At 71.2% G+C, this 115,343-nt stretch carries 90 protein-coding genes and 3 tRNA genes (2 of these 93 cut by a window edge); 34 read left to right on the top strand and 59 right to left on the bottom strand.

The genetic code is table 11. The features are described from left to right. The 6 genes in view from ACFQ58_RS10280 to ACFQ58_RS10305 are tightly spaced (at most 51 nt apart) and all read right to left on the bottom strand, a layout consistent with a single transcriptional unit that may run on beyond the window. Positions 1–2,003, bottom strand: partial view of a transglutaminaseTgpA domain-containing protein gene (locus ACFQ58_RS10280; RefSeq protein WP_376950973.1) — the 5' portion only. The gene continues 340 nt to the left of window position 1, outside the view; the window shows 2,003 of its 2,343 coding nt (coding positions 1–2,003); its start codon is at positions 2,001–2,003; the stop codon falls past the left edge of the window. Further along, a complete protein-coding gene (locus tag ACFQ58_RS10285; RefSeq protein WP_376950974.1) occupies positions 1,993–3,366 on the bottom strand; it encodes a DUF58 domain-containing protein in 1,374 nt (457 codons plus the stop codon). Before ACFQ58_RS10285 ends, ACFQ58_RS10280 begins: the two co-directional genes overlap by 11 nt. A 5-nt stretch (positions 3,367–3,371) precedes the next feature. Beyond that, entirely contained in the window at positions 3,372–4,346 is a 975-nt protein-coding gene (locus tag ACFQ58_RS10290) for an AAA family ATPase (RefSeq protein WP_376951123.1), read from the bottom strand. A gap of 41 nt (positions 4,347–4,387) precedes the next feature. Beyond that, complete coding sequence (coaD, locus tag ACFQ58_RS10295; protein ID WP_376950975.1) at positions 4,388–4,879, bottom strand: pantetheine-phosphate adenylyltransferase; 492 nt, start codon at positions 4,877–4,879, stop codon at positions 4,388–4,390. Between the two features lie 51 nt (positions 4,880–4,930). Further along, a complete protein-coding gene (locus tag ACFQ58_RS10300) occupies positions 4,931–7,117 on the bottom strand; it encodes an ATP-dependent DNA helicase RecG (RefSeq protein ID WP_376950976.1) in 2,187 nt (728 codons plus the stop codon). Beyond that, the gene (locus ACFQ58_RS10305; RefSeq protein ID WP_376950977.1) at positions 7,114–7,923 is read right to left on the bottom strand and encodes a hypothetical protein; all 810 of its coding nucleotides are present in this window, start codon (positions 7,921–7,923) and stop codon (positions 7,114–7,116) included. The genes ACFQ58_RS10300 and ACFQ58_RS10305 overlap by 4 nt, the downstream gene beginning before the upstream one ends. 57 nt (positions 7,924–7,980) lie before the next feature. Here ACFQ58_RS10305 and ACFQ58_RS10310 point away from each other — a divergent pair, with 57 nt between their 5' ends. Beyond that, on the top strand, positions 7,981–8,577 hold the full coding sequence (locus ACFQ58_RS10310; protein ID WP_376950978.1) for an RsmD family RNA methyltransferase: 597 nt from the start codon (positions 7,981–7,983) through the stop codon (positions 8,575–8,577). On the opposite strand, the gene thiL is transcribed toward ACFQ58_RS10310, so the two are convergent. Continuing rightward, positions 8,547–9,545 carry a thiamine-phosphate kinase gene (gene thiL / locus ACFQ58_RS10315; protein ID WP_376950979.1) on the bottom strand — a complete coding sequence of 333 codons (999 nt, stop codon included), beginning with the start codon at positions 9,543–9,545 and terminating at the stop codon, positions 8,547–8,549. The two genes, ACFQ58_RS10310 and thiL, sit on opposite strands and share 31 nt — an antisense overlap. 25 nt (positions 9,546–9,570) lie before the next feature. Between thiL and ACFQ58_RS10320 the strand changes: the two genes are divergently transcribed. Beyond that, positions 9,571–10,080 (top strand): DUF3515 family protein, encoded by a 510-nt coding sequence (locus ACFQ58_RS10320; protein WP_376950980.1) that lies wholly within the window; start codon positions 9,571–9,573, stop codon positions 10,078–10,080. Positions 10,081–10,090: 10 nt separating this feature from the next. Here the strand turns inward: ACFQ58_RS10320 and ACFQ58_RS10325 are convergent, their stop codons facing one another. The 19 genes from ACFQ58_RS10325 to ACFQ58_RS10415 all read right to left on the bottom strand — a co-directional run bounded on the left by ACFQ58_RS10325 (position 10,091) and on the right by ACFQ58_RS10415 (position 39,715). Then, positions 10,091–11,185: a D-alanine--D-alanine ligase family protein gene (locus tag ACFQ58_RS10325; protein ID WP_376950981.1), complete on the bottom strand. Its 1,095-nt coding sequence runs from the start codon at positions 11,183–11,185 to the stop codon at positions 10,091–10,093. Continuing rightward, entirely contained in the window at positions 11,085–12,221 is a 1,137-nt protein-coding gene (locus tag ACFQ58_RS10330; protein WP_376950982.1) for an NAD(P)H-dependent glycerol-3-phosphate dehydrogenase, read from the bottom strand. The genes ACFQ58_RS10325 and ACFQ58_RS10330 overlap by 101 nt, the downstream gene beginning before the upstream one ends. Further along, the gene (locus ACFQ58_RS10335; RefSeq protein WP_376950983.1) at positions 12,214–12,990 is read right to left on the bottom strand and encodes a lysophospholipid acyltransferase family protein; all 777 of its coding nucleotides are present in this window, start codon (positions 12,988–12,990) and stop codon (positions 12,214–12,216) included. The genes ACFQ58_RS10330 and ACFQ58_RS10335 overlap by 8 nt, the downstream gene beginning before the upstream one ends. Before the next feature lie 7 nt (positions 12,991–12,997). Continuing rightward, complete coding sequence (gene murA, locus ACFQ58_RS10340) at positions 12,998–14,368, bottom strand: UDP-N-acetylglucosamine 1-carboxyvinyltransferase (protein WP_376950985.1); 1,371 nt, start codon at positions 14,366–14,368, stop codon at positions 12,998–13,000. Continuing rightward, positions 14,369–14,986, bottom strand: coding sequence for a 3-isopropylmalate dehydratase small subunit (gene leuD / locus ACFQ58_RS10345; RefSeq protein WP_376950986.1), 618 nt, complete (start codon positions 14,984–14,986; stop codon positions 14,369–14,371). A 1-nt stretch (position 14,987) separates the two neighbouring features. Continuing rightward, on the bottom strand, positions 14,988–16,502 hold the full coding sequence (leuC, locus tag ACFQ58_RS10350) for a 3-isopropylmalate dehydratase large subunit (RefSeq protein ID WP_376950987.1): 1,515 nt from the start codon (positions 16,500–16,502) through the stop codon (positions 14,988–14,990). Positions 16,503–16,661: 159 nt separating this feature from the next. Continuing rightward, entirely contained in the window at positions 16,662–17,258 is a 597-nt protein-coding gene (locus ACFQ58_RS10355) for an FHA domain-containing protein (protein WP_376950988.1), read from the bottom strand. Positions 17,259–17,268: 10 nt separating this feature from the next. Continuing rightward, positions 17,269–19,572, bottom strand: coding sequence for a transglutaminaseTgpA domain-containing protein (locus tag ACFQ58_RS10360; RefSeq protein ID WP_376950989.1), 2,304 nt, complete (start codon positions 19,570–19,572; stop codon positions 17,269–17,271). Next, a complete protein-coding gene (locus ACFQ58_RS10365; protein WP_376950990.1) occupies positions 19,569–20,879 on the bottom strand; it encodes a DUF58 domain-containing protein in 1,311 nt (436 codons plus the stop codon). The genes ACFQ58_RS10360 and ACFQ58_RS10365 overlap by 4 nt, the downstream gene beginning before the upstream one ends. Next, positions 20,876–21,844, bottom strand: coding sequence for an AAA family ATPase (locus ACFQ58_RS10370; protein ID WP_376950991.1), 969 nt, complete (start codon positions 21,842–21,844; stop codon positions 20,876–20,878). The genes ACFQ58_RS10365 and ACFQ58_RS10370 overlap by 4 nt, the downstream gene beginning before the upstream one ends. Positions 21,845–22,024: 180 nt before the next feature. Continuing rightward, positions 22,025–27,274 (bottom strand): Ig-like domain-containing protein, encoded by a 5,250-nt coding sequence (locus tag ACFQ58_RS10375; protein ID WP_376950992.1) that lies wholly within the window; start codon positions 27,272–27,274, stop codon positions 22,025–22,027. Positions 27,275–27,302: 28 nt separating this feature from the next. After that, the gene (locus tag ACFQ58_RS10380; protein WP_376950993.1) at positions 27,303–32,651 is read right to left on the bottom strand and encodes an Ig-like domain-containing protein; all 5,349 of its coding nucleotides are present in this window, start codon (positions 32,649–32,651) and stop codon (positions 27,303–27,305) included. A gap of 163 nt (positions 32,652–32,814) precedes the next feature. Continuing rightward, the gene (locus ACFQ58_RS10385; RefSeq protein WP_376950994.1) at positions 32,815–33,531 is read right to left on the bottom strand and encodes a hypothetical protein; all 717 of its coding nucleotides are present in this window, start codon (positions 33,529–33,531) and stop codon (positions 32,815–32,817) included. Beyond that, the gene (locus tag ACFQ58_RS10390) at positions 33,528–35,198 is read right to left on the bottom strand and encodes a serine/threonine-protein kinase (protein WP_376950996.1); all 1,671 of its coding nucleotides are present in this window, start codon (positions 35,196–35,198) and stop codon (positions 33,528–33,530) included. Before ACFQ58_RS10390 ends, ACFQ58_RS10385 begins: the two co-directional genes overlap by 4 nt. Next, a complete protein-coding gene (locus ACFQ58_RS10395) occupies positions 35,198–36,370 on the bottom strand; it encodes an FHA domain-containing protein (RefSeq protein ID WP_376950997.1) in 1,173 nt (390 codons plus the stop codon). The genes ACFQ58_RS10390 and ACFQ58_RS10395 overlap by 1 nt, the downstream gene beginning before the upstream one ends. After that, positions 36,351–37,244, bottom strand: coding sequence for a PP2C family protein-serine/threonine phosphatase (locus tag ACFQ58_RS10400; RefSeq protein ID WP_376950998.1), 894 nt, complete (start codon positions 37,242–37,244; stop codon positions 36,351–36,353). The genes ACFQ58_RS10395 and ACFQ58_RS10400 overlap by 20 nt, the downstream gene beginning before the upstream one ends. 109 nt (positions 37,245–37,353) lie before the next feature. Continuing rightward, positions 37,354–38,418, bottom strand: coding sequence for a TerC family protein (locus tag ACFQ58_RS10405; RefSeq protein ID WP_376950999.1), 1,065 nt, complete (start codon positions 38,416–38,418; stop codon positions 37,354–37,356). Between the two features lie 239 nt (positions 38,419–38,657). After that, positions 38,658–38,733, bottom strand: a tRNA-Glu gene (locus tag ACFQ58_RS10410). 79 nt (positions 38,734–38,812) lie between these two features. Next, a complete protein-coding gene (locus tag ACFQ58_RS10415) occupies positions 38,813–39,715 on the bottom strand; it encodes a diacylglycerol/lipid kinase family protein (protein WP_376951000.1) in 903 nt (300 codons plus the stop codon). A gap of 61 nt (positions 39,716–39,776) precedes the next feature. Here ACFQ58_RS10415 and ACFQ58_RS10420 point away from each other — a divergent pair, with 61 nt between their 5' ends. Both ACFQ58_RS10420 and ACFQ58_RS10425 read left to right on the top strand, forming a co-directional pair. Continuing rightward, entirely contained in the window at positions 39,777–40,421 is a 645-nt protein-coding gene (locus ACFQ58_RS10420; RefSeq protein ID WP_376951002.1) for an MBL fold metallo-hydrolase, read from the top strand. Between the two features lie 257 nt (positions 40,422–40,678). Continuing rightward, positions 40,679–42,319: a hypothetical protein gene (locus tag ACFQ58_RS10425; RefSeq protein ID WP_376951003.1), complete on the top strand. Its 1,641-nt coding sequence runs from the start codon at positions 40,679–40,681 to the stop codon at positions 42,317–42,319. A 44-nt stretch (positions 42,320–42,363) separates the two neighbouring features. Here ACFQ58_RS10425 and ACFQ58_RS10430 read toward each other — a convergent pair whose 3' ends face one another. The 4 genes from ACFQ58_RS10430 to ACFQ58_RS10445 all read right to left on the bottom strand — a co-directional run bounded on the left by ACFQ58_RS10430 (position 42,364) and on the right by ACFQ58_RS10445 (position 48,038). Next, positions 42,364–43,020 carry a hypothetical protein gene (locus ACFQ58_RS10430; RefSeq protein ID WP_376951004.1) on the bottom strand — a complete coding sequence of 219 codons (657 nt, stop codon included), beginning with the start codon at positions 43,018–43,020 and terminating at the stop codon, positions 42,364–42,366. A 1-nt stretch (position 43,021) separates the two neighbouring features. Continuing rightward, positions 43,022–44,005 (bottom strand): hypothetical protein, encoded by a 984-nt coding sequence (locus ACFQ58_RS10435; protein ID WP_376951005.1) that lies wholly within the window; start codon positions 44,003–44,005, stop codon positions 43,022–43,024. A gap of 133 nt (positions 44,006–44,138) precedes the next feature. Then, positions 44,139–46,457 carry a transglycosylase domain-containing protein gene (locus ACFQ58_RS10440; protein ID WP_376951006.1) on the bottom strand — a complete coding sequence of 773 codons (2,319 nt, stop codon included), beginning with the start codon at positions 46,455–46,457 and terminating at the stop codon, positions 44,139–44,141. Between the two features lie 189 nt (positions 46,458–46,646). Continuing rightward, on the bottom strand, positions 46,647–48,038 hold the full coding sequence (locus ACFQ58_RS10445) for an MFS transporter (protein WP_376951124.1): 1,392 nt from the start codon (positions 48,036–48,038) through the stop codon (positions 46,647–46,649). A 264-nt stretch (positions 48,039–48,302) separates the two neighbouring features. On the opposite strand from ACFQ58_RS10445, the gene ACFQ58_RS10450 reads away from it, so the two are divergent. After that, entirely contained in the window at positions 48,303–51,368 is a 3,066-nt protein-coding gene (locus ACFQ58_RS10450) for a hypothetical protein (protein ID WP_376951007.1), read from the top strand. 199 nt (positions 51,369–51,567) lie between these two features. Next, positions 51,568–51,873: a YciI-like protein gene (locus ACFQ58_RS10455; protein WP_376951008.1), complete on the top strand. Its 306-nt coding sequence runs from the start codon at positions 51,568–51,570 to the stop codon at positions 51,871–51,873. Positions 51,874–51,893: 20 nt separating this feature from the next. Here the strand turns inward: ACFQ58_RS10455 and ACFQ58_RS10460 are convergent, their stop codons facing one another. Next, positions 51,894–52,358, bottom strand: a complete 465-nt coding sequence (locus ACFQ58_RS10460; RefSeq protein WP_376951009.1) for a hypothetical protein — start codon at positions 52,356–52,358, stop codon at positions 51,894–51,896. A 34-nt stretch (positions 52,359–52,392) separates the two neighbouring features. Here ACFQ58_RS10460 and ACFQ58_RS10465 point away from each other — a divergent pair, with 34 nt between their 5' ends. Next, positions 52,393–53,160 carry a hypothetical protein gene (locus ACFQ58_RS10465; RefSeq protein ID WP_376951010.1) on the top strand — a complete coding sequence of 256 codons (768 nt, stop codon included), beginning with the start codon at positions 52,393–52,395 and terminating at the stop codon, positions 53,158–53,160. A 38-nt stretch (positions 53,161–53,198) separates the two neighbouring features. Here ACFQ58_RS10465 and ACFQ58_RS10470 read toward each other — a convergent pair whose 3' ends face one another. From ACFQ58_RS10470 to ACFQ58_RS10480, 3 genes are all read right to left on the bottom strand, one after another. Further along, positions 53,199–53,582, bottom strand: coding sequence for a RidA family protein (locus ACFQ58_RS10470; RefSeq protein ID WP_376951011.1), 384 nt, complete (start codon positions 53,580–53,582; stop codon positions 53,199–53,201). A 110-nt stretch (positions 53,583–53,692) separates the two neighbouring features. Further along, positions 53,693–54,298: a hypothetical protein gene (locus ACFQ58_RS10475; RefSeq protein ID WP_376951012.1), complete on the bottom strand. Its 606-nt coding sequence runs from the start codon at positions 54,296–54,298 to the stop codon at positions 53,693–53,695. 217 nt (positions 54,299–54,515) lie between these two features. Further along, a complete protein-coding gene (locus ACFQ58_RS10480) occupies positions 54,516–55,292 on the bottom strand; it encodes a hypothetical protein (protein ID WP_376951013.1) in 777 nt (258 codons plus the stop codon). A gap of 156 nt (positions 55,293–55,448) precedes the next feature. Between ACFQ58_RS10480 and ACFQ58_RS10485 the strand changes: the two genes are divergently transcribed. From ACFQ58_RS10485 to ACFQ58_RS10500, 4 genes are read left to right on the top strand one after another with little or no spacing between them, the layout of a single operon-like run. Next, the gene (locus ACFQ58_RS10485) at positions 55,449–55,937 is read left to right on the top strand and encodes a hypothetical protein (RefSeq protein WP_376951015.1); all 489 of its coding nucleotides are present in this window, start codon (positions 55,449–55,451) and stop codon (positions 55,935–55,937) included. A gap of 41 nt (positions 55,938–55,978) precedes the next feature. Beyond that, entirely contained in the window at positions 55,979–57,364 is a 1,386-nt protein-coding gene (locus ACFQ58_RS10490) for a histidine kinase (protein WP_376951016.1), read from the top strand. Then, the gene (locus ACFQ58_RS10495) at positions 57,361–57,951 is read left to right on the top strand and encodes a response regulator (protein WP_376951017.1); all 591 of its coding nucleotides are present in this window, start codon (positions 57,361–57,363) and stop codon (positions 57,949–57,951) included. The genes ACFQ58_RS10490 and ACFQ58_RS10495 overlap by 4 nt, the downstream gene beginning before the upstream one ends. Before the next feature lie 7 nt (positions 57,952–57,958). Beyond that, on the top strand, positions 57,959–58,096 hold the full coding sequence (locus ACFQ58_RS10500; RefSeq protein WP_376951018.1) for a hypothetical protein: 138 nt from the start codon (positions 57,959–57,961) through the stop codon (positions 58,094–58,096). 172 nt (positions 58,097–58,268) lie between these two features. On the opposite strand, the gene ACFQ58_RS10505 is transcribed toward ACFQ58_RS10500, so the two are convergent. Beyond that, positions 58,269–61,952, bottom strand: a complete 3,684-nt coding sequence (locus ACFQ58_RS10505; protein ID WP_376951019.1) for a family 78 glycoside hydrolase catalytic domain — start codon at positions 61,950–61,952, stop codon at positions 58,269–58,271. A 574-nt stretch (positions 61,953–62,526) separates the two neighbouring features. After that, a complete protein-coding gene (locus ACFQ58_RS10510) occupies positions 62,527–63,447 on the bottom strand; it encodes a MarR family transcriptional regulator (protein ID WP_376951020.1) in 921 nt (306 codons plus the stop codon). Between the two features lie 157 nt (positions 63,448–63,604). Between ACFQ58_RS10510 and ACFQ58_RS10515 the strand changes: the two genes are divergently transcribed. Together ACFQ58_RS10515 and ACFQ58_RS10520 are read left to right on the top strand one after the other, a co-directional pair. Next, positions 63,605–63,862 carry a hypothetical protein gene (locus ACFQ58_RS10515; RefSeq protein WP_376951021.1) on the top strand — a complete coding sequence of 86 codons (258 nt, stop codon included), beginning with the start codon at positions 63,605–63,607 and terminating at the stop codon, positions 63,860–63,862. A 4-nt stretch (positions 63,863–63,866) separates the two neighbouring features. Continuing rightward, on the top strand, positions 63,867–65,246 hold the full coding sequence (locus tag ACFQ58_RS10520; RefSeq protein WP_376951022.1) for a serine hydrolase domain-containing protein: 1,380 nt from the start codon (positions 63,867–63,869) through the stop codon (positions 65,244–65,246). A gap of 326 nt (positions 65,247–65,572) precedes the next feature. Here the strand turns inward: ACFQ58_RS10520 and ACFQ58_RS10525 are convergent. The 3 genes from ACFQ58_RS10525 to ACFQ58_RS10535 all read right to left on the bottom strand — a co-directional run bounded on the left by ACFQ58_RS10525 (position 65,573) and on the right by ACFQ58_RS10535 (position 68,254). After that, a tRNA-Gln gene (locus ACFQ58_RS10525) sits at positions 65,573–65,644 on the bottom strand. Positions 65,645–65,754: 110 nt separating this feature from the next. After that, positions 65,755–67,272 (bottom strand): glutamate--tRNA ligase, encoded by a 1,518-nt coding sequence (gene gltX, locus ACFQ58_RS10530; protein ID WP_376951023.1) that lies wholly within the window; start codon positions 67,270–67,272, stop codon positions 65,755–65,757. Beyond that, positions 67,265–68,254 carry a LysR family transcriptional regulator gene (locus tag ACFQ58_RS10535; RefSeq protein ID WP_376951024.1) on the bottom strand — a complete coding sequence of 330 codons (990 nt, stop codon included), beginning with the start codon at positions 68,252–68,254 and terminating at the stop codon, positions 67,265–67,267. Before ACFQ58_RS10535 ends, gltX begins: the two co-directional genes overlap by 8 nt. Positions 68,255–68,335: 81 nt before the next feature. Here ACFQ58_RS10535 and ACFQ58_RS10540 point away from each other — a divergent pair, with 81 nt between their 5' ends. From ACFQ58_RS10540 to ACFQ58_RS10550, 3 genes are all read left to right on the top strand, one after another. Beyond that, on the top strand, positions 68,336–69,406 hold the full coding sequence (locus tag ACFQ58_RS10540; protein WP_376951026.1) for an aminotransferase class V-fold PLP-dependent enzyme: 1,071 nt from the start codon (positions 68,336–68,338) through the stop codon (positions 69,404–69,406). A gap of 114 nt (positions 69,407–69,520) precedes the next feature. Further along, positions 69,521–69,880, top strand: coding sequence for an SPW repeat protein (locus ACFQ58_RS10545; protein WP_376951027.1), 360 nt, complete (start codon positions 69,521–69,523; stop codon positions 69,878–69,880). 63 nt (positions 69,881–69,943) lie between these two features. Then, positions 69,944–70,576: a TetR/AcrR family transcriptional regulator gene (locus ACFQ58_RS10550; RefSeq protein ID WP_376951028.1), complete on the top strand. Its 633-nt coding sequence runs from the start codon at positions 69,944–69,946 to the stop codon at positions 70,574–70,576. 4 nt (positions 70,577–70,580) lie between these two features. Here the strand turns inward: ACFQ58_RS10550 and ACFQ58_RS10555 are convergent, their stop codons facing one another. From ACFQ58_RS10555 to ACFQ58_RS10565, 3 genes are read right to left on the bottom strand one after another with little or no spacing between them, the layout of a single operon-like run. Further along, positions 70,581–71,354: a fumarylacetoacetate hydrolase family protein gene (locus ACFQ58_RS10555; RefSeq protein ID WP_376951029.1), complete on the bottom strand. Its 774-nt coding sequence runs from the start codon at positions 71,352–71,354 to the stop codon at positions 70,581–70,583. Between the two features lie 43 nt (positions 71,355–71,397). After that, complete coding sequence (locus ACFQ58_RS10560; protein ID WP_376951030.1) at positions 71,398–72,516, bottom strand: branched-chain amino acid aminotransferase; 1,119 nt, start codon at positions 72,514–72,516, stop codon at positions 71,398–71,400. Between the two features lie 23 nt (positions 72,517–72,539). Beyond that, the gene (locus ACFQ58_RS10565) at positions 72,540–73,610 is read right to left on the bottom strand and encodes a 3-isopropylmalate dehydrogenase (RefSeq protein WP_376951031.1); all 1,071 of its coding nucleotides are present in this window, start codon (positions 73,608–73,610) and stop codon (positions 72,540–72,542) included. 138 nt (positions 73,611–73,748) lie between these two features. On the opposite strand from ACFQ58_RS10565, the gene ACFQ58_RS10570 reads away from it, so the two are divergent. Further along, positions 73,749–74,012, top strand: a complete 264-nt coding sequence (locus ACFQ58_RS10570) for a DUF6458 family protein (RefSeq protein WP_376951032.1) — start codon at positions 73,749–73,751, stop codon at positions 74,010–74,012. A gap of 34 nt (positions 74,013–74,046) precedes the next feature. On the opposite strand, the gene ACFQ58_RS10575 is transcribed toward ACFQ58_RS10570, so the two are convergent. Next, positions 74,047–75,633 carry an MFS transporter gene (locus ACFQ58_RS10575; RefSeq protein WP_376951033.1) on the bottom strand — a complete coding sequence of 529 codons (1,587 nt, stop codon included), beginning with the start codon at positions 75,631–75,633 and terminating at the stop codon, positions 74,047–74,049. Between the two features lie 80 nt (positions 75,634–75,713). Here ACFQ58_RS10575 and ACFQ58_RS10580 point away from each other — a divergent pair, with 80 nt between their 5' ends. Next, positions 75,714–76,268: a TetR/AcrR family transcriptional regulator gene (locus ACFQ58_RS10580; protein WP_376951034.1), complete on the top strand. Its 555-nt coding sequence runs from the start codon at positions 75,714–75,716 to the stop codon at positions 76,266–76,268. Here ACFQ58_RS10580 and serA read toward each other — a convergent pair. The 4 genes from serA to ACFQ58_RS10600 form a co-directional block, all read right to left on the bottom strand. Next, positions 76,255–77,847 (bottom strand): phosphoglycerate dehydrogenase, encoded by a 1,593-nt coding sequence (gene serA / locus ACFQ58_RS10585; protein ID WP_376951035.1) that lies wholly within the window; start codon positions 77,845–77,847, stop codon positions 76,255–76,257. The two genes, ACFQ58_RS10580 and serA, sit on opposite strands and share 14 nt — an antisense overlap. A 164-nt stretch (positions 77,848–78,011) precedes the next feature. After that, positions 78,012–78,374 (bottom strand): hypothetical protein, encoded by a 363-nt coding sequence (locus ACFQ58_RS10590; protein WP_376951036.1) that lies wholly within the window; start codon positions 78,372–78,374, stop codon positions 78,012–78,014. Continuing rightward, entirely contained in the window at positions 78,371–78,847 is a 477-nt protein-coding gene (locus ACFQ58_RS10595) for a DNA polymerase III subunit gamma/tau (RefSeq protein WP_376951037.1), read from the bottom strand. Before ACFQ58_RS10595 ends, ACFQ58_RS10590 begins: the two co-directional genes overlap by 4 nt. Positions 78,848–78,949: 102 nt before the next feature. Continuing rightward, positions 78,950–79,408 carry a hypothetical protein gene (locus ACFQ58_RS10600; protein WP_376951038.1) on the bottom strand — a complete coding sequence of 153 codons (459 nt, stop codon included), beginning with the start codon at positions 79,406–79,408 and terminating at the stop codon, positions 78,950–78,952. 391 nt (positions 79,409–79,799) lie between these two features. On the opposite strand from ACFQ58_RS10600, the gene ACFQ58_RS10605 reads away from it, so the two are divergent. Next, the gene (locus ACFQ58_RS10605) at positions 79,800–84,008 is read left to right on the top strand and encodes a BTAD domain-containing putative transcriptional regulator (RefSeq protein WP_376951039.1); all 4,209 of its coding nucleotides are present in this window, start codon (positions 79,800–79,802) and stop codon (positions 84,006–84,008) included. 42 nt (positions 84,009–84,050) lie between these two features. Here ACFQ58_RS10605 and ACFQ58_RS10610 read toward each other — a convergent pair whose 3' ends face one another. Then, positions 84,051–84,446: a hypothetical protein gene (locus ACFQ58_RS10610; RefSeq protein ID WP_376951040.1), complete on the bottom strand. Its 396-nt coding sequence runs from the start codon at positions 84,444–84,446 to the stop codon at positions 84,051–84,053. A gap of 114 nt (positions 84,447–84,560) precedes the next feature. Here ACFQ58_RS10610 and ACFQ58_RS10615 point away from each other — a divergent pair, with 114 nt between their 5' ends. Further along, entirely contained in the window at positions 84,561–88,802 is a 4,242-nt protein-coding gene (locus tag ACFQ58_RS10615) for a BTAD domain-containing putative transcriptional regulator (RefSeq protein WP_376951041.1), read from the top strand. 58 nt (positions 88,803–88,860) lie between these two features. Here ACFQ58_RS10615 and ACFQ58_RS10620 read toward each other — a convergent pair whose 3' ends face one another. The 6 genes from ACFQ58_RS10620 to ACFQ58_RS10645 all read right to left on the bottom strand — a co-directional run bounded on the left by ACFQ58_RS10620 (position 88,861) and on the right by ACFQ58_RS10645 (position 98,254). Beyond that, positions 88,861–90,726: a bifunctional metallophosphatase/5'-nucleotidase gene (locus ACFQ58_RS10620; RefSeq protein WP_376951042.1), complete on the bottom strand. Its 1,866-nt coding sequence runs from the start codon at positions 90,724–90,726 to the stop codon at positions 88,861–88,863. Between the two features lie 128 nt (positions 90,727–90,854). After that, positions 90,855–91,883: a ketol-acid reductoisomerase gene (ilvC, locus tag ACFQ58_RS10625; protein ID WP_376951043.1), complete on the bottom strand. Its 1,029-nt coding sequence runs from the start codon at positions 91,881–91,883 to the stop codon at positions 90,855–90,857. Positions 91,884–91,951: 68 nt separating this feature from the next. Then, the gene (gene ilvN, locus ACFQ58_RS10630) at positions 91,952–92,461 is read right to left on the bottom strand and encodes an acetolactate synthase small subunit (protein WP_092669432.1); all 510 of its coding nucleotides are present in this window, start codon (positions 92,459–92,461) and stop codon (positions 91,952–91,954) included. Positions 92,462–92,463: 2 nt separating this feature from the next. Continuing rightward, positions 92,464–94,275 carry an acetolactate synthase large subunit gene (locus ACFQ58_RS10635; RefSeq protein WP_376951044.1) on the bottom strand — a complete coding sequence of 604 codons (1,812 nt, stop codon included), beginning with the start codon at positions 94,273–94,275 and terminating at the stop codon, positions 92,464–92,466. Between the two features lie 47 nt (positions 94,276–94,322). Beyond that, the gene (gene ilvD, locus ACFQ58_RS10640) at positions 94,323–96,017 is read right to left on the bottom strand and encodes a dihydroxy-acid dehydratase (RefSeq protein ID WP_376951045.1); all 1,695 of its coding nucleotides are present in this window, start codon (positions 96,015–96,017) and stop codon (positions 94,323–94,325) included. Between the two features lie 65 nt (positions 96,018–96,082). Further along, a complete protein-coding gene (locus tag ACFQ58_RS10645; RefSeq protein WP_376951125.1) occupies positions 96,083–98,254 on the bottom strand; it encodes a bifunctional alpha,alpha-trehalose-phosphate synthase (UDP-forming)/trehalose-phosphatase in 2,172 nt (723 codons plus the stop codon). Positions 98,255–98,418: 164 nt separating this feature from the next. On the opposite strand from ACFQ58_RS10645, the gene ACFQ58_RS10650 reads away from it, so the two are divergent. Further along, the gene (locus tag ACFQ58_RS10650) at positions 98,419–99,264 is read left to right on the top strand and encodes a sugar phosphate isomerase/epimerase family protein (protein WP_376951046.1); all 846 of its coding nucleotides are present in this window, start codon (positions 98,419–98,421) and stop codon (positions 99,262–99,264) included. 24 nt (positions 99,265–99,288) lie between these two features. Here the strand turns inward: ACFQ58_RS10650 and ACFQ58_RS10655 are convergent, their stop codons facing one another. The 3 genes from ACFQ58_RS10655 to ACFQ58_RS10665 are packed head-to-tail and all read right to left on the bottom strand — an operon-like array spanning position 99,289 to position 104,888. Beyond that, positions 99,289–101,385 carry a YhgE/Pip family protein gene (locus ACFQ58_RS10655; protein WP_376951048.1) on the bottom strand — a complete coding sequence of 699 codons (2,097 nt, stop codon included), beginning with the start codon at positions 101,383–101,385 and terminating at the stop codon, positions 99,289–99,291. Continuing rightward, positions 101,382–104,273: an MMPL family transporter gene (locus tag ACFQ58_RS10660; protein WP_376951050.1), complete on the bottom strand. Its 2,892-nt coding sequence runs from the start codon at positions 104,271–104,273 to the stop codon at positions 101,382–101,384. The genes ACFQ58_RS10655 and ACFQ58_RS10660 overlap by 4 nt, the downstream gene beginning before the upstream one ends. 30 nt (positions 104,274–104,303) lie before the next feature. Next, positions 104,304–104,888, bottom strand: a complete 585-nt coding sequence (locus tag ACFQ58_RS10665) for a TetR/AcrR family transcriptional regulator (protein ID WP_376951051.1) — start codon at positions 104,886–104,888, stop codon at positions 104,304–104,306. 122 nt (positions 104,889–105,010) lie between these two features. Between ACFQ58_RS10665 and ACFQ58_RS10670 the strand changes: the two genes are divergently transcribed. The 8 genes from ACFQ58_RS10670 to ACFQ58_RS10705 all read left to right on the top strand — a co-directional run bounded on the left by ACFQ58_RS10670 (position 105,011) and on the right by ACFQ58_RS10705 (position 111,086). Further along, entirely contained in the window at positions 105,011–105,199 is a 189-nt protein-coding gene (locus ACFQ58_RS10670; RefSeq protein ID WP_376951052.1) for a hypothetical protein, read from the top strand. A gap of 117 nt (positions 105,200–105,316) precedes the next feature. Then, a complete protein-coding gene (locus ACFQ58_RS10675) occupies positions 105,317–105,760 on the top strand; it encodes a hypothetical protein (protein WP_376951053.1) in 444 nt (147 codons plus the stop codon). A gap of 150 nt (positions 105,761–105,910) precedes the next feature. Further along, positions 105,911–106,549: a biotin transporter BioY gene (locus ACFQ58_RS10680; protein ID WP_376951054.1), complete on the top strand. Its 639-nt coding sequence runs from the start codon at positions 105,911–105,913 to the stop codon at positions 106,547–106,549. After that, positions 106,546–107,748: a class I adenylate-forming enzyme family protein gene (locus ACFQ58_RS10685; RefSeq protein ID WP_376951055.1), complete on the top strand. Its 1,203-nt coding sequence runs from the start codon at positions 106,546–106,548 to the stop codon at positions 107,746–107,748. Before ACFQ58_RS10680 ends, ACFQ58_RS10685 begins: the two co-directional genes overlap by 4 nt. Beyond that, entirely contained in the window at positions 107,745–108,926 is a 1,182-nt protein-coding gene (locus ACFQ58_RS10690; RefSeq protein WP_376951057.1) for a thiolase family protein, read from the top strand. The genes ACFQ58_RS10685 and ACFQ58_RS10690 overlap by 4 nt, the downstream gene beginning before the upstream one ends. Next, positions 108,923–109,603: an energy-coupling factor ABC transporter ATP-binding protein gene (locus ACFQ58_RS10695; RefSeq protein ID WP_376951058.1), complete on the top strand. Its 681-nt coding sequence runs from the start codon at positions 108,923–108,925 to the stop codon at positions 109,601–109,603. Before ACFQ58_RS10690 ends, ACFQ58_RS10695 begins: the two co-directional genes overlap by 4 nt. A gap of 7 nt (positions 109,604–109,610) precedes the next feature. Continuing rightward, the gene (locus ACFQ58_RS10700; protein WP_376951059.1) at positions 109,611–110,204 is read left to right on the top strand and encodes an energy-coupling factor transporter transmembrane component T family protein; all 594 of its coding nucleotides are present in this window, start codon (positions 109,611–109,613) and stop codon (positions 110,202–110,204) included. Between the two features lie 96 nt (positions 110,205–110,300). Further along, entirely contained in the window at positions 110,301–111,086 is a 786-nt protein-coding gene (locus tag ACFQ58_RS10705) for a metal-dependent hydrolase (protein ID WP_376951060.1), read from the top strand. 62 nt (positions 111,087–111,148) lie between these two features. Here ACFQ58_RS10705 and ACFQ58_RS10710 read toward each other — a convergent pair. Next, a tRNA-Lys gene (locus ACFQ58_RS10710) sits at positions 111,149–111,224 on the bottom strand. A gap of 136 nt (positions 111,225–111,360) precedes the next feature. On the opposite strand from ACFQ58_RS10710, the gene hisN reads away from it, so the two are divergent. After that, positions 111,361–112,230, top strand: coding sequence for a histidinol-phosphatase (gene hisN, locus ACFQ58_RS10715; protein ID WP_376951061.1), 870 nt, complete (start codon positions 111,361–111,363; stop codon positions 112,228–112,230). A gap of 77 nt (positions 112,231–112,307) precedes the next feature. Beyond that, a complete protein-coding gene (locus ACFQ58_RS10720; RefSeq protein WP_376951062.1) occupies positions 112,308–112,568 on the top strand; it encodes a hypothetical protein in 261 nt (86 codons plus the stop codon). A gap of 11 nt (positions 112,569–112,579) precedes the next feature. Here ACFQ58_RS10720 and ACFQ58_RS10725 read toward each other — a convergent pair whose 3' ends face one another. Continuing rightward, positions 112,580–113,824 carry a low temperature requirement protein A gene (locus ACFQ58_RS10725; protein ID WP_376951063.1) on the bottom strand — a complete coding sequence of 415 codons (1,245 nt, stop codon included), beginning with the start codon at positions 113,822–113,824 and terminating at the stop codon, positions 112,580–112,582. 68 nt (positions 113,825–113,892) lie between these two features. Here ACFQ58_RS10725 and ACFQ58_RS10730 point away from each other — a divergent pair, with 68 nt between their 5' ends. The 3 genes from ACFQ58_RS10730 to ACFQ58_RS10740 form a co-directional block, all read left to right on the top strand. Next, on the top strand, positions 113,893–114,306 hold the full coding sequence (locus ACFQ58_RS10730; RefSeq protein WP_376951064.1) for a group III truncated hemoglobin: 414 nt from the start codon (positions 113,893–113,895) through the stop codon (positions 114,304–114,306). A gap of 74 nt (positions 114,307–114,380) precedes the next feature. Beyond that, complete coding sequence (locus tag ACFQ58_RS10735) at positions 114,381–114,911, top strand: septum formation family protein (protein ID WP_376951065.1); 531 nt, start codon at positions 114,381–114,383, stop codon at positions 114,909–114,911. Positions 114,912–115,015: 104 nt separating this feature from the next. Next, positions 115,016–115,343, top strand: partial view of a hypothetical protein gene (locus tag ACFQ58_RS10740; protein WP_376951066.1) — the 5' portion only. It continues 41 nt past the right edge of the window; only the first 328 of its 369 coding nucleotides appear in the window; it begins with the start codon at positions 115,016–115,018; the stop codon falls past the right edge of the window.

The raw sequence follows: 115,343 nt of genomic DNA on the forward strand, positions 1-115,343 counted from the left end.
ACGGCCGTGGCGGCGAACTCCCGCCATGCGGCATCCGCGGGGTGCGGGCCCGTTCGGATGCGACGCCGGCGGCCGACGCGGAGCCCCCATCGGATCGCGGCGGGCAGCAGCACGAGCGCGATCGCGAGCACCACGATGCCGGCGCCGCGGAGGAAGTCCACGCGCGCCGCGAGTGCCGCGGAGTCGTCGAGCGCGCGGTCGGGGTCGCCCTCGGGACGACCGGTCGAGCCGGGTCCGGTCGAGGGCGCGTTCGGCACCACCCCCGGCGACTCCTCGCCCGCACCGAGGCGCGAATAGCCGGGAACCGTGCCGCGCCCGGGAGTCGGCTCGAACGGGACCCAGCCCACGCCCTCGAAGTACAGCTCAGGCCAGGCGTGCAGGTCGTGCGAGTCCACGGCGACGACCACCTCGCCGTCCACCCGGGCGTCCGTCGCCGTGCCCGCGGTGTAGCCGACCGAGATGCGCGCGGGGATGCCGAGCTCACGGGCGAGCACCGCCATCGTCGAGGCGAAGTGGACGCAGTATCCCTCGCCGGCCTCGAGGAACGCCGCGATCACGTCGAACCCGCCCCCGTCGTACCCTCCGGCGACCGGCGCGTCCTCGGAGTACTCGAAGGATCCGCGCAGGTAGGCCTGGATGGCGACCGCGGCGTCGTACGGGGTGGGCGCCGACCCCGCCACCTCCTCGGCGGTCTCCGCGATGATCGGCGGCAGGTCGTCGGGCAGCTCGAGCGTGGACTCGGCGACCACGCCCGGATCGGGCGCGGCGGCGGCACGCAGCTGCGCGACGCTCGGCTGCACGTCGAGGTGCGTGAGCTGGTAGCGCTGCTCGAGGGTGGTGGAGTCGACGCTGCGCACGTTGAGGGAACCCGTGTCCCAGAACCACGACCCGCGCACGCCGTCGACCTCGGCGGTCGGGTACGGCAGCGGCAGCCACGCCGTGCGGACCTGCTGCGTATCGACCGAGATGGTGCGCAGCGGAGCGGCGACGTCGGCGCCGAGGCCGTCGGGCCGCGGCAGCGTGTCGAGCGTGTGGTCGCCGTCCACGGCCCGCTCGCCGGCCGCCCAGACCTCGCCCTCGAGCCGCTGCACCGTGAGCAGCGTGAAGTACGGGCGGATGCCGTCGGGCGACGTGTAGGTGAACGCGGGCACGGGATCGGGCCGGCGGAGGTCCCGGCCGAGTTCGAGATAGGGGCTGACCCCGCGTGCGAACAGCGTGCCCGGCCCTCCGCTGCCGAGGAGGAGGGTCGTCGAGATGCTGGGCGTGGCGGCGGTGATGACGGATGCCGCGAGCAGCCCGATCGCGGCGAGGCCGAGCGAGGCGCCCATCGTCGACACGATCGGGGCACGCTTCGGCGCGATGACCACGGGCGCGTCGGCGCGCTCGTCCTCCTGCAGCAGCTCGGCGCTGCGCCGCACCCGCACGTCGACCCGCAGCAGAAGGAGGTAGGCGGCGGCGGTCAGCACGAGCGCACCCACCTCGGCGCCGGCCTCGACGAACAGGCCCGGCACCAGCACGGGGACCAGGATCGGCACCGCCGCGAGCGCCGGCAGCCGGACCGTCTGGACGATGAGGTCGAGCAGCACGGCCACCACGCCGACGCCGACGCAGATGGCGAACACGAGCGCGGGCACCGGGATGGCCGGCACCGACTGCTGCTCGATGGTGGCGCGCGCGCCTTCGGCCAGCGTTCCGAACGCGTCGAAGGTGTCGGGCGTGGGGACGATCAGCGCGATGCTCGTCGTGCCGCCGAAGAGCAGGGTGAGGGCGAGGATGAGCGCCGCGACTTCGAGGGGCGGCACGAGCGACGGCGGGGTCCGGATGGCTCGCATGCCGGCTCCGCCCCCGATCACCGCGAACGCGACGATGGCGCTCGCCCACCACCAACCGCTGCCCGTGATGAGCGGCCCGAGCGCGGTCGTGGCGACGAGCAGGAGGAGGAGGGTCGCACCCGAGAGTGCGAGGCTCTGCGGGGCGCTCAGGAGGAGTCGTTCAGGACGCACCGCGGCCTCCCGAACGCGCGGCCTCGCGGGCGGAGCGCCAGGCGTCCGACCACGCCGAGGGCAGGTCGACCGGCCGGCGCACGCGCACCACGCGCCAGTCGGCCTCCTCGAGGCGCTCCACGACTCCCGACGCGGTCGACTCGGCGACGAACGCGATCGCGGGCTCCACGCCCGGACGGAGCGCCACCAGCGACTCGACGGCCGCCGGGGCGGGCTCGATGAGCACGACCAGCGCCGGCATCCGCGCATCGCGGCGGGTGGCGTGAGCGACCCGCGCGGCGGTCGCGGGGTCGGCCTGCCGCGTGTGGTCGCGGCGAGCGTCGCGTCGTGGCGGGTCCAGTCGAGCGAGGTCCTCCAGGAGGCCCGCCTCGCCGCCGGGCGACCGATAGCCCCCGGCCTCGGCGGCGATCGCGCGCGTCGTGGCATCGGGATCGTCGACCGGGTCCAGTCGCACCCGGAAGCCGTGCGCGAGCAGGTGGACGCCGAGGGAGGCCGCGATCTCCACGCCGAGCTCGAACGCGGGGTCGAGCATCGCCCCGACGCGATCGTGCGCACCGGAACCGGGGTGGTGCGATCGCCCGCCGAGGGCCGTGTCGAGCAGCAGGCGCACCTCGGGGTCGCCGCGCTGCTCCTCGTCGCGCACCATGAGCTCGCCGCGCCGGGCCGTCGCCGCCCAGTGCACCCGGCGCATCGGGTCGCCGTACCGGTACTCGCGCGCGATGAGCTCGTCGCTGTTGGGGTGGGTCCGCTTCTGCAGGGCGTTGACGGTGCCGTCGACGCTCGCCACGACGCCCGGCTCGGTGTCGAGCGGCGTCACGCGCGGGGTGACGACGAGTTCGCGCGGCGTCCCGACGATCCGATCGATCCGGGCCAAGCCGAACGGGTCGCTCACGGCGATGCTGAGCGGACCGACGTCGAAGACGCCGCGCCGCGGCGTGCGGAGCCGGTACTCGAGCCGCACGGTGTCGTCGCCGGTCGGCAGCGCGCCCTCGTGCCGTCCGACGGCGGGCAGCACCGCCTCGCCCGGCGGATGCAGCGCAGGATGCGCGAGGTCGCGCCAATGGGCGCCGTCGAACGCCCGCCGGCTGCGGTTCTGCACGCGCATGCGCACCAGGACCGACCCGCCGGCGCCGACGATCGGCGGCTCGAACATCCGGGTGACGGCGAGCCGCGGGGCGCGCAGGGCCAGGAAGCCGAGCGCCGCGAGGGGCATCGCGAGTCCGACCGAGGCGAGCAGCATGATGTCGCGGAGGTCGAACCACAGCGCCAGCGCGAACAGGGCACCGCCGATGGCGATCAATGCGATCCCCCGCCGCGTCAGGCGCGGTCGCGCCTGGGCGCGTGCGGCGCGGACCCGCATCATCGGTCTCACTCCCTCCGTGCGCTGCCCACCGGCACGGGCGTGTCGGACACCACGCGACGCACGATGGCGTCGATGAGGGGCCCGCCGTCGCGATCGTGGCCGCCGACGGCGCGGCTGGTCGGCACGAGGCGATGGGCGAGCACCGGCACCGCGAGCGCATCGACGTCATCGGGCAGGACGAAGTCGCGCCCGTGCATGGCGGCGTGCGCCTTCGCGGCGCGGACCAGCTGCAGGGTCGCCCGCGGACTCGCGCCGAGACGCAGCTGCCGGTCGTCGCGCGTCGCGCGCGCGAGTTCGACGGCGTACTCCTTGACCGGCTGCGACGTGAACACGAGGTGCACCGCGGCGATCATCGCGCGGAGCTCGTCGAGCGACACGACCGGCTCGAGGGAGTCGAGCGGGCTCGCGGTCTCGCGCTGCGCCAGCATGTCGAGCTCGTCGGCCGGAGCCGGGTAGCCCATCGAGATGCGCGCCATGAAGCGGTCGCGCTGGGCCTCGGGCAACGGGTACGTGCCCTCCATCTCGACCGGGTTCTGGGTGGCGACGACCGTGAACGGCTGCTGGAGCCGGTACGTCGTGCCGTCGGCCGTGACCTGCCGCTCCTCCATGCACTCGAGCAGCGCCGACTGGGTCTTCGGGCTCGCACGGTTGATCTCGTCGCCGATCACGATGTTGGCGAACACGGGCCCGTGCTTGAACTCGAACCGCCGCGAGGACTGGTCGAACACCGAGACGCCGGTGACGTCGGACGGCAGCAGGTCGGGCGTGAACTGGATGCGGCTGACGCTGCTGTCGACCGACCGCGCGAGCGCCTTCGCGAGCATCGTCTTGCCCACGCCCGGCACGTCCTCGATGAGCAGGTGGCCCTCTGCCAGGAGGACCGTCAGCGCCGCCGTGACCGCCTCGCGCTTGCCGCTGATGACCGTCTCGACGTTGCGGACGATCGCCGCGGCGCGCTCGCCGACCTCGGCGATGCCCATCGCGGGCAGGACCGGCGCCTCGGTGACGGTCATCGGCTCGCTCACGGTCGCATCGCCCCCTGGAGGTAGTCGGCCACGGCGCGCGGCACGTACGGGCTCACGTCGCCGCCGAGGGCCGACACCTGGCGCACGAGGGAACTCGACACGTGCGCATTGGCCGGATCGGGCAACAGGAACACCGTCTCGACGCCCGCCAGGTGACGGTTCACGATCGCCATGGGCGTCTCGTAGCCGACGTCGACCTGCGACCGGATGCCCTTGACGAGCACCGATGCGCCGACGTCGGTGCAATAGTCGACCAGGAGCCCCATGCTCCACGACGCCACGACGATGTCGCCCGGGATGTGGGCGTCGGCGATGGCCTGCTCGATGAGCGCGACGCGCTGCGCGATGGGCAGCAGTGCGGACTTGTCGGGGTTGTGCACGACCACGACGTGCAGCTGGTCGTAGAGGCCCGCGGCACGCTCGATCACGTCGATGTGGCCACGCGTGACGGGGTCGAACGATCCGGGAACGACGGCGATCCGCTGCATACGTGCCAGCGTAGTGGGCGATGGGCGCCGCGGCGCCGCGCGGCGAGAGTCTCAGCCCCTGCTCAGGTACTCGCTCGCCTCGTCGTCGAGGCGGCGTCGGACGGCCCCCGCCAGCGCGGTGTGCGATGCGAGCCGGGGGTCGTCGGCGAGCACCTCGGCGGCGGCATCGCGGGCGTCGGCGATGAGATCGCCGTCGCGGGCGACGCGGAGCAACTTGAGCGAGGACCGCCCGCCCGACTGGGTGGCGCCGAGCACGTCGCCCTCCTGCCGGAGCTCGAGGTCGACCCGGGCCAGCTCGAACCCGTCGAGCGTGCCGGCGACCGCATCGAGCCGCTCGCGCGCGACGCTGCCCGCCTCGGCGCCGGTGACGAGCAGGCACAGCCCGGGCACGCTGCCCCGGCCGACGCGTCCGCGCAGCTGGTGCAGCTGCGACACCCCGAACCGGTCGGCGTCGACGACGACCATCGTGCTCGCGTTGGGCACGTCGACCCCCACCTCGATCACCGTGGTCGCGACGAGCACGTCGAGGTCGTGCCCGGCGAAGGCACGCATGACGTCGTCCTTCTCGTCGGCGGCCATCCGCCCGTGCAGCGGGGCGACGCGCGCGTCGGCGAGCTTGGGGTTGGCCTGCAGCTCGGCCAGCACCGAGGCGACGGATGCCGCGGGGCCGGCGGTGGGCGCCGGCTCGCCCTCGGGCGGGTCAGCCTCCTCCGCGGCCTTCGCGTCGATCGCCGGGCAGACCACGAAGCCCTGGCAGCCCTGCGCGAGTTCCTCCCCGAGCCGCTCCCACACGCGAGCGCGCCACGCGGGCCGCTCGGCCAGGGGCACGACGTGCGTCTCGATGCCCGCGCGCCCTGCCGGCAACTCGCGGATGGTCGACACGTCGAGGTCGCCGAAGACGGTCATCGCGACCGTCCGCGGGATCGGCGTGGCGGTGAGCACCAGCACGTGCGGGTGACGGCCCTTGAGCCGCAGCGCCTCGCGTTGCTCGACGCCGAACCGGTGCTGCTCGTCGACGACCACGAGCCCGAGGTCGGCGAACGAGGTCGTCTCGCCGAGCAGCGCGTGGGTGCCGACGACGATGCGCGCCTGCCCGGCGGCGACGCGCAGGGCGGCCCTGCGCCGGTCGGCGGCGGGCAGCTGCCCGGTGACGAGCGTCGGCATCACCTCGGCGGCGAGCTCGGGGCCGAGCATCCGGGCGATCGATCGCAGGTGCTGGGCGGCGAGCACCTCGGTGGGGGCGAGCAACGCCGCCTGACCGCCGGACTCGGCCACGGCGAGCATGGCCCGCAGCGCCACGACCGTCTTCCCCGAGCCGACCTCGCCCTGCACCAGCCGGTTCATGGGGACCGGTTCGGCGAGGTCGTGGAGGATCTCGGCACCGACCGCATGCTGGTCGTCGGTCAACTCGAACGGCAGGGCCGCCTCGAAGCGCTCGAAGAGGCCGCCGGGCGCCGGCTCGCGTCGGACCGCCTCGTGCGCGCGTGCCGCCGCCCGTCGCTCGAGCAATGCGGTCTGGAGGACGAAGGCCTCGGTGAAGCGGAGCGTGCGGCGCGCGGACTTCCAGTCGGCGTCGCGTTCGGGGCGGTGCACGCGCTCGAGCGCCTCGCGGTGGCCGAGCAGGCCGCGCGTGGCGCGGATGCCCTCGGGCAGCGGATCATCGACGGCACCGAGTCCGTCGAGCAGCAGGGCGATCGCATTCTGCAGCTGCCAACTCGAGAGCGTGCCGGTCGCAGGGTAGATGGGGATCGGTGCCGTCGCCCAGCGCACCGCCGCGGCATCCGCACCGATGACCGGCTGCGCCTCGTCGAACAGCTGGTAGTCGGGATGGGCGAGCTGACGGGCGCCGCGATAGTCGGAGACCTTGCCGGCGAACATGCCGCGCACGCCCGGTCGCAGCTCGTTCGCACGCCACTTCTGGTTGAAGAACGTGAGCGTGAGGATGCCGGTGCCGTCGGAGATCTTCGCCTCGAGGATGGAGCCGCGGCGCGAACGCATCGTGCGCTCGCGGACCTCGAGCACCTCGGCGACGATCGTGACGTTCTCGTCGAGCGGGAGCTCGGCGAGGGCGGTCAGCTCGCCGCGGGCCGCGTACCGCCGCGGGTAGTGCGCGAGCAGGTCGCCGACGGTCGAGTACCCCCACGCGCGCTGCAGTGCCTGGGCGGTGCGACCCCCGAGCGCCGTCGTGAGCCGGCTGTCGAGCGTCAGTGCGCCCTCCGCCACGCGTTCGGCCGTCATGGCTCGATCGTAGGCTCCGCCTCCGTCGTCGTGGTCGTGAGCGCCTCGATCTCGGCCTGGACGTACGTGTCGTCGGGCCGCGCCCGAGCGAGCTCGCGCTGAAGCTCGAGCGCGTCGTCGGTGCGGCCGAGGCTCCGCAGGGCGCGACCCACCGACCAGCGGGCGACGTGCTGCTGGCCGGCGGTGCCGTACTGGTCGGCCGCCTCGACGGCCTTCTCGAAGTGGTGCAGCGCCGCGGCGGCGTCGCCGCGATCGTGCTTGGTCCAGCCGAGGTTGTTGTGCAGCGCGACGCCCCAGCGCTTGAGCCGCGGGTCGCGCACGCCGTCGAGGATGTCGAAGCCCTCGGCGGCCCACTCCTCCTCGTGGCCGGTGTCGTTGAGCGCCAGCATGTGGAGCGCGTCGAGCACGAGGAAGGTCGATCCGGAGAGCGCGGCTTCGCGCACGGCCTTGGTGAAGTAGGGCACCGCTTCGTCGCCGTGCTCGGATGCCGCGGCGATGCGGCCGCGCTCGAGGGCGACGCGCGCCACGACCTCGGCCGCCTCCTCGGAGGTCTCGCCCTCGCGCTCGGCGGCCTCGAGCTCGTCGAGCACGGCGAGCGCCTCGTCGTCACGGTGCTGGATGCCGATCGCACGCGCGAGCTGCGTCGCCATCACGGCGCGCTCGTGCGCCGAGTGCGCCTCGTCGGTCGCGGCCGCACGGAAGCGCTCTTCGCTCGCCGCCGGGTCGCCGAAGTCCCACAGTCGGTCGATGGCCTGCTGTTCGTGCCCCCGGTGGCGGGACGGATCGGCGTGCAGGGCGTCGGTCATGTCTTCCACGTCTCCATCATGGCAGCGCCCGAGGGGCGCCCGTTATGCTCCCGAGACATGACGCGCATCATCGCCGGCGACGCCGGCTCGCTCACGCTGGCCGTGCCGCGATCAGGCACCCGGCCGACGAGCGACCGGGTGCGCGAGGCGATCTTCTCCGCGCTCGAGGCTCGGGACGCGATCGACGGGGCCGTCGTGGTCGACCTGTACGCCGGATCGGGCGCGCTCGGCCTCGAGGCCGCGAGCCGCGGCGCGAGCGAGGTGGTGCTCGTCGAGAAGGCGAAGGCCGCCGCCGACGTGTGCCGGCGCAATGCGGCGGCCGTCGTACGCGCCGTTCGCGCTCGCGCGCCGCGCATCCGCGTCGAGGTGCGCAGCGTGCCGACCTACCTCGAATCCGCTCCGGGCGGAATCGACCTGGCCTTCATCGACCCGCCGTACGACCTCGGCGAGCGCGAGCTCGCGCGCGACCTCGAGCTGCTCGCACCGCGGCTCGCCGAGCACGCGACCGTCGTCGTGGAGCGCAGCTCGCGCTCCGCTGAGCCGACGTGGCCGAGCGGCATCGCCCCGGAGCGCCGTCGGGATTACGGCGAGACGACCCTGTGGTGGGCGTCGGCGGCGCCCGCTCAGCCCGAGACGCCGTCCCAGCCGGCGTAGGGATCCCAGCCGCTCGTGTCGACGGGCGTGCCGTCGAGCGTGAGCCGGCCGGCCTCGGGGGTCGTCGTGCCGATGACCTCGAACGGATGCGGCAGGGCCGTGCCCGCAGGGAACGCGGCGAGCAGCCCGTGGTCCTCCGCGCCCGCGAGCGCGGTGAGCGGGTCGGCACCGAGCGCGTCGCCGCGGAAGTCGATGCCGACGCCGCTCGCCTCCGCCAGGCGCCGGGCGTCACGCGCGAGTCCGTCGCTCACGTCGAGCATGGCGGTGGCCCCGGCGAGCGCGGCCGCGACCCCGGCGGCGACGGGCGGCCGGGGTGCGAGCTGGGCGGCCACGAGCGCCGGATGGCGGTCGCGCACGGCCGCGGCCCTCGCGGCATCCGGTTCGCCCGCGCCATCCCGCGCCTCGGCGAACAGCAGGGCGAGCCCCCGCGCCGCGTCGCCGCGCGCGCCGGCGTGCGCGATGAGGTCGCCCGGCCGCGCGCCGGACCGCAGCACGGGGACGCGGCCCTCGAGGTCGCCGAACGCCGTGACCGCGATGGTGAGCGCGTGCGACGCGGACAGGTCGCCGCCGACCACGCCCGCTCCCGGTGCGAGCACCGCCAGCGCGTCGCGGAGGCCGTCGGCGATGCCCTCGAGGACGGCCGCCGGCAGGTCGGGCGGCGCCGCGATCGAGACGACGAGGGCGGTCGGCCGCGCGCCCATCGCCGCGACGTCGGTGAGGTTCGTGGCCGCCGCCTTCCAGCCGAGGTCGTGCGGCGTCGACCACGCGAGCCGGAAGTCGGGACCGTGCACCATCATGTCGCTGGTCACCACGATCCGGCCGTCAGGCGCTGCCACGACGGCGGCGTCGTCACCGGGGCCGAGCAGCGACGCGTCGCCCGAGCGCAGCCTCGGGAGCACCCGCGCCAGCACCGCCGACTCGCCGAGTTCGCCGATCGTGGGCGAGGTCTCGCGCGCAGGGGGCTCCATGGCTCCCACGGTAGCGTGGAGACCGATGTCCGCTCCCCGCTCCCGCCGTGCCCCGAGCACGCTGCCGAGGCTCGTCGCCGCGGCATCCGTCGCCGTCGCCGCCCTCGCGGCGCTCACCGCCTGCAGCCAGCCCGTGCCGTTCGACCCCGCGCCCGACGCCGCCGACCCCGACTGTGCCGCGGTCGTCGTGCGACTGCCCGACGAGGTCGCCGGCCAGGCCGAGCGCGAGACCAACGCGCAGGGCACCGGCGCCTGGGGGTCGCCCGCGTCCGTGCTGCTGCGCTGCGGCGTCGAACCGCCTGGGCCGACGACCCTGCGCTGCGTGAGCGTCGACGACGTCGACTGGATCATCGACGAGTCCGACGCGCCGCGCTATCGCTTCACGACGTACGGGCGGACGCCCGCGGTGGAGGTGGTCGTCGACAACGACGTCGTGGCGGGCACCACGGTCATCTCCGACCTCTCGCCGGCGGTCGCCGCGATCCCCGCCGAGGGCGGCTGCACCGACCTCGAGGAACTTCCGGCCGAGGAGTGACCTGCCCGGGCTAGCGCGCGCCGCGCGCGACGCCGAGCTCGATGAGCTCGGCGATCAGCTCGGGATAGCTCACGCCCGAGTTCGTCCAGCACGTGGGGAACATCGAGATGGGCGTGAAGCCGGGCAGGGTGTTCACCTCGTTCACGACGAACTCGTCGCCGGTGTGGAAGACGTCGACTCGCGCGAGGCCCTCGCCGCCGATCGCCGCGAACGCGCGTTGCGCGACCCGCTGCAAATCGGCGGCCTCACCGTCGCCCAGGTCGGCCGGGCAGACCAGCTCGACGCCCGCGCCGTCGAGGTACTTGCCCTCGAAGTCGTAGAACTCGCGCCCGGTGAGCACGATCTCGCCCGCGACGCTGACGCGCGCCGGACCGCCGTCGCGCGACTCCAGCACCCCGCACTCGATCTCGCGGCCGACCACCGCGGCCTCGACGAGCACGGTGCGGTCCTCGGCGAACGCGACGTCGAGGGCGGCGTGGAGCTCGCTCCAGTCCGAGACCTTGCTGACACCGACCGACGACCCGCCTCGCGCCGGCTTGACGAAGGCGGGCAGCCCGAGGCTGCGCACGCGGCGCTCCCACAGCTCGCGGTCGCCGTCCCACGCCGGTCGGGTCAGCGTCACCCACGGTGCGACCGGGATGCCGGCGCCCTCGAGCACCGTCTTCGTGACGTGCTTGTCCATGCCGATGGCCGACGCGAGCACGCCGTTGCCGACGTACGGCAGGCCGATGAGCTCGAACAGGCCCTGGACCGTGCCGTCCTCGCCGAACCGGCCGTGCAGGATCGGGAACACGACGTCCACGTCGCCGAGCGAGGATTCCGCGCCATCCGTGCCGACGACCCGCAGCTCGCGGCTCGCCGCCGACTCGGGCCACCGCACGCGCGTGCCGTTGTCGGCCACCTCGGGCAGGTGCTCGGGGTCGAGCGCGAAGCGCGCGGGGTCGTCGCTCTCGAGCACGAAGGCGCCCTCGCGGGTGATCCCGACCGGGATCAGCTCGAACCGGTCACGGTCGATCGCCGACAGCACCCCGCCCGCCGTTGCGCAGCTGATCGAGTGCTCGCTTGACCGCCCGCCGAAGAGCAGAACCACCCTGAGCTTGTCCATCCATCGTCCTTTCGCCCTTGGGCTCGTCGTCGGTCGTGAGGTGCGGCGCGATGTCCTTGGGCGCGAGCGTTCCGGCCAGCACCTGGCGGACCTGCTCGACGATCGGCATCCCGACGCCCTTGGCGCGGGCCAGCTCGAGGATCGGACCGACCGACGCGAGTCCCTCGGTGGTCTGCTGCATCTGGTTGACGACCTCGGGCAGCTTGTAGCCCTGGCCGAGCAGGCGCCCGGCCGTGTTGTTGCGCGACAGCGGCGACTGGCAGGTCGCGATGAGGTCGCCGAGGCCCGCGAGGCCCGACAGCGTGTCGGGGTGCGCGCCGTACGCGACCGCGAAGTCGGTCATCTCGACCAAGCCGCGCGTGATGATCGAGGCCTTCGTGTTCTCGCCGTAGCCGGCGCCGTCGACGATGCCGATGGCGACCGCGATGAGGTTCTTCAGCACTCCGCCGAACTCGGTGCCGATGACGTCCGTGTTCACGAACGAGTGGAAGTACCGGTTGCGGGCGACGGATGCCACGGCCTGCGCCGTCTCCATGTCCGTCGAGGACACCACGGCCGCCGTCGGCTGTTCGCGCGCAATCTCGAGCGCCAGGTTCGGGCCGGAGATGACCGCGATCTGCGACTCGGCGATCGGGAGGATCTCGGCGATCACCTCGCTCATGCGGTGGCCGGTCGACTTCTCGACGCCCTTCATGAGCGAGACGACCACCGCGTTCGCGTGCAGGTGCGGTTCGGCCTGGATGAGGTTCTGCCGCAGGGTCTGGCTCGGCACGCAGACGTAGACCTGCTCGGCACCCGCGAGCGCGAGGTCGAGCCGGCTCGACGCGCGCAGCCCGAGCGGCAGGTTGATGCCGGGGAGGTAGTCGCTGTTGCGCTTGGCCTCCTGGATCTCGCGTGCGAGCTCGGGGCGGCGCGCCCACAGCATGACGTCAGCGCCGCCGTCGGCCAGGATCTTCGCGAACGTCGTGCCCCAGCTCCCGGCGCCGAGCACGGCGACGCGCTTGCCGGGCGCGCGTCGGCCCGGCGTCCTAGCCATCGAGGCGTCCCGTCTCCTTCTGGCCGTGCTTGACCGGGTCCCAGCGCTCGGCCGGCGGCGTCTCGCCGCGCAGCTCGCCGAGCAGTGCGGCGATGGCGTCCATCAGCTCGTTGGTGGCGGCCGTGAGGTTCGCGGTGTCGAGCGGCTTGTCGGCGTAGGCCGAGAGGTCGAGCGGCTCGCCGATGATCACGTCGACGGTCTTGCGCGGGAACAGGCTGAGCTTCTTGCCGTATCGCGGCAGGATCGCCTGGGTCCCCCAGTGCGCCGCGGGCACGACCGGGATGCCGCGCTCGAGTGCGATGCGCACGGCACCCGTCTTGCCCCGCATCGGCCACATGCCGGGATCGCGGGTGAGCGAGCCCTCGGGATACACGATCACCATGCGCCCCTCCTCGACGAGGCGTTCCGCGGCACGGATCGCGGCGTGGCTCTGGCTGCCGGCGCGCTCGACGGGGATCTGCCCCGACGTGCGGAGGAGCCAACCGAGGATCGGGTTCTTGAACAGCGACGCCTTCGCGAGGAACCGCGGCGCGCGGCCGAGCTTCCAGCACGCGACGCCCATCACGAGCGGGTCGACCTCGCTGTAGTGGTTGGGCGACAGTACGAAGGCGCCGGACTGCGGCATCCGCTCGTCGTGGTGGAATCGGTACTTCACCGACAGGTTCCAGAGCGGGAGGACGAGGGCGGCCAGCACCCAGAAGAACGAGGGCCGGCGCTTCTCGGCGCCGCGCTTCACTGCGGGCGCGGCGGCGGGGTCATGTTGGGGCACTGACCCATTATCCTTCGAGCGCGAAGTCCGCTCCGAGCAGCTCCAGCTTGGTGATGAAGTTCTCGTAGCCGCGCGCGATGATGCCGACGTTCGACACGGTCGAGCGCCCCTCTGCGGTGAGCGCCGCGATGAGGTGGCTGAAGCCGCCGCGCAGGTCGGGCACCTCGATGTCGGCGCCGCGCAGCTGCGACGGGCCCGAGATCACGGCGGAGTGCTTGAAGTTGCGCTGGCCGAACCGGCACGGGCGACCGCCGAGGCACTCCTTGTGCACCTCGATCGACGCGCCCATCTCGACGAGCGCGTCGACGAAGCCGAAGCGCTGCTCGTACACGGTCTCGTGCACGATCGAGACGCCCTTCGCCTTGGTCAGCGCGACGACGAGCGGCTGCTGCCAGTCGGTCATGAAGCCGGGGTGCACGTCGGTCTCGATGATGACGGGCTTCAGGTCGCCGCCGGGGTGGTAGAAGCGGATGCCGTCCTCGTGGATGTCGAACGCACCGCCGACCTTGCGGAAGACGTTGAGGAACATGAGCATCTCGGCCTGGCGCGCTCCGCCGACGAAGATGTCGCCCTCGGTCGCGAGCGCCGCGGCCGCCCAGCTCGCGGCCTCGTTGCGGTCGAAGAGCGCACGGTGCGTGTAGCCCTGCAGCTTCTCGACGCCCTCGATGCGGATCACGCGGTCGGTGTCGACCGAGATGATGGCGCCCATCTTCTGCAGGATGTTGATGAGGTCCATGATCTCGGGCTCGATGGCCGCGCCCGACAGTTCGGTGATGCCGTCGGCGAGCACCGCGGTGAGCAGCACCTGCTCGGTCGCGCCCACGCTCGGGTAGGGCAGCGAGACCTTCGCTCCGTGCAGGCCGTTGGGGGCCGACATGCGGATGCCGCTCGGCAGCTTCTCGACGATCGCGCCGAAGTTGCGGAGCACCTCGAGGTGGTAGTCGATGGGCCGGTCGCCGATGCGGCAGCCGCCGAGGTCGGGGATGAACGCCTCGCCGAGTCGGTGCAGCAGCGGCCCGCAGAACAGGATCGGGATGCGGCTGGAGCCCGCGTGCGCGTCGACCTCGGCCATGTGCGCGGTCTCGACCGCGGACGGGTCGAGCACGAGGTCGCCCTCGTCGGCGCCCTCGGTCACCGTCACGCCGTGCACCTCGAGCAGGCCGCGCACGATGCGCACGTCGCTGATGTTGGGGACGTCCTTCAGCACGCTCGGGGTGTCGCCGAGGATCGCCGCGACCATCGCCTTGGTGACGAGGTTCTTCGCGCCCTTCAGCTCGATCCGGCCACGCAGCGGCTTGCCGCCGTTGATCGTGATGCGGTCGACCGGGAGGCCGACCGCCGTGCCGTGCTGCTTCGCGTCATCCACGAGTGTGTTCACTCAGTTCCCTGTCTCTGCCGGCTCCCGGATGGGGAGCGTCGTCGGCCGCCACGCCTCACGGTGCGACTCGAACTCGGCGATGGCCGGCTCGTCCCGGAGGGTGAGCCCGATGTCGTCGAGTCCCTCCAAGAGCCGCCACCGAGTGTAATCGTCGATGTCGAATGAAACCGTGAGTGAGCCGATGCTCACCGTACGCTCAACCAGATCGACGGTCGCGGTTATTCCCGGCTCGGCCTCGATCGCCTCCCAGAGGCGCTCGACGTCCTCGTACGCGACCTGCGCTGCGAGCAGGCCCTGCTTGCCCGAGTTCCCTCGGAAGATGTCGCCGAAGCGCGAACTGATCACGACGTCGAAGCCGAAGTCGCGCAGCGCCCAGACGGCGTGCTCGCGGCTGGATCCGGTGCCGAAGTCGGGCCCGGCGATGAGGATGCGGGCGCCCGCGTAGGCCGGGTCGTTGAGGATGAACTCGGGGTCCTGACGCCACGCGTGGAAGAGCGCGTCGTCGAAGCCGGTCTTCGTCACCCGCTTGAGGAACACCGCGGGGATGATCTGGTCGGTGTCGACGTTCGAGCGGCGCAGCGGGGCGGCGACGCCGGTGACGGTGCTGAACTTCTCCATGTCAGTTGCCGCCCTTCGCGCCGGTGGCCGAGTAGGCCGGCACGGCCGTATCGAGACCCCCGGATGGCTCCTGCTCGAGATCCCACGGGCTCGACAGCGTGCCGCGCACGGCGGTCGCGGCCGCGACGAGCGGCGAGACGAGGTGGGTGCGGCCGCCCTTGCCCTGGCGACCCTCGAAGTTGCGGTTCGACGTGGACGCGCAGCGTTCGCCCGGGGCCAGCTGGTCGGGGTTCATGCCGAGGCACATCGAGCAGCCTGCGAACCGCCATTCGGCGCCGAACTCCTCGAACACCTTGTCGAGGCCCTCGGCCTCGGCCTCGAGGCGCACGCGTGCCGAGCCGGGAACGACCATGACGCGCACGCCGTCGGCCTTCTTCCGGCCCTTCACGATGGAGGCGAACGCCCGCAGGTCCTCGATCCGGCTGTTCGTGCACGAGCCCATGAAGACCGCGTCGACCTTGATGTCCTTCAGGGGCGTGCCGGCCGCGAGGTCCATGTACTCGAGCGCGCGCTCGGCCGCGGCTCGCTCGTGCTGGTCGTCGATCGCGGCCGGGTCGGGCACGACGTCGCTCAGCGAGACGCCCTGGCCCGGGTTCGTGCCCCAGGTCACGAACGGCTCGAGCTCGTTCGCGTCGATGAACACCTCGGCGTCGAAGGCGGCGCCCTCGTCGGTGGGGAGCGTGCGCCAGTACGCGACGGCGGCGTCCCAGTCCTCGCCCTCGGGCGCGTGCGCGCGACCCTTCAGGTACGCGAACGTCGTCTCGTCGGGCGCGACCATGCCCGCACGGGCACCGGCCTCGATCGACATGTTGCAGATGGTCATGCGGCCGTCCATCGAGAGCGAGCGGATGGCGCTGCCGCGGTACTCGAGCACGTAACCCTGGCCGCCGCCGGTGCCGATCTTCGCGATCACGGCGAGGATGATGTCCTTCGCGGTGACGCCCGGACGCAGCTCGCCCTCGACCGTGATCGCCATGGTCTTGAACGGCTTGAGCGGCAGCGTCTGCGTCGCGAGCACGTGCTCGACCTCGCTCGTGCCGATGCCGAACGCCATCGCGCCGAACGCGCCGTGCGTGGACGTGTGGCTGTCGCCGCACACGACGGTGATGCCGGGCTGCGTGAGGCCGAGCTGCGGGCCGACGACGTGGACGATGCCCTGTTCCTTGTCGCCCAGCGAGTGGATCCGGACGCCGAACTCCGCGGCATTGCGGCGCAGCGTCTCGATCTGGGTACGGCTCGTGGGGTCGGCGATCGGCTTGTCGATGTCGAGCGTGGGCGTGTTGTGGTCCTCGGTCGCGATCGTGAGGTCGGGCCGACGGACGGGGCGTCCCGCCATCCGCAGGCCGTCGAACGCCTGAGGGCTCGTGACCTCGTGCACGAGGTGCAGGTCGATGTAGATGAGGTCGGGCGTGCCGTCCTCGCCCTTCTTCACCAGGTGCGCGTCCCAGACCTTCTCGGCCAGGGTGCGCGGGTGATCGGGGATGTTCGGGTACTGCTCAGTCGCTTCCGCGGTCATGAATGCGTTCTTCCTCGAGACGGGTGTGGCAGCCGACGACGAACTCCGCGACGGGGAAGGCCGTCAGAACGAGGCCCCGTCGCGGCGGAGAAGGAGGAGCCGGCCGCTGAGCACGTGGCAAGGCTACCATCCCGTCGCCGGGCGCCCGCTCGCGTCGCCTCAGGACCCGACGTCGGGTGCGAGGTCGGCCAAGAAGGCGACATCGCCGAGGAGCAGCACCGCGTCGGCGGGCACCGGCGTCGGCACGCCGGGCTCCAACTCGACGGGATCGCGACCGTCGGGCCAGATCCGCACGCCGTTGGTCGACTGCAGGTCGGTCGCGACGAGGCGGTCGCCGTCGACCTCGAGCAGCGCGTGCGTCTTGGACATGGAACGAAGCGGGTCGACGATCGCCACGGGGGTTGCGCCGCCCGTCACCACGTCGAGCTGCGGGTCGCGCCCGGCGACGACACGATCGCGGACCACGAACTCGACGCCGTCGGCGCTGCGGAGGCGCCACGCCCGAGGACGTGCCCGAGCGGTGGACGCGGCCGGCGCGGCCGGCACGATCGGCGCGGCCGGCGCGATCGGCGCGATCGGCGGCACCGGCGGCGACGGCGGAGCAGGTCGCGCGGCACCTGGCGGCGCCACCACCGGCGTGGTGGGGCGGAACGCGGGAAGCCGGTCCGGCGCCTGCACCGTGCGCTCCGGCGTCTCGGGCTCCGGGGCGTCGGGCACGAGCCCTGGCGGGGGCACGATGAAGTCGGCCTGGCTCACGCCCCCCACCTTAACCGCCGCGTCCGCGGCGACGCATCCGGTATCGGGAGACGAACCGGCGCACGCGGCCGGCGGCCGCTGCGACCGCCGCCGCCGCGGCATCCGCCTCGGACCAGCGCCGCTCGACCGACGCGGGCGCGACATCGCCGGCACCGAACACGTCGCGGTCGACGGTCGCGGCCAGCGTCGAGAGCCGCACGCCCTCCTCGCCGGTGCGAACGGCGCCGAGTCCCTGCTCGTCGAGCTGGCGCTCGAGCACGCGCGCGGTCTGCAGCCGCGACGACCGCTCGGGCGGTTCGAAGCCGAGCTCCGCGTAGCGGTCCACGAGTTCCTCCCAGGCGCCCGCGGCCTGGCGGTCGCCGGTGCCGCGATGGCGGATGGCGCGCCGGCGGCGCTTGGCGAGCGCGACGGCGAGCATCGGCAGCAGCGCGATCGCCGCGGGGATGCCGACGCTGAGGATGATCGCCCACGCCCACGCAGGCAGCTGGAAGGGACGGTCGCGGTCGTCGTCGTCGGTGTCGTCGATCTCGACGGTCGTGAGCAGCTCGTCCTCGGCCTGCTCGGCGCGCGGCGGCTGGCGCACCTGCGGCTGCGGCTCGGACTTCGGCTTCGGCGTCTGCTCCTGGGGCACGTCGATGTTGTCGGGGGTCGGCCGGAACGAGACCCAGCCGACTCCCTCGAACGGCACCTCGACCCACGCCGTGACGTCGGAGCCGAGCACCTCGACCTCGTCGGCACCGTCGGCCACCTCGGGCGCGTAGCCCATGACCACGCGGGACGGGTAGCCCAGGTGACGGGCCATGAGCGCCATCGCCGCGGCGTACTGCTCGGCGTCGCCGACCATCTGCGTGCGCGTGAACAGCTCGATGAGCCGGTCGGCGCCGTGGCCGGCACGCGAGGGCACCGCGTCGCTGGCGAGGCCGTGGCTGAGGAACCCGTTGGTCTTCAGGCCGCGCTCGATCGCCCGCAGCTGCTCGATGGGGCTCGCCGCCTCGCCGACGTACTCGTCGGCCTTCGCCGCGACGACGTCGGGCAGGTTCTCGACGATCGGCAGCGGCAACTGCGCGATCGGCACGTCGGCCAGGTCCTGGTCGTCGGGCTCGCGCTGGATCCGCGATTCGAGGCGGTAGTGCGCGCCCTCGGCGACGCCGCTCGTGAGCACCGCGGTGCCGGCCGCCGCGTTGTACCGCAGGTCGCCCGCGCGCTCGGCGGCACCCGCATCGAGCAGTTCGAGCTCGGACCCGTAGCCCATGGTCGGCACCCACACGTCGTCGTAGGCGAGCACCTCGACCTCGATCGCTCGGGAACTGCCGAGGTCGGCCAGCTCGGGCGCCGGCAGGGTCGTGCCGACGATCGCGTAGCCCCCGTCGGTCGCGGCCTGCTCGGGACCGGCGACGTTCCACAGTCGGCCGGTGTACGAGTCCATCGCCGCCAGCCGCACGGTGTCGCCGGGCTCGAGGCCCGAGACCGTGAACAGCGGCTCCTCGGCGAGGTCCTTGGTGTACTCGCGGAACCCGGCCAGCGGGCTCGGGAACTGCAGCGGGTCGAACGGCGGCACGACCTCGTCGCGCAGCACGAAGCGCTCGGGCGCGACGGGTGCGAGCGCCAGGCCGGCGACGGCGCCGATGACGACGGCTCCCGCGACGACAGTGGCCGAGCCCGTCAGCTTGCGCCGGCGCAGCCGCGCCTCGCCATCCCCCGCGGTCTCGACCTGCGCGCCGCGGCGCCAGGCGATCCACGTCAGCGCGATGGCGGCGAACGCCACGCCGCGGATCGCGGCGAGGAACGATTCGTCGGTGCCGAGCAGGATGCCCGAGAGGAACAGCAGCACCGGCCCGATGAGCAGCACCGCACCACGAAGCGGCGTGCGCTTCACCGCGAGCCAGCGCAGCACGAGCAGCCCGCCGACGAGTGACACCACGGTCGCGGCCGCGTAGGGCACGGCGGCGACGTACGCGGGGGCCTCGACGGGAGCCGAGATCGTGAGGATGTCGGCCCAGCCGTGCACGGCACCGATCGCGAGCCCGGCGAGCGACGTGAGGCTCGGCAGCACGACGAACAGGGCCGAGTCGGGCATGACGAACGGCGTGCCGACGAGGAAGTACAGCGCGATGCCGAGCAGGACCGTGGTGAGGACGTTCAGCCGCCACAGCGTGCCGAGCACGGCCGCGAGCGTGCCGACCACGAGGCCGGCGACGGCGGCGAGCAGGAAGTCGAGCCCGCCGAAGCTCGTCTCGAAGCCGGCGATGGCGAGGAGCGAGAGCAACGACAGCACGCCGAGGTCGGCGAGCGCGGAGCACGGGATGCGAGTCACGGGCGCACTCTCCTCACCAGTCGGGACAGCTCGTCGAGCGTGCCGACCGTGACGACGGTCGACTCGCCGACGCGCGTGATGCGCGAGGCGGCTCCGAGCTCGGCACGGAACACGATGACCTGCGTGTCGGATCCGAACACGGTCTCGACGGCGCGGAACTCGGCGAGCGGTGCGAGCGACCCGCCGACGACGATCACGACGCTCGGTGTCGGCACGCGCTTCGCCGCCTCGCGGACGACGTCGCGCACGGGCGCCGCGGCGGACTCGACGGGCGCGATGCGGCTCGTGTCGTCGAGCAGCGCAGTGGGCGTCGCGGTGTTCAGGCGCAGCCGATCCGTCGCGGTCGCGAGCCGCGTGGCATCCCGGATGACCTGCACACCGAGCGACGCCAGCACCGAGACGGCCAGCTCGAACTCGTCGTCGGACGCGTAGTGCGCGCGGTTCGTCGCCTGCACGAGCAGCAGCTGCGACCGCCGGGTCTCCTCGTACTGCCGCACCATGAGCTGCCCAGTGCGGGCCGACGTGCGCCAGTGCACGTTCCGCAGCGCATCACCGGGTTCGTACGCGCGCAGCGCATGGAACGAGATGTCGTTGTCGGTGATGGTCTTGGTGATCTCGCCCTCGAGGTCGCGCACGAGCCCCGCCGCCGACGGCTTCAGGCGCGCCGTCACGGGGTGCACGAACAGCTCGACGGGCTCGGTCCATCGCACCTCGCGCCGAAGCAGGCCGAGCTGGTCGCCACGCACCGAGGCCGCGGGCCCGGCGGTGATTACCGCCCGCCGCTGCGTGGGGACGGCGAAGAGCTCCTCGTGCTGGCCCCCGGCGGGGATCGAGGGGATCACGAACTCGGCGAGTCCGCGCCCGACGGGCAGCTCGAGCTGCGAGGGCACGGATGTCGCGTCCGCGACGTTGTGCACGACGAGCCGGCCGAGTGCCCGCTCCCCCGCCACCACCCGCCGCGGCTGCAGCTCGATCTCGACGCGGTACCGCATGCGGCCGAAGACGAACGGGACGGCGAGGAGCACGGCTGCCAGCAGCGTCGCGCCGACGAACGCGAGCTCGATCCATCCCATCGCCCAGGCCAGGCCGAGGGCGACGACCGAGGCGCCGAGCACGAGCCATCCGACCGGGCTGACGACGCCGGTCACCGGCTCGATGAACCTGCCCACCGCCGCGCCGCCGCGCCCGGCCGACGCGAGGCCGGCACGGGCGGATGCCGCGAGGGAACGGCGCACGGAGCGCAGCGCGATGCGCGCCTGCGACGGAGGTGCCGCGGGCGTCGCCGGCGCGTCGGTCTCGAGCGTCATGCCGCCCGGTACGCCGGCGGGGCGACGTCGACGAGCACCTTCGCGACGATCTCGTCGGCCGTGACGCCGGCGAACTCGGATTCGGGGTCGACGATGATGCGGTGCGCGAGGACCGGCACGGCGAGCTCGCGCACGTCGTCGGGCGTGACGTACGTGCGGCCGCGCGAGATGGCCCAGGTCTTCGCCGCGCGCGCGAGTGCCAGGGCGCCGCGCATGCTGACGCCGAGCGCGGAGTCGCGGTGGTCGCGGGTCGCCGACACGATCTGGTTGAGGTACGACAGCACCGCGGCGTCGACATGGACGTCGGCGGCGAGCCGCGCCATGGTCGTCACGGAGCTCGATGCGATGATCGGCGACACCTTCGAGGCGCGCGCCCGGTTCGCCGAGTCGAGCAGCAGCGTGACGGCGGTGTCGTGGTCGGGGTAGCCGAGCGAGGTCTTGATGAGGAACCGGTCGAGCTGCGCCTCGGGCAGGGAGTAGGTGCCGGCCTGCTCGACAGGGTTCTGCGTCGCGATGACCATGAAGGGGGTGCCGACCTCGTAGCTCACGCCGTCGACGGTGACCCGGCCCTCCTCCATGACCTCGAGCAGGGCGGACTGGGTCTTCGGGCTGGCGCGGTTGATCTCGTCGGCGAGCACGATCGAGGCGAAGATCGGGCCGCGGTGGAACTCGAACTGGCCCTTGCCCTGGTCGTAGATGGTCACGCCCGTGACATCGGAGGGCAGCAGGTCGGGCGTGAACTGGACGCGCGAGTGCGTGCCGTCGAGCGTGTTGGCGAGCGCCTTCGCGAGCACCGTCTTGCCCGTGCCCGGGAAGTCCTCGAGCAGCACATGGCCCTCGGAGAGCATCGCGGTGACGACGAGCTCGATGATGTCCCGCTTGCCGAGGATGGCGCGGTCGACGTTGTCGACGAGCTTCGAGAAGGCGTCCTGGAACCACAGGGCCTGGTCTTGGGTCACTGACATGTTCGTCGTCTCCTCATCTGCAACCCGCAGCGGAGCGCGCGCGTGCGTCCGGTGGGGATGGGGGTCGCTCCGCCGTTCCGGGCGCGAACGAGCCAGCGGGTCCGGCGGAGTCGCCCCACGCTAACACGGAGGGCGTCCTCCGCCCGATGGGGACCGCTCCCCGTTCGACACGACCCGCCATCAGCAATCGGCCACGCTCCGCCCCGCACGGTTCGTGTCGCTCGCGAGCACGAACCAGCCGTCGTAGACCCCCGCCTCGTGCCGCAGGTAGAACCAGTCGAGGCCCCAGCGCTGCGATCGGCAGATCGCGTCGATCACGCTGCCGACGGGAAGCATCCCGGCCGGGTTCATGGTGCAGCCGCGCTCGGCGTTGGTCGGCGGGTTCGTGTACGTCGAGTCCGGTTCGGGACAGGTGGTCGTGGTGACCGTCGTCGGGTTCGTCGCCGCCCACGGCGCGGTCGCGGTGGCGACGTTCGACGTCGCCCATCCGCCGCAGGCGCGGGCGTTGCACGCGCGCACCTGGAATTGCTGCGGCACGTCGATCGGGGCGGTCCGCGTGAGCGAACGGTTCGAGGTGGTGCCGCTGCCCGTCGACCCGGCCGACATCCGCCACTCGTACGAACCGACCGCGCGGCCCCCGTCGTCGAGCGGTGCCGTCCACGACAGCGTGATGCGACCGGAGCCGTCGCCCGAGCCCGTCAGGGTGGCGGAGGCGGGCGTGCCCGGCGCGCCGTACGGCACGACGGTGCGACTGGCCGCGGATGGCTCGGAGACGCCGATCGCGTTCGTCGCGGTCACGCGGAACGTATAGGCGGTGCCGTTCGCGAGTCCCGAGATCGTCTGCGGCGTGCCGGCCGCGGATGCCGGGTAGGCGAGACTCGACGTGCCGTACTGCACGGTGTAGCCGGTGATCGGCGAGTTGTTCGAGGCGTTGCCGCGCCACGTGAGCGTCGCGGCCCCATCGCCGTCGACGACCGACGTGATCGTGGGTGCGTCGGGGCGGTCGCGGACGACGACCGTCACGCGCCCCCGGACCTGGCGCGCCGGGTCGCGCGTGGCGTCCTCGACGCGATAGACGATGCTGAGCGTGCCACTGAACGCGGCGCCGGTGCGGACCGTGACGCCCGTCGGGGTGTGCGCAACGCTCGCTCCCGATCCGGCGTCGGCCGACTCCACTTCCGCGCCGACCACGCGCAGCGGCGCGTCGCCGGCGAATGGGTTCACGTCGTTCGCGAGCACGGCGACGGTCTCGGACGTGCCGCGAAGCATCTCGAGCGGCCCGTCGTCGACCGCCTGGGCCTTGGGGCGCGTCGACGAGACGACCTTCACGTCGACGAAGCCCGGCACGCGGAACTCCCCGGACACGAGCGTGAACCGGATCCGTGCTCCCGTGCCGGGTGCGGTGCCGAGCGGGGCGGACAGCCGCAGCGCCGAACCGTCGAGGCGCGCCTCGATCCCGCCCGCGGCCCCGGCGGGTTCGACGAACGAGACGGCCGCGAGCACGTCGGGATTCGGATGCGACGTGGCCGCGCGTAGGTCGACGGCCACCGCCTCCTCACCCGGTTCGACCGCGGCGATCGTCGGCGTGAACTCGGGTGCCACGTCGCGATACTCCGGGTCGCCCACGAGGACCGGGAGGGTCAGGAACACGGCGCCCGCCTCACCGGACTCGACGCCCGCGACATCCGTCACCTCGAAGGTCACCGCGGCCTCGCCGCGGAAGTCCCGGGGCGGGATGAACCGCAGCGTGTCGGCATCGACGAACGAGCGCTCGCCCTCGACCGTCGCCATTGCGCCCAGGATCCGGACCTCGCGGCCGGACGGCGACACGACCAGGTCGTCGACCGGCCACTCGATGCGGCCGTTCACGGGGATCGCGAACGGCCCGACGTCGGCCAGGTACGGGGGCTCGCCGGTGTCGTCGCGCGCCGGCACGATGATGAACGCGCTCGCTGCGAGGTCGTCGAGCCGGTTCACGAGGCGGTACGCGACCGCGTACCGCTCCTCGCGGGCGGCGATCGAAACGCTGCCGTCGGGGAGCACCTCGGCGGCGCCGCCGTTCGGTCCGACGAGCTCGACCGCCAGGTCCTCGACGAGCCCGCCGGCGTTCGTCGCGCGGTCGAGGGGGCGCACCACGACCTCGTCCTCGCCGCGCACGTCGTCGGGCTCGAGCACGAGGTCCTCCGCGGTCGGCGGCAGGATCGGCGCATCCTCGTCGACGATCACGTGGAGGGCAGCGCGATCGGTCCCGCCGCGTCCGTTGGCGATGTCGTACCCGACCACGAACCGGCCCTCGTCGTCGGGCACCGCGACGACGACCTGGCGCCCATCGCGAACGCGGACATCGAGCCCGGGCGCCTCGGGCACGTCGTCCAGGCCGGTGACCTCGAGCGGTGCACCGCCCGGGTCGGAGTCGTTCGCGAGCACGTCGACCGCCGCCACCCGGCCGGGACGCAGCTCGATGACGTCGTCGACCGCGACGGGCGGCATCGCGGTCGCCGGGCGCGGCACGACCCCGATCCGCAGCACCCCTGTGCCCCGCACGCCGCGGGCGTCCTCGAGTGCGAGCCCGATCTCGTCGGTGCCGGCCGCGGTGTCGAACGCCTCGTACACGAGGCTCGTGCTGGTCTGCTCGACGACACGCCCCAGCGACGGCGCGCCGACGACCCCCGCGAGGCGGACGGAATCGCCGTCGGGATCGACGCCGTCGAGGGGCACCTCGATGGTGATCGACGAACCCGCGAAGGTGCGCGCGATGACCGGTTCGGCGACCGGGGCCTGCTCCCCCGCGTCGGGCGCGACGACCTCGACGACGAGCTCGGCTCGCGCCCGCTGCTCGAAGTCGTCCACCACGGTGTAGCCGATGCGGTGCGTGCCCGGCTCGGCCGGCGCCTGGAAGCGGATCCGGTCCGCCGAGACGAACGCGTACCCGGCCGCAGGATCGGCGCGCGCGTCGGCCGCGGCACCCGTGAGCTCGGGCGCGATGCGCATGGTCGCGGCATCCGGGTGATGGTCGTTCTCGAGCACCGGCACGCTCACCACGTCGCCGGCGCGCACGCGGGCGTGATCCCCGGCAGCGACGGGCGGCTGGTGCGTGACGATCGGCGGCACCGGTACCACGACGACGGATGCCGCGGCCTGCCGCTGCCCGTCGGACACGGTGTAGTCGAACCGCAGCTGCCGGTCGAGCGGCTCCGTCGCCGTCACGCGCGCGACGGCGTTGCCGAGCAGCTCGACCGAGACCAGCCCGTCGACCGCCGCGGCGTCGACGGACCGCACGGCGAGCACCCGGCCGAGCGGCGAGACGTCGTTGGCCAGCACCGCGACCTCGGCGGGCTCGCCCGGTCGGAGGTAGGCGACATCCTGCACGGCGATCGGGGACGGCTCGGCCTCGGCCGGAGCGAGGACGCGCACGCGGACGAGCCCGGACCCGACGCGGCCGTCGGCACCGAGCTCGTAGAGGAAGGTGTGATCACCCGGCTCCATGGCCTCGACCGTGATCGTCCCCCGATTCGCGTCGATCCCGACCTGCGCGTCATCAGGGGCGTCCGGCACGCCGATCAGGCCCAGCGGCGCACCCGAGGGACTCAGGTCGTTCTCGAGCGGACGGACCACGGTGGGCGCACCGGCGACGACCTCGACATAGTCGGGAATGCCGACCGGATCGAGCGTGCCGGTCGGGCGCACGTCGACGACGAGCTCGCCCTCGGCGGTGTCGGTGCCGTCGGAGACCATGTACGTCACGACCTTCTCGCCGAGGGTGCCCGAGCGATGCTCGAACGTGAGGAGGCCGTCGGGACTGAACCGCACGGTCTCCCCCGGCGCGCTTGCGGCCGCGAGCACGATCGCATCGCCGTCCGGATCGGTCCAATCCGCGAGCACGTGGTAGGCGACGCGCTGGTCGCGCTCGACGCTCACCGCCCCGCGCCGCGACGCCTGCGGTGGCGCATTGGCTCCGTCGGGGACGATGCGCACGTCGAGCGCCGCCTCGGCGACCCCGCCCCGGCCGTCCTCGATGGCATACCGCAGCGACGCGGTCCCCGTCGCCGCCGTGGCCGCGGTCACCTGGAGGGCGCGCCCGCCGTCGATCACCTCGAGTCGCCCCTGCGCCTCGGGGAATGCCCCGACGTCGGAGATCGTGAGCACGTCGCCGTCGGCGTCCGTGTCGTTCTCGAGCACCTCGAGCACCGCCGTCGACCCCGGACGCACGCCGAGGTCATCGTCGCGCGCCACCGGAGCCCGGTTCTCCTCGGTTCGCTCGGCCAGCGCGTCCTGGAAGCCCTGGCGCGAACTCCGGTCCTCGCCGTCGTCATCCGATTCGTCGGGCGGGATCACCTCGGACCAGTCGTCGACGAGACGCAGGTCGGCGTCGGCGAGCCACGCGTTGCCGGTGTCGAGATCGTTCAGTGCGACGACGTCGCGATTGACGCGGAACGCGAGGCGCGACGACGGCTCGCCGCTCGGCAGCTCGTGCACCAGGTCGTCGGCGCCGTCGCACGCCGTCAGCACGCGCGCGAGCCCGCCCCACGCGCCGTACGCGCACGCGCCGACGCGCACCGGCTCGGCGACCGCGTCGACCGCGGTCCCACCGGCGGCTCCGGATGGCGCGGCATCCGCCTGAGCCTCGTGTCGCGTCGTGCCGCTTCCGTCGAGTTCCACCTCGAGCAGGGCGTCCGACGTCGCGACGAACACCCGGTCTGCGGCCGGTCCTCGCTGCTGCAGCCGCGCCGCGTCGCCGGGCAGGTCGATCCGGCGTCCGTCCACGATGAGCACGTCGGCGTCATCGTCGAGGACGACGGGCCGGTCCCCGACGAGCGTGATCGCGTGCTCGCCCAAGCCCTCGAGGGGATGCTCGGCGACCGTGCCGTCCGGGTCGATCGTGACGAGGCGTTCGTCGCGCACGGAGGCCGCCGCGACGCGCCCGTCGACGCCGACGGCCAGCTGCGCTCCCTCGCCCAGCTCGGCCACGGGCGCGTCGTCGGCGTCGAACGCGAGCTCGCCCTCCGCGGGGAGCGTCCACAGGTCGCCCTCTGGCGACAGCACCGCGAGCACGCCGCCGCCGTGGGCGACCTGCGAGCCGGGTGGCACGTCGATCCCCTGCGTCAGGTTCGTGAATGCCGGGTCGACCCGCTCGATCGTGCCGGCCGCGGTGTCGACGAGGAAGACGTGCTCGCCGTCCTGCAGCACGTCGGCTGCGCCATCCGTCGTCGCCACCGCCGCGTCGAGCTCGGCGATCTGGCGGTTCAACCGCCCCGCCAGGAGTGCGTCGCCGTTGGTGACCCAGACCTCGCGGACCCGGAGGTCGGGATCCGTCTCGGGGAAGCCGGGGTGCATCGCTGCGATCGTCACCGGCGCGCCGGCGAGCAGGGCGAGCACGACGACCGACGCGACACGACGGCCTCCCGGTCGCAGGATCGGACGCCGGCTCACCGGTCGCCGCTCGGTGCGATCACGTGGGTCACCACGTGTTGTAGCCGAGGCTGTTCCACTGGCTGCCGCTGATCGCGCCGAGGGTGCGCGAGGTGCCACCGCTGATGTTCTCGAACCGCACGGCGATCGTCTCGCCGGCCGGTCGCACGCCCAGGTGGTTCAGCAGCTGCTTCTGGCCGTCCGCACCGATGTCCATCGTCTCCTGGTAGCCGCAGCACGAGGAGCCGTTGATCAGCGCGTAGACGCGGTAGCGGCCGGGGTCCATGTTGCTCCAGGTGATGCGCACCTCGGCGCAGCCGCCGCCGCCGCTGTCGCACGAGCGGCTCGGACCCTTGCCGATCCGGCCCGATGGCTGCGGATTCTGCACGCCCACGTTGGCCGACTCGATGGTGCTGGTGCCGCCGCCGTTGTTGTTCACCGCGCGAACATCGACACGGTGTGTGCCGGCCCCGACGTTGCCGAAGGAGGTGGAGGTCCCGTTCACGGTCTTCCAGCCGTTGCCGTCGATGCGCGCCTCGTAGTGCACGCCGCCGCCGCCGGTGTCGCTCGGCGGGTTCCAATCGACGTTCACCGTCGTCGGCGCGGTTCCGGCGGCGCTCGCGGTCACGTTGCGCGGCGGGCTGGGCACGCCGTACGGCGTCTCGGAGGCCGACGGGCTGGACCACTCGCTCCAGCCGATCCCGTTCTGCGTGCGGACCTGGAAGTCGTAGGCGGTGCCGTTGCGGAGCCCGCCGAACTGCTGGTTCACGCCCGCGTCGCCGGCGGCGAAGGACTTCGTCTGCCCGTTGTACTCGACCTCGTACCCCGAGATGGGCGAGTTGTTGTTCGCCGGGGCGCTCCACCGGATGGTGATGGTGCTGTCACCGTGGTTCACGATCGTCGGCGCCGCAGGCTTGTCGGGCTCGTCTCGGACGACCACCGTGATGCGGCCCTGCGTCTCGCGCGCGGGGTCCCTCGTGCCGTCCTGGATCCGGTAGATGACGCTCAGCGTGCCCGTGAAGGCCGCGCCCGTGCGGACCGTGACGTTCGTGTCGGTGAAGCTCACCGATGCGTTCGCGCCCACGCTCTGCTGGTCGATCTGCGCGTCGACGATCCGGAGCGGCGCGTCGGGCGCGAACGGGTTGAAGTCGTTGGCGAGGACGTCCATGGTCTGCGTGTCGGCACGCTGCAGGTCGTACGGTCCGTCGTCGTTGGCCTGCGGCAGCGCCCGCGTCGACGAGACGACCGTAACGTCGACGTATCCGGGCACCGTGAACTCGTTGAACACGACGTCGAACGCGATGCGCGCCTCGGTACCGGGCTGCACGCCCAGCGGCGCGGAGACCCGCAGGATCGAGCCCTCGACGATCTGCGCCTGGACGTCGGCCGTGGCGCCGGTGAGGTTGCGGTACTCGACGCGCTGGATGTTGTCGGGGTTCGGGTGGTCGGTCGACGACCGCAGGTCGACGTCGAGCGGAGCCTCGCCGGCCTCGATCGTCTCGCTCCTCGGGGTGAACGTCGGCGGCGCGTCGTTGAAGTTCGGGTCGCCCACCGTGATCGGGATGGTGAGGATGGCGGTCCGCCCGATCGGATCGTCGGCGCCCGTGCCGTCGGTCACCTCGAAGGTCACAGCAGCCGGGCCCCGATAGTCCGCAGCGGGCACGAACTGGAGCGCCGTCCCGCTGACGTACGGTGCCTCGCTCGAGTTCGTGGAGGTCGCGGAGAGGATGAGCGCGGGGTTGCCCGACGGCACCTCGACGAGGTCGTCGACGTTCCAGCTGATCCGGCCGTTCATCGGCACGATGATCTCGCCGAGCTGCTTCAGGTAGGGCGCGGGGAACTTCGCCTTCTCCTCGGCGAGCAGTTCCTCGGGCGTCTTCGGGCGCTGGGTCTCCTCGACCGTGTCGTCGCCGGATGGCACGGGCGGCACGATCACGAACGCCATCGCCGAGAGGTCGTCGAGCTCGTTCGTGAGCCGGTACGCGACGGCGTACCGCTCGCGGCCGGGCGCGACCTGGATGGTGCCGTCGGAGCCGACCTCGGCCCGGCCGGCGTTGGGTCCCTCGACGGTCACCGCGAGGTCCTCGACGAGCCCGCCGGGGTTCGTCGCATCGGCCAACGGGTCGACCGTGATGGGCTCGCCGTCGATGACCTGCTCGGGTTCGATCACCTGGTCCTCCGCCGTCGGCGGCTCGATGACGGCATCCTCGGTGACCGCGACCTGGAGGAAGGCGGTGTCCGCTCCGCCGTGTCCGTTCGAGATCTCGTAGCGGATCGTGTACGCCGCCTCCTGCTGCGGCGCCGTGACGACGATGCGGCGACGGTCGCGGATCTCGGCGTCGATGCCGTCGTCGACCTCGGGCAGGTCGGCCACGTGCAACCGGTACCCGCTCGGATCCGAGTCGTTGAGGAGCACCTCGACCGACGCGGTGCGACCGGGCTTCATCTCGATCGTGTCGTCGACGGCCTTCGGGGGCAGCTGCACCTCGGGCCGTGGGATGACCCCGATGCGGATGGTGCCGGTCGCCGTCGCGCCGAGGGTGTCGCGCACCTCGTAGGTGAACTCGTCGGTGCCGGCCGAGCCGGTCAGCGCCTCGTACGTGATGGACGTGCTCGTGCGCTCGATGACACGACCGAGCTCGGGCGCCGCGTCGATGCCCGTGAGCGTGACCGAATCGCCGTCGGGGTCGAGCTGGTCGAGCGGCACGTCGATCTTCACCGCGGAGCCCGCGAACGTGCGCGACGTGAGCGGCGTCGGCAGGGGCGCGCGGTTCTCGCCGGCGTCCTTCGCGACCACGGTGAACCGGACGGCGGCGCGCGCCGACTGCTCGTAGTCGTCGCCGACGGTGTAGACCGCGCTGTAGACGCCGGGTTCATCGGGTGCCTGGAACCGCACGGTGTCGCCGTCGACGAAGGCGAGGCCGTCGGGCGCCTCGACGTCGAGGAGATCGGGCTGCACGTGCAGCTTCGCGGCGTCGGGGTGGTAGTCGTTCTCGAGCACCGGCACGGTCACGATGTCGCCGGCGCGTACGATCGCGCCGTCGACGACGGCGACGGGAGGCTGGTGCTTCACGAGGGGCGGCACCGGCACGACGGTCACGGTCGCCGTCGAGGAGTTCACGCCGTCGGAGACGGTGTAGGCCACCTGGAGCTGGGTGTCGACCGCCTGGGACGCGGTGATCCGCAGGACCGTGTTCGTCAGGATCTCGACCGAGACGAGTCCCTCGGCATCGGCGTCGTCGATCGACTGCACGGCGAGCACCCGGCCCGAGGGCGAGACATCGTTCGCGAGCACGGGAACGGTGAGCGGTTCGCCCGCGCGCAGGTAGGCCGTGTCCTTCACCGCGATCGGCGGCGGTGCCTCGGCCGGCGGTTCCACCGCCTGCACGCGGATCAGCCCCTTGCTCACCGACGCTCCGGCGCCGACGTCGTAGAGGAAGACGTACTCGCCGGGCGTCGACGCGGCGAAGGCGATCGTGCCGCGCTCGACATTCGGTGTGACGACGGCCCCGTCGGGCACCTCGGCGACGGTGAGCAGTTCGAGTCCGGCGCCGGATGGCGACAAGTCGTTGGCGAGCGGCTCGATGAGCTCGGTCTCGCCGACGAAGACGCGCGCGAAGTCGGGCGTGCCGATCGGATTCAGCGTGCCCGTCGGTTTCACGTCCACGGTGAGCGTGCCGGCTGCGGTCGACTGTCCGTCCGAGACGGTGAACTGGACTTCCTTGGTGCCGAGCTCGGCCGACCGGTGCTCGAAGGTCACGTATCCGTCGGGGCTCGACCGCACGGTGTCGCCACCGGTCGGCGAGGCGTTCACGAGGTAGAGGTCGTCGCCATCGGGATCGTTCCAGTCGGCGAGCACGTTGTAGGAGATCTGCTGGCCCTGCTCGACGCTGATCGCGCCGCTGCGCATCGAGGCGGGAGCGGTGTTCTCGCTCTGCGGCACGATCCGCACGTTCACCGCGGCCTCGGACACCCCGCCGCGGCCGTCGTCGACGCCATACCGGAACGACACGCTGCCCGCCGCGCCCTCGGCCGGCGAGAACTGGAGCGCGCGACCGCCGTCGATGAGCTCGAGCCTGCCCGAGGCGGCGGCGACCTCGGAGGTGGAGGCGATCGTGAGCACGTCGCCGTCGGGGTCGGTGTCGTTCTCGAGCACCTCGAGCACGGTCGTGCGTCCGGGGCGCACGCCGTAATCGTCGTCGCGCGCCACCGGTGGCCGGTTCACGTCGGTCCGCTCGGCCAGCGTGTCCTCGAAGGTCTGCTGCGCAGACTTCTCGTCGCCCTCGAGCTCGTCGCTCTCCTCGGGCGGCGTGACCTCCTCCCAGTTGTCGACGAGGCGGAGGTCGGAGTCGACGAGCCAGGAATTGCCGTTGGTGAGGTTGTTCAGGACGATGACGTCGCGGTTGACGCGGAACTCGAGCCGCGACCCGGCCGTCGGCTGCTCGATGGGTACCGACTCGGGCTCCTGCCCGACGCACGCGGCGACGTAGCGCTGGCCGGCCGCCCATGCACCGTGCACGCACGACCCGAGCCGCACGGGCGCCGCGACCTCGTCGGCGCTCTCGGCGGCGACCTCGGCGCCGCTCGGGATGGTGAGGATCTCGCCGCCGCCGAGCGGCACGTCGAGCAGGTCGGTCGCGGTGGCGAGCACCACGCGGTCGCGCTCGGGCCCGGACTGCTGCAAGCGCAGCGCCGGCTCGGGCAGGTCGATCCGCCGCCCGTCGACGAGGACCGAATCGCCCTCGACGTCGAACACGACCGGGCGCTCGCCCACCGCCGCGAGCTGGTGACGGCCGACGTCGGCCAGGTCGCGCACCTCGGGCTCAGTGGCATCCTTCTTCACCGAGATGAGCTCGCCGTCGCCGGGCGACGTGGCGAAGATCGTGCCGGTGCTGCTCACGGCGACCTCGGCGTCGTCGCCGAGCTTCGCGATCGGGTCGGTGCCGCGGAAATCGAACGAGAGCTCGGCCGCGGCGGGCACGCGCCAGAGCTCGCCCTCGGGCGAGAGCACGGCGAGGATATCGCCGCCGTAGGCGAGCGACGATGCCGGCGGCACGTCGATGCGCTGCACGAGCGTCGTGAACGACGGGTCGATGCGCTCGACCGAGCCGACGCTCGGATCGAACAGGAACGCATCCTCCCCGTGCTGGAACACGTCGATCTCGTTCGTCGCGGTGGCGACGGCCGCGTCGAGCTCCTCGATCTGCCGGTTGAGCCGTCCGGCGAGCAGCTCTTCGGCGTTGGTGACCCAGACCTCACGGGCGCGCAGGTCGGGGTCGGTCACCGGGAAGCCCTGGTGGATCACGGCGATGCCGATCGGGACGCCGGCGAGCACGGCGAGGGCGGTCGCGGAGGCGATGTTCCGGCGCGAACGCACCCAGGACCTCAACGTGACCAAGCTCGTCTCCCCAGGGTGCCGTCCGTCGGCAGGGCGTCGGATGGCGCCGCCAGAACGGCGGGCCGGGCCTCACGCTAACACGGCCCGACGCACCCCTGAAATGGGGACCGCTGCCCATCGAGATGCATGAATCGGAGAGCGGCCTCCGCCCGTCGGGATCGCGTCAGGCCGAGGTCGACGGGCCGCCGTCGGCGCCGGCGCCGTCGAGCAGCACGAGGTCGTCGGTGCTGACCAGCCGCGTCGCGACGGCATACTCGACGAGCCGTGCACGGCGGTTGACCGCAAGCTTGCCGCGTCCGCCGCGCAGCCCGTCGACGCCGATCTTGTCGAGCTTCTCGCACACGTTGTCGAGCTTGCGGTTGAACGTCGTCATGCTCCAGCCCAGGCGCGCCGCCGCCTCGGCCGACGAGGGCACGGTCGCCCGACCGGCCGACGGCTGCGACAGCACGTGCTCGGCGAGCGCCACCACGAGCTGTCGCTGGCTGGTCGTCAGCGTCACCGGGAGGATCGTGGTACCGCCGTCGGCCGGCGCGGCCGTGAGCGACGTGTTGTAGAAGTCCTCCTCGGCATGGATCGTGAAGTCGTAGGTCGTCGCCCCCGCGCTGAACATGACGTGGACGGCCTGGAAGACGAGCGGCAGCTTGGCGCCCGGCGCGACCCAGGCCTGGACGCTGCCCGTGGCATCCGAGACCGTCGCCGACAGCAGCTGCCCGACGTTCGAGAGCCACCACAGCCCGAACTCGCTCGAGAGGGTGAGGAAGGTGCGATGCAGGTAGGGATTGTCGTCGATCGTGAGGTCGGACTCGCGGCCGATGGTGAAGGTCCGATCGGCCTCGACGGTGTACCACTCGCCGCAGTACTCGACGCGGAGCGGCCTCATGGCGAGCACCCCGTGACCGGCTCGGACGTCTTGCTCCCGCGTTGCACCTGCACCTCGATGCACACCGTCGCGCCGGCGGCGACGCCCTCGACGACGATCTCGGGTCCGGTCGCCACGGCCGTCGCGCCCGAGCCGTCGGCGCGGTGCCAGCGATAGCGGTCGCCGTCCTGGGCGTCGGCGTGGGTGACGGCGAACACGACGCTGCCGTCGGCGGCGCGCACGCCGTCGGCCACGTCGGGCGCGGGCACTCGCGCCGCGATGACGGCATCCTCGGATGGCGCGTCCGTCGCACCGGTATCCCCACCGGGGCCGCCGAGCGCTCCCCCGAGCGCGATCGCGGCACCCACCGCGACGAGCAGGGCGGCCGACGCGGCGGACGCGATCGCGATCGCGATGCCCGTGCGGCGACGGGACGGCGCCGGCGACCCGGGCGTCGCGGTCGTGACCGTCTCGCGCACCATCGCGCCGGCTCCGCCGCGGAGCATCGTGCCGTCGTCGACCGCCTCGGCCGTCGCCACGGCGGGCGCCTGGGCGGCGACCTGGCGGACGCTGCGCGCACGGGTGACGTCGTCGTCGGGCGCCTGGACCTGCGTGGCATCCGGGATCGGGGGGATGACCGGCGCGGGCGGCGCATCGGCGTGGACGACGCGCACCGACCGCGCCCGCGTGGCCGCCTCCTCCTCGCCCGCGTCTCCGGCCGTCCCGCCCGGCTCTTCGGAAGACGGCGCGCCGCCGGGCAGGCTCGGCACCTCGATGCCGGTCACCGAGTACCCGAGCTCGAGCTCGATGCGCTGCAGGGCGCGTCCGAACTCCACCGCGCTCTGGGAGCGGTCCTCCCGATGCACGGCCATGCCGGTCGCGAGGACCGACTCGAGGCTCGCCGGCACGTCGTCCCGGCCGATCGGCGTGATGCGGCCGCGCTCGATCCGACCGATCAGGTCGAGCGGCCCGTTCGAGCGTCCCGGGACCTCGAACGGCGTGCGGCCTGCGAGCAGCGTGTGCACGGTGGCGGCGAGCGCGAAGACGTCGCTGCGCGTGTCGGGCCGCGGGTCGTCCTCGAACAGCTCGGGCGGCGACCACGGCACGCTCATGCCGACCGCGGCGCGGTCGGACCCCGTGCCGGAGCCCGTCGCGCCCGGATCGGACAGGAACGACATCGTGTGCACCGGTAGGTCGCCCTCGAGGTCGGAGGAGATGCCGAAGTCGCTCAGCGCCGGCCAGCCGTAGTCGTTCGTGAGCACGTTCGCAGGCTTGATGTCGCGGTGCAGGATGCCGGCGGCGTGCGCGGTGGCCACGGCGCCCGAGAGACGGATGCCCGTGCGCAGCGCATCCTCGACGGTGAGCGGCTGCCGCTTGTACCGTTCCGACAGGCTCGGGCCCGAGCAGTACTCCATGACGAAGTACGGCCGGCCGTCGGCCGACACGTCGGCATGGAAGATCGTGACGATGAACGGGTGCGCCGACAGCCGCGCCATCAGGTTGGCCTCGGCGACGAACTGCGCGCGCGTGCCCGCGTCGATGTCGTCGGCGAGCAGCACCTTCACGGCGACCTTGCGTCGCGGCAGCCGCTGTTCGTACAGGAACACGTCGGCGAAGCCGCCGGAACCGAGCAGGCCGAGCGGCGTGTAGCCGGGCAGGTCGGGCGGCGAGGAGGGCGTGCGGCGCATCAGCGCACCACCACCTGGATGGTCCAGCCCCCGCCGAGGTCGATGACCGTGTCGGGCAGCACGGGGGTGGCCTCGGCGGGGCGCAGGCGCACGGGCGACTGACCGGGGGCGACGATGTGCGTGCCGTTGCGGGACTCGAGGTCGGTGACCACGGCCGTGCCGCCCTCGACCGCGACGCGCAGGTGCGTGCGCGAGATGTCGGGGTCGCCTGCGCCGATCACGACCGGACGCGGCATGCGGGTCCCGGTCACGCGGCCGATGGCGGGCGCCCGACCGAGCACGAGTTCGCCGACGATCGGCTCGATGGCCCCGTCGGGCAGGCGGAGCGCGAGCGCAGTCGCTCCGGCGGGCGCATCGGCGGGGCGTGCGGAGGCCTCCTCGCGGACACGCTCCTCGCGCAGCCGGCGGATGTCGGCGCTGGCGACCGTGAGCCCGTCGTGGTCGCCGAGGATCGCCGGCGGCGCAGCCGAGGCATCGGCCGCGATCCCCGGGGGCGGCACGATCACCGTCGTCGAGACGGCGGCCTCGGCCAGATCGGGGCCGCGCGGGATGCGCGGACGCTCGGTGCGGGAGAACCCCACGACCGTGTCCTCGGGCACCATCGTGCGCTCGTCGGGCCGGTCGACCTCGACCGGCCGCGCAGGTTCGGGCGACGGGGCCGACGCGTGCGGGGCGGGTCCGCTCCGTTCGGCCGACCCGGCGAGAACGGATGCCGCGGCCGGCGCCTCATCGGCCGTCCACTCGACCGCGCAGGCCGCGACGACCCCAGCCAGGAGGGGAAGGCGCGACTCGGCGGATGCCGACGACCGAGTGCCGTCCACGTCATCGGCCAACGCCCGCACGACGGGCTCGTCGCCGACGACGCGCTCCTGCCACGTGGACACCTGCGCGCCCGACACCTCGACCTCGCCGAGTCGCACGGTCAGCGGGCCGCGCACGACGGCGCGCGCGGTGCCGGCGGCGCGCTCGCGCACCACCAGCGCGAAGCTGGGCGTGGCGGCCACGCCGCCTGCGGCCAGTCGGTCGATGACGCGGGCCGCGGCATCCGGCGCACCCAGGGTCGGCCACAATGCCGCGACGTCATCGCGGCGCTCGGCCGGCAGCATCAGCAGCGCATCGTCGCGCACGGCGACGAGCCAGCGCGCCCGCTCGTCAGGCAGGTAGTCCGCCACGCTGGTCCCCCGTTCCCCTCGGCCTCGTCTGCTCGACCTCGTCGGGCAGCGCCGCCTCGCGATCCCGTGTCGCGCCGTCCTCCTCGGCCTCCCCGCCGAGATCGGACTCGACGACCACGGCCGTCACGTTGTCGCGTGCTCCGGCAGCGAGCGCGGCCTCGACGAGCTCGCCGGCGAGGCCCGCGGCGTGCATCGCATGGCCCGCGAGGATCTGCGCGATGCGCTCGTCCCCGACCTCCTTCGACAGCCCGTCGGAGCAGATCAGGAACACCTGACGCCCGGCCGCGGGAATCAGCCACACGTCGGGTTCGACGACGTCGTCGGCGCCGACGGCGCGCGTGATGACGTTGCGGTCGGGATGGCGCTCGGCGTCGTCGCTGCTGATGAGGCCCGCGTCGACGAGCTCCTGCACCGCCGAGTGGTCGACGGTGACCTGCTGCAGTCGTCGTCCGTCCCAGGCGTAGACGCGCGAGTCGCCGACGTTGAAGACCATCCAGTGCACTCCGCGACCCTCGCCGGCGTCGACGAGCACCACACCGGCCACCGTCGTTCCGGCCACGGCCGTGCCCTCGTCGCCGTCGGCCGACAACGCCCGGACCACCTCGTTCGAGCTGTGGATCGCGTCGAGCACCTGCTCGGGCGTCGACGGGCGACCCGTGTCGAGGTGTCGCGTGAACGTGTCGACCACGGCGCGGCTCGCCGCATCTCCGCGAGCATGACCGCCCATGCCGTCGGCGACCACGTACACCGGCGCGTGCGCGAGCAGCGCATCCTCGTTCACGGAGCGGACGTTGCCCACATGCGTGCGGGCGCTGTGCGCGATACGCGCCGAACCGCTCGGGATGGGGACGACACCGCTGCCATCAGACGTCACGAGAATCGGATCCTCTCTGAAGGGTTCGGGTCGTCGCCGAGGCGCAGTCGCTCAACGCTAGCAAGCGCCGGGCGCCCGCCGCGCATCGCGACCGCGACTGTGGAGAGGCTCAGCGCGGCGCGGAGGTCTCGTCGCTCGCGCGCTCGGCGCGGTCGCCCTCTTCGGTGAAGTGCGGGATCTCCTCGCCGAGGGTGTGGCCGCGACGGCGTGCATCGAGGTTGGCCTTGACGAGGCTCGCGACGGTCGCCACGGCCATCGCCCCGATGATGACGGCGAGCGAGGTCCACGTGGAGATGTCGGGCGCCCACTCGATGTGCTCGCCGCCGTTGATGAAGGGCAACTCGTTCTCGTGCATGGCGTGGAGCACGAGCTTCACGCCGATGAAGGCGAGGATGAACGCGATGCCGTACTTGAGGTACTCGAGGCGCTCGAGCAGCCCGCCGAGGAGGAAGTACAGCTGGCGCAGGCCCATCAGGGCGAACACGTTCGCCGTGAAGACGATGAACGGGCTCTGCGTGATGCCGAAGATCGCCGGGATGGAGTCGAGCGCGAAGATCAGGTCGGTCGTGCCGATGGCGACGAACACGATGAGCATCGGCGTGAAGAAGCGCTTGCCGCCGATCACGGTGCGGAGCTTGATGCCGTCGTAGTCGTTGGTGATCGGCAGGCGACGGCGCAGCACCCGGATGAGCGCCGAGTCCTTGCCCTCGTCCTCGTGGTCGCCGAAGGCCTGGTTGAAGGCCGTCCAGAGGAGGAACGCGCCGAAGATGTAGAAGATCCAGCTGAAGTTCGCGATGAGCTGCGCGCCGAGCAGGATGAAGATGCCGCGCAGGATGAGCGCGAGGATGATGCCCACCATGAGCACCTCCTGCTGGTACTTCCTCGGCACCGCGAACCTGGCCATGATGATGACGAACACGAACAGGTTGTCGATCGACAGGCTGTACTCGGTGAGCCATCCGGCCAGGAACTGCGCACCGTGCTCGGCGCCGCCGAACACGAACATCAGGCCCGCGAAGATCAGAGCGAGCACGATGTAGAAGACGACCCACAGCGTCGACTCGCGGAACGACGGCACGTGCGGCCGCTTGATCACGATCAGCAGGTCGGCGACGAGGATGAGGGTCAGCACGATGAGCGAGCCGACTTCGAACCAGAGGGGGAGCTGGGTCACGAGGCGCCTTTCGAAGGGTGAGCAGGGACGGTGGAGTCCGAAAGTCTCTCCCGGCTGCACCGTGGTGCGCCGCCACGACCGGAGCGGCATCGGCGGCGCTCGTACTGACGATCGTGGCCCGGGGCGCGAAACCCCGGCGGGATACTCCCCTTCGCTCGGACGAGTCTAGCGGGCGATCCGCGACGTGCCGAACATGACGAAACGCCCCCGGCATGACTGCCGAGGGCGTTTCGGTGTGTTGGTGACCCCAGCGGGATTTGAACCCGCGCTACCGCCGTGAGAGGGCGGCGTCCTAGGCCGCTAAACGATGGGGCCTCGTCGCAACGTGTTCGAGTATGTCATACGCGTTGCGCGCATTCCAAATCGAGGGGTCGGGCACCTCCGACCGGGCACGTCAGGCGTACACGGACAGCGCGCCGGGCACGACCTCGACCTCGACCGGCAACGTGCCGATCCGCTCGCCGTCCGCGTACGCGACGATACCGTCGGCCTCGAGCCGCACGCGTTTCGCCTGGGCGAACTCCACGGCGGGATGGTCGACGTGCTCGCCCGCGAACACGCGCGGGAACACCGAGATGAGCCCGAGGCGCGACAGGGGATGCACGATGAACGCGTCGAGCAGCCCGTCCGAGAGGTCCGCGTGTGGCACGATGCGCATGCCCCCGCCGAGCGACGGAGCGTTGGCGATCGAGACCAGCATCGCCGTCTGTTCGCGGCGCACCCCGTCGAGCGTGATGGCGTAGCTGCGAGGGCGGAACGTCGCGAGCTCGCGGACCAGGGCGAGGGTGTACCGGCTCGAACCGCGGGGTCGCACCATCCGGTTGGCCCGCTCGTTCACCACGGCGTCGAACCCCGCCGAGAGCACGCACGCGAACCAGGTCCGCAGCTCTCCGTGGTGCACCAGCCCGAGGTCGACGCTCTGCGGAGGACGCCGGAGCGCGTCGACCAGCGCGTCGATCGCCGCCTCGGGATGCTCGTGCGGGAGGCCGAGCGCCCTCGCGAAGTCGTTGCCGGTCCCCGCGGGGACGACGCCCAGCGGGACGCCGGTGCGCGCCAGGATGTTCACGCCCATCGAGACCATGCCGTCGCCGCCGACCACGACGAGGCCGTCGGTCCCCTGCTCGAATGCCGACTGCGTCTCGCGGCGCAGCAGCTCGAAGTTCTCCTCGCGGAGCAGCGCGACCTCGTATCCCTCGTCGGTCAGGCGCTCGGCCACGGCCGGGCCGACCCAGCGGTTGCGCCCGAACGAGGCGTACGGGTTCACCGCGATGAGGAGTCGGCGGGGGCCACGCGTCATGCTGCGATTGTGGCAGGCAACCCCGTTGCGCGTGCCACGGACACGGGTGTTGGCTCTGAGCATGCGCGTCACCAAGCTCGAGCACGCCGCCCTCGTCGTGGAGCACTCCGGCAATCGACTGTTCATCGACCCGGGCAAGTTCACCACCCCGATCACGGAATCCTCGGGTGCGCTCGCCGTGGTGGTGACGCACCAGCACGACGACCACTGGACGCCCGAGCAACTCGGCCGCATCCGCGACCGCAACCCCGACGTGCGCGTCTTCGGTCCGGCCGGGATGGCCGACGCGGCCGCCGAGGCCGGCATCGAGGTCGAGCCCGTCGCGCCGGGTGACGAGGTCGAGATCGGCCCATTCCGGGTGCGCTTCTTCGGCGGCCGGCACGCGATCATCCACGCGTCGATCCCGGTCATCGACAACCTCGGCGTACTCGTCAACGACGCGCTCTACTACGCGGGCGACTCGTTCGAGATCCCGCAGGGCGTGCAGGTGCAGGCGCTGGCCGCACCGGCCGGCGCACCCTGGATGAAGATCGCCGAGTCGATGGACTACGTCATGGCGGTCGCGCCGCGGCGCGCCTTCCCCACCCACGAGATGGTGCTCTCACGCGCGGGCAAGGACCTCTCGAACGCCCGGCTCGAGTGGGCGACCGAGCAGGGCGGCGGGGAATACCTCGCGCTCGAGCCCGGCGACTCGTTCGACCTGTAGCGGTCCCACAACGCGGGGCGGCCGACCTCGACGGCCCTTGGCGGAATCCACCGAACTTTCCCGCGGTGCGTTGACGACTCCACAGGGCGTCTGCCAGATTCGTGCCACTTTCGCGCGCGCCGGGGCGCCGAGGGCCGGATGTCGCGGCCGCAGGTCTCCGCGTCGCGTCACGAGTGGCGGCGCGCCCGCACCACCGCGCCGTCGACCTGCATCCCCCGACCCGGGCCGTTCGGCGTGCCCGGCCCACAGGAGACTCAATGACGAGAATCGACCACGCGCCGCACCGGCACGGCGTGGGCGTGCGGATCGCGGCGATCGCCGTGACGATCGCGCTCATCGCCCTGGCGGCGTTCTTCCTGCTCACCACCAACACCATCTCGGCGGGGGCCAAGAGCCTCTCCGACGGCGCCGGACAGGCCGACGCCGGGTCATCCGAGGTGGCCGACGGCGCCGAGCGGCTCGCTGCGGGAGCCGGCGAGGTGAGCGATGGCGCCGAGACGGCGGCCGCGGGCGCCGACAAGGTCGCCGACGGCGCCGAGAGCGCTGCGGCGGGTGCCGCGAAGGTCGAGGCCGGCGCCCAGAAGGCGGCCGCGGGTGCCATCGTGCTGTCGGATGGCGCGGCGCGCAGCGCCGCCGGCGCGAACGACCTGTCGGCCGGGGCGGAACGCGCCGCGGGCGGCTCGACCCTGCTCTCCGACGGCATCTCTCGCGCGAACGACGGGGCGACCCGCCTCGCGGACGGGGCGGGCCGCACGTCCTCCGGCGCGGGCGCGCTGGCAGGCGGCGCCGCGAGCGCGAGTGCGGCGGCCGGCACCATCGCCGGCGGAGCCGCCTCGCTCGACGCGGGCGTCCGCGCGCTGGCGGACGGGGCGAGCAAGCTGGACTCGGGCGCCGGCACCCTGGCCACCGGACTCCAGCAGGCCGACGCGGGCGCAGCGGCGCTCGCGCAGGGCTCGGTCACGCTCGCGGCCGGCGCGGCGTCGGTCCGGGACGGCGCGTCCGGCGTCGCCGCGGGCAGCGCCGACCTCTCCGCCGCACTGACGGCGTTCCATGCCGCGCTCGTCGATTCGGGTGCCGACGCGGCACTCGTCGCGCAGGCCGCGGCGCTTCGCGACTCCGCCGCCGGCCTGTCCGGCGCTGCCGGCGCCGTCTCGGCCGGCTCGAAGTCGGTCGCCGCGGGCGCCGAGTCCACGCGCGCCGGACTCGGCACGCTGTCCGCGGGCGTCCACTCGGCGCACGGCGGCGCGGTGGCCCTGCGCACCGGCGCGACGGCGCTGTCGGATGGCGCGGACGCCGCCGTCGACGGATCGGGCCGGCTCGCCGCGGGCACTGCCGAGCTGTCGGCGGGCACCCGACGAGTGGCCGACGGCGCTTCGGCGGTCGCCGCAGGCGCGGCCCAGGTCAGCAGCGGTGCGGCGAACCTGCGCGGCGGTACGGCCACGCTCGACGTGAAGGTGGACGAGCTGGTCGCGGGCACGGAGAAGCTCGCGAGCGGCTCCGCGGAGCTCGCCGCCGGAGCGCAGCGTCTCTCGACCGGCGCGAGCGAGCTCGCGATGGGCACGGGCGCGCTCTCGACCGGCGCGACTGGCCTGTCGGACGGCCTCGACGAACTCGCCTCCGGATCCTCGGAGCTCGCAGTCGGCACGCAGACGCTCGCCGACGGGAGCATCATGCTCGCCTCGGGGGCGACCGACCTCTCCGACGGTGCGGCCGAGCTCAGCGACGGCAACGGTCAGCTCGCATCCGGTTCCGCACAGCTCGCCGCCGGCACGCAGGGCGTCTCGCCCGGGGCGCTGCTGCCGTGGATGCTCGTCTTCGGGGCGCTCGTGCTCGCCGCGCTGGCCGCATGGGCCGTGCACCGCATCCGGCACAGCCGGCTGGCGGTGGCATCCGCCTGACCTCGGCGCGGCCGACCGAAGACGACGTCAGGAGGGCGCACTGCTCATTCGAGCGGCGCGTCCTCCTCGCCGTCGGTGCCATCGGTGCCATCCGTGCCGTCCGTGCCGTCTGTGCCCTCGGTGCCGTCCGTGCCGTCGGGATCCGGATCGGGGTCCGGGTCGGGAGACTCGTCGACCACCTCGATCGCGACCGTCATGCCCGCGGCCGGCCCGCCCTCGGGCTTCACGCTCAGCACGGTCTGGAAGACGCCCACCCCGCCCGCCGTGAAGGCGAGCGTGATGGCGCAGGCATCGTCCGCGGAGACCACGGCGCCGCTGCATCCGTCGCTGTCGACTGAGAACTCGGGCTCGGATCCGATCGCGATGGACTCGATCCTCACCGGCTCCGAGCCATCCGCGTTCACGTCGAAGTGAGCGAAGTACGGCATGCCGTCCGGGAACTCGACGGTCGGGCGGCCCTGGCCACCCGTCTCGACCCAGGTCAGCCGCACTTCGTTGGTCTCGACCGGCAGCGGGTCGGGACCTGGTTCCGGCTCCGGGTCGGGAGGCGGGTCCGGATCAGGTGCCGGTGCGGGCGAGGTCGTCGGTTCGCCCGTCTGCTGTCCGGGTTGCGCGAGCGGGTCCGCAGTCGCGCATCCGCCCAGGAGTGCGAGCAGCAGAACGGCCCCGGCCGCACCCGTCATGCGTGGGATGTCGTCCATCTCATCCACCTCCAGCCGTGAATTCGAGTCGGATGTCGGCGTCGTCGCGCAGCACGATCACCGGGCCGTTCCCGCTGCGCCATCCATCGGGCAGCAGGAAGTACGAGCCGCCCGACTTCAGGAGCAGGCGCAGTCCGTCGTACCGGATCGTGAACCGCCCGCCGTCCTCGACGGCCCGCGGCTCGACGGGGGTCGTGAGTCCGAGCGGGGCCGCGCTGAACACCGCGACAGAGGGCAGTCGCTCGAGCTGCTGCTCGACGTCGCGCCCGCGCCCGCGCCCGAGTGCGTCGGCGTAGAGCGTCGACGCCCAGAACAGGCTCGCGACGACGATCGTCGCGGTCAGGACCACGCCGCTCCGGCCCCACAAGCGCGCGAGCCGCAGGCGAGGGTCGGATGCCGTGCGGCGCAGGACGGACGCCGCGGTGCCGGCGAGGGTCGCACTCACACCCAGCAGGAGCGGCGCCGCGAGGTAGTGCGCGCCGGGCGCGAACCCCACGAACATCGCGCGCAGGGCGATGACGATGCCGAGGAGCGAGAGGGCGAGCACGACGGTGGCGCCGATCCGAACGGGATGGCGCATGCCGGGCCGATCCAGCAGCACGTTGACCCCCGCGAGCAGGCTCACCCAGACCAGCCCCGCGAGGCAGATCAGGATCACCGGGACGATGACCGCATCCGCGCTGCGCAGGATGTAGTCGGTGGGCGTGAACCCGAACACGCTGGCATCGACGCCGAGGTACCGGCTCCGCGCATTCGTGAGCGTCCAGCCGAACCAGAACGCCAAGGCCGTCAGGACGGTCGTGAACGGCACGAGCACGCCCAGCCACTCGATGACGACCTTGGAGGTCGATGCGGGCGGCGGGGGCGGCGAGTCAGTCGGCGGTGAGTCCTTCGAGGAGGCCGTCGCGGTTTCCGGAGGCGCAGCGGGTCCCGAGTCCTCGTGAAGTTCGGGGACGCGGCCGTCGACCTCGTTCGGATCGTCCATCGCGCTGCTCCGGATGCCACGGGCCGGCTCGAGTCCGACCTCGTGTGGGAACCAGCGTGGCACGCCCGCGCCACCGCGTCATCAGGGACGTCACCGAATCAGGCCGACGATCGGTCGGTGCGCGTTCTGCGCATCAGTCGTTGCCGCGGCCGTTCCCATTGCCGTTGCCGTTCCCGTTGCCGTTGCCCGGCCCGGAGTCGTCCCCTCCGTCGCCGCCGCCATCGCCGCCGTCGCCGCCGCCATCGCCGCCGTCATCCACGGAGCCGTCGGGCGAGGAGCCGGGTCCGGTCACTGGTCCCATACCCGCCTGAGTGAACGGAGCGCCGCCGTATTTCGCCGCGGCCACGGACATGACCTCGGGCCACATGCGGTGCCGTGCAGTCGCGGCGCTGCCGGTGTCGAACGAGATCCCGCGCTGGTTGGCGTCGCCGTTCACGCTGATCACCGCGGCCGCCGTCGCGACCTTTGAGCTGGCGCCGACCATCCAGGTGTCCTTCGCGCCGTCGGTGGTTCCCGTCTTGCCGATGAGCGGGACGGATGGGACCGTCGAATTGTTGGACGCCTGGGCCGTGCCGCTCGTCATGACGGCGCCCAGCGCGGTGTGCATCGCGGCGGCCACCTCTGGCGAGACCGACTGCGTGCACGTCGACTTCGGCACGGCGACCTCCTCGCCGTCACGTCCGACGATGCGGTCGATCGCGACGGGCGTGCAGGTCAGGCCGTTGTTCGCGATCCCGGCGAAGGCCACGGCCATGCTGAGCGGCGCCACCTCGTTGGTGCCGATCACGGACGACGGCCCCTGCACGAGCGGGTCGCCGTCGGCGCGATGCACGCCGAAGGCCTCGGCCCGCTTCCGGATGTTGCAGAGGTCGAGCTCCTTCGCCATCCCGATGAAGCCCGTGTTGATCGAGCCGATCGTCGACTCCATCGCGCTGTAGTTGCCGCCCGACTCGTTCGCGTCGTTGCGCGGATTCCAGTTCCCGGCGAAGTGGGGGCCGAGGCAGCTGTCCTGGAACGTGCCCCAGTTGCTCTTGGGCCGCGAGTCCACCCGTTCGCCCAGGCCACGTCCGGAACTCAGCCACTCGGCGAGCGTGAAGACCTTGTACGAGGATCCAGGTTGGAAGCCTCGGGACCCGCCGTAGGCGAAGTCGGTGTTGTAATTGATGCTCGTGAACTGCGGGCCCTTGGCGAGGACCGCCGGATCCTGGCTGTACACGCGGTTCTCAGCCATCGCGAGCACGCGCCCCGTGCCGACCTGGACGCTCGAGATCACGCCGCCGACGTCCCATCCGGGGAAGGTCGCCGGGACGTGGGTGCCGATCGCCCGGACGGCGGCCTGCTGCAGATCGAGGTCGAGCGTCGTGTAGACGTCGTACCCGCCTCGACGGAAGTTGAGCATCCGCGTCTCCTGGTCCTCGCCGAACGTCGGGTCGTTCTGCAGGATGTTCTTCACGTAGTCGCAGAAGTAGGCGCTTCCGCCGGCGGTCTGGCAGCCCGTGCTCGGCTCGCGGATGCTCGGCTCGACGGGCGTGGCGATCGCGGCGTCGTATTCGGCCTGCGTGATCTTCTGCTCCGAGAGCATGCTTCGAAGGATGTAGTTGCGGCGGCCGGTGTTCTCGGCGTAGCTGTTCGCTGTGCCGTTCGTCTCGTTGTCCGGCTGGTCGAGGCGGAACTTCCCGGGGTTGTTCACGATCGCGAGGAGCGAGGCCGCCTGCGGCAGGGTCACGTTCGCGGCTGACGTGCCGTAGTAGTAGTTCGCGGCCGCCTCGATGCCGTAGACGGTGCCGCCGAACCCGGCGATGTTGAGGTAGCCGAGCAGGATCTCGCTCTTGGTGTAGCGCTTCTCGATGCCGATCGCGAGCCGCATCTCCTTGAGCTTGCGGTCGATGGTCGTCTCGGTGACGGTGTCGTAGCAGCCGTCGGCCTCCTCGGGCGAGGCGGCGTTGCGCTCGCATTCCTGTACGCGCACGTTCTTGACGTATTGCTGGGCGATGGAGGAACCGCCCTGGGTCTCGCGGCCGGTCGCGGTGGTGGCGGCGGCGCGCATCGTGCCCTGGAGGTCGACGCCGCTGTGCTCGTAGAATCGCGGGTCCTCGCCAGCGATCGCGGCATCCTTCACGTACTGGTTGATCTGGTCCCAGCCCACCTCGACGCGGTTCTGGTCGTAGAACGAGGCGAGCAGCACGGCCTTGCCGTCGGACTGCGTCGCGTAGATGTTGCTCTTCTCCGACAGCTCGCCGATCTCGAGGTAGCTCGGCAGGTTCTCGAACATCGAGATGGTGCTGGATGTCGCGACTCCGACGGCCGCGATGGCGGGCGTGACCGCCGCCGTGAGGAGCATGGCCGCCGCCGCGCTCGCCGCCACCAGTCCGACGATGCCGCCGACGATGCCCACCGGCGTCCGCGTCTCCTGGAAATCGCGGTTGCGCATGTTGCGGAACCCGGGCTCCATCGACCACCTCCGAGTTCGCTGGCGCCGGACTTCCCGGCACCCGTTCGGGGGCCGCATCGACCCTCGAGAACCATGGAACCTCAGCGGGCGGGAGTTGTCCAGCCGAGGGGTCGGCACGCCGCGAATGCGGAGGGCCGGAGGGTCGGGCCCCGGTCCTCGCCGATCGGATTCCGGCGGCCGGATCCTTCGTCAGCCGGCGGCAGTCGAAGGCTCGCGCTCCACTTCGCGGTGCTCGATCTCGTCGACGTGCGCGCGGGGCATCGCCACGGCACCGGCGATCGTGGCGACCGCCGCGATCACGACGCCGACGAAGACGGCGGCCGAGGCCGCCTGGATCGCTGCGGCAGAGTGCGCGCCGAGCCCCGAGGCACCGATGACCGCGTTGGCGACGGCACCGAAGATCGCCACGCCGACCGCGCTGCCCATCGAGCGCAGGAACATGTTCGCCCCGGTCACGACGCCGCGCTCCGACCACGGCACCGACGACTGCGCGGCGATGAGGGTGGGCGAGGCGACGAGGCCGAGACCGAGGCCGACGACGAAGCAGGCGATCGCGGTCGTGATCGGGTTGGGGACGAACGTCGCCACCACGAGCCCGGCCGTGCCGAGCACGGCGATGCCGAGGCCGAGGAACGCCGTGTTGCGGAAGCCGATGCGCAGGAACAGGCGCCCCGACTGCGATGCCGAGATCGGCCAGCCGAGCGTGAGCGCGGCGACTGCGAGTCCGGAGACGATCGGCGACGCGCCCGCCGAGATCTCGAGGAAGGTCGGCACGTACGAGGTGAGTCCGATGAGCACGGCGCCGACGCCGAACGACATGAGCGAGGTCGTCACGATGAGGCGCCGGGAGAACACCCAGAGCGGCAGCACCGGCTCGGCCGCGCGTCGCTCGATGATCACGAACACCACGAGCAGCAGCGCCGCGACGGCGAACGCGCCGATCGACTGCCACGAGTTCCACGCCCAGGCCTGGCCGCCCTCGAGCACCGCGAGGATGAGGAGGGTGAGCCCGACCGTGAGCACGGCCGCACCCGCGATGTCGATCCGGTGCTTCTTGCGCTCCACAGTCTCGTGGTAGTTCCGGATGAGCATCCACGCGGCGAGGATGCTCAGTGGGATGTTGACGAAGAAGATCCAGCGCCACGAGAGGAACTCGGCGAAGACCCCGCCGAGCGAGGGTCCGATGACGGATGACGCGGCCCACACGCTCGCGATGTAGCCCTGCACCCGGGCGCGCTCGCGCACCGTGTAGATGTCGCCCGTGATCGTGATCGACACGGGCAGCACAGCGCCGGCGCCGAGTCCCTGGATCGCGCGGAAGACGATGAGCGAGGTCATGTCCCACGCGAAGCCCGCGAGGATCGAGCCGACGAGGAACGTGCCGATGCCGACCAGGATGATCGGCTTGCGGCCGATGGTGTCGGCGAGCTTGGCGTAGACCGGCACCGAGACGGCCTGGGCGAGCAGGTAGATCGAGAACAGCCACGGGAACTGCGCGAAGCCGCCGATGTCGGCCACGATCGACGGCACGGCCGTCGCGAGGATCGTGGCCTCGATGGCGACGAGCCCGGTGCACAGCATCAGGGCGATCAGCACGGGCCCGCGTTCGGAGCGGAATCCCACGGCGGTCTGCTCGGTCACGTTCCTCCTCAGCGGGCCGGCCGCGCGGAGCAGCCCCCTCTGAACGCAACGCGAGAGAGCGCGCGGCATTCCCCGGCTCGCCGGCCCAAGATCGGGGCGCGGCCGGCAGCCGGGCCGGGATGCCGCGATTCCCCCCGATCGGGGCGCAGTGCACCATGATCGCTCGGCGTAGGATCCGGCCAGGTCACGCTGACGGGGGGACGCATGGCTGTCGTCGGTGGTGCCGCCGCGCCGGCACCGGAATCAGTTTCGGATTCGATCACCGGGTGGGTGGACGCGCGGAGGCCGCGCGCAGCTCGTGTCCTGACCGCGGTGTACCTCCTGCTGGCCGCGTTCATCATCGTGCTCGAGATCGACCGGCTGATCGCGGGCTCGTTGAGTCAGGACGGTCGGAGCTCGCCGCTCGGCAGCGTGATCGGGCCGTTCGCGCTGGCGAGCAGGGAAGCGTGGGGCTACTGGGCATCCAACGCCGCAGCCGGCACCGGCTCTGTGGCGTGGCTGATCGGAATCTCGGTCGCCGTCGACCTGCTGATCATCGTGATCTACGTCTGGATTTTCCGCCGGCTGATCAGGCGCATGACGGAAGCCCGGCGGTCGGCGGCGCGCGCCGTGCTCTGGACGGCGGTCGGATTCGAGGTGGCGGAGTTCGTTCTGCTCGTTGCGGGCGCCATCCTGCTCGCGGTGGCCGGCCCAGCCCACGAGATCGTGCGGGCCGAGTGGTTCGGTGTTCTCGTGGCGCTCGCTTCCACAGGGAAGTGGGTCTTCCTCGTGCTGCTCGTCGTGCTGCTCCTTCGCGATCATGTCGAGGGTGTGCGTCGTTCGGGATCACGAGGGTTCATCGCCGAACTGGCAGTGCGCATCGGTCAGGCGCTGTGGGTGCATCGTCTGTCGGCGTTCCTGATCGCGCTTCTCTTCCTGTTCGCGTGCATCCCGTCCGATGGCGTGCTCGACCAACTCCCCGACATCCAGCGCCAATGGGTGGGCATTGGCTTGCCCGGGCTGGGTCATGCGATCGCCGCCGGCGTCGCGGTCGGTGTGGCAGCGCTCTGCGCACTCGTGCTGGGTCGGGCGCGCTCCCGTGCCCTGGTCTCCGCGGCGGATGGGTTCAACCCACAATCGGTGCCGACGAGCGGGCGCGACGTGATCTGGTGGCTGGTGCCGATTGGCATCTGGGTCGTCCTGTTCCTCTTCACCCTGTGGACGACCAGCGAAGCGGATTTCGCCCCGATCGCCGCGGTGTTCCTCGCCATTCCGGCCGTCGTGATCGCCTCGTACTTCGTCACCGCATGGTGGCCGTCGAATATCGAAGGACGCGTCGACTATCCGGTGCGCGCCGAGTACGCCTGGCTGATCGGTGATGTGACTGCCGCGGCGACCGTCGGCATCGGCGGGCTCGGCTTGATCCGGTCGTTCACCGCGCCGGTGCTCGCCGGGCCCGTCCTGAGCGGTGGGGGCTGGCCGTACGCCGGCTCACTGGCGGCGCTCATCACCGGCGTCGTCGTCGTGATGGTGGCGCCGAGAATCGTGCTGTGGCACGCCAACCAAGTTGCCCTCCTCAATCCGGCGCAGCGCCTCGACCGCGCAGAGGACGCCCCGCTCGCTCATCGGCACCGGACCCTCATCGTCGGCTTCTTCCTCGCCGGCGTGGCGATCCTCGCGCTCCTCGCGTTCTTCCCGATCCACCTGGCAGCACTGGTCGGCGGGGCGGCGGTCACCGTGCTCGCGCTCACTGCATGGGGCGCGGTGCTGGGCGCGTTCACGGTGGCATTGCAGGACCGGCAACCGGCGCCGATCTTTCGCGTCATGCGCTTGCGCGCGAATCCGGTGCTGACGCTCGCGATCACCATCCCATTGATCGTCTCGATGATCCTGGCGCTGGTGGACCGCGACGACCCTGACCTACACGCCGCCCGGGGAGCAGTCGAGGCCGCCCAGGCCGGTAGCACGGAGGCGCAGAAGGGCTTCCGCTCCGTGGTCGACGCACGCTTGGCCGCGCTGGCCGAAGCCCAATGCCTCGCGACCACCGAGGGCGGCGAGACATTCATCCCGGCAGTGGTGGTGGTCGCCGAAGGCGGTGGCATCCGCGCGGCGTACTGGACGACCCGCGCCCTCGAGGCGCTTCGGGATCATGGTGGATGTCTCGCCGACTCCATCCTCTTGAGCAGCGGTGTCAGCGGCGGTTCGGTGGGTCTCGCCGCCACAGCGGCCAGCAAGAGGGAAACCGGCGCAAAGACGGACCTGGGGAAGCTGGCCGGCCCCGCGACGGTCGGCACCGGCGTCGCCGGTCTGCTCGTCGGCGACCTGCTCGCAACCGACACCGGCATCCACTTCCCGTCGTTTTGGGAGCAGAAAATCGCCTGGCGCGACCGTGCCGCACTCATCGAGCAGACCTGGATCGACGCGGTCCCGGGGCTCAAGAGCGCCGTGACGCTCGAGGCGTCGGATCGCATCGGCATTCCGGTACTGAATTCGACCGACGCGCGGAGCAAGTGCAAGCTGCTCGTCGCGAGTGAGGTCGCAGGGTCGGGCGAGCTCACGTGCGCGTCCAGCGCGATGTCGCCTGCGGCGACGCTCCCGATGGGCTCGGGCTGCTTCGCCCGGATGGATTGGGCGACCTCGGCCATGCTTTCGGCACGGTTCCCGATCATCACGCCGGCCGCGCGGTTGGGCGAGCGTAACGATTGCGGGACGGAAGACCTGCAGTTGATCGACGGGGGGTATGCCGAGGGGTCGGGACTCGGCACCGCGGCCGATCTCGCACCGACGATCGCCGACGCGATCGCCGAGCGGAACGCCGAACACGGCGATGCGAACCCGATCGTGCCTGTCCTGGTGTTCCTGAAGAACTCGGCGGGGTACGACTTGCGGGAGGACCTCGACGCGGTCTCCGCCGAGCCTCTGGTCCCGGTCGTCGGGTTCGCGGCGGCATCGAAGCAAGCGGCGCAGGCGGCCTGGATACAGCGCATCGGCGGCGCGTTCGGAACGGTCGGCACGGAATCGGATGCCGCGCATCGGGCGATGGAGGACGTCGCGGGCGTGATGCCCGCATTCACCGTCGTCGTCGCGCCATCGACCGAGCCGGCGGTCGTGCCGCCACTCGGCTGGGCCCTCTCGGGATACAGCACTGAGAGCCTGGATCGCGCGATCCGGACACAGCTGTGCCCCGCGATCCACGATGACGTCCCGACGCTGCGCAGCCTCACCGACATGGTGCCTGACGCGATGCCGGCGACCTGCGACGACAAGCCTGAGGCCGTCTCCGACCGTTAGGCACCCGGGCACGATTCCGGTTGCCCGCCGAACGTCTGCGGATGTCGCCCGGCAACATCGCTCGATCCTTCGGCCTTCCGGCTGGTGATGGTCAGCGTAGCGGCGGGGTGTGGAGCTCCCGCAGTATGCTGGGCACCCTGCACAGACGACGGCGACTCGTCGACATCGCGTCCCGGACTGTGTTCTCGGAAGGACCGTGATGCACGTCGTACTCGAATACACCTATGCCGACGACTACCTGCAGGCTCGCGAGGCGTTTCGATCGGCGCATCTCGCCGCCGCATGGGATGCCGTCGAGCGCGGTGAGCTGCTGCTGGGCGGCGCCGTCGGTGAGGGCCCCTTCAGCGGTCTGCTCGTCTTCCAGGGCGAGAACGCCCTCGAGGCTGCCCGGTCGTTCGCGAAGGCAGATCCCTATGTCCTGGGCGGCGTGGCGACGGCGTGGACCGCCCGCCCATGGACGACCGTCGTCGGCACCGATGCGAGCACCCCCGTCGGGCGCCCATAGGCGGTGCGGCGCACCCTGACTCAACTCAGCTCGTCGCAGATGTCCCTCGTGCGACCGGACGAACCCGTGATCGTGAAGATGGCCTGCGCGTCGATCTCGTACGTCACTCGACCGACGTAGAGCGTGGTCGAGGGGCCGGCCGGCACGTCGCTCGGGTACAGGATCACCACATTGTGTCCCGTGCTCCTGACCGTCGAGGTTCCATCCGCGTCGAGGGTTGTGCTGGTCACGGAGCCGTTCCCCCTCAGCGAGACGGTCGCCTGGGTAATGGCGTTCGTGAACGTGAGGTCATTGCCACGTCCCGCCGTGAGCGTCCGGACGATATTCCCCTCGGAGTCGGTGAATTGCCGTGTGATCGCCGATCCCGCGGTTACCCCGACTCGCAATTCGAATTCGCACGCCGTGCCGGCCTCAAAGACAAGTTCGAAATCCGCGGCCGATGCCGAGACGGGTGCCGCAATGGATGCCAATGCTGCGGCGACCACCGCCGCTGCCCCTCGACGTCGAAGAATTCCTGCCATGATCGACCTCCCCGCTGTTCAGGGGCGCATCTTCAGCTCTGAAGACCCCCACTTGAGAGCAGGATGGCAGGGCGAACATCGCGCCGCAATAGACGGCAAACGCAATATTCAGCGATCCAGCACCGCCACCCGGCTCTTTCGCGACCAGGCGGCCGGGTCGACGATAGTGGTGACGCCAACAGGCAGATGCGAAGGAAGAGAAATGGATCGGATCTTCGAGGCAGGCGAATACTTCACGGTGCCGGACGGGACCGATGTCAGCGCATTCCTGAATGCAACCGACGTTACACAGAAGAATCTGCCGTGGGATGCCGTCGGCGACGTGAGCATCGCATCCGGACGGGTGCCCGCGGGCGTTCACTCGTGGGTCCATGTACTTCCCGTCGTCACGCAGGTCACCTATATCGTCGGCGGACAGCTGACGGTCCGAATGAAGGACGTCGACCGCCCGCGGTTCTACGACAACGCACTCACTTCGGGTCAAGCGGTCGTTGCACGACCCGGCACGCTCAACCAGCTGCGGAACGACACCGATCTGGACGCCTACGTGCTTTACATCGTTTCGCCGTCGTACGTCTTCCACATGGAGGGCGACGAGGTGGTGTACGACGATGCGGTGCTCGTCACGCAGACCTGGGAGGAGCTGCTCGAACACGACTACGAAGTGCCGCAGTTGAGGATCGATGTCGCTGACGTGTGGGCGAAACGCGACGCCGCTCGCCGATCATTGAAGACGACGAAGGATATCAATGGAGGCCAGACCTGAGAGCGATGCGCTCAGGTCATGCGGCCTGTCGCGTCGGCTCAGTCGGCGATGTGCGCCGTCATCGTGATCGATACCAGGATGCCGGCAAGCTCAGGCCCCAGCCTCGTCACCGCGCGAGCGGGAGGGTCGTCGCTGAAGACCGACGCATACGCCTCATTCATGCCGGCGAAGTCACCCGGGTGCGCAAGGAGCACGGTGACGAAGGCCACGTCGTCCAGCGAACACCCCGCTGCCTCGAGGACGGACTCGCAGTTGCGCAGGGCCTGCCGAGTCTGATCCCCGATCGACGCCCCCGCCAGCTCGCCCGTTGCGGGATCGACTCCCACCATCCCAGACACATAGATCGTCGAACCGACTCGAACGCCCTGACTGAACAGGGGAGAACTCGGCACGTCGCCTGCCGTGATGATCTGCCTCGCCATGCACCGGAGCCTACGCCGAGTGCGTGATTGCCTGGCCGATCGTGCTCGGTCGATCGCTGCGGAGATCCCGGGGATCGCGTCGCGCGGGAGCGTCGTACGGCTCGATTGTCCTATGGGACATCGCCCGTCGCCCAAGGGCCGGACGAGAACGCGGAGAGGGCCCACGCATGGGCGTCCTGACACGGTGCGTCGCACGGGTCCGGGACGTGCACCTGGAACACGGCGACGCCGTCGTCGACGGTGAAGTCCACGAGGATCTCGCCGTCATGGCCGAATTCGGCCGAATGCGAGGGAAACGCCAATGTGTCGGAATCGACCAGGACGTAGTCGCCGCCGTCGACCTGCTCGCCGGCCTGATCGTGCGAACCGAATTCGCCCGTCTCCGTGAACCAGTGCGAGTGCTCCAGGGGTCCCTCGGCCCCGACGCAGAGGTCCCCGCTCGTGGGGCCCTCCCCGCCACCGTAGAAGTTGCCCTGCAACCAGCCGGAATGGGATTCGGCGAGCCCCGCCGCTTCAAAGGTCGCCAGCAGTTCTTCGCAGCTCTGGGCGCGATGCCAGTAGCCGACGATCTCACTGGTGACGACCGTCGCCGTAGCGGACGAATCGCTGTCCTCGGCAGTGGACGCCGGCGGCATCGTCGCAGGCGGACCACCGGCGCATCCGGAGAGGGTCGGGAGGGCGACCGCGAGCGCCATCGCCGCGCCTGCGGCGCCCATTCGTGCACGCGAATACATCGCCTCCCCCGAGTCAGATGGGCCGCTCGGATAGCGATGTCGCCGACGGCCCGCGCGCACGCATTCTCCTCTGCCGCGATTCCCGCGGCAATATGCCGTCCGGACCCATGGGTTGGCTGCCTGCGCGGAACTATTGTCCGGCCACAGTCCCGGCGACCTTTGGCCGGACCTTCGATTCGCGACGTGGATTCGGACGCGATCACGGGTCAGTCTGTGCCACGCCGTCCGGTGTCGCCGTTCGGTTCCTGGCGAATCCGAATCGAAGGCTGATCACCGTCATCCAGAGCAGGATGAGCAGGAAGGGCCAGACGAAGAACTCGTCGTTCGCAGGAAGCCCGCTCGCGGCGAGCACGACGATGCTCATGGCGCCGATTGCGATGCCGGCCCAGCTCAGTACCGGTCCCAGCGTCCGTGTCACCAATGCCGCGACCGATGTGAAGACCGCGAACACGCCCAGTGGCAGAAGTTGGATCAGGTGGCCTGCTCCATCGAGGTCCTGCAGGGCGCGGGCGAGCTCGGTTGAGATGTTGTCTCGAAGGACGAAGACTGCGATCACGATCGACACGGAGAGGAAGTTCGCGATGAGCGCGGCGGTGCCCCCGACGAGCGCCGTCGTCGCGAACCACCCAGCCTCGCGGACGCGCGCGCACAAGTAGCCAACGAACAGGATGAGTGCCAGTTGGGCGAGGATCACGACAGCGAACGCCACGTTGGTCCATGGGTTCTCGGCGTATCGCTGCTGTTCCTCCAGGATCTGCTCGCCTGGTGATTCTGCACGGTTGGAGCGTTCACCGATGAGCGCGCTTCCGAGGAGCGCGAGGAGAACATAGAGCGTTCCGCTGAACGCTCCGATTCTGTCGATCGCGTTCGTGGCTCGCCGCGCGCCAATCCGTCCTCGCGCAGCTCCGTTGAAGGCCTCAACTTCATTCATGACCCCGTCGGCACGTTCCTGCGGGTTGTTCGTCGCGTTGTGCATGGCGGCTCCTTTCAACACCGGGCACGCTACGGGCGCCGGGCATCCGGGCGGCATCGTGCTGGCCCGAGCGTCAGTGGGGGAATTCCGCAATCCGGTTGGGGCCAAATACCCCGGACAACCACACCAGGTCGGGTCCATCATGGAGGTGCTATGGCCATGAGTGAGGTGTCTGGCGACCGGCCCGATCTCCCGCTCCGCGGGGGCGCGAGCGTGACCGATGCCGTACGCCGCAGCGCGGCGTGGGCGATCCTCGGGGTGAGCGCCGCCTGCGCGCTGATCGTCATGGTGGTGGGCCTCCCGAGGTATCCGCTCGAACTGTTGCCCTGGATGCTCGTCTACGGAGCGGCGGTGGGGGTGACCGCGGTGATCCTGATCCGAGTGCCGTGGCATCCGCTCGCCGTCTGGCTCGCCATCGGATCGCTCATCTCCGCGCGTGACGTCCTGCTCCCCGTCCTCGAGCTCCAGCTCGCCTCCGACGCGCCTGCAGCCCCGATCGCCCTGCTGGTCGTCCTGCTGCAGTGGGTCTCCGTACTGCCCGTGATCGGAGTCGCCCACGTGCTCGGGCTGTTCCCTGATGGCGAAGTGCATCATCGCTACGAAGGCGTGGCACTGCGACTGACCTGGCTCATACTCGTGTTCCCCTGATCGTGCGGTATCGATCAGCGGACGAACGTGCGCGCCGCCCGATGCGATGGCTGCTGGTGCCCGTCGCCTTGGTGCCGTTCGCGCTCGTGACGCAGACTCTCCTCATCGGCCGGGCCGAGGTCTTCATCTCTCTGTGCTGGGCGGCGGTCTTCGTCGGATTCGTGGTCGCCCCAGCCGTCGCCATCCTGCAACCCAAGGGGTTGAACGTCGACCGAGTCGTCCGCCGCTCGATCGTCTCCGGCTTGCTGTGGACATCGATCGCCGTCGTCTACGTGATCGTCGCCGTGACCGCGGGCGCTGCTGCGGGGACGCTGCTGCCGGTCGGCTGGGCCGTGGCGATCGGACTGATCGTGGCGGTGGCCTTCCAGCCGGTCCGCACCCGGCTCGAAGGGCTCGCCGACCGTTGGGTCTTCGGCGCGAAGACCGACGCCACCCAGCTCGTGGTGGGTCTGGGTGAATCGCTGGCGGGCACCTACGATCTCGATGCGCTGCTGCCGCGCATGCGCGCCACGCTGGAGGACGGCATGAGCCTGCGCTGGGTTCGCATCCGGCTCCTGCCGAAAGCACCTGAGCGCAGGCCGCCGGAAACCGGCGAGCAGGCGGTACTGACCGTACCCATCGAGGTCGACGGGGAGCGGATCGGCCTCATCGAGTGCGGCCCCAAACGGTCGGGACTCCTCACCCCGGCGGATGCCGCCCTCCTCGAGACGTTCGCCCGTCAGGTCGGCATGGCGGTACGCAACGTACGCCTGAAGGAGGAACTCGAGCATCAGGCGGCGCTGCTCCGGTCCTCACGCGCACGGATCGTGCATGCACAGGAGCAGGAACGCCGTCGCATCGAGCGGAACATCCACGACGGCGTACAGCAGGACCTCGCGGCCCTCATCGGGCTTGCCGGCCAGGTGCACCAGGTGGTCGAACGCGATCCTGGCGCGGCCGGCGAGGACCTCGAAGCGATCCAGGACGGTCTGCGCCGCGTGCTCGCCGAACTCCGCGACCTCGCACAGGGCATCCATCCGTCCGTGCTCAGCGACCGGGGACTGCTGGTGGCGATCGAGACGCTCGCGGGCCGGCATCCCGGCCCGGTGGACGTCCGCGCGGATCCTTCGCTGCGCGCCCGGCGCCTTCCCGACGAACTCGAAGGAGCCGCGTACTTCACCGCAGCCGAGGCCTTCGCCAACACCCTCAAGCACGGCCGAGCCGAGCGGCTCGACGTCGAGCTGCGCGAGAACAGTGGTCACCTCACGCTGCGAGTGCACGACGACGGCGACGGATTCGACGCCACAGCGGCACGAGGCACGGGCCTGACCAACCTCCGCGATCGCATCGCCGCGGTAGGCGGCACACTTCGGATCGACACATCGCCCGGCGCCGGCACCATTGTCATCGCCGAGTTCCCGCTCCCCGTCGAACGGGGCCGACCATGACCGGGCGGTTGCGCGCGGTCGTCGCCGACGACCACTACCTCATGCGCGAGGGCGTACGGCGCGCGCTCGTGAGCGACGGTTCGATCGAGGTCATCGCCGTCGTCGGCGATGCAGCCGAACTCGAGCTCGTGGTCGACCGGGAGCGACCCGACGTGGTGGTGACCGACATCCGGATGCCGCCCGGTCATGGCACGGAGGGCATCGAAGCTGCTCATCGCATCCGGGAGCGACACCACGACGTCGGTATCGTCGTGCTCTCGCAGTACAACGACGCCACCTACGCCATGGACCTGCTCCGGGACGGCACAGCCGGCCTGGCGTACCTGCTCAAGGAGCGCATCGGCAAACCGCGGGCGCTCGTCGAAGCGGTCCACGAGGTCGCATCGGGCGGCTCGCGCGTCGACCCCGACGTCGTCGCATCCCTCGTCCGTGCCGGACGACCGTCACCGCGACTGGCCGACCTGACCGATCGGGAACGGGACGTGTTGGCCTTGATGGCTCAAGGTCGCACCAACGTCCACAAGCGGGTCGCGGCGGTGCTGGCCTACCTGCAGGACCAACAGAGCGCCGAGCCGTTGGACGGGTGACAGTTCGATGGCCCGCAACGCAACTCGGCATGCGGAACGCGGCGTTGCGCGCAACGGCAAGGGCATCGCGCCCGTCGTGTTCGCCGGCATCTTCATCGCGCTCACGTGGGCCGGCATCCCGCTCGGCGGCGGCACCATCTGGTAGGTCGGACGACCGGGTGGTTCCGGCGCCTCTAACCTGGTGCACCTTTCCTCTCCGTCCGACGGTGGTGTCGTCCGGGGCGGCGGGTCCTCCGCCCCGGACGACTGCTCATCCCGTTACCCAGGCTCGAAAGCCCTGGGGCAACGCGGTTCGATACTGTTCACCGTCCCACCGATCAGGGCTGCCGGGTGAACTCGTACGTGCCTGAGCCCACCTCGTACACGATGGCGTCGTCCACTTGCCCGATGAGCTTCACGCCCGCCGCCTTCGAGGCCAGAAGAGCGGTGCCGCTTCCCGACTCCACGATCTTCGACGCGTCCGTGCCGGGCACATGGATCTTCGCCGTCGTGTTCGCCGGGACGGTCACCTTGAGGGTGAGCTTCCCGTCGGCGCCGCCGTCGACCCAACTCGAGGAGATCTTGCCGTGGACGGTGTCGACCGAGGCCGAGACATCCGTCACGCCATACTCCGCGCCGACGAGCGGGCGGATCGTGATCTCCTCGTAACCCGGCGAGGCAGGCTTGATGCCCGCGAGTTCCTCGTAGAACCATTGCCCGATCGAGCCCTGGAACTGGTGGTTCCGCGTGCGGGTCGTGTTCTCCCAGTACTCGCCGATGCCGGTGTAGCCCAGGCCGATGTGATAGCCGTACGACGGGTAGGTCGTCTGCTGAGCCACCTTGAACAGGGCCTCCTTGGCGTGCGGCACACCGAGGTGCGCAGCATCCGAGAGAACCGGCCAGATCCAGCGGATGCCGACGAATCCGGTCATCGCGTGACCCGTACGGGTCACCGCGACGTCGTACGCCAGCTTCTCCATGAGCGCGAGCTTGTCCTCCTCCTCGACGAGACCGAAGCCGATCGCCCAGGCCTGGAAGCCTTGACGGAGCTCCTGCGTCGCGTTCTCGGCGTAGAAGCCGCGGTCCGCATCCCACCAGCGTTCGTTGAAGTCCTCGCGGATGTTGTCGAACAGCGTCCGGTACTTCGAAGCCGCCGCCTGGTACTTCTCGTCGCCCGTCTTCTCGAACAGGACATCGGCCATTTCGGCGGTCAGCTTGGCGAGGTAGGCCGTGAAGGCCGTCGACGATGCGGCCTGGAAGCCGCCGACGTTGAGGTTCGTGCCCTCTTCGGCGTTGCCGTTGGCACCGGTCACGAAGGCCCAGTCACCGAGGCCCGAGTTCAGCGTCCAGTCGTTCGAGCCGTCGCGGACGAACCATCCCCCAGGACCGTCGCCATACGGAACGCCGCCCTGGATCCAGTCGTCGAGGTAACTCTCGATCGTCCCGAACGCGGTCGTCATGGGACGCACGTCGGCGTAGCGCTGCCAGGCCTCGTACGAGGTCACGACGATGAACGCGTCCCAGATCGGCGTCGCACCGGCGCCGCTGCCCTTGAAGGTCGCGATCGACGGAGACGAACCGCACGGCACGTACGTGCCCTGAGCGTTCTTCGAGCAGTAGCCGTAGCCTTCCGAGCCGGGGATCAGCAGGCCGGTCTGACCGCTGCCGTCGTCGAGTTGCGAGTCCTTCGAGTCGCGCGCCGACTTGACCATCGACTGCTGGATGTCGAACAGGTTCGCCACGGTCGGGAGGATGATCTGCGCGTCACCCGTCCAGCCGTCCTTCTCATAGGTCGGCGTGTCGCTCGAGTATCCCGCGATCCAGTTCCCCTTGACCGTGTTCTTCACGTTCGTGTGGATCTGGTTCAGAAGGGTGTCGTTCGACTCGAACGTGCCGACCTCGTCCAGACCGGTCATGATCTGCTGCGCGGAGGCGACCTCGACATGCACGTTCTCGGGGAGCGGTGCGCCGTTGGTGCCGTCGATCTGCACCCACTGGAAGCCTGCGAAGTTCCAGTTCGGCGTGAAGGTCTCCGGATTCTCCTCGGTGCCCGTGCCGTCCGACACGTAGTAACTCTGCTGGAGGTTCCCGGCGAACTGCAGTGCACCATCCTGTCCCGTTCCCGGGACGTTCGGGTCGTCGATCGTCGTGTCGTCGTTGCGACGCTCGACGTAGACGGTCCGGATGACCTGCCCAGGCTCCGCGCCCCAGACCTTGATCGTGGCCCAGCCGGCGATCTGCCGTCCGACGTCGACGGCCTTCACGCCCTCCGCCGGGCTCCACTCGTAGAACGGACCCTCGAGCTTCTCGGTCTCCTTGGTACGCTCGTGCAGCTGAGCGATCACCTCGCCCTCCGGAGCAACGCCCGGCGAGGCATCCAGCCAGCCGCTGTCGTCGTACGAGGCCGTGTTCCACCCGGAGATGACGTGACGCGCGTCGTAGGTCTCACCGTTGTCGAAGTCTGCGTACCGCGTCGGGCCATCGATGCTGACCTTCCAGTCGTCGCCACTGGAGACCACCTCCTCCGTGCCGTCCGCGTAGGTAACCCACAGGTCTGCCTTCAACGGCTCCTGATTGCGCCACTGAGCGAACTCGAACCGGTGGTTCGACGGAATCGACTCCGAGTCGTAGCGACCCGCCGCGATCTCGCTGGCGAGAACGTTCTCCGTCGCCTCGGTCGCGTGCTGCTGAATCAGCGCCGTGACATCGTCGGTGGTGTATTGGACCGTGTCCTTGTAGTCAGTGAAGCCGGGGTTCAGGTGCTCACCCGGCTGTGCGAGCTGCCCGTTGACGCTCGGCTCGTTCCAGCCGAGACCCACCGAGTAGAGGCGAGCGCTCGTGACGGCGCCGTGCTCCGACTTCGGAGCGACGTCGAACGTCGTGCGAAGCAGGAAGTTCGGGCGGATCGGCTTGCACTGGCCGGAGTTCGACGAGTTGCCGACCGGCCGGCAGATGTCCTCGGCGTCGGCGAGGACGACCGTCGTCCCCACGCCGAAGCTCTCCGTCAGCGCGGGGCTGATGGTCAATCCGCTGCCGGGGTTGACGACCGAGGCACCACCGATCACATCGGCCGAGAGGCCGCTGACGCCAAGTCCCGTTCCCGTTCCGCGGGCGGCGGTGCCCGACGCGAAGTCCGCACCGAGCGGAGCGTCGAGCGTGATGCCTGTGCCGGTCGCACCTGAGGTGCCCACGGCGGTCACGGTGCGCACGACCGCACTGGAGCCGGTGCCGACGACCGCCCCCTGGCCGACCACGAACCCGCCGGTGTTGTTCACCTTGATCACGGTGTCCCCGGCGGCCGCGGCTGCGGACAGCGATCGGTTCTGTCCGGCGGCCGTTCCCACATCGGTCACGGTGGCTGTGGCGCTGCCGACGGTCAGGATGTCACCCACGGCGATGCCGTTGACTGAGGCGACATAGAGTCGTGTGCCGCCGGCGGACGTCGGCGTGACGGTCGTCGTCGTCATGGACGCGGTGCCCACGGCCGTGATCTCGACGAGCTGGGAGACGTCGCCGAGGCCTACGCGGACCTGGCTGCCGACGGTCGCACCGCCCACACTGTTCACCTTGAGGTTGGTTGCACCGGCGGGTGCCCCAACACTCAGTGTCGTGCTCGGCACGAGTCCTGCGTCGTCGTCGGTGCCGGCGGTGCCGGTGAGCGGAGCGATGGGGCGGGCGGGGCCCGTGATCCAGTCGCCGCGCCATTCGTCAGCGCTCAGGTAGGCCGTCTCGAACGATGCCGGCTTCGCCCACGACGAGGCACCGGGGGTCCACGTCCGCACGCTCCAGTAATAGCGGGTCCGTGAGTTCAGGTCCGGTCCCGAGTAGTCGACGGATGTCGCGTCGGAGACGACTTCGCCCGAGTCCCAGACGTCGCCTTGCCCCTTGGCCGCCTTGGCAGCGGTGGAGGCCACCACGATCTGGTACTGCTTCTGATGGATGGCACGCGCCGCGGTCGTGATGATCCAGGAGAAGGTCGGCTTGGCATCATCGATCCCGAGCGGGTTCGCCGATGCATTCACTTCGAGGCGGTCCGTCGCGACATCGCGCGGAGCCGCCCCTGCGGGAGCTTGTCCTTGAACGACAAGCCCGATCGTCAGTGCCGCAACAGCAGCTGCTGCGGCCAGGGCCCTCGGACGCGCGAAGAACGCAACCGAGTCCAGATTTCTCGACATAGGGTGCCTTACTGTCGTGGGCGACCGCATCGTCAGCCAGAGGCATCCGCGTGCATCGTCGCCACTGCGGGTGTTCGGGTGCGTCTTGAACTGCGACGCGGTTGAAACGTTATAGATGAAGTTCAGGTGAGGTCAAGCATTTTCATAGACTGATCTACGAGCATGCATCGCTTCACGATCGGCAGGCTGGAAGGTCGGGCGCGTCGCCTGTGCGTGCCGCGCAATTTGCGCCTCATCAGGATAAATAGCGAAATTTGACCAAACGAACGGCCCGGGAGCGCTCGACAAAGCACGATCACCTCGGCGAACGGCAGCCTGCGCCTCCCGAATCGAAGGGGTCGCGATGCTCGACGAAGGATGTTCAGGTTGTTCAGGCTTGTTCAAGTGTGTTCATCCGGCTCGCTGCCCATGTGTTTCGGTGCTACGGCGCGCGCAGTGCCGTGCGCTGGGCGGGCGAGAGGCGATCCGGTCGCGCCTCGACGGAGCACCGACCGCCCTCCATTTTCAGGACGAGCGGATCGGCGAGTGCGGGGCGGCCCTCGAGCTCTGCCAGGGCCGCGGTCGCACGAATCCATGTCCAGCCGAGAGCGACCGCCAGCTCGTCGACGGTCACTGCTCGCGCGCCGTGGACCAGCGCCGCGAGCACGGTCATCGCGTCGGTCACGGCCGGATCGGTGAGGTCTATGCCGTCGATCTGTTCGGTGAGCTCGCCGAAGAACCGCCCCATCAGTCCGAGGCGCAGGCCTGCGGGGGTCTCCGCCCCGAAGATCGCGACGCCGCGCGACGCGCCGCGCGCCACGCCAGCGTGCGCGGATGAGTCTGTGCGCAGTGCCCGGGACCAGACGTCGTCGTCGATGACGTACCGCTCTCGGCGACTGCCCGGGTCGGCCTCGCGTCGAAGCAGGCCGAGACCCTCGAGGTAGCCGACGGCCTTCGATACCGCCGCCGGGCTCACCTGCAGTCGGCGCACGAGGTCGGCGGCGGTGAGGCTTCCGGTCTCGGAGAGCAGCAGGCCGGTGAACACGCGCGACGCCATGCGCGGCATCCCGGTTGCAGCGAGGAGGCCGGCGAACTCCTCGACGAACGCGCGGGCCTCGGTCGGATGCGCCGAGGAGGACTCGGACGCGGCTGCCGCCTGGGCCGCAGTGGGGCGTTCGCGGTGCCGGGCGGCGTCATGAGCCGCGACGGCCGAGTACAGGCTGTAGCCGTTGCGGGCGACCTCGCGACTGATGGTCGACGTGGGACGGCCGAGACGCCGGCCGATCTCGGCGTACCCGAGGCCATCGGCCATTCCTTCGGCGATCGATCGCCGCTCCTGCAGGGTGAGTCTGCCGCCGGCCATGGCCGCCCCCTCCTCGTCCATCGAACGCAACGCATCATGGCATTGCATTCGCCGACAGTACCACGCAACGATTGCAGGGGTCCCAACAGTTCTGCGTTGACGCTGCTGGAAAGGCTACGTAGCGTTTCAGCATTCGGAAACTGCAAGGAGCGCGAACATGCACATCATGGCCATCTCGAAGATCGACGACGGGGATCGGTTCTGGGGCGGGTTGAAGAAGGCGCACGGGCGGTTGCCCAAGGGTGCGAAATGGATACTGGCGGTCGCGAGCACCGACGGAACCATGGCGGTGAACGTCATCGTGCACGACTCGCTCGCAGCCGTGCGCGAGTTCTTCGAGGAGCATGCGGGGCGGGCCGCGGTGACCGAGTACGTCGAGGCGGATGCTGCCAACGCGGTCGGTCTCGCAGGGTGAGCGTATGGCTGTGATCGAGGCCGGCCGTGCCGGAGAGCGGATCGCCGAGATCCTCGCCCGCCACCAGACACCCGGCGCGGCAGTCGGCGTGATGCACCGCGGGGAGGTCACCGAATTCGTCTACGGCGTGAGGCAGGTGAGCGCTCGCGATGCCGTGACCGCCGATACCGTCTTCCAGTGCGGTTCGCTGACCAAGACGTGGACCGCGCTGGCGTTCATGCAGTTCGTCGACGAGGGCGCGGTTCAGCTGGACGAACCCGTCCGCGCCCGCCTCCCAGGGTTCAGGGTCGCCGACCAGGAGGCGACGGAACGGGTCACTGCGCGTCAGTTGCTCGATCACACGAACGGCATCGAAGAGGCCTTCGGCGACCCGGGCGAGGAGGAGGACGTCTACGAGCGGATGGTCGACCAGATCGCCGAGGCCCCCCAGGTCAGCCCCGTCGGCGCCGTCCACGGCTACAGCGCGGCGCTCGGGTACGCGATCCTGGCCCGGATCATGGAGGTCGTCGATGGCAGGCGATGGGACGCGATCATGCGCGATCGCCTCTTCGAGCCGATGGGGCTGACCGGCACGACGAGCCGGGCCGGAGGCGTCGACCTGGCGCGCGCCGCGACCGGTCACCTGATCCGATCCGTCGAAGAAGGTCCGATTCCGACGCCGGTCGAGCACCTGCCTCGTGCGTACGGCCCCGGCGGGAACGTGAGTTCGACGACCCGCGATGTGCTCGCGCTCGCGCACGTGTTCATGCGCGGCGGCATCGCCCCGAACGGCAGGCGCATCGTCTCGGAGTCGGCGATCCGCGAGATGACGACTTCCCGCGTACCGGTACCCGACCCGCATATGTTCGGGCCGGAGTGGGCGCTCGGCCTCGTCGTCTGCAACTGGGACGGCCGCACCGTGTACGCGCACGACGGGAGCACGATCGGGCAGAACGCCCGCCTGCGCATGCTGCCCGACGACGACCTCGCGCTCGTGCTGCTGACGAATGGCGGCCAGCGCGACTCGCTCTACCGGGAGGTGTTCGACGTGCTCCTGGACGAGCTCGGGCTCGGTCGGATCCCGCCGCTGCCACCCCCGAACTCCGGACTCGTCCTCGACCCGTCGAGATATGTCGGCGTCTACGAACGCCCGGGCACGGCGTTCGAAGTCACCGCCATGGACGGCAGGCTCTTCGCCACCGTCGACCTCAACCCGATGCAGGCGGCGTTCATGGGTCTGCCCGACCGCATCACCTACGACCTCCAACCGATCAGCGAGACCCATTTCGTGATGCCACCAGTCGGCCAACTCGAGGATCCTCAGACCGTCGCGATCTTCGACCTCGAGCGCGGCGGGCCGCGCTACCTGCACACGAACTGCCGGCTGCATCCGCGTACGTCCTGACCATCGGCGGAGAACTCCTCACCTATTGCGAGGTCCCCAGGAAATGTGACTCCGCTCACCGACGCCTCGGAGTTGGTACTGATGGGCTCCCCCGCTCGACCGATCGTTCGCGACCGATTCGAACCAGGAACATTCCATTCGTCGCTCACATTCGCGCCCGGCGCGCGCACAGCGGGAGCACGAGAACCGCGGAGTACCGGGCCAGGCAGGCATCCGAGCTGTCACCCCGGCCCGAGGCATCCCGCGGCAAACCAGCGGAAATCCGACACGGCCATCAGGTGACCGCAGAAACACGAAACCCCCGGATAACCGGGGGTTTCTCGAAGCTGGGGTACCTGGACTCGAACCAAGAACAACTGAACCAGAATCAGCCGTGTTGCCAATTACACCATACCCCAATTGCCCCGGAACGAGTTCCCGGGCCGACATGTAACTCTAGCCTACGGGCGGACGCTCGCCAAAACGGGTGCGTGCCCCGGGCGCGCCGCCAGCGACGCACCCGTCGAGGTCAGCCCACGAGCGCCGCGAGGCGGTCGATGCGCTCGAGCGAGTCGACCCGCCCGAGGATCTGCATCGACTCGAACAGCGGCGGCGAGACGCGGCGGCCGGAGATCGCGACGCGGATCGGACCGAAGGCGACGCGCGGCTTCAGTCCCAGCCCGTCGACGATCGCGTCGCGCAGCGCCTCCTCGATCTCGCCGTGCGTCCACGACTCCCCCGGGATGCGCTCGAGCGCCTCTCGCGCGGCCGCGAGCACCGCGGGAGCGTCGGCCGGGAGCGACCCGACGGCCGCCTCGTCGAACTCGAGGGTCGCGGCATCCGTGAAGAGGAAGCCGAGCATGCCGGGTGCCTCGCCGAGCAGCCCGATGCGCTCCTGCACGAGCGGTGCGGCCTCGGCGAGGATCGCCTCCTGGCCCGGCGTGACCGGCGCGTCGACGACGCCGGCCGCCTGCAGGTAGGGCACGGTGCGCTCGGCGAAGTCCGCGACGTCGAGCTGCCGCAGGTGGTCGCCATTGATCGCCTCGGCCTTCTTCAGGTCGAAGCGCGCGGGGTTCGGGTTGACGTCGGCGACGTCGAACGCCGAGACCAGCTCGTCGCGGCTGAACACGTCGCGGTCGGCCGCGAAGCCCCAGCCGAGGAGCGCGAGGTAGTTGACGAGACCCTCGGGGATGAAGCCGCGGTCGCGGTGGTGGAAGAGGTTCGACTCGGGGTCGCGCTTGGAGAGCTTCTTGTTGGCCTCGCCCATCACGTACGGCAGGTGGCCGAACCGGGGCACGAACGTGGTGAGCCCGATGTCGATCAGCGCGTGGTAGAGCGCGATCTGCCGTGGCGTCGACGAGAGCAGGTCCTCGCCGCGGAGCACGTGCGTGATGCCCATGAGCGCGTCGTCGACCGGGTTCACGAGCGTGTAGAGCGGCGCGCCGTTCGGGCGCACCACGACGAAGTCGGTGGTCGAGCCGGCGGCGAAGTCGATGCGGCCGCGCACGAGGTCGTCGAAGCCGAGGTCGACGTCAGCGGGCACGCGCAGTCGCAGGGCGGGCACGCGGCCCTCGGCCCGGTACGCGGCGCGCTGCTCGTCGGTGAGATCGCGGTCGAAGTTGTCGTAGCCGAACTGCTTGGGTCGGCCGGCGGCTTCGTTGCGCGCGTCGATCTCGTCTGCGGTCGAGTAGCTCTCGTACACGTGGCCGGACGCCTTCAGTCGCTCGACCACGGTCGTGTAGATCTCGCCGCGGAGCGACTGCCGGTACGGCGCGTGCGGGCCGCCGATGCCGATGCCCTCGTCCCACTCGAGCCCGAGCCAGGTGAGCGCGTCGATGATCTGCTCGTAGCTCTCCTCGCTGTCGCGCGCCGCGTCGGTGTCCTCGATGCGGAAGACGAACGTGCCGCCGGTGTGGCGCGCGTAGGCCCAGTTGAAGAGGGCCGTGCGCACGAGGCCGACGTGCGGGGTGCCGGTGGGCGACGGGCAGAAGCGCACCCGGATGTCGCTGCCGGTCGCGGTGGTCGTGGGATGGGTCGTGTCAGGCATCGCTGTCAATGTTAAGGCCCGCTGATCCGGCGACCCGACGGCCGACGAGCCGCGTGAGCAGGTCGGCGGCGACCGCGACGGCCGGAACACCCGTTCCGCCCTTGGCCGCGACGAGGTGCAGGGTGCGCCGGTCGTCGTTGACGGTCGCGCGCACCGCGACCCCGCGCCGCGCACCGGCCGACTCCACCGCGAGCCCAGGCAGCACCGCGACGCCGAGCCCGCTCGCCACGAGCTCCTCGACGGCGACGAAGTTGTCGGTCTCGACGGCGATGGTCGGCGCGAACCCGGCGACGTCGCAGAGCTCGAGCAGGTGGCCGCGACAGCGGGGGCACCCAGCTATCCACCGCTCCCCCGCGAGATCGGCGAGGTCGACGGCGTCGCGCACGGCGAGCGGATGGCGCGCGGGCAGCACGACGTGCATCGGATCGACGCCGATCGTGCCGACCTCCAGTCCGCGGGCGCTCTCGCGGTGCGGGTCGCTGCGATCGCCGGGGTAGCTGAAGGTCAGGGCGAGATCGGCGCGATCCTCGCGGACGGCCCGCACCGCCTCGGGTGGCTCGGCCTCGACGAAGCTCACCTGCACGCCCGGGTGCCGAGCGGTCATCTCGGCCATGAACTCGGGGACGACGGTCGGCGACGCCGACGGGAACGCCATCAGCCGCACGCGGCCCGACCGCAGGCCGCGCAGCTCGGCAAGCTCGCCGCGGGCCGCCTCGAGCGTCGTCGCGATGGTCGTGCCGTGCCGCGCAAGTAGCCGGCCGGCCGCGGTCAGTCGGATACCGCGCCCCGTCCGTTCGACCAGCGCCATGCCGGCCCGCGCCTCGGCCCGTCGCACCTGCTGGCTGAGGGCCGGCTGGCTGAATCCGAGGGCGGCCGCGGCCGCGGTGATGGTGCCGTTGTCGGCGACCGCCCGCAGCACGATCAGGCTGGTTGCGTCGAGGTCGGCGGCGCCGGGATGAGTCACGTCGGCGGTGCTGGACATGATCCAACGATAAGCCCTGCTTATGCAATCGATCCAGGGCTGGGCCTCGACGAATCGGATGGTGCGGCGCAGGCTGTTTCCATGCGCACCGAGACCTCATCCTCCGCTCGAATCGCCGCGTCCGAGCTGCCGGACCTGCGCTTCGCCGCCGGGCGCGGATACCTGGCCGCGTGCACGCTCGGCCTGCCCGCCCAAGCGACCGTCACCGCCGTCGAGCGCGATCTCGCACGGTGGGCCTCCGGAGGAGCGTCCGCGGCGGAGTACACCGGCATGGTCGAGCGGGCCCGCGGGCACGCGGCGACGCTGCTGGGGGCGTCGCCCGACCGCGTCGCGGTGGGATCGCAGGTCTCCCCCTTCGTCTCGCTCGCTGCGGCGTCGGCACCGTCTGGTGCCGAGATCGTGTCCGTCGACGGTGACTTCAGCTCGGTGGTCGCCCCGTTCCTCGCGCGCGGCGACCTGAGCGTCCGACACGCGCCGCTCGAGCGGCTGGCCGACGCGATCGGACCCCGCACGTGGCTGGTGGCGTTCTCGCTCGTGCAATCGGCGACGGGCGAACTCGCGGACGCGACATCCGTCATCGCCGCCGCACGATCGGCCGGTGCGCTCGTGCTCATCGACACGACGCAGGCCACCGGCTGGATGCCGACCGACGACCTGGACGCCGACCTGATCGTGTGCCACGCGTACAAGTGGCTGTCGGCTCCACGGGGCGCGGCGTTCATGTCGGTGAGCGACCGAGCGCTCGACGAACTCGTGCCGCTCACCGCGGGCTGGTACTCGGGCGAGGACCCGTGGGCGTCCTGCTACGGACCCGAGCTGCACCTCGCCGCCGGGGCGCGCCGATTCGACGTCTCGCCCGCGTGGCATGCGTGGGCCGGGGCCGAAGCGGCGCTCGAGCTCGCCGCGGGGCTCGACATGGCCGCGGTCCGCGAGCACGACCTCGCCCTCGCCGAGGCGTTCCGCGATCGCCTCGACCTCCGGTCCGCACCGAGCGCGATCGTGACCTGGACCGACCCCGACGGAACGGACCTCGCGCGGCTCACGGCGGCCGGCATCACGGCGTCCGGCCGAGCCGGGCGCGCTCGGGTGGCCTTCCACCTCTGGAACGACGTCGAGGATGTGGAACTCGCGGCCGGCGCCCTCGGACGCTGAGGCGCGACGACCGAGCCGATCGTCCATGCGCCGATTGACCGTACGGTCAGTCAGGAATAGCGTCGAATCGACCCCCGATCGGGAGCCATCCGTCACAGGAGGGGAGAGAGTCGAATGAAGAAATGGACACGCTGGGAGGACTGGGTCGCCATCGCGGTCGGCCTCGTCGCCGCCGGGTCGACCTTCTTCATGGAGCAGTCCGGCGCCTCGATGGTCTGGATGCTCGTGCTCGGTGTCCTGCTGATCGCCTCCGGTCTCGTGAACCTCGCGATGCCGGGACTGGTCGCAACCGAATACGTGCAACTCGGCCTCGGCGCGCTGCTGTTCATCGCTCCGTGGATCGGCGGCTACGCGAGCGCCATGGAGTTCGGACCCGCCTGGATCTCCTGGATCTGCGGAGCGGTCGCGGTGATCGTCGCGGCCCTCGCCATCCGGCCGGCCATGCAGACGCACGACCGGGCCATCCCGCACTGACGTGCGGGTCGAGACGGGGGCGGCGGATGCGACCGGCGCCCCCGCTCCTCGCCGAGACCGACCATGCCACGCGACACGCAGACACGCACGACGCAGACCCGCACGCTCATCCTCGATGCGGCGGAGCGCCTGTTCGCCGATCGCGGCTTCGACGCGACGCCCACGGCCGCGATCGCCCGCACTGCGGGCGTGCCGAAGGGCCTCCTCTTCTACTACTTCCCCACGAAAGCCGACCTGCTCCGTGCCCTGATCGGCGAGCGGCTCGACCTCGAGCCCGTCGACACGACGGCGCTCATCACGCTCGGTGATCCCGCGCGTGCCCTCCTCAACGTCACGCGCCGGCTCAACGAACTGCAGGACGAGACGCAGGTCCGGCGCACCATCGTCTGGCGCGAGCAGCGGACCCACCCCGAAGTGCGCGAACGCCTGAGTGGCTATCGCCGGCAGATCCAGGGCCTGGTCGAGCACGTGCTCGGCGCGAGCATCCTCCATCCGATCGCCGCACGTCGGGTCCGCACGGCGGCCGCGGCTTGGGTCGCGATCATCACCACGCCATCGCCCACCGTCGTCGACGGGACGGACCCTCTCGCGACGACGGGGCGCCCGGATGCTGCGACCGACGCCGCCGACGAGGCGTTGGACCTGCCCGAACTCGCCGAGCTCATCTGCGCCGGGCTGAACGCTCCCGCTGCCTGACGGGTCAGGTCGCGGTGCGCACCGGGTTGGCAAGCGTGCCGAGCCCCGAGACCGTGACCTCGACGCGGTCGCCGTCCTCGATCGGCCCGACGCCCGCCGGCGTGCCGGTGAGGATGACGTCGCCGGGCAGCAGCGTGAACACGTTCGACGCGTAGGCGACGATCGCCGACACCGAATGCACCATGTCGGCGAGATTGCCCCGCTGGCGCCGCTCGCCGTTCACGGTCGTCTCGATCACGCCGCGCTCGAGGTCGACCTCGGTCGAGATGACCGGGCCGAGCGGGCAGAACGTGTCGAAGCCCTTCGCGCGGGTCCACTGCCCGTCGCGACGCTGGAGGTCGCGGGCCGTGACGTCGTTCGCGATGGTGTAGCCGAAGATCACGGATGCCGCGTCGGCCTCGCTCACGCGCCGCGCGACGCGTCCGATCACGACGGCCAGCTCGCCCTCGTGCTCGACCTGCGCGCTCTCGGGCGGCAGCACGATGGCGTCGCCCGGACCGATGACGGAGGTGTTGGGCTTGAGGAACAGCAGGGGTTCAGACGGCGCGTCGCCACCCATCTCCTCGGCGTGCTCGCGGTAGTTCTTGCCGACCGCGACGACCTTCGACCGCGGGATCACGGGTGCGAGCAGCCGCGCCTCGCCGAGCGGCACGCGCTCGCCGGTCGGGTCGTACCCCGCGAAGAGCGGGTCGGACTTCAGCACGACGAGCTCGTGCTCCTCCTCGTCGACGATGCCGAACGAGATGGACTCACCGTGGGCGAAGCGCGCGACCTTCATGCCGCCAGCCTACGGTGCCCCCTCGACCCGGGCGTTCCGGCGGTCACGCGTCCAGGCGCACCATCCAGCCGTGCCGGTCCTCGACGCGGCCGTACTGGATGCCGGTCAGTTCCTCGCGGAGCGAGAGCGCCAGCTCTTCGGCCTGCGAACCGGAGTGCACGATCTCGAAGTCCTCGCCGAGCAGCCGGCCGATCGGCACGACGACCGCGGCGGTGCCGCATGCGAACGCGCCGACGATGTCGCCGGATGCCGCGCCCTCGCGCCACTCGTCGAGGGTGACGCGGCGCTGCTCGACCTGGTGGCCGCGGTCGGCCGCGAGGCGCAGGATCGAGTCGCGCGTGATGCCCTCGAGGATCGAGTCGGACTCGGGCGTGACGAGCGTGCCGTCCTTCTTCACGAGCACGACGTTCATGCCGCCGAGCTCCTCGAGGTACTTCCCCTCGTCGAGGAAGAGCACCTGCTGGCAGCCCTTCTCGTACGCCTCGGCCTGCGGCAGCAGGCTCGACGCGTAATTCCCGCCGGTCTTCGCGGCGCCCGTGCCGCCCTTGCCGGCACGCGCGTAGTGCGTCGACAGCCAGATGTTGACGGGCTGCACACCGCCCGGGAAGTAGGCGGCGGCGGGGCTCGCGATGACGTAGTACGCGACCTTCTTGGCCGGCCGCACGCCGAGGAACGCCTCCTTGGCGTACATGAACGGTCGCAGGTAGAGGCTCGTCTCGGGAGCGCCCGGCACCCAGTCGGCGTCGACCGCGATGAGCTGCTTGAGCGAGTCGATGAAGTACTCGACCGGAAGCTCGGGCAGCGCCAACCGCCGAGCAGAACGCTGCATGCGCGCTGCGTTCTCGTAGGGCCGGAAGGTGCGGATCGAGCCGTCGGCGTGCCGGTACGCCTTGAGGCCCTCGAAGATCTCCTGCGCGTAGTGCAGCACCGCTGCCGCAGGGTCGAGTTGGATCGGGCCGTACGGCGAGACGCGGGGGCGGTGCCATCCGCCCTTCTCGGACCAGCAGATGTCGACCATGTGGTCGGTGAAGTGGTTGCCGAAGCCCGGGTCGGCGAGGACCGCCTCGCGCTCGGACTGGTCCTTCGCGGCGTCGTTGCGCGTGACCTGCCAGGTGAGTCCTGCGGGCGACGGGGTCTGCAGGGTGAGGTTCGTCGTGGTCAAGGCTTCCTCCTTCGGGAGCGGGTTCAGTGGGCGCCCACGGGGGCGCCGATGCGAGCGGCGATCGCGTCGCCGATCTCGGAGGTCGAGCGCCGCGCGTCGCCGCGGTCGGCGATGTCGGCGGCGACCGCCTGGCGCACCCGCTCGGCAGGCCCGCCGTGACCGAGGTGGTCGAGCAGCAGGGCGACCGAGAGGATCGCGGCGGTCGGGTCGGCGATGCCCTTCCCGGCGATGTCGGGCGCGGAACCGTGCACCGGCTCGAACATGCTCGGGAACCGGCCGTCGGGGTTGATGTTGCCCGAGGCCGCGAGGCCGATGCCGCCGCTGATCGCGCCGGCCAGGTCCGTGAGGATGTCGCCGAAGAGGTTGTCCGTGACGATGACGTCGAATCTAGCAGGATCCGTGACGAGGAAGATGGTCGCCGCGTCGACGTGCAGGTAGTCCACCGTGACATCCGGGTACTCGGCGGCGACGGCGTCGACGGTGCGCTTCCAGAGCGAGCCGGCGAACACGAGCACGTTGGTCTTGTGCACGAGGGTCAGCCTCTTCTTGGGGCGGGCGGATGCCGCGGCGAACGCGTAGCGCACGACGCGCTCCACTCCGTACGCGGTGTTGACCGAGACCTCGTTCGCGACCTCGGCGGGCGTGCCGACGCGGATGGCGCCGCCGTTGCCGACGTACGGACCCTCGGTGCCCTCGCGCACGACGACGAAGTCGACGTCGCCGGGGTTCGCGAGCGGGCTCGTGACGCCGGGGTACAGCACGCTCGGGCGCAGGTTGACGTAGTGGTCGAGCTCGAACCGCAGTTTGAGCAGCAGCCCCCGCTCGATGTTCGCGCCCGCGAGACGGGGGTCGCCGGGCATGCCGCCGACCGCGCCGAGCAGGATCGCGTCGTGGCCCGTGATGGCCGCGAGGTCGTCGTCGGTCAGCACGTCGCCGGTCTCGAGGAAGCGGGCGGCGCCGAGCGAGAACTCCGTGCGCTCGAACTCGACGTCGGCTCCGGTCGTGGCGGCGTCGAGCGCCTTGAGCGCCTCGCCGACCACCTCGGGACCGATCCCGTCGCCCGGGATCACCGCGAGCCTGACCGTCTGTACCATGAACACTCCTTCGTCCGCCAGCCCTCCCAGCGTACTGTCCGCCCGGAGGGTCGCTCACTACACTCGGCCTCAGGTGGCGGGTGATCGCCGGCCACCTGACAGCGGCGCTCCCCGCCGCCCGAGTGAAAGGCACCTCCTATGAGTCTCGGTCTCGGAATCGTCCTCTTCGCCATCGGCGCCGTGTTCGCGTTCGCGCTCAACGTGGCGGTGGACTGGATCAACCTGCAGATGGTCGGGTACATCCTGATGATCGCCGGCGCCGTGGTGATCATCCTCGGCATCATCCTGCTCGTACGCCGTCGAAGCGCAGTCTCGACGTCGCGGACGACCGTCGACCCGGCCACGGGCTCGCGGGTCACGCGCAACGAGACGTCGCAGACGGACGACGGCACCACCTACTGACCCGGTCGACCGACCGGCCCCGAAGGGCGCCGCCTCACTCCGAGGCGGCGCCCTTCGGCTCGTTCAGCGTGGTCGCGGCGACGATCGCCGCGGCGATCATGAGGGCGACGCCGATGAACGCCGTCACCACGACGCCGCCGTCGAAGGCGTGCGCGGCCGACGTCGCGAGGGCGGCCGCGTCGGCCGGCGAGAGCGACTCGGCGACGGTCACCGCGCCCGCGAGCGTCTCGCGCGAGGCATCCGCCTGGGCCTCAGTGAGCGACGACGGCAACTCGATCGCCGACCGGTACCAGGCGGCGAGGATGCTGCCGAGCAGGGCCGTGCCGAGCACAGCGCCGAGCTCGTACGCGGTCTCGGACACCGCGGACGCCGCCCCCGCCTTGGCGGGCGGAGCGCTCGAGAGGATGAGCTCGTTGGACACGGTCTCGGCGATGCCGATGCCGAGGCCGAGGAGCACGAACGCGGCGACGAGCCATCCGACGCCCGAATCGGCGGCGAGCGCGACGACGAGGTAGCCGCCCGCCGAGATGGTGAGCGCCACCGGCACGAGCACGCGTGGACGGATGCGACGGGCGAGCGGGACCACGGAGAGCCCGGCGAGGATCATCGTCACGAGCCCGGGCGTGAGCGCGAGCCCCGCCTCGACCGGCGAGAGCCCCGCGATCAGCTGCAGGTGCTGCGACACGAAGAAGAGGAATCCGACCAGCGCGATGACGCTGAGCAGGTTCACGACCACGCCGCCGCCGAACGAGCCGGTGCGGAAGAGCCGCATGTCGAGCATGGGCGTCTCGGCCCGCAGCTGCCGGCGCACGAAGACCGCGCCGAGCACCGGGCCGATGACGACCGCGGCGAGGCCGATCGTGTCGAGCCCCTCGGTCGCGAGGTGCTTGATGCCGTAGACCGTGCCACCCATGGCGGCGAGCGACAGGAGGATGCTCGGCACGTCGATCCGGCCGGGCGCCGGATCGCGACTCTCGGGGATCAGCAGCGGCAGCAGGACCAGCAGCGGGACGAGGACGGGGACCGCGAGCAGGAACACGGACCCCCAGGCGAAGTGCTCGAGCAGCACGCCGCCGACGATCGGCCCGAGCGCACTGCCGGCCGCGAAGCCCGACGCCCAGATCGCGATCGCGACCCGTCGCTGCTCGCGGTCGACGAAGACCGAGCGGAGCAGCGAGAGCGTCGAGGGCATGAGCATGGCGCCGAAGAAGCCGAGCGCCGCGCGTGCGGCGATGAGCGCCTCGGCGGTGGGCGCGAACGCGGCCGCGATGGAGACGAGCGCGAAGCCCACCGAGCCGATGAGCAGCATGCGGCGGCGGCCGAAGCGGTCGCCCGCGCTGCCCATCGCGACGAGGAGCGCCGCGAGCACGAGCGGGTACGCGTCGATGATCCAGAGCTGCTGGGTGGCGGTCGGACCGAGATCGCGCGCGATCTCGGGCAGCGCGAAGCTGAGGACCGTGTTGTCGACCGAGACGAGCAGCACCGGCAGCATGAGGACGGCGAGCGCGAGCCAGCGGCGGCGCGACCCGCCGGCCGCGGTCCGACCGGGGTCGGCATGCGTGGGTGCGGATGGCGCGGCATCCGGCGTCGCGAAGGCGGTCGTGTTCGTCTCGTGGTTCATGTCGGGGTCCTATAACTGTACCGTCTGGACGGTAGAGTATCAGATCCCATCGGCCGCGGACGCTCGGTACGATCGGAGCCATGAGCCGCCCACCCGCCGCCCGCGACGCCGTGCTCGACGCGTTCGAGCGCATCCTGATCGACGCCGGCGAGCGCGCAGCGACCCTCGATGCGACCGCGAAGGCGGCCGGCGTCTCGAAGGGCGGACTCCTCTACCACTTCGCCAGCCGGGAGGCGCTCGTCGAGGGCGTGCTCGAGCGGTTCTCACGCCTCGTCGACGAGGACATCACGGTGCTGGAGCTCGCTCCCGAGGGGCCCGTCGCGTACTACGTCCGGTCGTCGATCACGGTCGGCGGACCGCTCGATCGCGCAGGCGTCGCGGCGACGCGGCTCGCACAGGCCGGGCATGAGCCCGCTGCGCAGATGATCCGGTCGGTGCGCCAGCGCTGGCTGGAGGCCGTGAGGCGGCATGTCCCCGACCCGACGGTCGCACTCGCCATCACGCTGATCGGCGACGGGCTGTACTACGACTCGGCACTGCACGGCCAAGACCCCGAGCTCGGGGTCGACGCCCCGCCGCCGGCGCAACTCGATGCGCTCGTGGCGCTGCTGGAGCGGCTGGCTACGACTCCGTGATGTCGACCTCGACGAACACGTCGGCGTCGATCGCCGTGCGCACGCGCTCGAGCACCTCGGTCGGCACGGGCGAGTCCACCGTGAGCACCGAGAGCGCCTGACCGCCGGCCTCGCGCCGCGCGATCTGCATGCCCGCGATGTTGATGCCGGCCTCGCCGAACTCACCGCCGTAGACCGCGACGATGCCCGGGCGGTCGGTGTAGATCATCACGATGTGGTAGTCGGCGATCGGCACCTCGATCTCGTAGCCGTTGATGCCGACGAGCTTCTCGATCTGCTTCGGACCGGTGAGCGTGCCCGAGACCGACACCTGCGTGCCATCCGCGAGTGCGCCGCGCAGCGTGATCACGTTGCGGTACTCGGGGCTCTCGGCGTCGGCGATGAGGCGCACCGCGACGCCGCGCTGCTCGGCGAGCAGCGGCGCGTTGACATACGAGACGGTCTCGCTGACGACGTTCGTGAACAGGCCCTTGAGCGCCGCGAGCTTGAGCACGCTCACGTCGTAGTCGACGAGCTCGCCGTGCACCTCGACGTCGAGGCTCTCGAGCGGGCCCTGCGCGAGGCCGGCGAAGAGCTGGCCGAGCTTCTCGACGAGCGGGATGCCGGGACGCACGTAGGGGTCGATGACGCCGCCGGCGACGTTCACCGCATCGGGCACGAGCTCGCCGGCGAGCGCGAGGCGCACCGACTTCGCGACCGAGATGCCGGCCTTCTCCTGCGCCTCGTCGGTCGAGGCGCCGAGGTGCGGCGTGACGATCACGTTGGGAAGCGCGAGCAGCGGCGACTCCCTCGGGGGCTCCTGCACGAACACGTCGAGGCCGGCGCCGGCGATGGTCTTCGCGGCGAGCGCATCGTGCAGCGCCTCCTCGTCGATGAGTCCGCCGCGCGCGACGTTCACGATGAACGCGGTCGGCTTCATCTTCTGAAGCTGCTCGGTGCTGATCATGCCGGTGGTCTCGGGCGTCTTCGGCATGTGGATGGTGATGAAGTCGCTGCGCTCGAGCAGGTCGTCGAGCGTCACGGTCTGCACGCCGAGCTGCTGCGCGCGTGCGGCCGTGATGTACGGGTCGTACGCGATGACCTCGACGCCGAACGCCTGGAGGCGCGCGGCGATGAGCGCGCCGATGCGGCCGAGCCCGATGATGCCGACAGTCTTCTCGTAGAGCTCGACGCCGGTGTAGGCGCTTCGCTTCCACTCCCCCTGCGCCAGCGCCGCGTGCGCGGCGGGGATGTGGCGTGCGAGGCTCAGGATGTGGCCGACGGTCAACTCCGCCGCGGAGATGATGTTCGAGGTCGGCGCGTTCACAACCATCACACCCGCGGTGGTCGCCGTCTTGATGTCGACATTGTCGAGGCCGACGCCGGCGCGCGCGATGACCTTCAGCTTCGGCGCGGCCCCGATCGCCTCGGCGTCGACCTTGGTCGCCGAGCGGACGAGGATCGCGTTCGCGTCGGCGAGTGCCGCGAGCAGGGCCGGACGGTCGGTACCGTCGACGTTGCGGACCTCGAAGTCGGGCCCGAGGGCGTCGACGGTGGCGGGCGAGAGTTCTTCGGCGATCAGCACGACCGGCTTGCTCAACGGACAGGTCCTCACTGCGATTGGAAGCTGCGATGCGACGCACCGCGGAACGTCGCGCCGACGACGTCGGGGGCGCGGATGACGCGGCCAGCCTACTTCAGCCGTGGCGCGGCTCCCGAATCGTGTGACGCACGCAGACGAGCGCGGTCCCTGCGTCGCCGTGCTCAAACGAGCAGCGCGCCGGGACCGAACATGAGCAGGATGTCGAGGTAGAGCGCCGCCGACACCGCGAGTCCGCAGAGGTAGAGCGCGGCCTGGACGGGGACCGTCCGTCGGCGGCCGAGCAGGAACGCGGCGGCGAAGAGCACGACGGGCAGCACGGCCGCGGCGACGAGCACGAGCCATCCGACCCCGCTGATCGACGTCTCGAGCGCCGAGGCGACCTGCGCCATGCCGATGAGGTTGCCGACCCCCTCCCACGCGTCGTACGCGAAGAAGAGGCCGAACGCGATGGCGAGCGTCAGCTCGAGCCAGAACGGCGTGCGGCGCGCGGGCGCGGGCGCGGTGACCCCGTCGGCGGTGCTCATGCGGTCACCCCCGCCACGAACGCGATGGGCAGCAGCACGACGGCGCCGACCAGCAGCCAGACCAGCCGGGTCTTCGTGCGACCGCGGGTGAGTGCGAACGTCACGCCGAACCACAGCGCCGGTGCGAGGACCGCGAGCCACAGCCCGAGCGCGAACATGAACTGCCCCAGCGGATCCTGCGCCGTGTTCTGCACGCGCAGCACACTCAGGATCCACCCGAGCGTGTAGAGGAGGTACACCCCGCCGAACACGCCGAGCAGCACGAGCTCGGCCGAGCCGGGCTGGGCCTCGGCGTCATCGTCATCGCCGGCCGCGCCTTCGGGCGAAGGCGATGCGGATGTCGCGGCATCCGTCGCTCCCGCCGACGCGACCGGGACCGGCGTGCCGACCCGCTTCCACCCGGGAGCGAGCGAGGCGTCGTCGTCGCCCTCCCAGCGGAGGGCGTCCTCCTCGTCGTCGGAACCGCGAGCCATGCCATCACCCTATCGAGGCGACGTACGACGACGGACAGCGGGGTCGACCTTCGACGACCCCGCTGCGGGTTCTCGGCACAGCCGACCGCTTGACGCGGCGACTCAGCGGTCTGCCTCCATGCTCTGACGCACGTTCTGCGACGGCGCCAGCGCCGACGCCGCGGCCGGCGCACGATCCGCCTCGACCAGCTGACGCACATTCTCAGCCGGCGCCAGCGCCGACGCCGCGGCCGGCGCGCGATCCGCCTCAACCAACTGACGCACGTTCTGCGCAGGTGCGAGGACCGACGCCGCGGCCGGCGCACGATCCGCCTCGACGATCTGACGCACGTTCTCCGTCGGCGCCAGCGCCGACGCCGCGACCGGCGCACGATCGGCCTCCACCAGCTGACGCACGTTCTGCGACGGCGCCAACAGCGACGCTGCGATGTCGGGTCCGGTGAGCACGAGCTGGTGAAGCTCGCTCGAGTGGGCAACGGGGATCGACGCGAAGGCGACGACGAATCCGAGGAGGATCGCGGCCACGCGGCCGATCCGGTGAGTGGTGTCGGTGGTGTTCATGTTCGCAGCATCCGTCCGGGCGGTATGGCCCCGGGGTGCGAACGGTATACATCCGGTATGCCCCTCGAACCGGGATGTTGACACGACTTCTCGGGGCGGCGAAGACTGCCTGCATGGGCGTCCGGGTACTCGGGCCCGTGGAAGTCGACGAAGGGCGATCAGCCCGAGGGAACGCATCGTCCTCTCGGTCCTCGCCATCCGTTCCGGCGCCATCGTCAGCCCCGATGAGCTCGCCGACGCGCTATGGCCGGATGCGTGTGCGCTTCGTGGTGTTCATGACCGCAGGGTCACTCGCGCCGGTATGGTCCCGTGACCCTCATCGGTATGGAACGGGTATGGCTCTCGCTCGACCATCGTTGACACCCCGCCAGCCGGGGAACACACTGCAGGTGTGGAGATCCGAGTACTCGGTGACCTCACGATCGACGGCGGTCGGCTCAGCCCCAAGGAGCGTTCGCTGCTCGCCGTCCTCGTCCTTCGAACCGGGAATGTCGTCTCACCGTCCGAACTGGCGGATGCGGTGTGGGGCGACGACGTCCCCGCCACGTGGCGCAAGCAGGTGCAGGCGTTCGTGGTGCACGTCCGTCGGGCACTCGGCTCGGCGGCGGTCGGTACGACGCGGGCGGGCTACCGTCTGCGCGTCGACGGCGATTCCATCGACGTCGTCCGATTCGAAGGGCTCCTCGACGCCGCAGCGGCGCATCGCACGAACGGCGATCCCGCGCGCGCCGTCGACCTGATCGAGCGCGCGCTCGCCCTCTGGAGCGGCAGGCCCTACTCCGATCTCGGGGAGTGGCCCCCCGCCGTCATCGAGGCGGACCGGCTCGACGAGATCCGAGTGATCGCCGAAGAGGACCTGCTCATGGCGCGCCTCGAGAACGGTGAGCACCAGGCCGTGGTCCCCGATGCCGAGCGACAGGTGCGGAGCGATCCCCTCCGCGAGCGCGGGTGGGCGATCCTCGCGACCGCGCTGTACCGGTCGGGTCGGCAGGCCGATGCCCTCGCAGCCCTTCGCGCTGCCCGCACGCGACTGGCCGACGAACTGGGCATCTCCCCCGGCTCCGAGCTCACCGCGCTGGAGAGTTCGATCCTCAACCAGGATGTCTCGCTCGAGGCACCGTCGACCGTACCGGTCATCGACGCCACGTGTCCGTATCGTGGGCTCCAGCCCTTCGGTACGGAGGACGCCGACGAGTTCTTCGGCCGAGACGCCGATGTGAGGGCCGCGCTCGAGCGACTCGCCGGCTCGGCGTTCCTCGCGATCTCGGGCGCCTCCGGCAGCGGGAAGTCATCGCTGCTGCTCGCCGGCATCGTCCCTGCGCTTCGGGCGCGCGGCGAACAGGTCGTGATCATCGGCACGGGGGCCGCTCCGCTCGACCGCATGCACGAGGCGCTGGACCGCGCCGGAACGGTCGTCGTCATCGACCAGTTCGAGGAGCTGTTCCATTCCGGACTGGCGGAATCGCACATCGAGGCGGTGGGCTCGTCGATCGCTGCGGCCGTCGCGGACGGCCGTCACGTCATCATCGCCGTCCGCGCGGACTTCCTCAGCGCGTGCGCCGCCGCGGTCGGTATCGGACCGCTGTTCGCAGGCGGCGTCTACCTCGTCGGGCCGCTGACGCCGGAGGGACTTCGAAGCGCGATCGAGGAACCCGCTGCGCTCGCAGGCCTTCGACTCGAGCCCGGACTGGTGGAACTCATCCTCCGCGATGCGGCCGGCGCGCCCGGCGTGCTGCCGCACGTGTCGCATGCCCTCGTCGAGACGTGGGCCCGTCGCGAGGGAACCACGCTCACGGTCTCGGGCTACGAGGACTCGGGTGGCATCTCGGGCGCGATCGCCCAGTCCGCCGACCATCTCTACCTGTCGCTCGATCCCGAGGCCCGAGCGACGTGCCGTTCCACCTTCCTCCGCCTCGTCGAGATCGGTGCGGATGGCGCACCGATGCGACGGCGGATCCCGATCCGGCCGATGCGCAAGGACCTCGCGCACGATCGCGTGCTCACGAGCCTCGCAGGCGCCCGCCTGGTGAGCACCGAGGAGGACTCGCTCGTCGTCGCGCACGAGTCGCTCGCGACGGCGTGGCCGCGACTTCGCGGCTGGCTGGAGGACGACGCCGAGGGCGTGCGGATCATGCAGTCGCTCGCGACGGCGGCCGAGTCGTGGGAGGCCGACGGACGTCCGGACGAGGACCTGTACCGCGGATCCCGGCTCAACACGGCGCTCGCGTGGCGGGATACCGCCTCCCCCGAACTCACGCCCACCGAGTCCGCCTTCCTGGAGGCGTCGGCGGCGCAGGAACGCGCCGCGATCGACGAGATCGAGTACCGCGCACAGCACGACCGGAGGCAGAACCGTCGACTGCGCGTCGCGCTCGGGGCATCCGTGGCACTGTTCGCCGTCGCGGTGACCGCCGGCGGATTCGTCGCCGCCGGATCGGAGGAGACCGCCGAGCAGCGCGAGACCGCCCAGATCGAGGCCCTCATGCGCACGTCGGCGTCCCTTCGAGACGCGGACCGGGATGTCGCGGCCCTGCTCGCGGTGGAAGCCTATCGACGCTGGCCCGACGATGCTCGTGCGCACTCCGCGCTCATGGGCGCGATGACGAGTTCCCACGGTCTGCTCGCGACGACGCATCTCGACGACCTGGACCGGATGTCGGGCGAGCACATTCCAGGAACGCGGCACGCCGTCGCGATGACCCCGGATTGGGCGGCGGTGTACGACATCGACTCCGGTAGGCGGTTGTACGACGTCGACCTGCCCAATGCGGCGCAGGACTTCGACACCCGATACGGCCCGACGGTCAGTGGAAATGGAGCCCGGGCCGCCTACGCGGAGCGGATCTTCGATGAGGACGACACGCAGGTGGCGATCCATCTGTCCACCGCCGACCTCGCGACCGGCTTGCTGGTCCGGCCGACGATCGAGCTCGACTTCCCGCTCAGTTCCATCGCCATGAACTACGAGGGTGACCTGATCGCAGCGATCGACGAGATCGGCATGCTGAGGATCATCGATGCGAACACCGGCTCCATCCGACAGGTCACCGGGACCTCCGTCCACGACGCGCAGGGCAACACCGATCGGGCCGGTGCGGTGCGGTTCACGCCCGGCGGACTGCTCGTGTACGGCACCGTCGAGGGCCCGCTGCAACTGGTGGACGCGGACGATGCCGCCGTCGTCGCAACGGTGCCCATGCCCGCGGGCTCGACGAATGTCGCCATGGCGGTCGTGTCCGACACGCGCGTCGTCACGACCGGGGACCGCTGGATCTCGTCCGTCGACCTCGACGTGGGGCGGGCCGACTGGACGCAGCAACTCGTGACCACGACCGACGATCCGTGCCCGTGGGTCACCGTCTCCATCGAACTCAAGACCGTGTACTGCGGTGACCTGTTCGGACACATCGACGAACGAAGCCTCGACACCGGCGCGCCGACCGAGCGCTCCTTCGACCCGCAGCTCGGGTTCGTCGGGACGATGTCCGTCGTGGAAGATCGCCAGGAGCTCGTGGTCGTCGGCCGCACCGCGGTGATCACGCGCTGGAAGCTCGACGAGTCAGGCGCCGTGACCCGAGTGATCGCGCCCGGTTGGGTGATCCGTGATCGGTACTCCGCGGCAGGGTCGTCCCTCGTCGTCGCCCGCCGCACCGATGGCGCGGAATGGTGGGGCGACTACCGCGAGTTCGCGGTGCTCGACACACGCACCGAGGAACTGCTCCTCGACATTCCCGCGCCCTCGTTCGGAGTCATGTGGGCGGGCGAGTCCACCCTGCTGGGCGACTTCGGCGGGGTCGGGCCTCAGCGAACCGGCTACCTCGACATCCGGACCGGAGAGCGATACTCGGGTGATCCGCTCCCCGAGGATGCAGAAAGCGTCTGGCTGAACGCCCCAGGCGACCGTGTATATGTCGGCCGGCCCGGCGGCGAGATCTGGACCATCGATCCGGCGACCGGCCGCCGCATCGAACCGACGATGCAGACCGGCGGCGTCTATCCGGTCTACATCTCGACGAGCGCCGATGGCGACCGCGTGCTCGTGACGAGCTGGAACAACGAATTCGTGCCCAGTTCGGTCCTTCTCGATGCGGAGACGGGCGAGCGGGTCCGGGCCGGCCTCGTGAGAATCGGATTGACGGCCATGACGGCTCGGGACGAGATCGTCGGCACGATCCGGTACCAATCCATCGTCCGCCACGACGCTGACACGTTCGCCAAGATCGGCGCCCTTCCCGGATCAACCGGCGGCTTGGACGCCCTGAGCGTCAGCGCCGATGGCCGCGTCCTGAGTGCGTACTCCCTGGACAACACGGTCACCCTCTACGACGTCGTCGGCGGCGTACAGCTCGGCGGGCCCATCACGGTGGCCGGAGAATGGAGCGGGCCCGCCGGCGGCGTGTACTCGGGAGTGATTCGCGCCGATGGAACGGAACTCGCCGTGAACGTCCCGGGCGGCATCGCGCTGTGGGATCTGCGGCCGTCATCGCATGCGGATGCCGCCTGCAAGATGGCCGGCCGCGACCTCACCCAGGACGAGTGGCTCACCTACCTCGGCGACTTCGGCCCGTACCGCTCGACGTGCGGGTTCGGCGAGGGGTGACGCGAAGGCGGGCCGGCTGTCGCCGGCCCGCCTTCGTACCCGTCATTCGCCGGCGGACCAGCCGGGAGCGTCGCCCTCGGCGGCCATGCGTGCGTGGACGAGGAGCTCGTTCACGTAGCGGTCGGCGGCTTCATGGGACGACCGTGCGGCGAGGTCCGCGCGGACGGAGAGCTCGTTCACGTAGCGGTCGGCTGCGGGGTGGAGCGATCGCGTCGCGAGCTCGTGGCGAACCGTCAGCTCGCTCACGTACCGGTCGGCGGCCGAATGGACGATCGCCCGGTGGAGGGCGGCCGAGATCTGGGCCCGGTTGGCGGCGTTCGCCGCCAACCCGCCGGACACGGACGCGTTCTCGGCGGTCGCGCATCCGGCGAGCGTGCCCGCCAGCGCCACGATTGCGGCGGCGGCGGTGAGGCGAAGAGTAGTGGTTGCGGTGTTCATGCCATCCACGTTGCGCCGACCCGGTATGCGGCCGCCCCCCGGCGGTATGCAGGCGGTATGCGCGGTATGCGCCGGTCGTTGACGGCGGCGTCGCACAGGCGAACAATGCGGAGCATGAGCGTCGGCGTCTTCGGTCCGCTCAGCCTCGACGGAGCCTCATTGAGTCCGAGGGAGCGCGCAGTGCTCTCGGCGCTCGTTCTACGCGCTGGTCGGCCGGTCACGACCGACGAGCTCGCGGAGGCGCTCTGGAGCGACGGCCTCCCCGACACCTGGACGAAACAGCTGCAGGCGTCCATCGGCCGGGTTCGAGCGGCGATCGGACGCGATGCGATCGAAACGACTCCGGGCGCGTACCGGCTGCGCATCGACCCCGACACAGTCGACACCGAGCGCTTCGAGCGATTCGCGTCATCCGCTCGCCGCCACCTCGACGAGGACCCCGCACGCGCACTCGACGCTGCCGAGCGCGCGCTGGCGCTCTGGCGGGGTTCGCCGTACGCGGACCTCGCGTCCTGGCCCCCCGCCGTGGTGGAAGCCGAGCGCCTCGATGCCGTCCGGATGGAGCTCGAGGAGGTCAGGCTGGACGCGCGCCTCAGACTCGGAGAAGCTGCCGCGTCCGTCGCGGACGCCGAGCGCCTCGTCCGCGAGGCTCCGCTGCGCGAAGGACGCTGGGTGCTGCTGGCCACCGCGCTGTACCGTAGTGGCCGGCAGGCCGACGCGCTGGCGGCGATCCGCGCGGCGCGCGAGCGACTCGCGGACGAACTCGGTGCAGAGCCCGGTGCAGAGCTCGCGCAACTCGAGTTGGGCATCCTGCGGCACGACGATGCCCTCGAGCCGGGCGACGCGCCCGCCAGTCCGAGCACCACCTGCCCGTATCGCGGGCTGCAGCCCTTCGGCGTGGAGGACGAGGAGGACTTCTTCGGGCGCGATGCCGACATCGACGCCGCACTGGCGCGAATCGGAAGGTCGCACTTCCTCGCCGTGTCCGGCGCCTCAGGCAGTGGCAAGTCCTCGCTCGTCCGCGCCGGCATCGTCCCGGCGCTGCGTCGCCGCGGCGACGAGGTCGTGGTTCTGACACCCGAGCGCGACCTCGACGTGCGGATCAAGCACGCCGTGTGGTCGGGACGCACCGACGTCGTGGTCGTGGACCAGTTCGAGGAGGTCTTCCACGCCGGCGAGGCCGACGTCGACTCGGCCGCGCGCGCGATCGCCCAAGGTGTGCTCACGGGCACCATCGTCATCCTCGTCGTGCGTTCCGACTTCCTCGACGACTGCGCGGGTCACCCCGACCTCGCACCGCTCGTCGCCGAAGGCGTCCACCTGGTGGGCCCGATGGCCCCCGCGTCGCTCCGCGAGGCGATCGAGCGGCCCGCCCGGCGGGCGGGCCTGCGCCTCGAGTCGGGACTCGTCGAACTGCTCCTGCGGGATGCCGCGGGCGAGGCAGGCGCACTCCCCCACCTGTCCCACGCGCTGGTCGAGACCTGGGTGCGCCGCGAGGGCGCGACGCTCACCGTCGTCGGCTACGAGGCGTCCGGAGGCATCTCGGGCGCGATCGCGCAGTCCGCCGACCGCTTGTACGAGTCGATGGACGTGGAGCAGCGCGTGACGTGCCGACACCTCCTGCTGCGAATCGTGGCCCTCGCGCCCGACGGCAGTCCGATCCGCCGCCGAGTGCCGTCGAAGGCGCTCCGAGCGGATGCCTCGCGGGAGCAGGTGCTCTCCATGCTGGCGCGATCCCGGCTCGTCACCGCCGAAGCGGACTCCGTCCAGGTCGCGCACGAGTCGCTCGCGACGGCGTGGCCGCGCCTCCGCGCGTGGCTCGAGGAGGATGCCGACGGCGCACGAATCCTCGCGTCGGTGGCTGCTGCGGCGGACGCGTGGAGCTCGGCGGGTCGGCCCGAGGACGACCTCCTCCGAGGCGCGCGCCTCCAGGCCGCCGTCGATTGGCGGGATGCCGGGCCGAGGGACCTGACGGGCGTCGAACGGGAGTACCTCGAGGCGTCGGCTGCGCGCGCGACCGCAGAGGTGACGCAACTCGAGGAGCGTTCGCGGCGCGACCGGCGCCAGAACCGGCGCCTGCGGACGCTGCTCGGAGTCGCGGCGGGCCTGATCGTGCTCTTGGTCGGCGCGGGATCCGTCGCCGTGGTCGCCTCGCGTGAAGCGAGCGTGCAGCGGGACAGCGCCTCGATCGAAGCACTGGTCGGTTCCGCACTCGCCCTCCGGACCTCTGAACGCGACGTCTCCGCGCTGCTCGCCGCCGAGGCGTACCGCCGATGGCCCGACGATCCTCGGACGCGGGCGGGGCTCATGGGCGTGCTGCAGGGTGCGGGCGGGTTCCTCGGCAACGCGGTGGTCGCTGATGGCGGGACGGCGTTCGGGAGCCTCATCCCCGGCACGGAGCAGGTGCTCATCGTGACGAACGACGGTGGCGCGGCAGTTCGCGAGGCCGAGACGGGCGAGGTGGTGCGCCGGCTCGACCTCGGCTTCGAGCCCGAGTGGAGCCAGCCACGCCCCCTCGTGGAGGTGAGCGGTGACGCGAGGATCGCCGCGGTGCTGTGGCCCGCGGAGACGCAGCCCAACGGGGTCGCCTGGTACGGGACCTCGCCGCAGTCGGAGTTGATCGTGTTCGACCTCGGGAGTGGCGAGCGGATCCTCGGGCCGACGCGTCTTCAGGCGGGCACCGGTGCACTCGCGATCAACGCAGACGGCTCCGTCGTCGCGATCGCCGACGCACGCGACGGCAGGGTGAGCCTGGTCACTCCTCGAGACGGACGCACCCGGGTCGTCGATGGGCAGGTGACGATCCCGCTCGTGCCGGACTCCTATGCGGCCGCCCTCGCATTCGACGCGGATGCCCGGCTGCTGGTCGGCAGGATCGACGGGCGCGTCGAGGTGGTCGATCCACTCAGCGGTACGATCGCCCGGACGCTCCGCGTCCCGGGGCTCGCCGCCCACGTGGACATGACGGTCGTAGGATCCGGGATGGTCATCGCGTCGGGCGACCGGCGGCTGATCGCGTTCGATGCCGCAAGCGGCCGCGTGGTCTGGGACACGGCGATTCCCGTACCTCCGCCGACCCCGTGCAACTGGCTCGCCGCCTCTGAACAGGTCGAGCGCGTCTACTGCGGCAGCCTGTCCGGGCGCATCTCGGTCTTCGATCTCGCGGACGGATCGCCACTGCCGGACGAGGAACTCGCGCCGTTGCACGGCCAAGTCGGCAGCATGCACGTCAGCGACGACGGCACCCGTTTGACCACCATCAGCGGCAGCCATCCGATCGTCTCGCGCATGCAACTCGACGGGAACGGACCGAGCCACCGACTCGTGGCAGCCGGCCGGATGGTCGTCGGTCGGTACTCGTTCGAGGACAGTTCGATCCTCACGGCTCCCCAGCTCTTCGGCGCGGAATCGACCGACGTCTGGGACGACGTCTCCATCATCGACACCGCAACAGGCGATATCCGGTACCGATTCTCCGAACCGGTGAGCCGCATGGTCTGGACGAGCGGCGGGCGGCTCCATGCTCGCTTCGACGCCGAAGAGGTCTTCCGGACCATCGATGTCGCCTCCGGGCGACCGGTCGGCGAGGGAGTCTGGAACGCCGCCAGCTTCTGGCCGTCGCTCGATGGCAGCCGGCTCCAGGTCGTCCGAACGGACGCCAAGATCCAGGAATACGATCCCGAGACCGGCCGGGCCATCGGCGATTCGTGGGGCGTCGAGGGCTTCCCACGCTGGCTGTCCGAATCGCCGGACGGTTCGCGATTGGCCGTGATGTACTGGAACGACGGGCTCAACAGTGAGACCACCGACACGATGATGCACGGAGAGCGCGGCGAGTTCCTCGCCATCGTCGACCTCGAGGACGACGCCCACCGGATCCTCTCCACCCGACCGCTCGATCTCAAGGCGCAGGTCCTCCTGGACGGCGGAGACCTGATCACGCTCGAGGACAACCGCATGGGGCGATTCGACACGGAGCCGCTGTCCCGTTCAGGGACGGTGCCGGGGGCCGCGGGCGGCTTGACGTTCCCGACGCTCAGTCGCGAGGCGCGAACGCTCCTCGTCCTCGCGTCGGATGACAGCGCCATGCTCTACGACGCACCGACGGGAACGCGGCTCGGAGATCCCCTGCGAACGGACGGTCGGACGAGAGCGATCTCGGTGCTCAGGCCGGACGGGAACGAGATGGCGGTCTCGATGCCCGAGGGTGTCGTCGTGTGGGACCTCGACCCCGCGCATCAGTTCGAGTACGTCTGCCGCATCGCCGGCCGCGATCTCACCGAGAACGAATGGCGCACCTACCTCGGCGACCTCGGTGACCGGCAGAGCACCTGCGGCTTCGATTCCGCCGACTGACGCCGACGGCGGGGCCGGCCGAGCCGACCCCGCCGCGCGGACTGACGATCGCCGCAGGTCAGAACACGGGAACGCCGTTCCTGACGAGCCGCCAGTTCTCGACGTGGAAGTCGGCCGGGTCGATCGTGCCCTGCGCCGAGGCGTAGGACACGATGGCTTCGCGGATCGCCACCTGGGCGTTGTAGACCACCGGTGCGGTCGCGATGTGGGGGAACCCGCCGCCACCCGACTGCCGGTAGTTGTTGACCGCGACGAGGAACTTCTGGTCGGGCGCGACCGGCGCACCGCCGTAAGAGAGGCCGACGATGCGCGACCCGACCGGCTGCGAGATGTCGACGCCGTAGTCGACGCCAGAGAACTGGTCGTAGTTGTAGTCGGGCGTCGACGGGGTCCCCGCGTTCGTCCAGCTCGCCGGCGCGACCGGGGTGTCGGGGGCCACCTGGGCGAAGTACTTGGCCGAGTACTCGAGGTAGTCCTTGATCTGCGCACCGGTGAGGATCGAGGCCAGCAGCGTGTTGTCGTAGATGTACAGCCCCGCGACATCCTTGATGGTCACCTCGCCGGCCGGGAACGTGGCCCCGCGGTTGAACGGCGCCGCGATCGACACGATGGGCAGGGATGCCTCGGGCGTGCCGGCCACGGCGGCCGCGACGGTCGCGGTCTGCACCTGGTTCACGTAGTCGAGGATCGCGGTGTCCTTCCAGCACGCCTCGGCGGCCGACAGCGCCTCGGTCGAGACGGCGACCGGCGTGTTGACGTACTTGACGACCGCATCATGCTGGGCGCGCACGACGGCCACGAGCGCCGGGTCGTCGACCACGGTGTTGGTGTTGATCGTGCGCGCGGAGCCCGACGTGACGCTCCACCTGCCCCGGACGAACTCGAGGTCGAGGTCGAAGACGCTGAGTCGCTGCCCCCAGTTCTTCGGCTCGCTCATCACGACCGTGCGACCGGTCGCGGCATTGGTCACGATCCGCTCGGGCACGTCCTGATGGGCGTGCCCGAAGAGGATGGCGTCGATGCCGGGCACCTGCTCGGCGACGAGCCTGGCCGCGTTCTCGACGGGCAGGTCGCCGCCGTACGACGACGTGCCGCTCTCCCCCGAGTGGGCGCTCACGACGACCACGTCGGCGCCCTCTCGGCGCATGACCGGAACCCATCGGGCCGCGGCCTCGACCAGGTCGAGCACCTCGATCCTGCCGCTGACGTTCGCCTTGTCCCAGATCACGACGCCCGGGTTGGTGAGGCCGAGCACGCCGACGCGGATCGGCGGGTGCCCCTGCACCTTCATGGTCTTGATCGTGTACGGCGTGAAGGCGGGCACCTTGGTGCCGGCGTGCACCGCGTTGGCGGCGAGCACGTCGGCGTCCATCTGCGAGATCCAGTAGTCGAGGAAGTCGAGCCCGTAGTTGAACTCGTGGTTGCCGAGCGCGACGGCGTCGTAGCCGATGGCGTTCATCTGGGCCGCGATGGGGTGGATGGCGCCGCTCTCGGTCACCGGATCGACGAGCGCGTAGTAGAACCCGAGCGGCGAGCCCTGGATCGTGTCGCCGGCATCGAACAGGAGCGTGTGCTCGCGGCCGCGATCGGCGCGGATCTGCTTCACGACGCTCGAGACGCGTGCGAGGCCGATGGCGTTGCCGGCGCTGTCGCTGTAGGTGGCGTCCTTGTAGTAGTCCCAGTTGACGGCGTTGCTGTGCAGGTCGGAGGTGCCCATGATCGTGATGGTCAGGGATCCGTCGCGGGGGGCGGCTTGGGCGACGCCGGGCCAGCCCGCGGCCGCGAGCACGGAGGCCGCGGACGCGCCGACGATCAGGTTGCGGCGGCTGAAGCCGGAGCCGGAGGTCCTGGGCTCGACCTCGTCGTCGGGGACGGCGCAGGAGCACCAGCGCGGGGTGGGCTCAGGGTGAGTGTGTCGGGTCATGGAGAGGATGCGATCACGCCGCGCTGGCCCATGACAAGGGGCCCGATCGAATTCGCTCATCTGCGCACGCGAACGGCCCGCCCCGAGCATCCGGGACGGGCCGTTCGGTGTCGGTAGGTCCGCTCGCGCTAGCGAGCGACCTCGCCGTCCACATAGTCGTCCTCGTCGACCTGGGTCCACGAGAAGAGCTTGCGGAGGTCGCGACCGGTGGTCTCGATGGGGTGGCCCTCGCCCTTGGCGCGGAGCTCGAGGAACTCCTTGCCGCCGTTGTCCTGGTCGTCGATGAAGCGCTTGGCGAACGCGCCCGACTGGATGTCGGCGAGCACAGCCTGCATGTTCTCCTTGACGTGCGGGTCGATGACGCGCGGGCCCGAGACGTAGTCGCCGTACTCGGCCGTGTCGGAGACCGACCACCGCTGCTTGGAGATGCCGCCCTCCCACATGAGGTCGACGATGAGCTTGAGCTCGTGGAGCACCTCGAAGTAGGCGATCTCGGGCTGGTAGCCGGCCTCGGTCAGGGTCTCGAAGCCGTACTGCACGAGCTGCGAGACGCCGCCGCAGAGCACGGACTGCTCGCCGAACAGGTCGGTCTCGGTCTCCTCGGTGAAGGTCGTCTTGATGACGCCTGCGCGAGTGCCGCCGATGGCCTTGGCGTACGACTTCGCGAGGTCCCAGGCGCTGCCCGAGGCATCCTGCTCGACGGCGATGATGTCGGGGATGCCACGGCCCGCGACGAACTCGCGGCGCACCGTGTGGCCGGGGGCCTTCGGCGCCACGAGGATCACGTCGACGCCCTCGGGCGCCTCGATGTAGCCGAAGCGGACGTTGAAGCCGTGGCCGAAGACGAGCGCGTTGCCCGGGGCGAGCTGGTCCTTGACCGAGTCGGCGTAGATGTGGCGCTGGAACTGGTCGGGCGCCAGGATGACGACGACGTCGGCCCACGCCGCGGCGTCGGCGACGTTCTTGACCTCGAAGCCGGCCTCCTCGGCCTTGGGCTTGGACTTGGAGTCGTCCTTCAGGCCGACGACGACCTGGACGCCGGAGTCGCGGAGGTTCTGCGCGTGCGCGTGGCCCTGCGAGCCGTAGCCGATGACGGCGACCTTCTTGCCCTGGATGAGCGAGAGGTCGGCGTCCTTGTCGTAGTAGATCTCAGCCATGTTGCGGTTCTTTCTCCTTGGTTGGGTTCGATGAGCGGATGGCGCGACGCGCGTCGCGCCATCCGGGATCAGCTCTTGAAGACGCGCTCGGTGATCGACTTGCCGCCGCGCCCGATCGCGAGGAGCCCGGACTGCGCGATCTCCTTGATGCCATAGGGCTCGAGGACCTTCAGCAGCGCGGTCGTCTTGCCGGAGTCGCCGGTGACCTCGATCACGAGCGCGTCGGTGGACACGTCGACGACGCGGGCGCGGAAGAGGTTGACGGCCTCGAGCACGGCCGAGCGCGTCGAGTTGTCGACGCGCACCTTGATGAGCAGGTGCTCGCGCTGCACCGACTGCGCGGGGTCGAGCTCGACGATCTTGATGACGTTCACGAGCTTGTTCAGCTGCTTGGTCACCTGTTCGAGCGGGAGGTCCTCGACGTCGACCACGACGGTGATGCGCGAGAGGCCGTCGATCTCGGAGTGGCCCACCGCGAGCGATTCGATGTTGAAGCCGCGGCGAGCGAACAGCCCCGCGACGCGGGTCAGCAGGCCGGGCTTGTCCTCGACGAGGAGGGAGAGCACGTGGGTCGACATGATCAGTCCTCCTCCTCGCTGAACGCCGGCGAGTGGTCGCGGGCGTACTGCACGTAGCTGTTCGACACGCCCTGCGGCACCATCGGCCACACCATGGCGTCGGCCGACACGACGAAGTCGATGACGACCGGCCGGTCGTTGGTCTCGAGCGCGAGCTTGATCGCCGCGTCGACCTCCTCCTCCTTCGTGACGCGGATGCCGAGCGCGCCGTAGGCCTCGGCCATCTTCACGAAGTCGGGCACGCGCACGGTGTCGTGGCCCGTGTTCAGGTCGGTGTTCGAGTAGCGGCCGTCGTAGAACAGCGTCTGCCACTGGCGCACCATGCCGAGCGAGGAGTTGTTGATGACCGCGACCTTGATCGGGATGTCGTTGAGCGTGCAGGTCGCGAGCTCCTGGTTGGTCATCTGGAAGCATCCGTCGCCGTCGATCGCCCACACGGTGCGGTTCGGCTCGGCGACCTTGGCACCCATGGCCGCCGGGACGGCGTAGCCCATGGTGCCCGCTCCGCCGGAGTTCAGCCACGAGTTCGGCCGCTCGTACTTGATGAACTGGGCCGCCCACATCTGGTGCTGGCCGACGCCGGCGGCGTAGACGCCCTCGGGTCCGGTCAGCTCGCCGATCCGCTGGATCACGTACTGCGGGGCGAGGAGCCCGTCGGAGGTCGGCGAGAAGCCGAGCGGGTACTCTGTGCGCAGGCCGTCGAGCGTGGCCCACCAGTCCGCGACGTCGGGCGCGGTCGTCTTGATGGTCTCCTGGTACGCGGCGAGCAGGTCGACGAGCACGTCCTTCGCGTCGCCCACGATCGGCACGTCTGCAGTGCGGATCTTGGAGATCTCGGCGGGATCGATGTCGACGTGCACGACCTTGGCGCCGGGGGCGAACAGCGGGGCCTTGCCCGTCACGCGGTCGTCGAACCGTGCGCCGAGCGCGACGAGCAGGTCGGCCTCCTGCAGCGCCAGCACTGCGGGAACCGTGCCGTGCATACCCGGCATGCCGAGGTGCTGCGGGTGCGAGTCGGGGAACGCCCCACGCGCCATGAGCGTCGTGACGACCGGGGCCTTCGTCGCCTCGGCCAGGGCGACCAGCTCGGCGGACGCGCCGGCTCGGATGATGCCGCCGCCCACGTAGAGCACGGGACGCTTGGCCTCGGCGATGAGCTGCGCCGCGGCGAGCACCTGCTTGCCGTGCGCCTTCGTGATCGGCCGGTAGCCGGGGAGGTCGAGCTTGGGCGGCCAGCTGAAGGAGAACGTCGCCTGCTGGGCGTCCTTCGTGATGTCCACGAGCACCGGGCCGGGACGACCGGTGGAGGCGATGTGCGCCGCGGAGGCGATCGTCGCCGGGATGTCCTCGGCGCGCTTGACCAGGAACGAGTGCTTCGTGATCGGCATCGTGATGCCGACGATGTCGGCCTCCTGGAACGCGTCGGTGCCCATCAGGTTCGAGAACACCTGGCCGGTGATCGCGAGCAGCGGCACGGAGTCCATGTGCGCGTCGGCGATCGCGGTGACGAGGTTCGTCGCGCCGGGGCCGGACGTGGCGATCGCGACGCCGAGCTTGCCGGTCGCCGAGGCGTAGCCCTCGGCGGCGTGACCGGCGCCCTGCTCGTGGCGCACCAGGATGTGCCGCAGCTTGCGGCTGTCGAGCAGCGGGTCGTAGACGGGGAGGATCGCGCCGCCGGGCAGCCCGAAGACATCGGTGATGCCGAGCAGTTCGAGCGAGCGGACGACGGCCTGGGCTCCGGTGAGCACCTCGGGGCTGCCGTGCGACTGCGACAGGCTGGCGGGCGATGGCACGGGTGCGGATTCCGTGGTCATTCGGTTCCTGTTCATGGTGGCTAGGTGTTCGGGACAGGCGAAACGTCTCAGCCCGTGGTCGCGCCTTCGGCAGCGGAGCGCACGAGCTTGGAGTACTTCGCGAGGACGCCTCGGGTGTAGCGCGGGGGAAGCGGAGCCCAGCCGTCACGGCGGGCTGCCAGCTCGGCCTCGTCGACCAGTAGGTCGATGGAACGAGCCGCGATATCGACCCGAATCAGATCACCATCGCGCACGAAGGCGATCGGACCTTGGTCGACCGCCTCGGGTGCTATGTGGCCGATGCACAGGCCGGTTGTGCCGCCTGAGAATCGACCGTCCGTCAAGAGTAGTACATCTTTTCCGAGCCCAGCGCCCTTGATGGCGGCCGTGATGGCGAGCATCTCGCGCATGCCGGGGCCGCCCTTCGGGCCCTCATAGCGGATCACCACGACATCGCCGTGCGTGATCTCGCCGTTGGTGAGGGCGTCCATCGCGGCACGTTCGCGCTCGAACACGCGGGCGGGGCCCTCGAACGTGGCGGCGTCGAACCCGGCGGTCTTGACGACGGCGCCTTCGGGGGCGAGCGAGCCGTGCAGGATGGTGAGTCCGCCCGTCTGGTGGATGGGGTCGTCGAGCGAGCGCAGCACCTCGCCGTCGAGCGGCGGGATGTCCATCTCGGCGAGGTTCTCGGCGAGCGTCTTGCCGGTGACGGTGAGCGCGTCGCCGTGCATGAGCCCGGCGTCGAGCAGCGCCTTCATGAGCACCGGCAGGCCGCCGCGGCGGTCGACGTCGTTCATGACGTACTTGCCGAACGGCTTGAGGTCGCCGATGTGCGGCACCTTGGAGCCGATCCGGTTGAAGTCGTCGAGCGTGAGCTCGACGTCGGCCTCGCGCGCGATGGCGAGCAGGTGCAGGACGATGTTCGTCGAACCGCCGAGCGCCATGCCGACGGCGATCGCGTTCTCGAACGCCTTCTTGGTGAGGATCTGGCGGGCGGTGATGCCGGTCTTCAACAGGTTGACGACGGCTTCGCCCGAGCGGTGCGCGTAGTAGTCGCGACGGCGGTCTGCCGAGGCGGGCGATGCGGACCCCGGCAGCGAGAGGCCGAGCGCTTCGGCGACCGAGGCCATGGTGTTCGCCGTGTACATGCCGCCGCACGCACCCTCGCCGGGTGCGAACGCGCACTCGATGCGCTTGGCGTCGGCCTCGCTCATCTTTCCGGCCTTGACCGCGCCGACCGCCTCGAACGAGTCGATGATCGTGATGTCCTTCTCGGTGCCGTCCTCGAGCCGCACCCAGCCGGGCGCGATCGAGCCCGCGTAGAGGAACACCGACGAGAGGTCGAGCCGCGCCGCCGCCATGAGCATGCCGGGGATGGACTTGTCGCAGCCGGCCAGGAGCACCGAGCCGTCGAGCCGCTCGGCCTGCATGACGACCTCGACCGAGTCGGCGATGACCTCGCGCGAGACGAGCGAGAAGTGCATGCCCTCGTGACCCATCGAGATGCCGTCGGAGACGGAGACGGTGCCGAACTGCAGCGGGTATCCCCCGCCGGCGTGCACGCCCTCCTTCGCGGCCTGCGCGAGTCGCGCGAGCGAGAGGTTGCAGGGGGTGATCTCGTTCCACGAGCTGGCGATGCCGACCTGCGGCTTGTCCCAGTCGGCGTCGCCCATGCCGACCGCCCGGAGCATGCCCCGGCTCGTGGTGGCCTCGATGCCATCCGTGACGACGCGACTGCGGGGCTTGGGATCGATCTCCGACATATCGTCGAGTCTAGAGGCCCGCGACGGGCCGTTTCGCCTGGGGCGCAGGGGTCGGGAGGCCGGTCTCAGAGGGCGGCGTCCCGCCGATCGGCGAGCAGTTCCAGCAGTTCGGCGACATCGTCGGGGCCACGGAGGCGGAACGCGGCGAGGGACTTGCCCTGCCCCACCTTGACGCCGACGTCGTCGGTCTCGAGCGTCGCGAACGCATCCTCGTCGGTGATGTCGTCGCCGACGTAGAGCACCGCGTCGGCTCCGACGTGCTGGCGGAGCCGCGTGAGCGCCTCGCCCTTGTCGCTCGCCCGCACCGCGAACTCGAGCACGTTCTTCCCGCTTCGGGTCGACAGGCCGGGCAGGGCTGCGTCCACCCGCTCGCGCGCGGCGCGCTGCAGCGCGGCGCCGGCCGTCGCGCTCAGCTTGCGGGTGTGCAACGCGATACCGGCGGGCTTGCGCTCGACCCAGGCGCCCTCCGACCCGGATGCCGCGTCCTCGACGATCTCGATGAGCTGCTCGAGGCTCGTCAGCTCGCCCTCGCGCAGGTCGAGGGTGACCCCGCCGCCGTCGAGCTGGAGCTCCACGCCGTGCGATCCGCTCAACAGGGCCGCGACCGGTGGTGACGCGACATCCTTCAGGCTGTCGAGCGCGCGACCCGAGACGAGCGCGACGCGGGTGTCGTCGGCCTCGGCGAGCCGTTCGACGGCGGTGCGGGCGCGGTCGGTGGAGCGGGCATCGTCGGGTCGGTCGACGATCGGGGCGAGCGTGCCGTCGAAGTCGAGCGCGACGAGCAGGCGCGGGATCTCGGCGAACCGGGCGATCGCAGCACGCAGCGCGTCCGGGACGCCAGGGGAGATGGGACCGGCTCCGGTCAGCGTCTCGAGGAACGTCGCGGACCAGTTGGCCACGTCGTTGTCGCGCACGCGCTTGCGCAGTGCGCGCATGCGGCGAGCGCGCTCGCGCTTGGGCATGCGCGCCGCCTCGACCATCGCGTCCTTGAGGCCGTCGATGTCGTGCGGGTTCACGAGGACCGCCTGGCGCAGCTCGTCGGAGGCGCCCGTGAACTCGCTGAGCACCAGCACGCCGTCATCGTCGTAGCGACTCGCGACGTACTCCTTGGCGACCAGGTTCATGCCGTCGCGAAGGGCCGTGACGAGCATGACATCGGCCGCGAGGTAGAGCGCCGCCATCTCCTCGCGCGGGTAGCCGTGGTGCAGGTAGCTGATCGCCTGGTGGCCGAGCGTGGCGTGGTCGCCGTTGAGCCGGCCGACCTGCAGCTCGATCTCATCGCGCAACTGCCGGTACGTGTCGACGCGTTCGCGCGACGGGCTCGCGACCTGGACGAGCGTGGCCTCCTGGACGGTGAGGCGACCGTCTCGCAGCAGTTCGCCGAAGGCCTTCATCCGATGGCGGATGCCCTTGGTGTAGTCGAGCCGGTCGACGCCGAGCATGACGATGTCGGGATCGCCGAGGCTCTTCCGGATCTCACGGGCGCGCTCCTGCACCTCGGGCTTGCGTGCCATCTGCTCGAAGGCCGCGGCGTCGATGGAGATCGGGAAGTGCCGGGCGACCACGTGGCGGACGTCGCCCTCGTCGTCGCGGAGATCGATGACCGTGCCGCGGGTGCGGTAGCCGAAGAGACGGCGAACCGCACGCGAGAAGTTGCCCGCGTCGGCGGCACGCTGGAACCCGATCACGTCGGCGCCCAGGAGTCCGGCGATGACCTGGCGCCGCCAGGGCAGCTGCGAGTAGATGCCGTACGCCGGGAACGGGATGTGGTTGAAGAATCCGATCACGAGGTCGGGGCGGATCTCGCGGAGCATGCGCGGCACGAGCTGGAGCTGGTAGTCCTGCACCCACACCACGGCGCCGTCGGAGGCGGCGTTCGCGGCGGCCTCGGCGAATCGCCGGTTGACCCGCACGTAGGCATCCCACCACTCGCGGTGGTACCGCGGCGGCGCGATCACGTCGTGGTAGAGCGGCCAGAGCGTGTCGTTGGAGAAGCCCTCGTAGTAGTCCTCGACCTCATCGGCCGACAGCGGCACCGGCACGATCGTGATGCCCTCGTGCTCGAAGGGGACGAACTCCCGATCGGCGACGCCGGTCCATCCGACCCAAGCGCCGTCGGCGGCCCGCATGATGGGCTCGAGCGCGGTCACGAGCCCACCCGGCGAGGCCTTCCAGCGCGTCTCAGCGCCCTCGCCGCCGAGGTAGTCGACCGGGAGTCGGTTCGACACGACCACCATGTCGTAGACGGGGGCGGTGTTCGGCGCGGCGGCGTCGTTGGCGGGATTCACGGCGGCGGGTCCTCCTCGCGGACGGCTCGCGATTCAGGCTAACAGTCCCCACAGGTCCCACCGCGTGCCCAGCGTTCCGGGTTAGACTGCGAAACCTCATGATCCGTATCGGTATGAGCACCACCTGCGTGTATCCACTCGAACCCGAGCATGCCTTCCGTCTGGCGAAGGAGGCCGGGTTCGACGGCATAGAGATCATGGTGACGCAGGAGGTCACCACCCAGCAGGCCGACGGCCTCGTCGAGATGTCCGAGCGCTGGGAACTGCCGATCCTCTCGATCCACGCGCCTGTCCTGCTCCTCACGCACTTCGTGTGGGGGCGCGATCCGCGAGTGAAGCTCGCGCGGACCGCCGAGCTGACCAAGGCCGTGGGCGCCGACGCGGTCGTGGTCCACCCGCCGTTCCGCTGGCAGGCGAGCTACGCGCTCGAGTTCCTCTCGATCGTGCGCGACCTCTCCGCCGAGCACGGCGTCGAGATCGCGGTCGAGAACATGTTCCCGTGGCGAGCCGCCGGCCGGAACATGAAGGCGTACATGCCCGGGTGGGATCCGCGCGACATGGACTGCGACGCGGTCACCCTCGACTTCTCGCACGCGGCGCTGTCGGGCGTGAACAGCCTGAAGTACGCGGAGGACCTGGGCGACCGCCTCCGCCACGTGCACCTCTGCGACGGTTCCGGCGCCATCGGCGAGGGCCAGATCTTCGACGAGCACCTGCTGCCCGGGCACGGCCGCGAGCCGGTCGCCGAGACGCTGCGCATGCTCACCGATCGCGGCTGGGACGGCTCGGTCGTCGCCGAGATCAACACCCGGAAGGCGAGATCCGAGGCCGAGCGGCTCGACATGCTGCGCGAGACCGTCGCGTTCGCCCGCGAGCACACCGCCACGTCCGACGCGCGGGCGCACGAGTCGCCGCTCCGACGCGCGATCGACGCGATCCTGCCCGGTCGCCAGCGCTGAGCGCGGGCGACCGAGGCACGTGGATCACGCCGGCTGGGGCACGAGCCTGCCAGCGGGTCGGATGGCCCGTCGCCGGCCGACCACGAACGCCGTTCCTGCAGCGCCGAGCACCGCGAACAGCGCCGTGACCCCGGCCGCGGCCCAGACGGCGGGTCCGCCTGCGCCCGAGACGATGTACTGCATGCCCTGCACCGCCCAGGTCAGCGGGAGGAACGGGCTGACCGCCTGGTAGGGCCCGCTCACGATCTCGAGTGGGTAGAGACCGCCGGATGCCGCGAGCTGCAGCACCACGAGCACGAGCGACACGATCGTGCCGGCCCGCCCGAGCCAGGCGCTGAGGAACGCGTGCACGGCCGTGAAGGCGATCGCGAGCAGCGCCGAGAACGCGAGCGTCTGCGGGAGCAGCGCCCAGTCGACACCGAGCGCCGTGTGCATGAGCACCACCACCGCCGCCGCCTGCACGAGGCCGACGAGCGAGCCGCGGAATAAGGTCCGCGCGACGAGGCGACCGGTCGGCGCGGTGCTGGCCAGCGCCTCGCGCGTGAACGGACGGAACACGAGGAAGAGGGCCATCGCGCCGAGCCAGAGCCCGATGGGTCCGAGCAGCATCGCGACGACCTGCCCGACCGAGTCGATCTCGTTGTCGCGTGTGGCCTCGGCGACGACCGGATCCGCCACGACTCCCGCGGTCTCCTCGGGGTCGAGGTCGCTCAGCGACGAGGTGCCCTCGGCCCCCTCGGCGAGCCCGTCGGCGAGCTCCTGCGTGCCGCCCGCGAGTTCGGATGCGCCGTCCGCGGACGCCTCGGCTCCCGCACCGAGCTGCGTGAGCCCGCCCGCGAGCTCAGCGGTGCCCGAGGCGGCGCCCGACGCGCCGGATTGGAGTTCATCGAGCCCGCTGGAGAGGCCGGAGTAGCCGTTCGTGAGGCCGTCGGCTCCGGAGCGCAGTCCGGCGGACCCGCTCGCGAGCTTCGTCGCGCCGCCCGAGAGCTGCGCGATGCCGGTCTCGAGCTGGCCGAGTCCCGCAGCGCCCGTCGCGATCGGCGCGCCCTTCTCGGCGAGCGTCGTCGCACCGTCGCCGGTGTCGACGACGCCCTGACGCAGGCCGCAAAGCTGCGCGATCGGCTGGGCGGGCTCGGGCCCGCAGGTCGGGTCGACGCCGTAGGCCTCAGCGGTCGCGGCGATGTTGCTGTCGATCAGGCCGAGCAGGCCCACCTCGAGCTGGTCGTACCCCGCGGACAGGTCCTGCACGCCGCCGACGTACTGGCCGATCCCGGTGCCGAGTTCGCCGAGTTGCGTGGTCTGGCCGGCGAGCCGGCCGAGCCCGCCGGCGAGCGAGTCGACCCCCGCGGTGTACTGGTCGACGCCGTCCACGTACGCCGCCGCGCCGGCCGCGGCATCCGATGCACCCGACGCGGCCGAGCCCACGCCGCCGGCGAGCTGCCCGAGGCCGTCCGCGAGCTCCTCAGCGCCGGCGGCCGACGAGCCCACACCGGCGGCGAGCTGGTCGAGCCCGGTCGAGAGCGAGCCAGCACCCTCGGCGAGCTGCCCAGCACCGTCGGCCGCGTCGCCCAGCGAGCCGCCGACCGTGACGAGGTTGCCGTAGAGGCCCTCGAGGTACTGGGTCGTCAGCTCGTTGCCGAAGGTCGTCGCGACGGCATCGCCGACCGCAGTTCCGACGACGCCCGCGAGGTACCCGTGGGCGTCGTCGGTGCGGATGTCGAGCGATGCCGTGGTGGGCGCGTCGCCGGACAACGAGGTCACCGACTCCGAGAAGTCCGACGGGATGGTGAGCACCGCGTATGCGTCGCCGGCGGCGAGTGCGTCGGCCGCCTCCTCGTCGTTCGAGATGGTCCAGTCGAATCCGGTCTGCCCGTCGCCCATGAGCTCGGTGACGAGCTGCCGGCCGGCCAGAACGGGCTGCTCGTCGCCGTCGGGCGTGGTCATGGTGACCATCTCGTCGTTGTTCACGACGATCGCGGGGATGGCGTCGAGTCGGTCGTCGGCACCGCCGATCGCCCCCGCGACGAGGCCCGCGACGGCCAGCGGCACGGCGATCACCACGGCGAGCAGGGCGGCGCTCCGCCCGCGGCGGCGGGCGGCGGTCGGGTCGGTGCGGGTCATCGGCGTGCCTCCAGCGGGCGGGTGACGAGGTCGAGCGAGCGGATGCCGCGGGCGTCGAGGGCCGCACGGGCGGGTGCGAGGTCGGCGTCGGCCGAGGCGGTCGCGACGAGCACGACGCCCGCGGGCACGAGCCGGGCGAGGGCGGTCCACGCCCGGCCGTCACCCGCTCCGTCGAGGTCGACGACGATCGCACCCGGGCGCTCGGCGAGCGCGGCGGCGACCGCAACGAGGAGCCGATCGAGCGAGTCGAGCTCGTCCAGCGGCGTGTCGGGATCGATCGCGCGGGGTCGCCAGGCGAGGGGGTCGGCCGACGCGGAGCGCGCCTCGGCGACGCGGCGGAGCGCACCATCCACCGCGGATCGGGTCGGATCCAGGCGGTACCACGCGCGCGTGGCGTCGATGCGGGTGGCGATGAGCTCCCCGGCGGTGCCGGCGGTCGCGCCATCCATCGCCCCGTCGGCGATCGCGACGCGCTGCATGACGGCGCCCGCGTCGGTGGGCAGCGGGAGCCCGAGGACGGCGAGTCGGCCGCCCGCGGGCAGCACCCGCCCGGCCAGGGTCGCCGCGAGCAGCCTCCGCTCGGCGGGCCGTCCGCGGACCACGAGCGCACCGCCGCGCGGCACCTCGATTGAGACCGGGCCGATCGGCTCGTCCGGGTCCCCGACGAGGAGGTCCTCGGCGAGCACGTCGGCGTCGCGCGCCGCGGCCCACTCGGACTCGGCGAGATGGGCGCGCAGCCCCTCGCCCTCGATGTCGACGTCGGGCAGGATGCGCGCGAGCCACCTCGGCAGCCACCACGCGCCGCGCCCGGCCAGGGCCATCGCGGCCGGCACGAGCGTCATCCGGACGAGGAACGCGTCGAACGCCACGCCGATCGCGAGCGCGAACGCGATGCCCTTGATCACCCCGGTGCCCTCGGGCACGAACGCGAAGAAGACGAAGAACATGATGAGCGCCGCGGCCGTGACCACGCGCGCCGCGTGCTGGAAGCCGTGCACGATCGAGCTGCGCGGCTCCCTGGTCTTCACGTACTCCTCGCGCATGCCCGAGACGAGGAACACCTCGTAGTCCATGGCGAGGCCGAACAGCACGGCCATGAGCAGGATCGGCAGGAAGCTCAGGATGGGACCGGGCTCGACGTGCATGAGGTCGGCGAGCCATCCCCACTGGAAGACCGCGACCGTCGCGCCGATCGCGCCGAACGCGGAGAGCAGGAAGCCCAGGGCCGCCTTGATCGGCACGAACACCGAGCGGAAGACGATGAGCAGCAGGATGATCGAGAGCCCGACGACGATGAGCGCGAACGGGATGAGCGCGTCGGTGAGGCGCTGCGAGATGTCGATCGAGACGGCGGTGTAGCCGGTCACGGCGATCGGCGTGCCGAACTCGTCGACGATGTCGTCCTCGAGGGCCCGGATGTCCTGCACGACCTGCTTGGTCTCCGGGTCGGTCGGCGCGCTCTCGGGCACGACCTGGATGATGGCGGTGTCGACGGTCTCGTTGGGCAGCCCGTCGCCGACGTAGGCCACGCCGTCGACCTGCGCGAGTCGCGCGCCGATCGCGTCGAGGTCCTCGAAGATGTCGGTCGTCTGCGTGATGTCGACCGTGACGATGAGCGGGCCGTTGTAGCCCTCGCCGAAGCCCGCGGCGATCATGTCGTACGCCTCGCGCTGGCTCGAACCGGCCTCGCCCTGGCCGCCGGGGAGGTTGAGGTCGAGGCTCGCGGCCGGGATCGCCGCAGTGCCGAGGAGCCCCACGACCAGCAGCACGAACACGACGGGCGCCTTGAGGACCGTGTCGACCCAGCGACGGCCGAGCGTCGGACGGCCGCCCTCGTCGTGCGCGACGCCGCGGCGGTGCGCGCGGCTTCCGGGCTTGGGTGCGAGCCGCCCCTTCGCGAGGCCGAGCAGCGCGGGCAGCAGCGTGGTGGCGCCGATGACCGCGATGAGCACCGCGAACGCGGCGGCGACGCCCATGACGCTGAGGAACGGGATGCCGACGACCAGCAGGCCGAGCAGCGCGATGATGACGGTGAGGCCTGCGAACACCACGGCGCCGCCCGCCGTGGCGACCGCCTCGGCGGCGCTCTCCTCGGGATCCATGCCCCGAGCGAGCTGGGTGCGGTGTCGCGACAGGATGAACAGCGCGTAGTCGATGCCGACGGCGAGCCCGATCATGACGGCGAGCATCGGCGCCGTGCTCGAGACCGGGGCGAACGCCGCGACGAGCGAGATGCCGCCGAAAGTCGCCGCCACGCCGAGGAGCGCGGTGAGCAGCGGCATCCCGGCCGCGAGCAGCGAGCCGAAGGTGATGAGCAGCACGACGCCCGCGAACAGCACGCCGAACGCCTCGGTGATGGTCAGCCCGAACGTCGTGTCCTGGAAGACCTCGCCGCCGAACGCCACCGTCATCCCGGCGTCGCGGCCGACCTCGCCGGTCGCCAGCACGGCGTCGATCGAGTCCTGCGTCACGTCGGTGGTCGGACCGTCGAACTGCACCTGGATGTACGCGGTGCGCTCGTCGCCCGAGACCTGGTCGCCCGCGTACTCGTCGAACGGGCCGAGCACGTTCGATACGCCCTCCACGTCCTCGAGGTCGGACTCCATGGCGTCGATCGCGTCGCGGTACTCCTCGTCTTCGACGGATTCGCCATCGGGCACCTCGACGACCGCCTTGGCCGAGGCGCCTGCGGTCTGCGGGAACACTGCCGCGAGCTGGTCGATCGCATCCTGCGACTCGGTGCCCGGGATGGCGTAGGACTCCTGGAGCTGACCGCCCAGGCCGATGCCGAGGCCGAGCAACGCGGCGAGCGCGACCGCCCAGGCGATGATGACGATCCAGGCGCGGCGGAAGGCGACGCGTCCGATGCGATGCAGGAAGAGGGCCACGGGTTCTCTCTCGGTGGGGGCGGAGTCGGGTCAGTCGGCGGTGGGCGCGAGCAGCTCGCGGACGACCTCATGCAGGGCGTCGTGCAGCTCCTCATCGGCGGGGCGCAGTTCCTCGTCGGCGAAGGTGCGCCCCGCCGTGAGCAGGAATGCGGCGCCGCCGAGCGCGACGCCGAGCCGCACCTGGTCGGCGACGCTCTCGCGCGGCTCGCACATGGCGGCCGCGAGACGCCGGACCGACGCGTTGGCGCGGGCGATGATCGGCAGCTCCGAGAGGCTCGGACCCTGGATGAGGAACACGTGGACCGCCTCGCGGTGCACGAGCAGCATGTCGACGATGCGGTCGACCAGCATGCGGCGTCGCCCGGGGGTCCGGTCGGCGAGGTACTCGTCGAGGACCTCCTCGAACTCGGCGACGGCCGGCTCGATGGCGGCCTCGAGCAGCGCCTCCTTCGAGGCATAGTGGTAGAGGACGCTCGACTTGGAGTACCCGGCTCGATCGGCGATGTGCTGCAGCGAGGATGCCGCGAACCCGACGGTCGCGAACTGCTCGAGCGCGGCCTGCTTGAGTTCCTCGGCGGCGCGCACGCGGGACGAGGGCTTGACGTCGGCGGGCATGCCACGAGCGTACTTGACCGATCGGTCAGATCCTGCACGATCGGTCAGGCTTCGCGGCGTTCTCCCAGCCGACCGCTGTCAAGCGGTCGCCCGGGGTCCGTCCCGAGCGGTAGCGTGGCCGCATGCGCAAGTACCTCTTCAGTACGGCGGTCCTGAGCTCGATCTTCAGCGCGATCGGCGTCGTCCGCGCCACGACCGCGGGCCCGCGCGACTGGAGGCTAGTGCTCATGTGGGTCTCCTGGGCGGCGACGTTCGCGATCGCCCTGGGCACGGTCGCCGACGAGCAGAAGCGCCGCGAACTGGCGGAGTAGCGCCGGGCGGCGTGTCCGCTCCGGCATCGCAGCGCGCGTGTCGGACACTGGTGGAGACCGACCGCTGCCGAGTCCGCGACGAGTCCGCGGCCCGAGCGCACGACCGAGAGGACCCCGATGTTCCGCCGCTGGCGCCGTGCCCGGCTCGCCGCCCAAGCCGCCGCCCACACCGCTTCCGCTCCGTCGCCCCGTGCCACGGCGGCGGACCTCCGCGGCGAGCACATCTTCGAGCTCGTCAACGCCAGGCTCTCCCGGTTCATCGGCCCCGAGGGCCAGTGGGCGCTCGTCCGCCGCACCGCCGATGACTCCGATCGCATCTTCCAGGCCATGCTGACGCACCAGATCGCGGCCGAGGTCACGCGCGCGATCCTCGAGGAGCGCGAGCAGGTCGCCGTCGTGGTCCCGGCCGACGAGGCATCCCTCGCCCTCGCCTGGACGCCGGCGCCGCTCGTCGTCTGGGCCGACCCGGTCGACCTCGGCGCCGACGAGGACGCGATCGACGAGACGGACGCACCCCGGCCCTCCGAGGTCGAGACGACCGAGGTCGCGCGCGCCGCCTGACCGTCGGCCCTCCTTCCCGTCCGTCCGGCGCGACTCGTCGCTCCAAATTCGGGCATCGATTCTTGTACGGCGACCTCGCGCGGCCCGCCCGACGCCGTTCGTAGCGTGATCGTGGGCTGTTCGCCCGCCACGCCGACCGACGGGAACCGCATGACCGCCACCCAGTCCCCCGCCCCTGCGCCCGCGCGCAGCCGCGTCCGCACGTCCGCCCGCGACCTCGCGCAGATCGCGGTGTTCGCCGCGCTCATCGCCGCGTTGGGGCTGCCCGGCGCACTGTCGATCGGCGGCATGGCCGTGCCGATCACGTTCCAGACGCTCGGCGTCATGCTCGCCGGCGCGATCCTCGGCGCGCGCAAGGGCGCGCTCTCGGTGCTGCTGTTGCTCGCGCTCGTGGCAGCCGGCCTGCCGCTCCTGGCCGGCGGCCGCGGCGGCATCGCCGTCTTCGTGGGCCCGTCCGTGGGCTACCTGATCGGCTGGGTGCTCGGCGCGTACGTCATCGGCTGGTTCACAGCCCGTCTGCTGCCCCGCTACCGAGTGCTTCCGGCGCTCGCGGCGACGGCCTTCGGCGGCATCGTCGTCATCTACCTCGTGGGCGTGCCGATGTTCGCCGTGATCACGGGCACCCCGCTGACGGTCGCCCTGGCCGGTTCGCTCGCGTTCCTCCCCGGCGACCTGCTCAAGGTCGTCGTGACCGTGCTGGTCGCGAAGGGCGTGCACCGCGCGTCGCCGGGTCTCATCGAGCCGGCGCCGTGGTCGTGGCGCCGCACGGTGGAGCAGCGCGGCGCATGAGCGACTGGCTGCGCGGCCGCGATGAGCGGGTCGCCCTGGCGTTCGGCGGCGACGCCGTGCGCTTCGGCGAGCTCGCTCGCGCGGTCGACGCAGCCGTGCTGCCGGCAGGTTCCGGACCGATCGGATGCCGCGTGGGCGGCGATCCCGTCGACCTCGTCGTGACCGTGCTCGCGTGCCTCGCGCGCCGCCGCCCGGTGCTCGTCGGTGCCGACCAGGCGACGGCCGATCGCGTCGCCCACGCCCTTCCGAATGGGACCGAGCTCGCGCTGACGACGTCGGGCTCGACCGCTCGCGACGGCGATGCGCCACGACTCGTCGCCCGCACGAGCGCCTCATGGCTGGAGTCCGCCGCACCGCTCGCGGAACTGGCGGGGCTCGGCGCCGACGATCGCGTCGCCGTGACGGGCCCACTGCACGTGTCGATGCACCTCTACGCGGTGCTCCACGCACTGTGGCTCGGCGCGACGGCGACCGACCGGCTGGATGGTGCGTCCGTCGTGCATGCGACGCCCACGCGTCTCGCCCGACTGCTCGACGGTGCCGACGCGCCTCGTGCCGCGATCGTCGCGGGGGCCGCCATGGGCGACCGGCTGCGCGCGCGGACCGCGGAACGCGGCATCCGCCTGACCGAGTACTACGGCGCGGCCGAGCTCTCGTTCGTGCTCTCCGGATCGGGCGGCTCGCTCGCCCCGTTCCCCGGCGTCGAGGTCGAGCTCCGGAGCGCCGCCACCGGCGACGAGCTGTGGGCGCGCTCGCCGTACCTCGCGGTCGACGTGGTCGGCGGCACGCTACGGCGTGACGACCGCGGCTTCGCGACGGTCGGCGACCTCGCCGAGCGTACGGCCGTTGGCGGCATCCGCGTACTGGGGCGCGGCGACGCGGCCATCACGACGGCCGGCGCGACCGTGCCCGCCGAATCGATCGAGGCCCGGCTCAGCGCCATCGACGGCGTCCACGCCGCCGCCGTGATCGGCGAACCGCACGAACTGCTGGGTGAACGCATCGCGGCGATCCTCGAGCTCGACGACGGGATCGCACTCGAGGCAGTGATCGCCGCCGCCCGCGCCGAGCTCTCCCCCGTCGAGCTCCCGCGGCGCTGGTTCATGCAGGCGCTGCCACGCACCGACTCGGGGAAGATCGCACGCGGTGCGCTTCGCGCCGCGGTGGCGGCGGGCCAGCTCGGGGGTGGTCACCGATGAGCGCCGACCGGCATGCTCCCGTGATCGTCGCGGCGCGGCGCACGGCGATCGCCACCGCGTCGCGCGGCTTCGCCAGGCACAGCGTCGACGCGCTCGCCGCGCCCGTGATCGCCGCCGTCGCGACAGCGGTCGCGCCATCCGGCCTGCCCATCGACGACGTGGTGCTCGGCAACTGCATGGGACCGGGCGGCGATCTCGCGCGCGTCGCCGCCCTGCGAGCGGGGCTCGGCGCGGCTGTGCCGGGCGTGACCGTCGACCGGCAATGCGGGTCGGGCCTCGACGCGGTCCTGCAGGCGGCCTCGCGCGTGCGAGCCGGCGATGCGGCGCTGGTCATCGCGGGCGGAGCCGAGTCGGCGTCGACCGCTCCGCACCGGCACTGGCCCGATTCGGGCGAGCGGTACACGCGTGCCCCGTTCGCCCCGGTCGGCTTCCCGGACCCCGACATGGGCCCGGCCGCCGAGTACCTCGCGCGCGTGCGCGGCATCCCCCGGCACCGCCAGGACGAGTGGGCTGCGCGCTCCCACGCGCGAGCCGCCGCGGCGCAGGCGGCCGGCGCGTTCGACGCCGAGATCGTGCCCGTCGACGGCGTGGCGCGCGACGACCGTCCGCGCGCGTCGATGGACGTCGCCCGCCTCGCGAGGTTCACGCCGGCGTTCGCCCCCGCTTCGGCGTCGCTCGCACGGGATGGCGCACGACCGGGCGGCACGGTCACGGCCGGCAACTCGTGCGGCTTCTCCGACGGTGCCGCCGCGATGGCGGTCACGACCGGCGACGTGGCCCGCGATCTCGGACTTCCCGCGCTTCGCGTACGCGCCGCGGCCGTGGCCGGCGGCGACCCAGCGCTTCCCGGCCTCGGCGCCGCGCCGGCCGCCCGCGCGGCGCTCGCTCGCGCCGGTATGACCGTGGCCGACCTCGGCTCCGTCGAGATCACCGAGGCGTTCGCCGCACAGGTGCTGGCCGTCAGCGACGACCTCGGCCTCGACGAGGCGACGATCTCGGCCGACGGTGGCGCGATCGCGCTCGGCCATCCGTGGGGCGCGTCGGGCGCCATCCTGCTCGTTCGGCTCGCCGCGCGCATGCTCCGCGACGGCGCCGACTTCGACGGCCGCGCTGGTCTTGCAGCGTGCTCGATCGGCGGCGGGCAGGGCATCGCGATGATCGTGGAGCGGATCGCATGAGCGCCATCCGCTTCGAGGGCGTCTCGCACGACTTCGGCGACGAGCGCGTCGTCGACGGCGTCACGCTCCACCTCACCGAGCGGCGCGTCGGCATCGTCGGGGCGAACGGCTCGGGCAAGTCCACGCTGGCGCGCATGATCAACGGCCTCGTCACGCCGACCGTGGGGCGCGTCGAGGTCGACGGCCTCGACGTGGCCCGCCAGGGGCGCGAGGTGCGCCGACGCGTCGGGTTCGTCTTCACGAACGCCGACACCCAGATCGTGATGCCGACCGTGCGCGAAGACGTCGCCTTCACGCTGCGGCGACACCGGCTGCCGGCGACGGATGCCGCGGCCCGCGTCGACGCGACGCTCGAGCGCTTCGGCCTCGCCGACCTGGCCGATCGCCCCGCGCACCGCCTTTCGGGCGGGCAGAAGCAGCTGCTCGCGCTCGCCTCGGTGCTCGTCGGCGAACCATCGATCGTCGTCGCCGACGAACCCACGACCCTGCTCGACGCCCGCAACGCGCGCATGATCGCCGAGCACTTCGAGGCGCTCGACGAGCAGCTGGTCGTCGTCAGCCACCAGCTCGACCTGCTCGAGTCGTTCGATCGGGTGGTCGTCATGGAGGCGGGACGCGTCGTCGCCGACGATGCGTCGAGACCCGCGCTCGACGCGTACCGGGCGCTGATCGGGTGAGACACGGATGATCGGCGTCTTCCACCCCGGCACCTCGGTGGTGCATCGCGCGCCCGCGCTCGCCAAGCTCGCGCTGCTCGCGGTCGCAGTGACGGTCGTGTCGCTGCTGCCCTCGCTCGAGGCCCTCGGAGTCGCCGCCATGGTCGTCGTGCTCCTGTTCGTGTTCGCGCGCATCCCGGCGCGTCTCGCGTGGCGGCAGATCACGCCGATCCTCTGGCTGCTCGCGTTCGCCGTGCCGGTGCAGTGGATCTTCGCCGGCTGGGAGGCGGCCGCGACGATGGGCCTCCGGCTGGTGCTCGCCGTCGCCCTGGCCGCCGTCTACACGCTCACGACGCCGGTCTCCGCCACGCTCGACGCGATGCAGGTGCTCCTGCGCCCGTTCCGCCGCTGGGTGGACCCCGACCGGATCGGGCTCGCGCTGGCGCTCGCCATCCGCTGCGTGCCGCTCCTGGCGGAACTCGTGCGCGAGGTGCTCGAGGCGCGGAAGGCGCGCGGTGCGGAGGGGTCGCCCACGGCGTTCGCGGTGCCCGTGATCGTGCGCGCCCTTCGCACGGCCGACCACCTCGGCGAGGCGCTCATGGCGCGCGGCGTCGACGACTGAGACGCGCCGCGCCCGACACGCCCGGCAGTGTCACCGGCACCCGGCAGACTGGTCGATCGCCGACCCGACGGCCGACCGAAGGAGCCACCCACCCCGATGATGGGCGTCACCCATGCCACGAGCGGCGCGGCCGCGTGGATCGCGATCACGAGCACGCTGCCGATCGTGACCTCGGGGGCGTATCCGCTCGACCCGGTCGGCGTGCTCGCCGGCACGGCCGTGTGCGCAGGAGCTGCGCTGCTGCCCGACGCCGACCACCACAGCGCGACCATCGCGCACTCCGTGCCGGTCCTCGGGCGGCTGGCGACCGGCACGGTCGGCATGCTCTCGGGCGGACATCGCCAGGGTGCGCACTCCCCGATCGCGGTGGCGCTCGTCGCGGCGGGCGCCTGGGCGCTGACCCTCGCGACCCTCGAGACCGACCAGCTCGGCAGCGTCGCGGTCGGAGCCGGCATCGGCGCGGCCGCCCTCACGGCGTTCGGCCTCAAGGCGCGCGACTTCGTCCGCACCTGGGTCGCCGCGTGGGCGCTGGGGCTGCTGCTCGGTGCGTTCATCGTGCTGTTCGCACCCGAGCAGGTGGCGTGGTTCCCGCTCGCCGTGACGCTCGGATTCGTGGTCCACCTCGCGGGCGACTTCCTCACCACCGGCGGACTGCCGGGACTGTTCTGGCCGTGGGTGCCGCGCCCGCCCGAGGCGCTGCATCCCGTGCCCGTGCTCAACCGCGTCTGGATGCCGAACGGCTACGTCGCCGTGCCGATCCTCGGCGACACCGGGTCGCTGCGAGAGACGCTGCTCGGCGCGCTCCTCGGCTTCTACTGCTTCGCCGGCTTCGCGCACGAGGGCCTGCTGCTGCTCGGCGTCGACCTGTACGCGTTCTGGTGAGCGGTGATTCGAGCCGGCGTGCCGGAAACGACGAAGCCCCGGCGATCGCTCGCCGGGGCTTGTGGTGCACCCCCAGGGACTTGAACCCTGAACCCACTGATTAAGAGTCAGTTGCTCTGCCGATTGAGCTAGAGGTGCGTTTCGGTGGGGTTTTTCTCAACCCCGAACCGAGGATCAACGGTATCAGGTGGGCAGGCCGATCGCGAAATCGTCCGGCGGCCGGGCGCGCGGCGCCATCGGTCGCCGCCTCGGGCCCCGGGGCTAGGCTGAACAGGTGACGGATGCCACGACTCCGCCGGAGCCCGACCAGGCCGCGGGCGACACCGACGCCGACCTCGACGACCTCGCGCTCGACAACGACCTCGCGCTCGCGCTCGAGCTGGCCGATCTCGCCGACCGCGCGGCCATGGACCGCTTCCGCACGGTCGACCTGCGCGTCGACACGAAGCCCGATCGCACGTTCGTGACCGAGGCCGACCTCGCGGTCGAGCGGGCGGTCCGCGAACTCATCACGCAGCGACGACCGGGCGACGGCGTGCTCGGCGAGGAGTACGGGACCGAGGGGTCGGGCGCGCGACAGTGGATCGTCGACCCGATCGACGGCACCGCGAACTTCCTGCGTGGGGTGCCCGTGTGGGGTGCGCTCATCGCGCTCACCGTCGACGGTGCGCCCGTCGTGGGGGTCGCGTCGATGCCGGCGCTGGGTCGCCGCTGGTGGGGCGCGCAGGGACTCGGGGCGTTCACGACCGATGCGCCGGGCGCCCAGCCCCGTGCCATCCGCGTGTCGTCGGTCGGCGATCTCGCCGACGCGTCACTGAGCTTCCAGAGCATCGCGCAGTGGCGCGACGCCGGGCAGCTCGACCGGCTCCTGGCGCTCGGCGAGCGCGTCTGGCGCGACCGGGCGTACGGCGACCTGTGGTCGTACTGCCTGCTCGCCGAGGGACTCGTCGACGTCGTCGCCGAATTCGACCTCAAGCCGTGGGACATTGCCGCGGCGGTGCCCATCGTCGAGGCCGCGGGCGGTCGCGTCACGTCCATCGACGGTGCGGCGCTCGGCGACGGCAGCGTGCTCGCGACCAACGGAAGACTTCACGACGCCGTCCTCGAGGTGCTCGAGGGTGAGGCGGCCTCCGACCCCGCGTGACGCCCGTGGCATCATCCGTCGCCGGTTCGTCGTACCCTTGAGGTGAGGGCCGGGGGGCCTCGAGGGGATGTTCGGCAATGGAGGCCAGACGGCATCGCACGGTGCACCAGCCGCAGGCGCTGGGGCCCGACGACGACCCGTACGTCGCGTACCTGCTGTGGCGGGCCGAGCGCGACGCGGCGGCGGCCGCCGCAGCCGGCGATTCCGTCAGCGCCGTCGACGCGGCCGAGTCCGGCGATGGGCCGATCGCCGCGACCGCGGCGGTCAGCGCGCGCGCGCCGGTGGGCTTCTCGTCATGGCTGCGCCGGCTCGCGATCTGGCACCGCCCCGCGCGCTGAGCGGGCGACGATCAGGACGCGCCGGCCGTGTCATCCGCCTCGACCGCGCTCGCGTGCCCGTGCGCCTCGCGGATCTCGCGCCGATGCTCGGCGTAGCGCACCGACTCGACCACGATGAGCACGCCGCCGGCGACGACGAGCACCGCGAGCGCCAGGAGCGGCGGCAGCAGGGCGGCGACGGGCATCGCGGCGAGCACGAGCAGGGCCGCCGCGAACCGCAGCCACTTCACCCGCCGTGCGACCCTCAGCCAGAAGAACGCCACGCCCGCGAGATAACACGACACTCCGCCATAGAGCGCCGCGGCGCCGAACAGCCCCAACGGCTCGGCGTCCTCGACGTGGGCGATGACGTCCTCGACGCCCAGCGCGACGAGCACGATGCCCGCGATCAGCATCAGGTGGAGGTAGGTGTAGCCGTCGATCGCGAGTCCGGCCCGCTCGACGCCACGAAGTCGCGCGAGCTCGCGCTCGGCGGCTAGCGCCGTCGTGTCGAAGTAGATCCACCAGAGGAAGATCGAGAGCAGCAACGCCAGAGCCGAGCCCGTGATGATCGCCACGCTCACCGGTTCCTGTGCGGCGCCGACCCCGATCGCGACGATCGACTCGCCGAGCGCGAGGATGACGACGAGCCCGAACCGTTCCGCCCAGTGCGCCGCGGAGTGCACGCGCCAGTTGCCGCCAGACGACGTGACGTACGTCAGCAGGACGTCGAGCACGAGCGCGATGAGCCACAGCCACGTCTGCAGCAGGGGGTTTGCGACCAGGGCGCCCGCGATGAGGAATCCGGATCCGGCCACGAGCGCCAGCGACGTCCGCAGGATCTGCCGTCGCAGGGGTGGGTCGTCCGCCGCTGCCACGTAGTACAGCGTGAGGTGCGTGACGCGCACGACCATGTAGGCGATCACGAGCACGAGCGGGCCGAACAGCCCGCCGGGAAGGTCGACGTAGGCCTCGGGGATGACGAGCGCGACGATGAACATCGCGATCATCGCGACGGACATCCCGAGCTTCACGCCGCCCTCATCGACGTGGGTCTGGTTCGCGAGCCAGGCGTACGACACCCACGACCACCAGAGCAGGGTCAGGATGGTGAGCGCCTGCAGCACGCCGATCGCGCTGTGGGTGGCCGCCATGTAGTGCGTCACCTGGGTGAACGCGAACACGAAGACGAGATCGAAGAACAGCTCGAACGTCGTCACCCGGTGCGCCTCGTCGGACACCCGGAATCCCTTGGCCGGACCCAGTCGCCATTGCATGCCGCCAGTCTTCCGGCCCCCGCCGCTCACGGGAAGGGTCAGGTGGAACAGCGGCTAGCGTGGATGGAATGGTGCATGATCTCGCGAACCGCGGCGACGTCGAGCAACTCGTCGTCGCGTTCTACGAGACCGCCTTCCGCGACCCGCTCATCGGGCCGATCTTCACCGACGTCGCCCGCATGGACCTCGCGGCGCACCTGCCGATCATGTGCGACTTCTGGGAGACCGTGCTGTTCCGCAGCGGGGCGTACCGGCGCAATGCACTCCAAGTCCACGTCGCCCTGCATGCGCGCCATCCGCTCGCCGACGAGCACTTCACGCGGTGGCTCGAGCTGTGGGATGCCACGGTGGACGCGCACTTCGCGGGACCCGTCGCCGACCGGGCCAAGCTGCAGGCGGCGAGGATCGCGGGATCCATGCGGCGCCGCCTCGCCGGCCGGTCGGGCAGCGCATTCGAGACGGTGGCGCGCCTCGACGCATGACCCACGGAGGGAGGCTGTCCGTGGCGTCGTCGCACCGATAGGCTTGCGCCGCCCCGCATCCCTATGGGGCTCCCATGACCGACAGGATCCTCATGCCCACGACCCGATCCATCACGCGCACCGTCGCGCTCGCCGCCGCCGTCATCGTCGCCGGCACGCTCTCCGGATGCAGCCTGATCGGCGACCTGCTGCCCGCGCCGCAGCCCCAGCGCGACGAGACGACGCAGGAGATCACCGAGAGCGGCGACGCCGACGTGTTCGCCCTCAAGGTCGGCGACTGCCTCGAGATGCAGGAGGGCGCGCAGGTCGAGACCGTGCCGGTCGTGCCCTGCGACGAGCCGCACACCGACGAGGTGTACCACGACTTCGAGATCGCCGACGGCGAGTTCCCTGGCGACGACGCCGTGAACTCCGCCGCCGAGGAGGGCTGCGTCGCCGCGTTCGAGCCGTTCGTGGGCCTGCCGTACGACTCGTCCGAGCTCTACGTGGCCTGGTACGTGCCGACGCAGCAGTCATGGGAGGGCATCGACGACCGCGTCGTGTCGTGCACCATCACCGACCCGAGCGGCCCGGTCACCGGCACGCTCGAGGGCGCCGCGTACTGACCAGCCGACCGCAGCCTTCCATGTATTGACACATCCTCACTTCGGAGTAGGGTCGGGCCAGAGTCTGGCAGTTTCCCGTGACCGACGAAGCAAACGGAGGAATCATGCTCAAGAAGGCACTCGCAGCGGCGGGCCTGATCGCCGCATTCGTCCTGATCCCGACCTCGGCGCAGGCTCTCGACTGCATCAACGTCAGCAAGCCGCCCGCGGAGTGCGGCGCCGTCTGCACCGAGGGGCCGATCATCAACGGCAACTGGGCGTGGCTGCCGAGCGTCTTCCCGGGCGCTCCCGAGGTCTGGGCGTTCGTCCCGCCGGGAACGGTGCAGGACTTCGGCCTGCCGGGCGAGAACGGCAACTACCAGAACGGCGAGGGGTTCGCGCTCCTGGTCAACGCCATCTGCGACTCGCTGGGGCAGGTGAGCGAGAAGCGCC

Source organism: Agromyces sp. NPDC056523, assembly GCF_042794545.1.
Taxonomy (GTDB): domain Bacteria; phylum Actinomycetota; class Actinomycetes; order Actinomycetales; family Microbacteriaceae; genus Agromyces.

What these genes read in the sequence shown, in the direction of transcription:
- ACFQ58_RS10600 (WP_376951038.1), bottom strand. Translation starts at nt 79,408, where the DNA reads ATGAACACCACCGACACCACTCACCGGATCGGCCGCGTGGCCGCGATC.
- ACFQ58_RS10610 (WP_376951040.1), bottom strand. Translation starts at nt 84,446, where the DNA reads ATGAACACCGCAACCACTACTCTTCGCCTCACCGCCGCCGCCGCAATC.
- ACFQ58_RS10385 (WP_376950994.1), bottom strand. Translation starts at nt 33,531, where the DNA reads ATGAGGCCGCTCCGCGTCGAGTACTGCGGCGAGTGGTACACCGTCGAG.
- ACFQ58_RS10520 (WP_376951022.1), top strand. Translation starts at nt 63,867, where the DNA reads ATGGCTGTGATCGAGGCCGGCCGTGCCGGAGAGCGGATCGCCGAGATC.
- ACFQ58_RS10470 (WP_376951011.1), bottom strand. Translation starts at nt 53,582, where the DNA reads ATGGCGAGGCAGATCATCACGGCAGGCGACGTGCCGAGTTCTCCCCTG.
- ACFQ58_RS10480 (WP_376951013.1), bottom strand. Translation starts at nt 55,292, where the DNA reads ATGCACAACGCGACGAACAACCCGCAGGAACGTGCCGACGGGGTCATG.
- gltX (WP_376951023.1), bottom strand. Translation starts at nt 67,272, where the DNA reads ATGCCTGACACGACCCATCCCACGACCACCGCGACCGGCAGCGACATC.
- ACFQ58_RS10325 (WP_376950981.1), bottom strand. Translation starts at nt 11,185, where the DNA reads ATGGACAAGCTCAGGGTGGTTCTGCTCTTCGGCGGGCGGTCAAGCGAG.
- ACFQ58_RS10330 (WP_376950982.1), bottom strand. Translation starts at nt 12,221, where the DNA reads ATGGCTAGGACGCCGGGCCGACGCGCGCCCGGCAAGCGCGTCGCCGTG.
- ilvN (WP_092669432.1), bottom strand. Translation starts at nt 92,461, where the DNA reads ATGTCGACCCACGTGCTCTCCCTCCTCGTCGAGGACAAGCCCGGCCTG.
- ACFQ58_RS10495 (WP_376951017.1), top strand. Translation starts at nt 57,361, where the DNA reads ATGACCGGGCGGTTGCGCGCGGTCGTCGCCGACGACCACTACCTCATG.
- ACFQ58_RS10650 (WP_376951046.1), top strand. Translation starts at nt 98,419, where the DNA reads ATGAGCACCACCTGCGTGTATCCACTCGAACCCGAGCATGCCTTCCGT.
- ACFQ58_RS10305 (WP_376950977.1), bottom strand. Translation starts at nt 7,923, where the DNA reads ATGACCGACGCCCTGCACGCCGATCCGTCCCGCCACCGGGGGCACGAA.
- ACFQ58_RS10390 (WP_376950996.1), bottom strand. Translation starts at nt 35,198, where the DNA reads ATGCGCCGCACGCCCTCCTCGCCGCCCGACCTGCCCGGCTACACGCCG.
- ACFQ58_RS10415 (WP_376951000.1), bottom strand. Translation starts at nt 39,715, where the DNA reads ATGACGCGTGGCCCCCGCCGACTCCTCATCGCGGTGAACCCGTACGCC.
- coaD (WP_376950975.1), bottom strand. Translation starts at nt 4,879, where the DNA reads ATGCAGCGGATCGCCGTCGTTCCCGGATCGTTCGACCCCGTCACGCGT.
- ACFQ58_RS10320 (WP_376950980.1), top strand. Translation starts at nt 9,571, where the DNA reads ATGTCCGCTCCCCGCTCCCGCCGTGCCCCGAGCACGCTGCCGAGGCTC.
- ACFQ58_RS10430 (WP_376951004.1), bottom strand. Translation starts at nt 43,020, where the DNA reads ATGGACGACATCCCACGCATGACGGGTGCGGCCGGGGCCGTTCTGCTG.
- ACFQ58_RS10680 (WP_376951054.1), top strand. Translation starts at nt 105,911, where the DNA reads ATGACCGCCACCCAGTCCCCCGCCCCTGCGCCCGCGCGCAGCCGCGTC.
- ACFQ58_RS10675 (WP_376951053.1), top strand. Translation starts at nt 105,317, where the DNA reads ATGTTCCGCCGCTGGCGCCGTGCCCGGCTCGCCGCCCAAGCCGCCGCC.
- ACFQ58_RS10690 (WP_376951057.1), top strand. Translation starts at nt 107,745, where the DNA reads ATGAGCGCCGACCGGCATGCTCCCGTGATCGTCGCGGCGCGGCGCACG.
- ACFQ58_RS10555 (WP_376951029.1), bottom strand. Translation starts at nt 71,354, where the DNA reads ATGAAGGTCGCGCGCTTCGCCCACGGTGAGTCCATCTCGTTCGGCATC.
- ACFQ58_RS10510 (WP_376951020.1), bottom strand. Translation starts at nt 63,447, where the DNA reads ATGGCCGGCGGCAGACTCACCCTGCAGGAGCGGCGATCGATCGCCGAA.
- thiL (WP_376950979.1), bottom strand. Translation starts at nt 9,545, where the DNA reads ATGGAGCCCCCTGCGCGCGAGACCTCGCCCACGATCGGCGAACTCGGC.
- ACFQ58_RS10685 (WP_376951055.1), top strand. Translation starts at nt 106,546, where the DNA reads ATGAGCGACTGGCTGCGCGGCCGCGATGAGCGGGTCGCCCTGGCGTTC.
- ACFQ58_RS10725 (WP_376951063.1), bottom strand. Translation starts at nt 113,824, where the DNA reads ATGCAATGGCGACTGGGTCCGGCCAAGGGATTCCGGGTGTCCGACGAG.
- ACFQ58_RS10500 (WP_376951018.1), top strand. Translation starts at nt 57,959, where the DNA reads ATGGCCCGCAACGCAACTCGGCATGCGGAACGCGGCGTTGCGCGCAAC.
- ACFQ58_RS10540 (WP_376951026.1), top strand. Translation starts at nt 68,336, where the DNA reads ATGCGCACCGAGACCTCATCCTCCGCTCGAATCGCCGCGTCCGAGCTG.
- ACFQ58_RS10695 (WP_376951058.1), top strand. Translation starts at nt 108,923, where the DNA reads ATGAGCGCCATCCGCTTCGAGGGCGTCTCGCACGACTTCGGCGACGAG.
- ACFQ58_RS10445 (WP_376951124.1), bottom strand. Translation starts at nt 48,038, where the DNA reads ATGCTGTGCACCGGGCTCGTCGCCATCGAGGCCACGATCCTCGCGACG.
- ACFQ58_RS10550 (WP_376951028.1), top strand. Translation starts at nt 69,944, where the DNA reads ATGCCACGCGACACGCAGACACGCACGACGCAGACCCGCACGCTCATC.
- ACFQ58_RS10645 (WP_376951125.1), bottom strand. Translation starts at nt 98,254, where the DNA reads ATGGTGGTCGTGTCGAACCGACTCCCGGTCGACTACCTCGGCGGCGAG.
- ACFQ58_RS10420 (WP_376951002.1), top strand. Translation starts at nt 39,777, where the DNA reads ATGCGCGTCACCAAGCTCGAGCACGCCGCCCTCGTCGTGGAGCACTCC.
- ACFQ58_RS10310 (WP_376950978.1), top strand. Translation starts at nt 7,981, where the DNA reads ATGACGCGCATCATCGCCGGCGACGCCGGCTCGCTCACGCTGGCCGTG.
- ACFQ58_RS10595 (WP_376951037.1), bottom strand. Translation starts at nt 78,847, where the DNA reads ATGGCTCGCGGTTCCGACGACGAGGAGGACGCCCTCCGCTGGGAGGGC.
- ACFQ58_RS10655 (WP_376951048.1), bottom strand. Translation starts at nt 101,385, where the DNA reads ATGACCCGCACCGACCCGACCGCCGCCCGCCGCCGCGGGCGGAGCGCC.
- ACFQ58_RS10490 (WP_376951016.1), top strand. Translation starts at nt 55,979, where the DNA reads ATGCGATGGCTGCTGGTGCCCGTCGCCTTGGTGCCGTTCGCGCTCGTG.
- ilvD (WP_376951045.1), bottom strand. Translation starts at nt 96,017, where the DNA reads ATGTCGGAGATCGATCCCAAGCCCCGCAGTCGCGTCGTCACGGATGGC.
- ACFQ58_RS10300 (WP_376950976.1), bottom strand. Translation starts at nt 7,117, where the DNA reads ATGACGGCCGAACGCGTGGCGGAGGGCGCACTGACGCTCGACAGCCGG.
- ACFQ58_RS10545 (WP_376951027.1), top strand. Translation starts at nt 69,521, where the DNA reads ATGAAGAAATGGACACGCTGGGAGGACTGGGTCGCCATCGCGGTCGGC.
- ACFQ58_RS10615 (WP_376951041.1), top strand. Translation starts at nt 84,561, where the DNA reads ATGAGCGTCGGCGTCTTCGGTCCGCTCAGCCTCGACGGAGCCTCATTG.
- ACFQ58_RS10435 (WP_376951005.1), bottom strand. Translation starts at nt 44,005, where the DNA reads ATGGACGATCCGAACGAGGTCGACGGCCGCGTCCCCGAACTTCACGAG.
- ACFQ58_RS10465 (WP_376951010.1), top strand. Translation starts at nt 52,393, where the DNA reads ATGATCGACCTCCCCGCTGTTCAGGGGCGCATCTTCAGCTCTGAAGAC.
- ACFQ58_RS10535 (WP_376951024.1), bottom strand. Translation starts at nt 68,254, where the DNA reads ATGTCCAGCACCGCCGACGTGACTCATCCCGGCGCCGCCGACCTCGAC.
- ACFQ58_RS10455 (WP_376951008.1), top strand. Translation starts at nt 51,568, where the DNA reads ATGCACGTCGTACTCGAATACACCTATGCCGACGACTACCTGCAGGCT.
- ACFQ58_RS10450 (WP_376951007.1), top strand. Translation starts at nt 48,303, where the DNA reads ATGGCTGTCGTCGGTGGTGCCGCCGCGCCGGCACCGGAATCAGTTTCG.
- ACFQ58_RS10475 (WP_376951012.1), bottom strand. Translation starts at nt 54,298, where the DNA reads ATGGGCGCCGCAGGCGCGGCGATGGCGCTCGCGGTCGCCCTCCCGACC.
- ACFQ58_RS10670 (WP_376951052.1), top strand. Translation starts at nt 105,011, where the DNA reads ATGCGCAAGTACCTCTTCAGTACGGCGGTCCTGAGCTCGATCTTCAGC.
- ACFQ58_RS10620 (WP_376951042.1), bottom strand. Translation starts at nt 90,726, where the DNA reads ATGACCCGACACACTCACCCTGAGCCCACCCCGCGCTGGTGCTCCTGC.
- ACFQ58_RS10425 (WP_376951003.1), top strand. Translation starts at nt 40,679, where the DNA reads ATGACGAGAATCGACCACGCGCCGCACCGGCACGGCGTGGGCGTGCGG.
- ACFQ58_RS10365 (WP_376950990.1), bottom strand. Translation starts at nt 20,879, where the DNA reads ATGACGCTCGAGACCGACGCGCCGGCGACGCCCGCGGCACCTCCGTCG.
- ACFQ58_RS10515 (WP_376951021.1), top strand. Translation starts at nt 63,605, where the DNA reads ATGCACATCATGGCCATCTCGAAGATCGACGACGGGGATCGGTTCTGG.
- ACFQ58_RS10290 (WP_376951123.1), bottom strand. Translation starts at nt 4,346, where the DNA reads ATGGGCATCGCCGAGGTCGGCGAGCGCGCCGCGGCGATCGTCCGCAAC.
- ACFQ58_RS10735 (WP_376951065.1), top strand. Translation starts at nt 114,381, where the DNA reads ATGACCGACAGGATCCTCATGCCCACGACCCGATCCATCACGCGCACC.
- ACFQ58_RS10590 (WP_376951036.1), bottom strand. Translation starts at nt 78,374, where the DNA reads ATGAGCACCGCCGACGGGGTCACCGCGCCCGCGCCCGCGCGCCGCACG.
- ACFQ58_RS10575 (WP_376951033.1), bottom strand. Translation starts at nt 75,633, where the DNA reads ATGAACCACGAGACGAACACGACCGCCTTCGCGACGCCGGATGCCGCG.
- ACFQ58_RS10730 (WP_376951064.1), top strand. Translation starts at nt 113,893, where the DNA reads ATGGTGCATGATCTCGCGAACCGCGGCGACGTCGAGCAACTCGTCGTC.
- ACFQ58_RS10700 (WP_376951059.1), top strand. Translation starts at nt 109,611, where the DNA reads ATGATCGGCGTCTTCCACCCCGGCACCTCGGTGGTGCATCGCGCGCCC.
- ACFQ58_RS10635 (WP_376951044.1), bottom strand. Translation starts at nt 94,275, where the DNA reads ATGACCACGGAATCCGCACCCGTGCCATCGCCCGCCAGCCTGTCGCAG.
- ACFQ58_RS10570 (WP_376951032.1), top strand. Translation starts at nt 73,749, where the DNA reads ATGAGTCTCGGTCTCGGAATCGTCCTCTTCGCCATCGGCGCCGTGTTC.
- ACFQ58_RS10705 (WP_376951060.1), top strand. Translation starts at nt 110,301, where the DNA reads ATGATGGGCGTCACCCATGCCACGAGCGGCGCGGCCGCGTGGATCGCG.
- leuD (WP_376950986.1), bottom strand. Translation starts at nt 14,986, where the DNA reads ATGGAGAAGTTCAGCACCGTCACCGGCGTCGCCGCCCCGCTGCGCCGC.
- ACFQ58_RS10440 (WP_376951006.1), bottom strand. Translation starts at nt 46,457, where the DNA reads ATGGAGCCCGGGTTCCGCAACATGCGCAACCGCGATTTCCAGGAGACG.
- ACFQ58_RS10665 (WP_376951051.1), bottom strand. Translation starts at nt 104,888, where the DNA reads ATGCCCGCCGACGTCAAGCCCTCGTCCCGCGTGCGCGCCGCCGAGGAA.
- ilvC (WP_376951043.1), bottom strand. Translation starts at nt 91,883, where the DNA reads ATGGCTGAGATCTACTACGACAAGGACGCCGACCTCTCGCTCATCCAG.
- ACFQ58_RS10285 (WP_376950974.1), bottom strand. Translation starts at nt 3,366, where the DNA reads ATGATGCGGGTCCGCGCCGCACGCGCCCAGGCGCGACCGCGCCTGACG.
- ACFQ58_RS10370 (WP_376950991.1), bottom strand. Translation starts at nt 21,844, where the DNA reads ATGTCAGTGACCCAAGACCAGGCCCTGTGGTTCCAGGACGCCTTCTCG.
- ACFQ58_RS10720 (WP_376951062.1), top strand. Translation starts at nt 112,308, where the DNA reads ATGGAGGCCAGACGGCATCGCACGGTGCACCAGCCGCAGGCGCTGGGG.
- leuC (WP_376950987.1), bottom strand. Translation starts at nt 16,502, where the DNA reads ATGACCGCGGAAGCGACTGAGCAGTACCCGAACATCCCCGATCACCCG.
- ACFQ58_RS10580 (WP_376951034.1), top strand. Translation starts at nt 75,714, where the DNA reads ATGAGCCGCCCACCCGCCGCCCGCGACGCCGTGCTCGACGCGTTCGAG.
- ACFQ58_RS10565 (WP_376951031.1), bottom strand. Translation starts at nt 73,610, where the DNA reads ATGGTACAGACGGTCAGGCTCGCGGTGATCCCGGGCGACGGGATCGGT.
- ACFQ58_RS10485 (WP_376951015.1), top strand. Translation starts at nt 55,449, where the DNA reads ATGAGTGAGGTGTCTGGCGACCGGCCCGATCTCCCGCTCCGCGGGGGC.